The organism is Neptuniibacter marinus, from assembly GCF_965223595.1.
Taxonomy (GTDB): domain Bacteria; phylum Pseudomonadota; class Gammaproteobacteria; order Pseudomonadales; family Balneatricaceae; genus Neptuniibacter; species Neptuniibacter marinus.
On record NZ_OZ245004.1, the window covers coordinates 1,438,908 to 1,554,250 of the forward strand.

Annotated in this window: 91 protein-coding genes, 4 tRNA genes and 1 pseudogene (2 of these 96 cut by a window edge); 68 read left to right on the plus strand and 28 right to left on the minus strand. The window is 42.2% G+C overall.

What is annotated here, in order from left to right; all coding sequences use genetic code 11:
- The 4 genes from amt to ACOQOE_RS06735 form a co-directional block, all read right to left on the minus strand.
- Positions 1-420, minus strand: the 5' portion of a protein-coding gene (gene amt, locus ACOQOE_RS06720; protein WP_420555280.1) for an ammonium transporter. It extends 2,637 nt beyond the left edge of the window; only the first 420 of its 3,057 coding nucleotides appear in the window; the start codon lies at positions 418-420; its stop codon lies off the left edge, out of view.
- 240 nt (positions 421-660) lie between these two features.
- On the minus strand, positions 661-2,340 hold the full coding sequence (rpsA, locus tag ACOQOE_RS06725) for a 30S ribosomal protein S1 (RefSeq protein ID WP_067861634.1): 1,680 nt from the start codon (positions 2,338-2,340) through the stop codon (positions 661-663).
- A 232-nt stretch (positions 2,341-2,572) separates the two neighbouring features.
- Complete coding sequence (locus ACOQOE_RS06730) at positions 2,573-3,352, minus strand: hypothetical protein (protein ID WP_420555281.1); 780 nt, start codon at positions 3,350-3,352, stop codon at positions 2,573-2,575.
- 46 nt (positions 3,353-3,398) lie between these two features.
- Positions 3,399-5,480, minus strand: coding sequence for a carboxy terminal-processing peptidase (locus tag ACOQOE_RS06735; RefSeq protein ID WP_067861628.1), 2,082 nt, complete (start codon positions 5,478-5,480; stop codon positions 3,399-3,401).
- Positions 5,481-5,630: 150 nt separating this feature from the next.
- Between ACOQOE_RS06735 and ACOQOE_RS06740 the strand changes: the two genes are divergently transcribed.
- The 5 genes from ACOQOE_RS06740 to ACOQOE_RS06760 all read left to right on the plus strand — a co-directional run bounded on the left by ACOQOE_RS06740 (position 5,631) and on the right by ACOQOE_RS06760 (position 11,703).
- Positions 5,631-6,146: an FKBP-type peptidyl-prolyl cis-trans isomerase gene (locus ACOQOE_RS06740; RefSeq protein WP_067861625.1), complete on the plus strand. Its 516-nt coding sequence runs from the start codon at positions 5,631-5,633 to the stop codon at positions 6,144-6,146.
- A gap of 16 nt (positions 6,147-6,162) precedes the next feature.
- Entirely contained in the window at positions 6,163-7,446 is a 1,284-nt protein-coding gene (locus ACOQOE_RS06745) for a M18 family aminopeptidase (protein ID WP_420555282.1), read from the plus strand.
- 361 nt (positions 7,447-7,807) lie between these two features.
- A complete protein-coding gene (locus ACOQOE_RS06750; protein WP_067861619.1) occupies positions 7,808-8,680 on the plus strand; it encodes an HAD-IIB family hydrolase in 873 nt (290 codons plus the stop codon).
- 1 nt (position 8,681) lies between these two features.
- Entirely contained in the window at positions 8,682-9,917 is a 1,236-nt protein-coding gene (locus ACOQOE_RS06755; protein ID WP_067861617.1) for a glycosyl transferase, read from the plus strand.
- A gap of 25 nt (positions 9,918-9,942) precedes the next feature.
- Entirely contained in the window at positions 9,943-11,703 is a 1,761-nt protein-coding gene (locus ACOQOE_RS06760; protein ID WP_420555283.1) for a sugar phosphorylase, read from the plus strand.
- Between the two features lie 24 nt (positions 11,704-11,727).
- Here ACOQOE_RS06760 and ACOQOE_RS06765 read toward each other — a convergent pair.
- The 4 genes from ACOQOE_RS06765 to ACOQOE_RS06780 form a co-directional block, all read right to left on the minus strand.
- Positions 11,728-11,804: transfer RNA gene (locus ACOQOE_RS06765), tRNA-Pro, on the minus strand.
- A gap of 36 nt (positions 11,805-11,840) precedes the next feature.
- Positions 11,841-11,917, minus strand: a tRNA-Pro gene (locus ACOQOE_RS06770).
- Between the two features lie 17 nt (positions 11,918-11,934).
- Positions 11,935-12,010, minus strand: a tRNA-Asn gene (locus tag ACOQOE_RS06775).
- A 24-nt stretch (positions 12,011-12,034) separates the two neighbouring features.
- Positions 12,035-12,110: transfer RNA gene (locus tag ACOQOE_RS06780), tRNA-Asn, on the minus strand.
- Positions 12,111-12,433: 323 nt separating this feature from the next.
- On the opposite strand from ACOQOE_RS06780, the gene ACOQOE_RS06785 reads away from it, so the two are divergent.
- From ACOQOE_RS06785 to ACOQOE_RS06800, 4 genes are all read left to right on the plus strand, one after another.
- Positions 12,434-26,299, plus strand: coding sequence for a retention module-containing protein (locus tag ACOQOE_RS06785; protein WP_420555284.1), 13,866 nt, complete (start codon positions 12,434-12,436; stop codon positions 26,297-26,299).
- A 186-nt stretch (positions 26,300-26,485) separates the two neighbouring features.
- Positions 26,486-27,919 (plus strand): Wadjet anti-phage system protein JetA family protein, encoded by a 1,434-nt coding sequence (locus tag ACOQOE_RS06790; protein ID WP_420555285.1) that lies wholly within the window; start codon positions 26,486-26,488, stop codon positions 27,917-27,919.
- The gene (locus ACOQOE_RS06795; RefSeq protein ID WP_067864166.1) at positions 27,909-28,655 is read left to right on the plus strand and encodes a DUF4194 domain-containing protein; all 747 of its coding nucleotides are present in this window, start codon (positions 27,909-27,911) and stop codon (positions 28,653-28,655) included. The genes ACOQOE_RS06790 and ACOQOE_RS06795 overlap by 11 nt, the downstream gene beginning before the upstream one ends.
- Positions 28,652-32,083, plus strand: a complete 3,432-nt coding sequence (locus ACOQOE_RS06800) for an SbcC/MukB-like Walker B domain-containing protein (protein ID WP_420555286.1) — start codon at positions 28,652-28,654, stop codon at positions 32,081-32,083. Before ACOQOE_RS06795 ends, ACOQOE_RS06800 begins: the two co-directional genes overlap by 4 nt.
- Before the next feature lie 73 nt (positions 32,084-32,156).
- Here the strand turns inward: ACOQOE_RS06800 and ACOQOE_RS06805 are convergent, their stop codons facing one another.
- Entirely contained in the window at positions 32,157-32,828 is a 672-nt protein-coding gene (locus ACOQOE_RS06805) for a hypothetical protein (RefSeq protein WP_067864172.1), read from the minus strand.
- Between the two features lie 183 nt (positions 32,829-33,011).
- Between ACOQOE_RS06805 and ACOQOE_RS06810 the strand changes: the two genes are divergently transcribed.
- From ACOQOE_RS06810 to ACOQOE_RS06845, 8 genes are all read left to right on the plus strand, one after another.
- Complete coding sequence (locus tag ACOQOE_RS06810; RefSeq protein WP_067864175.1) at positions 33,012-33,377, plus strand: hypothetical protein; 366 nt, start codon at positions 33,012-33,014, stop codon at positions 33,375-33,377.
- Positions 33,378-33,413: 36 nt separating this feature from the next.
- Entirely contained in the window at positions 33,414-34,766 is a 1,353-nt protein-coding gene (locus ACOQOE_RS06815) for a DUF3422 family protein (protein WP_420555287.1), read from the plus strand.
- Positions 34,763-35,080: a BolA family protein gene (locus ACOQOE_RS06820; RefSeq protein ID WP_067864181.1), complete on the plus strand. Its 318-nt coding sequence runs from the start codon at positions 34,763-34,765 to the stop codon at positions 35,078-35,080. Before ACOQOE_RS06815 ends, ACOQOE_RS06820 begins: the two co-directional genes overlap by 4 nt.
- Positions 35,081-35,219: 139 nt before the next feature.
- A complete protein-coding gene (locus tag ACOQOE_RS06825) occupies positions 35,220-35,456 on the plus strand; it encodes a YdcH family protein (protein WP_067864184.1) in 237 nt (78 codons plus the stop codon).
- A 114-nt stretch (positions 35,457-35,570) separates the two neighbouring features.
- Positions 35,571-37,349 carry an ABC transporter ATP-binding protein gene (locus ACOQOE_RS06830; protein ID WP_231867943.1) on the plus strand — a complete coding sequence of 593 codons (1,779 nt, stop codon included), beginning with the start codon at positions 35,571-35,573 and terminating at the stop codon, positions 37,347-37,349.
- A 20-nt stretch (positions 37,350-37,369) separates the two neighbouring features.
- Positions 37,370-38,485, plus strand: coding sequence for a phospholipase D-like domain-containing protein (locus tag ACOQOE_RS06835; protein ID WP_420555288.1), 1,116 nt, complete (start codon positions 37,370-37,372; stop codon positions 38,483-38,485).
- Positions 38,486-38,501: 16 nt separating this feature from the next.
- Positions 38,502-38,960 carry a glycine zipper 2TM domain-containing protein gene (locus ACOQOE_RS06840; RefSeq protein ID WP_067864190.1) on the plus strand — a complete coding sequence of 153 codons (459 nt, stop codon included), beginning with the start codon at positions 38,502-38,504 and terminating at the stop codon, positions 38,958-38,960.
- A 192-nt stretch (positions 38,961-39,152) separates the two neighbouring features.
- Positions 39,153-39,671 (plus strand): RNA methyltransferase, encoded by a 519-nt coding sequence (locus ACOQOE_RS06845; protein WP_420555289.1) that lies wholly within the window; start codon positions 39,153-39,155, stop codon positions 39,669-39,671.
- A 49-nt stretch (positions 39,672-39,720) separates the two neighbouring features.
- Here ACOQOE_RS06845 and ACOQOE_RS06850 read toward each other — a convergent pair whose 3' ends face one another.
- The gene (locus ACOQOE_RS06850) at positions 39,721-40,305 is read right to left on the minus strand and encodes a YecA family protein (RefSeq protein WP_420555290.1); all 585 of its coding nucleotides are present in this window, start codon (positions 40,303-40,305) and stop codon (positions 39,721-39,723) included.
- A gap of 126 nt (positions 40,306-40,431) precedes the next feature.
- Here ACOQOE_RS06850 and recQ point away from each other — a divergent pair, with 126 nt between their 5' ends.
- The 3 genes from recQ to ACOQOE_RS06865 are packed head-to-tail and all read left to right on the plus strand — an operon-like array spanning position 40,432 to position 43,786.
- A complete protein-coding gene (gene recQ, locus ACOQOE_RS06855; protein ID WP_420555291.1) occupies positions 40,432-42,555 on the plus strand; it encodes a DNA helicase RecQ in 2,124 nt (707 codons plus the stop codon).
- Positions 42,552-42,971: a YqaA family protein gene (locus ACOQOE_RS06860; RefSeq protein WP_067864202.1), complete on the plus strand. Its 420-nt coding sequence runs from the start codon at positions 42,552-42,554 to the stop codon at positions 42,969-42,971. Before recQ ends, ACOQOE_RS06860 begins: the two co-directional genes overlap by 4 nt.
- Before the next feature lie 32 nt (positions 42,972-43,003).
- Positions 43,004-43,786: a hypothetical protein gene (locus ACOQOE_RS06865; protein ID WP_420555292.1), complete on the plus strand. Its 783-nt coding sequence runs from the start codon at positions 43,004-43,006 to the stop codon at positions 43,784-43,786.
- Positions 43,787-43,820: 34 nt separating this feature from the next.
- Here ACOQOE_RS06865 and ACOQOE_RS06870 read toward each other — a convergent pair whose 3' ends face one another.
- The gene (locus tag ACOQOE_RS06870) at positions 43,821-44,306 is read right to left on the minus strand and encodes a DUF302 domain-containing protein (RefSeq protein ID WP_420555293.1); all 486 of its coding nucleotides are present in this window, start codon (positions 44,304-44,306) and stop codon (positions 43,821-43,823) included.
- Between the two features lie 173 nt (positions 44,307-44,479).
- On the opposite strand from ACOQOE_RS06870, the gene ttcA reads away from it, so the two are divergent.
- From ttcA to recD, 9 genes are all read left to right on the plus strand, one after another.
- Positions 44,480-45,445, plus strand: a complete 966-nt coding sequence (gene ttcA, locus ACOQOE_RS06875; protein ID WP_420555294.1) for a tRNA 2-thiocytidine(32) synthetase TtcA — start codon at positions 44,480-44,482, stop codon at positions 45,443-45,445.
- 133 nt (positions 45,446-45,578) lie between these two features.
- A complete protein-coding gene (locus tag ACOQOE_RS06880; RefSeq protein ID WP_420555295.1) occupies positions 45,579-46,559 on the plus strand; it encodes a GlxA family transcriptional regulator in 981 nt (326 codons plus the stop codon).
- Positions 46,559-47,728, plus strand: a complete 1,170-nt coding sequence (locus tag ACOQOE_RS06885) for an MFS transporter (RefSeq protein WP_420555296.1) — start codon at positions 46,559-46,561, stop codon at positions 47,726-47,728. Before ACOQOE_RS06880 ends, ACOQOE_RS06885 begins: the two co-directional genes overlap by 1 nt.
- Before the next feature lie 7 nt (positions 47,729-47,735).
- Complete coding sequence (locus tag ACOQOE_RS06890; RefSeq protein WP_067864223.1) at positions 47,736-48,521, plus strand: class II glutamine amidotransferase; 786 nt, start codon at positions 47,736-47,738, stop codon at positions 48,519-48,521.
- 270 nt (positions 48,522-48,791) lie between these two features.
- Complete coding sequence (locus ACOQOE_RS06895) at positions 48,792-49,832, plus strand: diguanylate cyclase (RefSeq protein WP_420555297.1); 1,041 nt, start codon at positions 48,792-48,794, stop codon at positions 49,830-49,832.
- Between the two features lie 47 nt (positions 49,833-49,879).
- Positions 49,880-50,092, plus strand: coding sequence for a hypothetical protein (locus tag ACOQOE_RS06900; RefSeq protein WP_420555298.1), 213 nt, complete (start codon positions 49,880-49,882; stop codon positions 50,090-50,092).
- Positions 50,093-50,310: 218 nt separating this feature from the next.
- Positions 50,311-53,610 (plus strand): exodeoxyribonuclease V subunit gamma, encoded by a 3,300-nt coding sequence (recC, locus tag ACOQOE_RS06905; RefSeq protein WP_420555299.1) that lies wholly within the window; start codon positions 50,311-50,313, stop codon positions 53,608-53,610.
- Positions 53,603-57,163, plus strand: a complete 3,561-nt coding sequence (gene recB / locus ACOQOE_RS06910; RefSeq protein WP_420555300.1) for an exodeoxyribonuclease V subunit beta — start codon at positions 53,603-53,605, stop codon at positions 57,161-57,163. The genes recC and recB overlap by 8 nt, the downstream gene beginning before the upstream one ends.
- Positions 57,160-59,007 (plus strand): exodeoxyribonuclease V subunit alpha, encoded by a 1,848-nt coding sequence (gene recD / locus ACOQOE_RS06915; protein ID WP_420555301.1) that lies wholly within the window; start codon positions 57,160-57,162, stop codon positions 59,005-59,007. Before recB ends, recD begins: the two co-directional genes overlap by 4 nt.
- Before the next feature lie 91 nt (positions 59,008-59,098).
- On the opposite strand, the gene ACOQOE_RS06920 is transcribed toward recD, so the two are convergent.
- The 3 genes from ACOQOE_RS06920 to ACOQOE_RS06930 form a co-directional block, all read right to left on the minus strand.
- On the minus strand, positions 59,099-59,248 hold the full coding sequence (locus ACOQOE_RS06920) for a hypothetical protein (protein ID WP_156473660.1): 150 nt from the start codon (positions 59,246-59,248) through the stop codon (positions 59,099-59,101).
- Positions 59,249-59,447: 199 nt separating this feature from the next.
- Positions 59,448-59,690 (minus strand): GrxA family glutaredoxin, encoded by a 243-nt coding sequence (locus tag ACOQOE_RS06925; protein ID WP_067864239.1) that lies wholly within the window; start codon positions 59,688-59,690, stop codon positions 59,448-59,450.
- A 533-nt stretch (positions 59,691-60,223) separates the two neighbouring features.
- Positions 60,224-60,793, minus strand: a complete 570-nt coding sequence (locus ACOQOE_RS06930) for a TIGR04211 family SH3 domain-containing protein (protein WP_420555302.1) — start codon at positions 60,791-60,793, stop codon at positions 60,224-60,226.
- A gap of 252 nt (positions 60,794-61,045) precedes the next feature.
- Between ACOQOE_RS06930 and ACOQOE_RS06935 the strand changes: the two genes are divergently transcribed.
- On the plus strand, positions 61,046-61,852 hold the full coding sequence (locus ACOQOE_RS06935; RefSeq protein WP_067864242.1) for a mechanosensitive ion channel family protein: 807 nt from the start codon (positions 61,046-61,048) through the stop codon (positions 61,850-61,852).
- Positions 61,853-61,937: 85 nt separating this feature from the next.
- Here the strand turns inward: ACOQOE_RS06935 and ACOQOE_RS06940 are convergent, their stop codons facing one another.
- The 3 genes from ACOQOE_RS06940 to ACOQOE_RS06950 all read right to left on the minus strand — a co-directional run bounded on the left by ACOQOE_RS06940 (position 61,938) and on the right by ACOQOE_RS06950 (position 66,134).
- Positions 61,938-64,136: a hypothetical protein gene (locus tag ACOQOE_RS06940; protein WP_420555303.1), complete on the minus strand. Its 2,199-nt coding sequence runs from the start codon at positions 64,134-64,136 to the stop codon at positions 61,938-61,940.
- Positions 64,137-64,280: 144 nt separating this feature from the next.
- On the minus strand, positions 64,281-64,571 hold the full coding sequence (gene yidD, locus ACOQOE_RS06945) for a membrane protein insertion efficiency factor YidD (protein ID WP_420555304.1): 291 nt from the start codon (positions 64,569-64,571) through the stop codon (positions 64,281-64,283).
- Between the two features lie 168 nt (positions 64,572-64,739).
- Positions 64,740-66,134: a PhoH family protein gene (locus ACOQOE_RS06950; RefSeq protein WP_420555305.1), complete on the minus strand. Its 1,395-nt coding sequence runs from the start codon at positions 66,132-66,134 to the stop codon at positions 64,740-64,742.
- A 290-nt stretch (positions 66,135-66,424) separates the two neighbouring features.
- Between ACOQOE_RS06950 and cobB the strand changes: the two genes are divergently transcribed.
- The gene (gene cobB, locus ACOQOE_RS06955; RefSeq protein ID WP_420555306.1) at positions 66,425-67,135 is read left to right on the plus strand and encodes a Sir2 family NAD+-dependent deacetylase; all 711 of its coding nucleotides are present in this window, start codon (positions 66,425-66,427) and stop codon (positions 67,133-67,135) included.
- A 229-nt stretch (positions 67,136-67,364) separates the two neighbouring features.
- Positions 67,365-68,756 (plus strand): nucleotide 5'-monophosphate nucleosidase PpnN, encoded by a 1,392-nt coding sequence (gene ppnN, locus ACOQOE_RS06960; protein WP_420555307.1) that lies wholly within the window; start codon positions 67,365-67,367, stop codon positions 68,754-68,756.
- A 92-nt stretch (positions 68,757-68,848) separates the two neighbouring features.
- Here ppnN and bktB read toward each other — a convergent pair whose 3' ends face one another.
- Positions 68,849-70,033, minus strand: coding sequence for a beta-ketothiolase BktB (gene bktB / locus ACOQOE_RS06965; protein ID WP_420555308.1), 1,185 nt, complete (start codon positions 70,031-70,033; stop codon positions 68,849-68,851).
- A 475-nt stretch (positions 70,034-70,508) separates the two neighbouring features.
- On the opposite strand from bktB, the gene ACOQOE_RS06970 reads away from it, so the two are divergent.
- The 6 genes from ACOQOE_RS06970 (at position 70,509) to ACOQOE_RS06995 (ending at position 76,736) form a co-directional block, all read left to right on the plus strand.
- Positions 70,509-71,297 carry a TIGR00266 family protein gene (locus tag ACOQOE_RS06970; RefSeq protein WP_067864264.1) on the plus strand — a complete coding sequence of 263 codons (789 nt, stop codon included), beginning with the start codon at positions 70,509-70,511 and terminating at the stop codon, positions 71,295-71,297.
- Between the two features lie 167 nt (positions 71,298-71,464).
- Positions 71,465-72,418 (plus strand): M23 family metallopeptidase, encoded by a 954-nt coding sequence (locus ACOQOE_RS06975; protein ID WP_067864267.1) that lies wholly within the window; start codon positions 71,465-71,467, stop codon positions 72,416-72,418.
- 29 nt (positions 72,419-72,447) lie between these two features.
- The gene (locus ACOQOE_RS06980; RefSeq protein ID WP_067864535.1) at positions 72,448-72,813 is read left to right on the plus strand and encodes a bactofilin family protein; all 366 of its coding nucleotides are present in this window, start codon (positions 72,448-72,450) and stop codon (positions 72,811-72,813) included.
- 37 nt (positions 72,814-72,850) lie between these two features.
- Entirely contained in the window at positions 72,851-73,618 is a 768-nt protein-coding gene (locus ACOQOE_RS06985) for a class II glutamine amidotransferase (RefSeq protein WP_420555309.1), read from the plus strand.
- 30 nt (positions 73,619-73,648) lie between these two features.
- The gene (locus ACOQOE_RS06990; protein ID WP_420555310.1) at positions 73,649-75,334 is read left to right on the plus strand and encodes an AMP-binding protein; all 1,686 of its coding nucleotides are present in this window, start codon (positions 73,649-73,651) and stop codon (positions 75,332-75,334) included.
- A 193-nt stretch (positions 75,335-75,527) separates the two neighbouring features.
- On the plus strand, positions 75,528-76,736 hold the full coding sequence (locus ACOQOE_RS06995) for a multidrug effflux MFS transporter (protein ID WP_067864273.1): 1,209 nt from the start codon (positions 75,528-75,530) through the stop codon (positions 76,734-76,736).
- 24 nt (positions 76,737-76,760) lie between these two features.
- Here the strand turns inward: ACOQOE_RS06995 and ACOQOE_RS07000 are convergent, their stop codons facing one another.
- Positions 76,761-77,477 carry a pseudouridine synthase gene (locus ACOQOE_RS07000; RefSeq protein ID WP_420555311.1) on the minus strand — a complete coding sequence of 239 codons (717 nt, stop codon included), beginning with the start codon at positions 77,475-77,477 and terminating at the stop codon, positions 76,761-76,763.
- Positions 77,478-77,564: 87 nt separating this feature from the next.
- Positions 77,565-77,987, minus strand: coding sequence for a homoprotocatechuate degradation operon regulator HpaR (gene hpaR / locus ACOQOE_RS07005; protein ID WP_067864276.1), 423 nt, complete (start codon positions 77,985-77,987; stop codon positions 77,565-77,567).
- A 192-nt stretch (positions 77,988-78,179) separates the two neighbouring features.
- On the opposite strand from hpaR, the gene hrpA reads away from it, so the two are divergent.
- The 9 genes from hrpA to ACOQOE_RS07050 all read left to right on the plus strand — a co-directional run bounded on the left by hrpA (position 78,180) and on the right by ACOQOE_RS07050 (position 89,356).
- The gene (gene hrpA / locus ACOQOE_RS07010; protein WP_420555312.1) at positions 78,180-82,205 is read left to right on the plus strand and encodes an ATP-dependent RNA helicase HrpA; all 4,026 of its coding nucleotides are present in this window, start codon (positions 78,180-78,182) and stop codon (positions 82,203-82,205) included.
- Between the two features lie 371 nt (positions 82,206-82,576).
- A complete protein-coding gene (locus ACOQOE_RS07015) occupies positions 82,577-83,632 on the plus strand; it encodes a porin (RefSeq protein ID WP_420555313.1) in 1,056 nt (351 codons plus the stop codon).
- Between the two features lie 177 nt (positions 83,633-83,809).
- The gene (locus tag ACOQOE_RS07020) at positions 83,810-84,511 is read left to right on the plus strand and encodes a VacJ family lipoprotein (RefSeq protein WP_420555314.1); all 702 of its coding nucleotides are present in this window, start codon (positions 83,810-83,812) and stop codon (positions 84,509-84,511) included.
- Between the two features lie 145 nt (positions 84,512-84,656).
- On the plus strand, positions 84,657-85,826 hold the full coding sequence (locus ACOQOE_RS07025) for a PP2C family protein-serine/threonine phosphatase (protein WP_067864286.1): 1,170 nt from the start codon (positions 84,657-84,659) through the stop codon (positions 85,824-85,826).
- 3 nt (positions 85,827-85,829) lie between these two features.
- Entirely contained in the window at positions 85,830-86,324 is a 495-nt protein-coding gene (locus ACOQOE_RS07030; protein WP_420555315.1) for an STAS domain-containing protein, read from the plus strand.
- A gap of 499 nt (positions 86,325-86,823) precedes the next feature.
- Positions 86,824-87,549 (plus strand): MotA/TolQ/ExbB proton channel family protein, encoded by a 726-nt coding sequence (locus ACOQOE_RS07035; RefSeq protein WP_067864292.1) that lies wholly within the window; start codon positions 86,824-86,826, stop codon positions 87,547-87,549.
- Positions 87,524-88,132, plus strand: a complete 609-nt coding sequence (locus tag ACOQOE_RS07040) for a hypothetical protein (protein ID WP_067864295.1) — start codon at positions 87,524-87,526, stop codon at positions 88,130-88,132. Before ACOQOE_RS07035 ends, ACOQOE_RS07040 begins: the two co-directional genes overlap by 26 nt.
- Positions 88,129-88,644 carry a hypothetical protein gene (locus ACOQOE_RS07045; protein WP_067864298.1) on the plus strand — a complete coding sequence of 172 codons (516 nt, stop codon included), beginning with the start codon at positions 88,129-88,131 and terminating at the stop codon, positions 88,642-88,644. Before ACOQOE_RS07040 ends, ACOQOE_RS07045 begins: the two co-directional genes overlap by 4 nt.
- 1 nt (position 88,645) lies before the next feature.
- Entirely contained in the window at positions 88,646-89,356 is a 711-nt protein-coding gene (locus ACOQOE_RS07050; RefSeq protein ID WP_067864301.1) for a hypothetical protein, read from the plus strand.
- On the opposite strand, the gene ACOQOE_RS07055 is transcribed toward ACOQOE_RS07050, so the two are convergent.
- On the minus strand, positions 89,353-90,564 hold the full coding sequence (locus ACOQOE_RS07055; RefSeq protein WP_420555316.1) for an EAL and HDOD domain-containing protein: 1,212 nt from the start codon (positions 90,562-90,564) through the stop codon (positions 89,353-89,355). The two genes, ACOQOE_RS07050 and ACOQOE_RS07055, sit on opposite strands and share 4 nt — an antisense overlap.
- 356 nt (positions 90,565-90,920) lie before the next feature.
- On the opposite strand from ACOQOE_RS07055, the gene ACOQOE_RS07060 reads away from it, so the two are divergent.
- Together ACOQOE_RS07060 and hisA are read left to right on the plus strand one after the other, a co-directional pair.
- On the plus strand, positions 90,921-92,045 hold the full coding sequence (locus ACOQOE_RS07060; RefSeq protein ID WP_420555317.1) for a murein transglycosylase domain-containing protein: 1,125 nt from the start codon (positions 90,921-90,923) through the stop codon (positions 92,043-92,045).
- 410 nt (positions 92,046-92,455) lie between these two features.
- Positions 92,456-93,211, plus strand: a complete 756-nt coding sequence (hisA, locus tag ACOQOE_RS07065; RefSeq protein ID WP_067864546.1) for a phosphoribosylformimino-5-aminoimidazole carboxamide ribotide isomerase — start codon at positions 92,456-92,458, stop codon at positions 93,209-93,211.
- A gap of 64 nt (positions 93,212-93,275) precedes the next feature.
- Here hisA and msrB read toward each other — a convergent pair whose 3' ends face one another.
- Positions 93,276-94,412 carry a peptide-methionine (R)-S-oxide reductase MsrB gene (msrB, locus tag ACOQOE_RS07070; protein ID WP_420555318.1) on the minus strand — a complete coding sequence of 379 codons (1,137 nt, stop codon included), beginning with the start codon at positions 94,410-94,412 and terminating at the stop codon, positions 93,276-93,278.
- A gap of 169 nt (positions 94,413-94,581) precedes the next feature.
- Here msrB and ACOQOE_RS07075 point away from each other — a divergent pair, with 169 nt between their 5' ends.
- Positions 94,582-94,803, plus strand: coding sequence for a DUF1289 domain-containing protein (locus ACOQOE_RS07075; protein WP_420555319.1), 222 nt, complete (start codon positions 94,582-94,584; stop codon positions 94,801-94,803).
- Positions 94,804-94,907: 104 nt separating this feature from the next.
- Here the strand turns inward: ACOQOE_RS07075 and ACOQOE_RS07080 are convergent, their stop codons facing one another.
- Entirely contained in the window at positions 94,908-95,669 is a 762-nt protein-coding gene (locus tag ACOQOE_RS07080) for a TlyA family RNA methyltransferase (RefSeq protein WP_420555320.1), read from the minus strand.
- A gap of 135 nt (positions 95,670-95,804) precedes the next feature.
- On the opposite strand from ACOQOE_RS07080, the gene ACOQOE_RS07085 reads away from it, so the two are divergent.
- Together ACOQOE_RS07085 and ACOQOE_RS07090 are read left to right on the plus strand one after the other, a co-directional pair.
- Positions 95,805-96,230: a hypothetical protein gene (locus tag ACOQOE_RS07085; RefSeq protein WP_067864319.1), complete on the plus strand. Its 426-nt coding sequence runs from the start codon at positions 95,805-95,807 to the stop codon at positions 96,228-96,230.
- Positions 96,231-96,326: 96 nt separating this feature from the next.
- Complete coding sequence (locus ACOQOE_RS07090; protein WP_067864322.1) at positions 96,327-96,713, plus strand: RidA family protein; 387 nt, start codon at positions 96,327-96,329, stop codon at positions 96,711-96,713.
- Positions 96,714-96,881: 168 nt separating this feature from the next.
- Here the strand turns inward: ACOQOE_RS07090 and ACOQOE_RS07095 are convergent, their stop codons facing one another.
- On the minus strand, positions 96,882-98,663 hold the full coding sequence (locus tag ACOQOE_RS07095; RefSeq protein WP_067864325.1) for a DEAD/DEAH box helicase: 1,782 nt from the start codon (positions 98,661-98,663) through the stop codon (positions 96,882-96,884).
- A 310-nt stretch (positions 98,664-98,973) separates the two neighbouring features.
- On the minus strand, positions 98,974-99,768 hold the full coding sequence (locus ACOQOE_RS07100) for a response regulator (RefSeq protein ID WP_067864328.1): 795 nt from the start codon (positions 99,766-99,768) through the stop codon (positions 98,974-98,976).
- Positions 99,769-99,924: 156 nt separating this feature from the next.
- On the opposite strand from ACOQOE_RS07100, the gene ACOQOE_RS07105 reads away from it, so the two are divergent.
- Together ACOQOE_RS07105 and ACOQOE_RS07110 are read left to right on the plus strand one after the other, a co-directional pair.
- Entirely contained in the window at positions 99,925-100,779 is an 855-nt protein-coding gene (locus ACOQOE_RS07105) for a TraB/GumN family protein (RefSeq protein WP_420555321.1), read from the plus strand.
- Positions 100,780-100,788: 9 nt separating this feature from the next.
- Positions 100,789-101,373: a hypothetical protein gene (locus ACOQOE_RS07110; RefSeq protein WP_420555322.1), complete on the plus strand. Its 585-nt coding sequence runs from the start codon at positions 100,789-100,791 to the stop codon at positions 101,371-101,373.
- An 89-nt stretch (positions 101,374-101,462) separates the two neighbouring features.
- On the opposite strand, the gene ACOQOE_RS07115 is transcribed toward ACOQOE_RS07110, so the two are convergent.
- The 3 genes from ACOQOE_RS07115 to ACOQOE_RS07125 form a co-directional block, all read right to left on the minus strand.
- Positions 101,463-102,101: a helix-turn-helix domain-containing protein gene (locus ACOQOE_RS07115; protein WP_197468012.1), complete on the minus strand. Its 639-nt coding sequence runs from the start codon at positions 102,099-102,101 to the stop codon at positions 101,463-101,465.
- Positions 102,102-102,488: 387 nt separating this feature from the next.
- Complete coding sequence (folE, locus tag ACOQOE_RS07120) at positions 102,489-103,127, minus strand: GTP cyclohydrolase I FolE (RefSeq protein ID WP_067864337.1); 639 nt, start codon at positions 103,125-103,127, stop codon at positions 102,489-102,491.
- Positions 103,128-103,238: 111 nt separating this feature from the next.
- On the minus strand, positions 103,239-103,727 hold the full coding sequence (locus ACOQOE_RS07125; RefSeq protein ID WP_067864340.1) for a hypothetical protein: 489 nt from the start codon (positions 103,725-103,727) through the stop codon (positions 103,239-103,241).
- Positions 103,728-104,053: 326 nt separating this feature from the next.
- Here ACOQOE_RS07125 and ACOQOE_RS07130 point away from each other — a divergent pair.
- The 14 genes and pseudogenes from ACOQOE_RS07130 to ACOQOE_RS07195 form a co-directional block, all read left to right on the plus strand.
- Positions 104,054-104,626, plus strand: a pseudogene (locus tag ACOQOE_RS07130) (methyl-accepting chemotaxis protein); the annotation flags it as partial.
- A gap of 54 nt (positions 104,627-104,680) precedes the next feature.
- Positions 104,681-105,064, plus strand: a complete 384-nt coding sequence (locus tag ACOQOE_RS07135; protein WP_231867948.1) for a CZB domain-containing protein — start codon at positions 104,681-104,683, stop codon at positions 105,062-105,064.
- 120 nt (positions 105,065-105,184) lie between these two features.
- Positions 105,185-105,766 (plus strand): TIGR00730 family Rossman fold protein, encoded by a 582-nt coding sequence (locus tag ACOQOE_RS07140; RefSeq protein ID WP_067864347.1) that lies wholly within the window; start codon positions 105,185-105,187, stop codon positions 105,764-105,766.
- Between the two features lie 138 nt (positions 105,767-105,904).
- Complete coding sequence (locus tag ACOQOE_RS07145) at positions 105,905-107,269, plus strand: sigma-54 interaction domain-containing protein (RefSeq protein ID WP_067864351.1); 1,365 nt, start codon at positions 105,905-105,907, stop codon at positions 107,267-107,269.
- Positions 107,270-107,452: 183 nt separating this feature from the next.
- Positions 107,453-108,787: a sulfite dehydrogenase gene (gene soxC, locus ACOQOE_RS07150; RefSeq protein WP_067864353.1), complete on the plus strand. Its 1,335-nt coding sequence runs from the start codon at positions 107,453-107,455 to the stop codon at positions 108,785-108,787.
- Entirely contained in the window at positions 108,771-109,814 is a 1,044-nt protein-coding gene (locus ACOQOE_RS07155) for a c-type cytochrome (RefSeq protein ID WP_420555323.1), read from the plus strand. The genes soxC and ACOQOE_RS07155 overlap by 17 nt, the downstream gene beginning before the upstream one ends.
- Positions 109,815-109,921: 107 nt before the next feature.
- A complete protein-coding gene (soxX, locus tag ACOQOE_RS07160; RefSeq protein ID WP_067864358.1) occupies positions 109,922-110,284 on the plus strand; it encodes a sulfur oxidation c-type cytochrome SoxX in 363 nt (120 codons plus the stop codon).
- Between the two features lie 35 nt (positions 110,285-110,319).
- Positions 110,320-110,778, plus strand: a complete 459-nt coding sequence (soxY, locus tag ACOQOE_RS07165; protein ID WP_067864361.1) for a thiosulfate oxidation carrier protein SoxY — start codon at positions 110,320-110,322, stop codon at positions 110,776-110,778.
- Between the two features lie 30 nt (positions 110,779-110,808).
- Complete coding sequence (soxZ, locus tag ACOQOE_RS07170; protein ID WP_067864364.1) at positions 110,809-111,126, plus strand: thiosulfate oxidation carrier complex protein SoxZ; 318 nt, start codon at positions 110,809-110,811, stop codon at positions 111,124-111,126.
- 41 nt (positions 111,127-111,167) lie between these two features.
- A complete protein-coding gene (gene soxA, locus ACOQOE_RS07175) occupies positions 111,168-112,034 on the plus strand; it encodes a sulfur oxidation c-type cytochrome SoxA (protein ID WP_420555324.1) in 867 nt (288 codons plus the stop codon).
- A gap of 15 nt (positions 112,035-112,049) precedes the next feature.
- The gene (locus ACOQOE_RS07180; RefSeq protein ID WP_067864371.1) at positions 112,050-112,472 is read left to right on the plus strand and encodes a hypothetical protein; all 423 of its coding nucleotides are present in this window, start codon (positions 112,050-112,052) and stop codon (positions 112,470-112,472) included.
- Positions 112,473-112,594: 122 nt separating this feature from the next.
- Positions 112,595-114,373 carry a thiosulfohydrolase SoxB gene (gene soxB / locus ACOQOE_RS07185; RefSeq protein WP_420555325.1) on the plus strand — a complete coding sequence of 593 codons (1,779 nt, stop codon included), beginning with the start codon at positions 112,595-112,597 and terminating at the stop codon, positions 114,371-114,373.
- A gap of 155 nt (positions 114,374-114,528) precedes the next feature.
- A complete protein-coding gene (locus tag ACOQOE_RS07190; protein WP_156473661.1) occupies positions 114,529-115,257 on the plus strand; it encodes a hypothetical protein in 729 nt (242 codons plus the stop codon).
- A 12-nt stretch (positions 115,258-115,269) separates the two neighbouring features.
- Positions 115,270-115,343: the start of an elongation factor P hydroxylase gene (locus ACOQOE_RS07195; RefSeq protein ID WP_420555326.1), read on the plus strand. 469 nt of this gene lie beyond the right edge of the window; 74 of the gene's 543 nt are visible here — the first part of the coding sequence; it begins with the start codon at positions 115,270-115,272; its stop codon lies off the right edge, out of view.

Genomic DNA, 115,343 nt, shown 5'->3' on the forward strand with positions numbered 1-115,343 from the left:
TTGATAAAGACCACCCCAAGCCCAGTGTCCAGTAATAGGGTAGATAGCAACGCTTAGAATTATCGTTGCATATATGTACCCAATAAAACTCATGCGTTCAGCAACAGCGCCCGACATTAACGTAGCTGCAGTACTGCAAAACATCATTTGAAATATAAAGAAACAGATTTCATCTGCGGAGTTGTCGCTACCAAAGAGGAAGCTGTTACTGCCTATAAGGCCTAGGTAGGTGTTACCAAACATTAACCCGAAGCCAGCTATCCAGAAGATCGTTGTGGAAAGGATAAAGTCAGTAATGTTTTTTGCTGCAACGTTAATGCTGTTTTTACTGCGAATTCTTCCGCTTTCTAGGCATAAAAAACCGGCCTGCATTAAGAATACTAAAAGAGCTGATACAATCAGCCACAAATTATCCAGCATTTATAACCTTTCCTTATACGGCGTGAGAAAGTGTGTTAACGCTCCGAACTTTTGTAAATCATTAGTCTTAGTAAACAAATATTCTCTATATTATAGAGTAAGAAATGTTTCCTGTGCGTATTTTTTAAGAGGTAAGGTAAAGAGAATAAAAGGATTTTGTTCTGAATAAAACAAAAAAAACCGCAAACAGTGATCTGTTTGCGGTTTTTAATGTTAAGCCAGTGTTGGCTTAAGCGTTTCTTACTTCTGGTTGTCTAGCTGAGCTTTGATTAGGTCACCAATGGTAGTTGGGCCTGCAACTTCAACTTCAGCATTGCGTACAGCAGAGATTGCTGCTTTCTCTTCAGCCTGTTCTTTCGCTTTGATAGACAGGTTGATTACGCGGTTACGACGATCCATTGTGATGATCTTAGCTTCAACGTCGTCACCAACGTTAAGTACTGTAGTTGCATCATCAATACGATCAACAGAGATCTCAGAAACTTTAAGCGTACCTTCGATACCTTCAGCTAGTTCAATAACCGCGCCTTTCGCTTCAACGGAGATAACTTTACCGTTTACGATAGTGCCTTTATCGTTTGCTGCAGCGTATTCAGCGAATGGATCGCTTTCAAGCTGTTTGATGCCAAGAGAGATACGCTCTTTTTCTGCATCGATAGAAAGGATAATAGCTTCAACTTCTTCGCCTTTCTTGAACTGGCGTAGCGCTGCTTCAGCATCAGCTTCCCATGTGATGTCAGACATGTGAACTAGACCGTCAAGCTCATCCTGTAGACCAACGAAGATACCAAAGTCAGTGATAGTTTTGATCGTACCAGTAACTTTGTCGTTAGCTGCAAACTGCTCAGCGAAAGTAACCCAAGGATTAGCAGTACACTGCTTGATACCAAGAGAGATACGACGACGCTCTTCATCAACATCAAGGATCATAACTTCCACTTCATCACCAATGTTTACAACTTTTGATGGGTGGATGTTTTTGTTAGTCCAAGACATTTCAGAAACGTGTACTAGACCTTCTACGCCGTCTTCGATAGATGCGAAGCAACCGTAATCAGTAAGGTTAGTGATGCGTGCCTGACACTTGGCACCGGATGGGTAACGCTCTTTGATAAGCGCCCATGGATCCATAGATAGTTGCTTAAGACCAAGAGAAATACGACCAGATTCTTTGTCGAATTTGATGATCTTAACAGTGATCTCGTCACCTGGGTTCAACATTTCAGATGGGTGGGAAATGCGTTTCCAAGCCATGTCTGTAATGTGTAGAAGGCCGTCAACACCGCCTAGATCGATGAAAGCACCGTAGTTAGTTAGGTTCTTAACGAAACCTTTAACTTCCTGACCTTCTTCCAAGGTAGCTAGTAGCTCATCGCGTTGAGCGCTATTAGCTTCTTGTAGAACCGCGCGGCGAGAAACAACAATGTTGTTACGCTTAGGGTCTAATTTGATCAGCTTGAATTCAAGCTCTTTACCTTCTAGGTGATCAACGTCACGAACTGGACGTACATCTACCAAAGAACCTGGTAAGAAGCCTTGGATGTTGTTGATGCTAACAGTAAAGCCGCCTTTAACTTTGCCGCTGATGTAACCTTTAACAGTTTCTTCAGCTTCAAATTTAGTCTGCAGAACTTCCCAAGCTTCAGCGCGTTTAGCTTTTTCACGAGACAGACGCGTTTCACCAAAGCCATCTTCAACCGCTTCTAGTGCAACTTTAACGTCGTCACCGATCTTGATTTCAAGTTCATTTGCATCGTTAAGGAACTGTGAACGCGGGATGATTGCTTCAGATTTAAGGCCAGCATGTACAGTAACCCAGTCGCTGTCGATATCAACAACTTCACCAATTACTAATTTGCCAGGGGTCATGTCTAGTGATTGAAGGGATTCTTCAAACAGATCAGCAAAGCTTTCGCTCATTGAAAATGTCCTATATGTAAGGGCCACATACCATTTTATAAGTTTAATGGGACTGTAGCGCTTCAGCCTGTAATACCGGTTTTACAGGGTCAGTTTTAAGTAGTTCAAAAGGGGCGTTTTGACCGGCGTAGCACCCAATTCAATAGAATTTGAGCGCGCATTATACAGTAAAACCATAAGCTTTACATAAGTTTTGCTGTGAATAGGTGGTTTGTGGCCAAAAATTTAGCGATTAAATAGGTTTGTCGTAATTACTGAGGCGCTCATAAAGTGCGGTTTGGCATGGTTTTACCACCGTGTCTAAGTCTGCTTTGAGGTTTGAGGGGAGTACGGTTGGGTCTTGTTTGCGGAAAAATATGGTAATTAGGCGCTCCTCTCGTGGAGAGTTTGCGGCAATGTCTATTCCATCGCCTACGCAGAAAGCGAATTCAGGCATATAGTCTCTAATTAACATTTCGCGTTCATTTTCAGCCAAAATTAGCCGTTTGGCGCCAATGAATTTCTTATATTCGTGCCCAGCTGCTGCCGACATGGCTTCTATTTTTAAATTTGAAAAGCGTCTAGCGTCAGGCATATCAAGTAGTAGTCTTTTTAGTTGCCTTTCTACGGCTGTTATCTCTTCTGCCATGCTGAGTGGGGCGAAGTGCTCATTAAGCTCTTTGTAGGTTTGTAAAGAAGCTATTTTTTCTTGCAGGGTTTCTATTTCAGCACGAAGCTCTTTTTGTTCTTCAATAAGCTGTTCATTATCTGCCATTAACCCTTTAATTACTTTCTGTGTTGGGGTCGCTTTACTTTCATAAAAGGTAGAAGGGAGCTGCTTTGCGCCTAGCTCACCGATTGTTTCGGAGTGGGTGCTTGTAGGTAGAACGGTAAAGCCAAATTTCTCAAGGTCTTTTAGGTTTTCAGCGTGTTGACCTTGCATTTGGTTATACATAAGGAAGCCGCCGCCTGCTAAGGCGGCCAGAATTAAAGGAATAAGAATAATTAAGACAATGCTTTTTTTGTTTTTCATCCAAAGCCTTTATTATGGGGCTAAAAATAAGCCTCAATTGTGCTGATTAATTCTGTTCCGATTGGGTAGCGGAATACTGTAGTTGCATTAGTACAGCATCTAATAGAATGCGACCACTTTCAACCAGCATTGCTTCAGATTCAGGATTAATAGCGCGGCCTTGGCTATCTTTTTCTAGTTCATCGTCTAGGTCGGATAGTTTTTTTATCGGCGGAAGCTGTTTTTGTGCACGTCGAATATTTTCAGCTTCTACTTGCCATGCTTCGGCACTATCACGTTCCTGCTTAAGCTCTGACTCTCGTAGAGGAATTAGACTACCTTCTTTACGCACCTCTTTTAAACGTTCGACTTGTTTGCGCATAAAGACGAAGTCGGGATCTTCTGAGGTGCGCGATTGATGGCGTTGAGCAATCTGACCAAGAAAAGCTTTAACGCTAGGGTAGGTTCCATGAGGAGCAGAGCGAACTTTATCCCAAGATAAAGCGTTATCTAATGCGCTTTCTCCGATTATTTCAGGATCATATAGCGTTGGGTAGTCTATATCAGGCATGACCCCTTTATTCTGGGTGCTTTCACCTGAAATTCTATAAAATTTTGCGTGCGTTAATTTTAGTTGGCCATGGTTTAAGGGAAGTAAGGTTTGCACTGTCCCTTTACCAAATGTTTGTCCGCCGATGATAATGCCTCGATGATAATCTTGAATCGCTCCGGCAAAAATCTCTGATGCAGAAGCGGAGAGGCGATTTATCATGACCGCTATAGGCCCCGTATAAGCAACCTTTGAGTCACGATCACGTAGTACTTCGACACGTCCAGACGAGTCTTTGACTTGCACCGTGGGCCCGTGCTTAATAAATAAGCCGACCGTATCATTGGCTTCTCTAAGTGAGCCGCCGCCATTATTTCGAAGGTCGATAATTAGGCCATCAATTTCGTCTTCTTTTAGCTCAGTAATTAATTTTTCCACATCGCGAGAGGTGCTTTTGTAATCATCATCACCCCTTTGTAGTGCTGCAAAATCGATATAAAATGCGGGAATTTCTATAACACCAAGTTTGAAGTCTCTGCCTAAATGGTTTACTTCAATCACGCGTTTTTGCGCTGATTGCTCTTCCAGTTTTACTTTGTTTCGCACAATCTTAACGATTTTTGATGGTCTTTCTTCTTGATCTGAGCTTTTTATTTCTAAGCGTACGGTTGTATCTTTCGGTCCACGAATCAGTTGTACAACATCATCTAACCGCCATCCAATTACGTCCTCTATTTCACCATCTTCACCTTGACCAACACCGATAATTTTGTCGGTAGCTTTTAGTTGTCCTGTTTTATCAGCAGGGCCAGCAGGAACTAAGCGAACAATCTGGGTGAATTCGTTTTCACTTTTTAAGACAGCACCAATCCCTTCTAAAGATAAGCTCATGTTTATCTTGAAGTTTTCAGACTTTCTAGGTGAAAAGTATTGTGTATGAGGGTCATATTGTTTGGTAAAAGCGTTAGCGAAAGTTTGGAATACATCCTCGCTATTTACCTGTAGAGAGCGTTTTAATTGATTGTTATAACGTTTAATTAAAACCTCTTTTGCTTCTTCGTCTGTTTTTTCAGCAAATTTAAGATTGAGTAAAGCGCTTTTCAAACGACGATCCCAAAGAGCATTCATCTCCTCTTCGGTTGTAATCCAAGGTGCTTCTTCTCTATCAGTGTTTAGGTTCTCATCAACATCAAAGTCAAATTTTTTGCCTTCTTCTAGTTCGCTAATGGTGAATTTTAAGCGATCTTCAAGACGTGTTTGAAAGCGGTTATAGATAAGGTAGGCATCATTTAGATCCCCTTTTTTGATGTTGTCATCTAGGGTGTAACGATACTGTTCAAATTCATCAATATCGCTTTTGTAAAAATAGCTGCGAGACGGATCTAAATCTTTTAGGTATTGATCAAATATTTGATCCGAAAGAGAGTCATCAATAGATATTCGATTGTAGTGACCAAGCTTTAGTGACTCATTGATCTCCAACAGAGTTTGTTTGTGAATTGGTTCTGCTTCTAGCGGGGTTACCAGCGCGTAGGCTGTAATAGGTGCTAAAAGAGAAAACGCTGTAATGAAAAGTGTATTTAATAGCGGTCTATGCATAATGTATTTCTTAACTTTTTAGCTCTAGATTCTGTTGTGACCTCGTTTAGGAGGGATTAGTTCCCAAACTTATGTTAGTTGAGTGTAGACATGCTGAAGAGTGATGTAAAATCAATTGCTTCTAATTCTCTGGTTATATTGGAATAAAAAATGAAATTTGTTTGTAGGCTTGTAGGCTTAGCTCTGTTATCGGTATTGTTATTTGGCTGTGGTGAGGATGCCGCAGAAGAAAGGTTTAGGCAGGAGTTGGTCGATAAAGCATTGAATGATGATGTCAGCAAAGCGGGTGCTGCCTTTTTACAAAAGAACGCTTTGCGGGAAGGGGTTGTTACTACAAAAACTGGTTTGCAGTATAAAGTGCTCAAGCAGGGGGAGGGTGAGAGGCCTTCAATTACCGACTTAGTGACTGTTCATTATGAAGGCACGCGTGTAGATGAGCATGTATTTGATAGTTCATACCAGCGGGGAGAGCCTTCCGTTTTTCCATTAAATCGTGTGATCAGAGGTTGGACTGAAGGATTAATGATGATGAATAGAGGTAGTACGTGGATGTTGTTTGTACCCTCCGCGCTTGCATATGGGGCAACCAGTCCTGCAGATGATATACCGGCTAATTCAACGTTGATCTTCAAGGTTGAGTTAATTGATTTTACAGCTGCAGAGTAGGAATTAAGGGAATCTTATGTCTGAATTATTAGTTGATCTTAAAGAATTTTTGCAATCAGCCCCTACGCCTTATCATGCTGTTAATGAGATGGTTCAGCGTCTAAATGCGGCGGGTTATCAGTGTGTTGATGAAGCTGATGCTTGGTGTGTAAGTGCTGGCGGTCGTTATTATACAGTGCGTAATGGCTCTTCCATTGTTGCATGGTGCATGCCCGCGAATCGAAGCTTACTCGAATCAGGTTTTAGAATGGTGGGAGCTCATACTGACTCGCCTTGTTTAAAAGTTAAGCCTGTACCAGAGCTTTGTAAGCAGGGTTATCAGCAGTTGGGTGTTGAGGTTTATGGTGGGGTTTTGTTGAACCCATGGTTTGACCGAGATCTGTCCATGGCAGGACGTGTTAGCTATTTAGATACTAGTCGATCGCGGCAGCAGGCTTTAGTTGATTTTGTTAAGCCTGTAGCTATCCTGCCTAGTTTGGCTATCCATTTAGATCGTGATGCTAATACTAATCGTACCATTAATGCTCAAACACAGTTGCCGGTCATTTTGGCTCAAGGTGAAGAAAAGTGTGACTTTAAATCCATTTTAGCTAAGCAGTTAAATAAAGAGGGTGTATCTGATATTGATGAAATTCTTGATTATGAAATTTCATTATATGATACACAGGGCCCATCTATTGTTGGGCTTGAAGAGGAATTTATTGCTTCTGCACGGCTAGATAATCTGCTGAGCTGCTTTATGGGTCTTAAGGCGTTGCTTAATGCTGATTCGGAAGAGGGTGTGCTATTAGTATGTAATGATCATGAGGAGGTTGGCAGCATGAGTGCTGCGGGCGCGCAAGGGCCGATGTTGAGCCAAGTTATAGAGCGTTTACTGCCTGTTGCAGAGGATCGAGTAAGAACGATTAACCGGTCTATGCTTATCTCGGCTGATAATGCCCATGGGATTCATCCGAATTTTGCGGATAAGCATGATGAAAATCATGGTCCTTTGCTCAATGCAGGTCCTGTGATCAAAATTAATGCAAATCAGCGTTACGCTTCTAATAGTGAGACCAGTGGTTTATTTAGGGATTTAGCCCAACAGGTAGGTGTTCCTGTTCAGTCTTTTGTTGTGCGTAGTGATATGGGATGTGGTAGCACAATCGGGCCTATTACGGCAGCAGGGCTTGGGATTAAAACCTTAGATATTGGCGTACCACAATTTGCGATGCATTCAATTAGGGAGCTAGCCGGTGTTCGGGATGTGGGTGCCTTAATTAAGATTTTAGAGCAGTTCTACTGCGAAGGTAGAGTTTAATTTTAGTAAGCATTAGATCGGAAAGCGTTAAAGTGATTGGTTTTAACGCTTTTTACCTATGCCAAGGTGAGTTGTGAGTGTTTCTCCACTTGTTAAACGCTCTATGCTGATTTCTTCAGTTAATTCTTCAGTTAATTCTTCAGTTAATTCTTCAGTTAATTCTTCAGTTAATTCTTCAGTTATTTAATTCAGAGCTGATAACACTAGTGCTCCTTCTTATTAGAATTTTTTAATCGGTATGTTTTATGCAAGGCTTACTGTAAAGAGTATGATTTTCACTCATAAAGATAAAACTGCATCATTTTAGTGCGCTCTTTATAGGTGATTGATTCTGGTGCACGTTCTTACTAAGGGAGAGAGAATGTTTAAAAAGGTGCTGGTGTTTACGGATTTGGATGGTTCGTTATTGGATCATTTTACTTATAGTTATCTAGCTGCTGCTCCTTTATTAGAGCTTTTCCAAGAAAAGGGGGTACCTGTTATCCCTGTTACTAGTAAGACCCGAGCAGAGTTAAAAGTGTTGCGCTCGGAACTTGAAAATTCACATCCCTTCGTGGTGGAAAATGGTGCCGCTGTTTTTATCCCGCAAGGGTATTTTTCAGCGACCCCATCCGGTTGTGAACCTTTAGACGGGTACGATTGTTATCAGTTCTCTAAGTCTCGAGAAGTTTGGATAAATTTATTATCTGAGATGGAAGACGAGTTTGAGAGGGAGTTTGAAACATTTACTTCGTTAGGTGTCGATGGGATTGTCAGGCTTACGGGGTTGTCTGAAGAGGCGGCTAAGCTGGCTAATCAGAGAGAGTATAGCGAGCCAGTGATGTGGAAGGGTTCAAACGAGCGTAAATCTCTTTTTGTCGAAGCATTAAAGAGCTCGGGAGCAACCGTTTTGCAGGGGGGGCGTTTCCTGCATGTTACCGGTCATTGTGATAAAGGTCGTGCCCTTCAGTGGCTATGTAAAAGATATAAAAATGATTCACCAGCGGAATCATTTTTAACTATTGCTGCAGGTGATAGTTATAACGACAGGGAGATGTTAGAAGTTGCGGATTGTGCTCTCGCCATTCGATCACCTGTACATGATTTTCCAGATATTAAGCATTCAAATATTTACCGTTCTATGCACTTAGGCCCGCAAGGTTGGGTTGAAGGTATGCGTAAATTTTTGAGTACGGAAGAAACATCCATAGATGTAGATATTATTGACTATCTGCAGAATAAGCTTAGGAGTTGATATGGCTGATTTTTATCAGAATGGAATTATTACTACGCTACATAATCTGTCGAATAGGCCAATTGAAGAGGTAGAGGCTGAGTTAACTCGGTTTGGCCGGAAAAGGCCCATGTCACTTATTTTACCTTCACTTTTTTCTGAGTTAAAGGGGCCTGCGTTAGGGCATATTGTTGACGAACTTTGTAAAGTGCCCTATTTATCAGAGATTGTTATCGGGCTTGATCGAGCTAATGAAGAGCAGTTTTGCTTTGCTCAGAATTTTTTTAAAAAGCTTCCACAGCATCACCGCATTCTTTGGAATGATGGTCCCCGTTTACGAGAATTGGATGCAGAACTTCAATCTTTGAAATTAGCCCCTAAAGAACCAGGAAAAGGACGAAATGTTTGGTATTGCATGGGCTATGTGCTGGCGTCAGGACGTGCAGAATCTGTGGCTTTGCATGACTGCGATATCACGACCTATAACCGAGATATGTTAGCGAGGCTTATTTATCCTGTCGCTAACCCTCAGTTTAACTACGAGTTTTGTAAAGGTTTTTATGCGCGAGTTGCGGATGGGAAAATTAATGGTCGGGTGTGTCGATTGCTGGTTACGCCATTGTTGCGTGCGTTAAAAAAAGTATTTGGCGAGATTGAATATCTGCAGTATATGGATAGCTTCCGTTATCCTTTGGCGGGAGAGTTTTCTTTTCGTCGTGATGTATTGAGTGATATCAGAATCCCGAGTGATTGGGGGTTGGAGATCGGTGTGCTATCGGAGATGCACCGTAATTATTCAAATAACCGCCTTTGTCAGGTAGATATTGCGGATCAGTATGATCACAAGCACCAAAACTTATCGCTTGATGATAAGAATGCGGGGCTGTCTAAAATGTCCATAGATATAACTAAGGCGTTATTTAGAAAGTTGGCCACGCAAGGACATACTTTTAATAGCGAAACTTTCCGTACCATTAAAGCAACGTATTTCCGTATAGCCTTAGACTTTATTGAAACCTATCACAATGATGCGGTTATGAATGGGTTGCAGCTAGATATTCATGGTGAGGAGCAGGCTGTTGAGATGTTTTCGCGGAACATTATTACGGCAGGGGAGCAGTTTCTCGGTAACGCTATGGATACACCTTTTATACCAAGCTGGAGTCGAGTAAGTAGTGCGATGCCTGATGTATTTGACCGTCTGGTTGAGGCTGTTGAATTGGACCATAAAGAGTTTATGGCTGAGACGCTTAAGTAGTTTCTTAAATAGGGATATTACAGATATGGATCGTAGTGTGAATGATTCAGCTAATGAGCAATTAAGTTTTCAGATATCTAACCACCTTCAGGTTATATATTCTGAAAAAAGTGTCGAAATACTGGCTGATTTGGCGTCGGAACTTGTTGAGATAATGCGTCTTCAGCAGGTTGATAGCGTACCTGTATCTCATAAAAACTACTGGGATGAAAGTGATGTCATTATGATTACTTATGGTGATTCTCTATATGAACCGGGCAAAAGGGCGCTAACAACATTGCATCGCTTTCTGCATGAGCAGTGCGATGGGGTCATTAATGGCGTGCATGTGTTGCCCTTTTTCCCTTATAGCTCAGATGATGGCTTTGCCGTCAGTGATTATTATAAAGTAAGAGAGTCTGTTGGCGAGTGGGATGATATTAAAAAACTGGCTGCTGAATTTCGTTTGATGTCTGATGTTGTTATTAATCACTGCTCAGGTGAGAGCGGATGGTTTCAAAACTTCATTAAAGGAGAGGGGCCTGGAAGTGATTATTTCTATGTGGCGAGTCCTGACGATGATACGTCTCAAGTTGTTCGTCCACGAACAACCTCTTTGTTGAGAGAGGTTGAAACTGAAAAGGGCCTTCAGCATGTTTGGTGTACTTTTAGTCATGATCAAGTAGATTTTGATTTTAGAAATCCAAAAGTTTTAAAAGAGTTTGTAAAGCTTGTTCGCTTCTATCTGGATAACGGCGTTAATATTTTCCGTTTGGATGCCATTGCTTTTTTGTGGAAGGAGAGCGGGACAACGTGCCTGAATTTAGAGCAAACCCATGAGGTTGTTCGATTATTGCGACTTTTGATTGGATTTGCTTGCCCTACTGCCATGATCATTACCGAGACCAATATACCGAGTAGGGAAAATCTATCCTATTTTGGTAATGCTAATGAAGCTCATTGTGTCTATAACTTTTCACTGCCGCCCTTGCTCTTGCATGCGCTTTTAACAGGCCAAAGTTTTTATTTAAAGCAGTGGATGATGAGTATGCCTCCTGCGCAGGATGGTACGGCCTATTTCAACTTTATAGCTTCCCATGATGGTATTGGTTTGCGGCCAGTGGAGGGGATCTTACCTGATACTGAGGTTGAAATGTTGACAGACAGGATGCAGGAATGGGGGGGGCATGTTTCGTGGCGTGCTTTAGAAGATGGAGTAAATAAGCCTTATGAGATCAATATTACTCTCTTTGAGGCTCTGCAGGGAACGATAGAAGGAGAGGATGAGTTTGGTGTGGAACGCTTTCTGTGTGCGCATAGAATAATGTTGGCACTGGAAGGTATACCAGGCATCTATTTCCAAAGCTTGTTGGGCAGTCTTAATGATCATGAGCGAGTCAAAATGACGGGGCATTTTCGTTCAATTAATCGTCATCATTGGGAGTATGATTCATTGGTCCAGCTTCTGGGTGACGAAACTTCACATTACGCATATATTTTTGATGCGATGAAACGGCTTATTTCCATTCGTACAAAGCAGACAGCTTTCCATCCTAATGCAACGCAATTTACCCTCCATTTAGGAGATCAGATATTTGGTTTTTGGCGACAAGGGATTAATAGAAGACAGAGTATTTTTTGTTTGAATAATCTTAGTGATAAGCCAGCAACATTGCTTTTATCGGATCTAAACTTAATAAATACGCATCAATGGTCAGATCTATTGAGTGATGATGTTTTTGATGATCTGCATGCAACGATCGAGCTTGCACCTTACCAAAGTATTTGGTTATCAAACGAAATATAAGATAAGGAAGGATAAAATAAGAAGTGGTCGGAGTGATAGGATTCGAACCTACGACCCTCTGGTCCCAAACCAGATGCGCTACCAAGCTGCGCTACACTCCGACATACCTGCTATGCAGTAAAGCCAAAAGATAAAAGTGGTCGGAGTGATAGGATTCGAACCTACGACCCTCTGGTCCCAAACCAGATGCGCTACCAAGCTGCGCTACACTCCGACGTTCATCTTTTCAGATGGCTCCCTGAGCTGGACTCGAACCAGCGACCAATAGATTAACAGTCTACTGCTCTACCAACTGAGCTATCAGGGATTTTCAGTTGTACTTTCAAGATATTGGCTCCCTGAGCTGGACTCGAACCAGCGACCAATAGATTAACAGTCTACTGCTCTACCAACTGAGCTATCAGGGATCTGTACCTCGAAAGTGCGGCGTATCTTAATGACGCAGCTGCAAATCGTCAAGAGATTTTTGCCAATTTTTTAAAAGATTAGCTGGGTTGGTTGATAGTTAAACAGTAGTTGTAATAATAGGTTATTTGTTGTTCAGGGAATTGTACTTTTATGTGTTTTTTCTTGGGCTAGGTCTGCAGAGATGTTTTTTCTATCTATATAAAAAATATATAAAAAAACCTCAATGATTGAGTCTACCTGTACCTCGGTACAATAGTTTTTGTTGTGTTTTATAACTATAAAGGTGTAATCACCCAAAGGTTTTTAAAGGATTTTATTAGATATGAGTGTTATGGGTACGGTTTCACACTTAATTGGTCGCGCAGTAGCCATTAAATCCGATGGTACAGAGCGCACTTTAGCTTTAGGCGATCAGGTATATGCTGATGAGATGGTTCGTGTGGCACCTGATGCATCTATAGAAATTGCTATGGATAATGGTGACCTAGTCAAATTAGATGGCGGCCAGAATTGGTTGGCGAGTAGTGAAACATATCTAGAGTCTGATAATTTTGATACGAGCGAAGCTGCTGCTGATGCCGAATCTATTCAAGCTGCTATTTTAGCCGGTGTCGACCCTACCGATGTTGCAGAAGAAACCGCCGCGGGTGGTGAGCAGGGTGCTGAAGGTAACGAAGGCTCTACTACAGTCAACATCCTACGTACAGCGGAAGAAGTTGATCCTAGTACTGGTTATGAAACGGCAGGTTTTGGTCAGGGTGAGACTGAGCGGCCTATATATGACGGCGATGAAATCGTTTTGGTTCAGCCTGTTATCAGCATCAGCGGTCCTAGTACAGTAGTTGAGGGTGAAGTCGCTACTTATACTATTACAGTAAGTCAGCCTGTATTAACTGATATGACAGTTAGCGTTATTACGGGGCATGTGACTACAGATGATGGTGATTTAGTCCCCCTAAGCATAGATGTAACGATTCCCGCAGGTCAAAGCTCCGTATCCTTTAATGTTCAAACGAATGATGATTATTTTGCCGATAGTGGTGAGCAGTACAATGTTTCTTTTGATAGCGTTGTGGGTGGCGGCTATGAAAATATAGAGCTCGGTGATAGCTCTATTACGACAACAATTTTGGATCAGGTCGGCAGTGATAACCCTCCAGGGGATGAAGATACAGTTGTATTAGATATTGATGGGCCGACAACGGTCGTTGAAGGTGAGGTGGCAACATATACGGTTACGGTAAGTAATCCACCGTTAACAGATCTCATTATAAGTGTAGTTACTGGGCATATCACTACAGATAACGGTGATTTAGTTCCTGTTAATACAAATGTCATCATTGCTGCAGGTACTACGTCCGCTTCATTTGATGTAGTTACAACAGACGATGCATACGCGGATAACGGTGAACAGTTCACTGCTAGTATTACTGGAAGTACAGGCGGAGGCTATGAGAGCTTAGTCGTTGGCACGGGCAGTATTACCACAACGATTGCTGACCAGGCTGGTTCTGATAACCCTCCAGGTGCAGAAGATACTGCTACTATTTCGCTTACAGGCCCTTCTACTGTTATTGAAGGTAATACTACAACACCTTATACCATTAGTGTTGATCAGCCAGCGGCCAGTGTAGCCACACCGATCACAGTTACTTTCACCTACAGCGGTGTTGCTGCCGATGGCACAGACTTCACCGGTGTTGCCAGTGTTGATATCCCAGCGGGCAGCAACTCAAATACCTTCACTATCGACACCTTAGATGATGTGTTAGCGGAAGGTGCCGAGAGCTTCACCATCGCAATCGATAGCATTACCGATACGAACTTCGAGCACATCGCTGAAGATGCGACCAACAACAGTGTGGATACGCAGATCACTGATGACACGGATCCAGGTACTACTGAGCCTGATACTGAGACGGCTTATGTCTCACTTACAGGTCCAAGTTCTGTTATCGAAGGCAATACAACCACTCCATACACAATCAGTGTTGACCAGCCTGCAGCGGATGTAGCGACAGCTATTACAGTGACCTTCACCTACAGTGGTGTTGCTGCCGATGGCACAGACTTCACGGGTGTTGCGAGTATTGATATCCCAGCGGGCAGCAACTCAAATACCTTCACCATCGACACCTTAGATGATGTGTTAGCGGAAGGTGCAGAGAGCTTCACCATTGCAATCGATAGCATCACTGATACTAACTTCGAGCACATCGCTGAAGATGCGACCAACAACAGCGTGGATACGCAGATCACTGATGACACGGATCCAGGTACGACAGAGCCGGATACAGAAACCGCTTACGTCTCTATTACAGGCCCAAGCAGTGTTGTAGAAGGTAATACCACCACACCGTACACGGTGGCCGTTGATCAGCCAGCGGGTGATGTAACCACACCGATTACGGTGACCTTTACTTACAGCGGTGTTGCAGCGGACGGTACAGACTTTACCGGTGTGGGCAGTGTTGATATCCCAGCGGGCAGCAACTCGAACACCTTCACCATCGGTACCTTGGATGATGCCCTAGCGGAAGGCGCTGAGAGCTTCACCATCGCAATCGATAGCATCACTGATACGAACTTCGAACATATTGCTGAAGATGCGACTAATAACAGTGTTGAGACCACCATTATTGATAATGATGGCGCAACCGTGTCGTTAACCGGCCCATCGTCTGTTATCGAAGGGGATACCACTACGCCGTATACCGTAGCTGTTGATCAGCCAGCGGCCAGCGTAACGACCCCGATTACCGTGACCTTTACCTACAGCGGTGTTGCGGTGGATGGAACAGACTTCACGGGTGTTGCGAGTGTTGATATCCCAGCGGGAAGCAACTCGAATACGTTTACCATCGATACCTTAGATGATGTGTTGGCCGAAGGTGCAGAGAGCTTCACCATTGCAATCGATAGCATTACGGATAGTAACTATCCTGCGATCGGTGCAGATAGCACTAACAACAGCGTTGAAACGCAGATCACTGATGACACGGATCCAGGTACGACAGAGCCGGATACAGAAACCGCTTACGTCTCTATTACAGGCCCTGCGTCGGTTATCGAAGGCGATACTACAACGCCATATACCGTAGCTGTGGATCAACCCGCAGCCGATGTTGCCACACCGATCACAGTAACCTTCACCTACAGTGGTGTTGCGGCTGATGGCACAGACTTCACGGGTGTTGCGAGTGTTGATATCCCAGCGGGCAGCAACTCAAATACCTTCACCATCGACACCTTAGATGATGTGTTGGCCGAAGGTGCTGAGAGCTTCACCATCGAAATCGATAGCATCACTGATACGAACTTCGAGCACATCGCTGAAGATGCGACCAACAACAGTGTGGATACGCAGATCACTGATGATACGGATCCAGGTACTACTGAACCTGATACTGAGACGGCTTATGTCTCACTTACAGGTCCAAGTTCTGTTATCGAAGGCAATACAACCACTCCATACACAATCAGTGTTGACCAGCCTGCAGCGGATGTAGCGACAGCTATTACAGTGACGTTCACCTACAGCGGTGTTGCGGCCGATGGCACAGACTTCACCGGTGTTGCCAGTGTTGATATCCCAGCGGGCAGCAACTCAAATACCTTCACTATCGACACCTTAGATGATGTGTTAGCGGAAAGTGCCGAGAGCTTCACCATCGCAATCGATAGCATCACTGATACTAACTTCGAGCACATCGCTGAAGATGCGACCAACAACAGTGTGGATACGCAGATCACTGATGATACCGATCCAGGTACGACAGAGCCGGATACAGAAACCGCGTATATCTCCCTAACAGGCCCTGCGTCGGTTATCGAAGGCAATACTACAACGCCATATACCGTAGCTGTGGATCAACCTGCAGCCGATGTTGCCACACCGATCACAGTAACCTTTACCTACAGTGGTGTTGCTGCCGATGGCACAGACTTCACGGGTGTTGCGAGTATTGATATCCCAGCGGGCAGCAACTCAAATACCTTCACTATCGACACCTTAGATGATGTGTTAGCGGAAGGTGCAGAGAGCTTCACCATTGCAATCGATAGCATCACTGATACTAACTTCGAGCACATTGCTGAAGATGCGACCAACAACAGTGTGGATACGCAGATCACTGATGATACCGATCCAGGTACTACTGAACCTGATACTGAGACGGCTTATGTCTCACTTACAGGTCCAAGTTCTGTTATCGAAGGCAATACAACCACTCCATACACAATCAGTGTTGACCAGCCTGCAGCGGATGTGACTTCTGCAATCACGGTGACCTTCACCTACAGTGGTGTTGCTGCCGATGGCACAGACTTCACCGGTGTTGCCAGTGTTGATATCCCAGCGGGCAGCAACTCAAATACCTTCACTATCGACACCTTAGATGATGTGTTAGCGGAAGGTGCCGAGAGCTTCACCATCGCAATCGATAGCATCACTGATACTAACTTCGAGCACATCGCTGAAGATGCGACCAACAACAGTGTGGATACGCAGATCACTGATGATACCGATCCAGGTACTACTGAGCCTGATACTGAGACGGCTTATGTCTCACTTACAGGTCCAAGTTCTGTTATCGAAGGCAATACAACCACTCCATACACAATCAGTGTTGATCAGCCTGCAGCGGATGTTGCGACAGCTATTACAGTGACCTTCACCTACAGTGGTGTTGCTGCCGATGGCACAGACTTCACGGGTGTTGCGAGTGTTGATATCCCAGCGGGCAGCAACTCAAATACCTTCACCATCGATACCTTGGATGATGTTTTAGCCGAGGGCGCTGAGACCTTTACCATTGCGATCGACAGCATCACTGACACCAACTTCGAGCATATTGCTGAAGATGCGACCAACAACAGTGTGGATACGCAGATCACTGATGACACGGATCCAGGTACGACAGAGCCGGATACAGAAACCGCGTATATCTCCCTAACCGGCCCTGCGTCGGTTATCGAAGGCGATACTACAACGCCATATACCGTAGCTGTGGATCAACCTGCAGCCGATGTAACCACACCGATCACAGTAACCTTCACCTACAGCGGTGTTGCAGCGGACGGTACAGACTTTACCGGTGTGGGCAGTGTTGATATCCCAGCGGGCAGCAACTCAAATACCTTCACTATCGACACCTTAGATGATGTGTTGGCGGAAGGTGCCGAGAGCTTCACCATCGCAATCGATAGCATCACTGATACTAACTTCGAGCACATCGCTGAAGATGCGACCAACAACAGTGTGGATACGCAGATCACTGATGATACGGATCCAGGTACTACTGAACCTGATACTGAGACGGCTTATGTCTCACTTACAGGTCCAAGTTCTGTTATCGAAGGCAATACAACCACTCCATACACAATCAGTGTTGACCAGCCTGCAGCGGATGTGACTTCTGCAATCACGGTGACCTTCACCTACAGCGGTGTTGCTGCTGATGGCACAGACTTCACCGGTGTTGCGAGTGTTGATATCCCAGCGGGCAGCAACTCAAATACCTTCACTATCGACACCTTAGATGATGTGTTAGCGGAAGGTGCCGAGAGCTTCACCATCGCAATCGATAGCATCACTGATACTAACTTCGAGCACATCGCTGAAGATGCGACCAACAACAGTGTGGATACGCAGATCACTGATGATACCGATCCAGGTACTACTGAGCCTGATACTGAGACGGCTTATGTCTCACTTACAGGTCCAAGTTCTGTTATCGAAGGCAATACAACCACTCCATACACAATCAGTGTTGACCAGCCTGCAGCGGATGTGACTTCTGCAATCACGGTGACCTTCACCTACAGCGGTGTTGCTGCTGATGGCACAGACTTCACCGGTGTTGCGAGTGTTGATATCCCAGCGGGCAGCAACTCAAATACCTTCACCATCGACACCTTAGATGATGTGTTAGCGGAAGGTGCAGAGAGCTTCACCATTGCAATCGATAGCATCACTGATACTAACTTCGAGCACATTGCTGAAGATGCGACCAACAACAGTGTGGATACGCAGATCACTGATGACACGGATCCAGGTACGACAGAGCCGGATACAGAAACCGCTTACGTCTCTATTACAGGCCCAAGCAGTGTTGTAGAAGGTAATACCACCACACCGTACACGGTGGCCGTTGATCAGCCAGCGGGTGATGTAACCACACCGATCACAGTAACCTTCACCTACAGCGGTGTTGCCGTTGATGGAACGGACTTTACCGGTGTGGGCAGTGTTGATATCCCAGCGGGCAGCAACTCGAACACCTTCACCATCGATACCTTGGATGATGTTTTAGCCGAAGGCGCTGAGAGCTTCACCATCGCAATCGATAGCATCACTGATACGAACTTCGAACATATTGCTGAAGATGCGACTAATAACAGTGTTGAGACCACCATTATTGATAATGATGGCGCAACCATGTCGTTAACCGGCCCATCGTCTGTTATCGAAGGGGATTCCACTACGCCGTATACCGTAGCTGTTGATCAGCCAGCGGCCAGCGTAACGACCCCGATTACCGTGACCTTTACCTACAGCGGTGTTGCGGTGGATGGAACAGACTTCACGGGTGTTGCGAGTGTTGATATCCCAGCGGGAAGCAACTCGAATACGTTTACCATCGATACCTTAGATGATGTGTTGGCCGAAGGTGCAGAGAGCTTCACCATTGCAATCGATAGCATTACGGATAGTAACTATCCTGCGATCGGTGCAGATAGCACTAACAACAGCGTTGAAACGCAGATCACTGATGACACGGATCCAGGTACGACAGAGCCGGATACAGAAACCGCTTACGTCTCTATTACAGGCCCTGCGTCGGTTATCGAAGGCGATACTACAACGCCATATACCGTAGCTGTGGATCAACCTGCAGCCGATGTTGCCACACCGATCACAGTAACCTTCACCTACAGCGGTGTTGCCGTTGATGGAACGGACTTTACCGGTGTGGGCAGTGTTGATATCCCAGCGGGCAGCAACTCAAATACCTTCACTATCGACACCTTAGATGATGTGTTAGCGGAAGGTGCCGAGAGCTTCACCATCGCAATCGATAGCATTACCGATACTAACTTCGAGCACATCGCTGAAGATGCGACCAACAACAGTGTGGATACGCAGATCACTGATGATACGGATCCAGGTACTACTGAACCTGATACTGAGACGGCTTATGTCTCACTTACAGGTCCAAGTTCTGTTATCGAAGGCAATACAACCACTCCATACACAATCAGTGTTGACCAGCCTGCAGCGGATGTGACTTCTGCAATCACGGTGACCTTCACCTACAGTGGTGTTGCTGCCGATGGCACAGACTTCACCGGTGTTGCCAGTGTTGATATCCCAGCGGGCAGCAACTCAAATACCTTCACTATCGACACCTTAGATGATGTGTTAGCGGAAGGTGCCGAGAGCTTCACCATCGCAATCGATAGCATCACTGATACTAACTTCGAGCACATCGCTGAAGATGCGACCAACAACAGTGTGGATACGCAGATCACTGATGACACGGATCCAGGTACGACAGAGCCGGATACAGAAACCGCGTATATCTCCCTAACAGGCCCAAGTTCTGTTATCGAAGGCAATACAGCCACTCCATACACAATCAGTGTTGACCAGCCTGCAGCGGATGTAGCGACAGCTATTACAGTGACCTTCACCTACAGTGGTGTTGCTGCCGATGGCACAGACTTCACGGGTGTTGCGAGTATTGATATCCCAGCGGGCAGCAACTCAAATACCTTCACTATCGACACCTTAGATGATGTGTTGGCGGAAGGTGCCGAGAGCTTCACCATCGAAATCGATAGCATCACTGATACGAACTTCGAACATATTGCTGAAGATGCGACTAATAACAGTGTTGAGACCACCATTATTGATAATGATGGCGCAACCGTGTCGTTAACCGGCCCATCGTCTGTTATCGAAGGGGATACCACTACGCCGTATACCGTAGCTGTTGATCAGCCAGCGGCCAGCGTAACGACCCCGATTACCGTGACCTTTACCTACAGCGGTGTTGCGGTGGATGGAACAGACTTCACGGGTGTTGCGAGTGTTGATATCCCAGCGGGAAGCAACTCGAATACGTTTACCATCGATACCTTAGATGATGTGTTGGCCGAAGGTGCAGAGAGCTTCACCATTGCAATCGATAGCATTACGGATAGTAACTATCCTGCGATCGGTGCAGATAGCACTAACAACAGCGTTGAAACGCAGATCACTGATGATACCGATCCCGGTACGACAGAGCCGGATACGGAAACCGCGTATATCTCCCTAACCGGCCCTGCGTCGGTTATCGAAGGCGATACTACAACGCCATATACCGTAGCTGTGGATCAACCTGCAGCCGATGTTGCCACACCGATCACAGTAACCTTCACCTACAGCGGTGTTGCAGCGGACGGTACAGACTTTACCGGTGTGGGCAGTGTTGATATCCCAGCGGGCAGCAACTCAAATACCTTCACTATCGACACCTTAGATGATGTGTTAGCGGAAGGTGCCGAGAGCTTCACCATCGCAATCGATAGCATTACCGATACTAACTTCGAGCACATCGCTGAAGATGCGACCAACAACAGTGTGGATACGCAGATCACTGATGATACCGATCCAGGTACTACTGAGCCTGATACTGAGACGGCTTATGTCTCACTTACAGGTCCAAGTTCTGTTATCGAAGGCAATACAACCACTCCATACACAATCAGTGTTGACCAGCCTGCAGCGGATGTAGCGACAGCTATTACAGTGACGTTCACCTACAGCGGTGTTGCGGCCGATGGCACAGACTTCACCGGTGTTGCCAGTGTTGATATCCCAGCGGGCAGCAACTCAAATACCTTCACTATCGACACCTTAGATGATGTGTTAGCGGAAGGTGCCGAGAGCTTCACCATCGCAATCGATAGCATCACTGATACTAACTTCGAGCACATCGCTGAAGATGCGACCAACAACAGTGTGGATACGCAGATCACTGATGATACCGATCCAGGTACGACAGAGCCGGATACAGAAACCGCGTATATCTCCCTAACAGGCCCTGCGTCGGTTATCGAAGGCGATACTACAACGCCATATACCGTAGCTGTGGATCAACCTGCAGCCGATGTAACCACACCGATCACAGTAACCTTCACCTACAGCGGTGTTGCGGCTGATGGCACAGACTTCACGGGTGTTGCAAGTGTTGATATCCCAGCGGGCAGCAACTCAAATACCTTCACCATCGACACCTTAGATGATGTGTTAGCGGAAGGTGCAGAGAGCTTCACCATTGCAATCGATAGCATCACTGACACCAACTTCGAGCATATTGCTGAAGATGCGACCAACAACAGTGTGGATACGCAGATCACTGATGACACGGATCCAGGTACGACAGAGCCGGATACAGAAACCGCTTACGTCTCTATTACAGGCCCAAGCAGTGTTGTAGAAGGTAATACCACCACACCGTACACGGTGGCCGTTGATCAGCCAGCGGGTGATGTAACCACACCGATTACGGTGACCTTTACTTACAGCGGTGTTGCCGTTGATGGAACGGACTTTACCGGTGTGGGCAGTGTTGATATCCCAGCGGGCAGCAACTCGAACACCTTCACTATCGGTACCTTGGATGATGCCCTAGCGGAAGGCGCTGAGAGCTTCACCATCGAAATCGATAGCATCACTGATACGAACTTCGAACATATTGCTGAAGATACGACTAATAACAGTGTTGAGACCACCATTATTGATAATGATGGCGCAACCGTGTCGTTAACCGGCCCATCGTCTGTTATCGAAGGGGATACCACTACGCCGTATACCGTAGCTGTTGATCAGCCAGCGGCCAGCGTAACGACCCCGATTACCGTGACCTTTACCTACAGCGGTGTTGCGGTGGATGGAACAGACTTCACGGGTGTTGCGAGTGTTGATATCCCAGCGGGAAGCAACTCGAATACGTTTACCATCGATACCTTAGATGATGTGTTGGCCGAAGGTGCAGAGAGCTTCACCATTGCAATCGATAGCATTACGGATAGTAACTATCCTGCGATCGGTGCAGATAGCACTAACAACAGCGTTGAAACGCAGATCACTGATGACACGGATCCAGGTACGACAGAGCCGGATACAGAAACCGCGTATATCTCCCTAACAGGCCCTGCGTCGGTTATCGAAGGCAATACTACAACGCCATATACCGTAGCTGTGGATCAACCTGCAGCCGATGTTGCCACACCGATCACAGTAACCTTCACCTACAGCGGTGTTGCCGCCGATGGCACAGACTTCACGGGTGTTGCGAGTGTTGATATCCCAGCGGGCAACAACTCAAATACCTTCACCATCGACACCTTAGATGATGTGTTGGCGGAAGGTGCCGAGAGCTTCACCATCGCAATCGATAGCATCACCGATACTAACTTCGAGCACATCGCTGAAGATGTGACCAACAACAGTGTTGAGACTGAAATTACCGATAATGATCATGCGCCTGTAGCGGTTGATGATCCTGATGGAGGTTCAATCTCTGGGGGACTTGCTTCTGAGTACTATGGTTACCGTGAAGGTGTTGATGGCGGCAATTTAATTAGTCTTCAGCAGGTTAAAGACTATGTGGCTGCAAATGAAGCTGAGATTACATTTATCTCAACGCAAATTAATTACGGGTATACCGATACCAATGCTAATAACCGTTATGACTCCGGTGAAGTTGTGGGTACCGGAGATCTTGCTGATGATGTCACCTCATCCGGTAGTGCTCCGTCGAATCTTGAATGGTTCTTGAAACAAGATGCCGCTTCAATTCAAGGAACGAGTACACAAGAGGCGACAGATGGTGTGATTCATATGTCAGGGTTGATTGATATCCCTGCTGATGGTTCATATACATTTGATGTTCAGCATGATGATGGGTTTGTAATTTATATTGATGGCGTTGATATTTTTGAATATGACGCGATTACTTCGCCGACTGAATCGGTTAAAAGTGTCGATTTAACGGGTGGCCAACATACTGTCGAAGTATTCTATTGGGATCAAGGAGGTGATTATGTATTTGATGTTCAGTTACTTGATTCAAGTGATAATAATATCTGGGTAACAGAAAATCTTTCGACTCCAATTAGCTCACCGATCACGACCGATGAAGAGACGCCAATTCTCATTGACTTAGATGATAATGACTCCGATGTGGATGGTGATTTAGATCCTTCTTCAATTGTAATTCAAACTGATCCTGCTAATGGCTCTGTGGTTGTTCATGGTGATGGGACGGTTACTTATACGCCGAACGCTAACTTTTATGGTGTAGATACCTTTACATACACTATTAAGGATTTGGCAGGTCATGAGTCCAATGTCGCAACAGTGACAGTTGCTGTGAATCCTATAAATGATATCCCTCAGCTATCTGTTCAAGGACCTTTGAGTATCTCTGAAGAAGCTATACCGTCTTTAGGTGCACTTGAAGCTGATGATAGTGGGGATACAGCTAGCGCTTCTGGTGTAATTACAATTGTCGATCCGGATAATTCTGAGTTCGCTATTAGTTTGTCAGGCCCTGCTGGGGTTACTTCTGATGGAAGTCCTGTGACTTGGACATGGGTTGCTGATACAGATGAGTCCAACTCAATACAAGGTGTTTTAACAGGTACTAGTAATGCTGGCGTAGATGTAGCCACTATAACTCTGAACGACACAGTAGATAATGGAAATGGGAACTATAGTGCCCAGTATGATGTTAATTTATTAGCAGGGATCGATCATGAGGAAGCGAATGGTGAAAATAATGAAACACTAACATTTGCGGCAACGGTATCTGATGGCTTATCTGCGCCGGAATCTGTCGACTTAGTTGTTAATGTGGAAGATGACACTGTTAATGCATTTGATATCAACCAAAGCTTAGTCGGTGAACAAGAGATAATTACCACTAACTTACTTCTTGTCTTAGACCGCTCAGGTAGTATGGCCGATGACTATTATAATGATGATTTATATTACTTAGAGATAGCTCGTGACGCCTTAAAACAGCTTATTGATTCTGCCGATGGGGCCGGTAATGTCAACGTAATGATTGTTGATTTCTCGAGTGGTACGGATAGTAGCGGCTGGGTTGTTGATGATGTTGCTGCCGCTTATGAGTATTTAGATAATCTTATTGCAAGTGGTGGTACTGAGTACGATACCGCGTTAAATGCGGTAATGTCTGAATACGAATTAACTACACCACCGCCAGCTGACCAGACGTTCACTTATTTTGTAACGGATGGTGTGCCTAACAGTAGTCATGGCGTTGACAGTAGTGTCAGGTATACGCCGGAAGGAAGTTCTTCATCGTTGAGCGGCACAGATGCTTGGGAAGCTTTCCTTGATGACAATGGAATTACTGAATCTTATGCAATAGGAATCGGTAACGTTTTAAGTAATAGTAGCAGTGCTATTAACCATCTAAACGATGTTGCCTATTCGGCTGATACAGCTTATGTAGATGCTAATAATAGCAATACAGCAGAAGAAAACACTATTTTGCTTTCTGACCCTAATGATCTAGCAAATGCGCTTCTTGAAGCGTTTAGTAATGATTCTATTAGCGGTACTGTTGAAAGTACGCTGGGTGCGGCAGGCGATAGTGGTTTCGTTCTAGGTGCCGATGGAGGTCAGGTTACCTCGATTACAATTAATGGTGTTGTATATAGCTATGATCCTGATACTCAGGTTATGAGTGCAGATCCGTCTACTGTTAGCCTCGCAGGCTTAGTTTCGGGTGCTAATAATGAAATCCTTACCGTTGAGACAGATATCGGCGGGGATATGATGCTGAACTTCATTACGGGTGAATATAGTTACAATATTGTTGTCACTACCAGCTTGTTGGGCTCGCAAGAGTTGTTCGATATTCAAGCCGTAGATAATGATGGAGATACAGCTATCTTAGCTATGAAGTTGGATCTTGATTTCACAGCTCAGCTCGATGCTAATCGTGACAATGTGATTACGAATATAGCAGACGGCTCTCCAGTCGTTATTCCTGAGATTGCAATTTTGCATAATGATCAGGAAGATGGCGGAGTTATTACGAGTGTTGATAATGCTCTTGGTGGGATTGTTAATGATGCGGGTGATATTATTTTCACTCGAGGTGGCGGACTGTCTGAAAGTGACTTCTCTACCTCTACTGCAGCAGCCATTATTACTGAGGATGAATCAGCCAGTCCTAATAATACAATGGCGAATGCGGTTGATATGACGGACAGGGGATTGTTTAGTTCAAATAACTCTAACTTGTCAGGGTTGAATCAATCGGGCTATGCAGCTGCCTTTATCGGCCAGCTAAGTTCTTCAAGCGATGAAGATTGGTTTGAGATTACGTTGGCTGAAGGGGAGAGTATTCACTTTGATATTGATAATGCGTCCATAAATACTAACGTTAGTGTTTATGATTCAATGGGTAACTTTGTAACCACCATTGGGGAAAATAATGGTAGTGCTTACGATGATTACACTGCGAATACGTCTGGTAATTATTTTGTCAAAGTTGATAGCCCAAATAATGGTGTTGGTTCCTATGAGTTATATATGGCGATAGACGCATCGGATGCAGATTATGGCGGCGATGATGCTTCATTCGAATATACATTAGGCACACCAAGCGCTGCGAACACTGATTCTACGATCGTTGATATCAATACAGTGTCAGGTAATTCACTGGTTGGCACCGAGTTTGATGATATCTTATTGGCAGGTACCGGAGATGACACACTATCTGCTGGTGATGGCGATGATGTGCTTATTGGTGGCGAAGGTAATGACATTCTAACGGGTGGAGCAGGTGAAGATCTGTTTGTTTGGTCTAAATCTGATTTAGGTACAGGCACTAACCCAACAGTTGATCAGATTACTGATTTTAATACTGCAGAGAATGATGTAATCGACCTGTCTGATGTTCTATCTGATGGATCGCATACACTAGATGCCGTTATGAATTCTGGTCATTTACAGCTGACCATTACTGACTCCTCCTCAAATGAGGTTGTGCAACGGGTGGATGTGAATAACTTATCCGTTAGTAATGATGCAGAAGCTCAGAATCTACTAACGACCTTGTTAACCAGTAACAATATTGATGATGGCATTGTTTAATTCAGTGCTAATCAAGTGAAATAAAAAGCACCCGAATCGGGTGCTTTTTTTTATCTAAAAATAATATTAATCAATAGGATAGGGTTTCTTCATTTTTGAACCCCTTTTACCCCTTATCCCTATGCGATTTTTCCGTTAGAATCGGTGGTTATTATTCAAAAAAATAACGCTGCGGATTAACGCTGAATGCTTTTTAATAAACTTCCTGATGATCTGTTCTTACCTTTGTCGGGTCAAAATCGGCAGGTATATCAGGCTGTACTCACCTCATTGGCTGATCTGTTCTTCGATGAAGACCTTGTAGACCCGTTTGTTCCTAAAGATTTAGTACGTTCGACTATTGAAGCTGCTGTAGTCAGGCTCGGTGTTAGACGTTGGGAGCCTGAAGAAGGGGATACAGAAGAGGAACAGCAAGAAGTACCTCGCTCAACGGCGGAATATACTAGCCGTATTTATCGCAGGCTAGTGTCCACCGGATGGTTGGAAGAGGAGCAGCGTATCTACCGTGTGTATGTCCTACTCTCTCCAGCAAATAGCTTTTTACTGCGTACTTTAGTGTCTATCGCTAACTTAGAGAAAAGAAGCTATGGCGGGGCCGTACTGAACGTCTTGAGCTCTTTAGAGTCTGCGGTTAATGACCCTGTTGGGCGTGGTATTACTCTATCTGAGGCTGCGCAAACTGCTGCTGATTTTAGTGCTCATTTAACGGATATGATGCTTGGGTTGCGCGAACTGAAGATTAATTTGTCGCTCACTAATAACCCGCAAGAGATTGTGCGTAACTTTTTTGATCGATTTGTAGAGCATATACTGGTTTCTGACTACAAAACTTTAAAGACAAAAAACAATCCGTTCCGCTTCCGTCAGCAAATTTTATCTCTGTTGAGAGAGCTACAGTTCGATACCATTAAATTACAACAACTGATTATGCACTATCAGCAGCAGTTTGAAGTGGATATTCATGACGCTGAAGCGCGTGTGCATCAACATATTAATCGTATTATTCGCATTTTTGTTTCGGTTGATCAACGCTTGGCCACAATTGATGATTTTCGTTACCGTCTGGAAAAACGGGTTTCGGATACCGTGCGTTATATGGATAAAACGACGCCTGGGATGGCTTCGCGGTTGTCCCGTGTGATTGCAGATATTGCGCAAAAAGCTGGTCGTGAGATACCTAGGGTCAAGAGTTTAGAAACGGTTGGTTTTCTGGCCCCTGGCAGTGTACGTGCGCCGATTAAACGTCGGATCGCTGCTGAACCACGGGTGATTACAAAGCAAGAGATTGATCCTAAAGTTTTATATTTACGTCAGCTCTTTAAAGAATATAAGGAGCGTCGAGAAGTTAAAATTGATCGCGTCGAAGCTTATCTTGAACGTCATCTGATTGGACGAGATAAGGCTGCTGCGAAAGATTTTGAAATTGATTCCATAGAAGATTACATCTGTTTTAGTTACATCAGACATATGAAGTCCATGGGCAAAAAAGCGAGAAAAACCAGCGACCGTTACAATATTAGTTTTAACGAAAACTACGTTAACGTTGCCGATATGGTTGAGTGTCGGGACTTTTGCATAACAAGAAAAGAGCATTCAAAGGACGTTTTAAATGCTAGGTGATCTGCAGAAAATTATTGGTCGTAGCGATCAATACCAAGCGAGTGATTTCAGCCGTGCGGCGAATCAACTGCTGACAAATCAGTTCCTTTATGCGGAACGTCCAGGGCATAGAGAAAGCTATTTCTTAGTCTCTTCACATGTGGATTACTTTACCAATCTTTTTGAAGCGATTGGTTGGAGCTTTATCCATCAACCGGACGAAGCCTATATGGGGATTTTACCTAAAGGCGAAGAGCGCTTTATGCGGTTACGTCTTGATGAATCTTTATTACTGTTATGTATTCGTCAGCAATATGAACAACGTTTAGAGAATTTCGAGGTCGAAGGTGGACAAGCTTATACCAGCACAGATGAGTTATTGACGCTGTATGAGAACCTGACGCGTAAAGAGATTCCAAACGAAACACGATTAAAAGAAATATTGTCTTTATTCTCTCGTCATGGGGTCATTGAGCGTGGCAAGCCGGATGAGATGGATCCTAAAAATATCCCATTAAAAATTAACCCTGTTATTCGCCAAGTAGTGGTAGAAGATTTTATCCGTCAATTAGAAGGCCTTTGTGATCAAGATGAGCAGGATGCAGAGCTTGTTGTAGATACAACCGCGGATGAAAATACAGAGCTAAGTGATGGGCTTAGTGAGGTTGAAGAGGTTGAAGCATCAGCAGCCTCGACTGAACCGGAAGAAACCATGACAGAACATAGCAGCACGGATGATGAGGTAACAACACCATGAAGCAGCTAAACCGTATTATTATGGTTAACTGGTATGTCCTAGGTGCCGTTGAAATACCGATTAAGGGTAATGTTGCTGTTGTGGGGCCAAACGGCTCCGGTAAATCATCGCTTTTAGATGCGATCCAAACGGTGCTTATGGGTGGTAATAAACGTCACCTAAGTTTTAACGCCTCAGCCGGTGAAAAGAGTGAACGTAGTCTTCGCACATACTGCCTAGGTTTTTTGGATGATGATGGTAAGAAAAATACCGCTCGTCAAGATTCCCTCTGCTATCTGGCGTTGAGCTTTTTCGATACAGAAACCGCTAAAGAAACAACCGTAGGCTTAGCAATCAGTGCCTCAACGGCTGCAGCGGATGAAGATATCTTAGGGCGTTTTATCTTGCCGGACTGTGCTGTATCACTGGATGATTTCACTGAAAAAACAGGCGAAGGCCGTTTGCCTAAATCGTGGGAGCATGTACGTGGGCATCTGTTAAAGCAATGTCCAGATATGATCTTAGAGAAACGTTCTAGTCGCTTTGTCAGGGAGTTAGTAACACATTTAAGTTATGACCCTGAGATGCCGAATGATGATGATAAATTCGTTAAAAACTTTAAGAATGCACTAAAGTTCGTCCCTATTGATAGCCCGACACGTTTTATCCGTGAGTTTGTACTGGATGAAAACATCGTACATGTGGGCGCTTTCCGTAAATCGCTCGACGAATACCGTGCGATGGAAACGAAAACTCGCGAAGTGGCTAACCGTATTGGTGAACTTGAAAAAGTTCAAGAGCTTTGTAATGGCATTCAGCGTAACGTGAAAAATGCTCTCGAATATGAGTGGGTAGTACATGAAACGCGTTTTGAAAATGCAGACCTTAAAAAAGAGGATGCAGCTGAGCGTTTAGAGGACAATCACGAAAAAGAGATCGAACTGCAAAAAGAACTCGAAAATAAGAGCGATAAACTTAATAAGATTATGCAGCATTTGGCTGATGCACGGGCTGAATTAAATACCTCAGATTCTGCGCATAAAGTGAAAGCTCTCGAATCCTCTATCACCGCAAAAACCCATGAAGTGAATGTTGTTAAAGAACGGATTCAGGCGGTCTACAGCTTGATGCGAACAACCGTTGGGTTTGCTGAAAACTCAGAACTATTACCAAAGAAGTTCGTCCCTGTTGTGGAACAGTGTGTTGCTCAATGGCGCTCCGGGCAGGATATTATGGCGGATTTATGGCCACAATCGCCGGTGGAGGTCGATAATGTTTTGGATAATCTGAAACAACAGATAGAAGGTGTTCGTCGTGAAGTATCAAGACGATATGAACACTCTGTTATTCGGATTAATGAGTTACGTTCAGATATTCAAAATCAGAAAAATGCGGTTGAGTCTCTGCGCCAAGGTCATGCGCCTGTACGTCGTAATACCCGAGAGTTAATGGAGCTATTGCAGGAGTACGGTATTGAATCAACGCCTATCTGTGAATTAGCCGATATTAATGATGATAAGTGGCGTATTGCTATTGAGTCCTTCCTCGGGGCACGTCGAGAAGCATTGATTGTCGATCCTGATCGGGTCAAAGAAGCGATTACGCTTTATCGTCGTAAAGGTCGTCACCTTAAAGGCTGTCGTATTGTGAATACGACTAAATCCGGTGAATGGCTCAGCCGTTATAAAGCCGGTTCTTTAGCTCATTTTATTGATACCGAGAATGACCATGCCCGCGCTTATATGAACCGTGCATTAGGTGGTGTTATGGCAGTTGAGACGGAAACCGAGCTACTTCGCCATGAACGTGCCTTAACTTATGATTGCATGTTGCAAACAGAAGGGTCGACAACAGCGATTAATGAACAACAACCTATAATGGGTATACGTCGTCGTTCAGACCAAGCCGCTTTACAAGGTAAGCAAGTGGATCAATTGATTACTGAATTCTCTGAATTGGGTAAAAATCATGATGCGCTAGAAAAATTACGTGATGCGTTAATTACACTAAATAACGGATTAGATAATGTTAACGAACGTGTCTTTGACCTTGTTAATCAGCGCGAGCAGTTAACAACAGAGATTGAGGGGCAGCGCCAAGCAATTACCGACCTACGCAATCATGATGATACAGGGATCCAACAGCGCATTGCTGACTATGTGGCGGAGCAGAAAGAAACGGAACAGATGCAACGTTCCTTGATGGATAAACTGCAAAAAGTGCGTACCTCCATTATCAAAGATAACGCAGCGCTAGAAGTCCTTGATACCGAGTTGGAAGAGCATGCCGTAGCTCGTACCAAGTGTGAAGCGAGTGCAGACTATGATGCTCAGTCAGCCCAAGAAAAACGTGATTATCTCGATGAAAGTTGCTCTGGTGAATTAGAGCGTATTATCTTTGAAGCGGCGAAAAAGGCTCAGTCTGAGCTCTCTTTGCATGAGAAGAAGAAAAATGCCGTTCGTGATGGTGTTGCACAATATAAAGCTAAATACCATGGTGGCGGTTTAAGCCATCAGCAGCTGGACAAGGTGACAGCAGATTCGAGCCATGAAGAATTGGCCGCGTTTGTGGATGAAACCGTTCAGGCACTTAAGGATTCTGAACTGGCTAACTACAGCCAAAAAGCGGAGCGGGCTCGTTTAGAAGCTGAAACAGCTTTCCGTTCAGATTTTGTCGCGCACCTGAATGATCAAATTAACAAGATAAAAGATCTTATTCGTGAATTAAATCAACATCTTAAAGGCCGTCCTTTCCATAAAGAGATGTATAGCTTTGAGATGATGCCGAACCCTGAGTTGAAGGATATTTTAGAGCTGGTTGAAGCGTACACACAGATGGATTCGGCGAATGTAGGGTCATTATTTGATCTTAAATTTGACAGTGATAAGCCCCATAAAGATGCTTTAGCGAAAATCCATGAAGTGTTAAAAGATGAAGGGGAGAGTAGTTTGTTACAAGACTACCGTAACTTCTATAACTTTGAATTAGTCGTTAAAGACCTTGATGGTAATCGTAAGACAACATTAACTCAGCGTATAAAAACCGGCTCGGGTGGTGAGCACCAGGTTCCTTTTTATGTGGCGATTGCAGCTGCACAAGGGGCTACTTACCGTCTTAGAGAAGGTAGTGATGGTCAACCTTTAGGTGGTATGAGTCTTTCTGTCTTTGATGAAGCCTTTAATAAATTGGATTCAGAAAATACAGTAACCTCACTTGGCTTTATGAGTGATTTAGGTCTACAGACTATTATCGCAGCGCCGGATGAAAAGTATTCATTACTAAGTTCATGTATGGATACCATTATCAACGTTTGTCGTGATGGGCGAGTGGTAGATTTAGATGTAGAGTTCCCAACTCAACGGGGACGAGAGCTTCTAAATTCAGATAACCCTTTGAAAATGATTGCTGACTTAGAGCCTGATGCTGCAATAGATTTGGTTGAATCTTAGACACTGAAATAGTTAACTAACGTAGATAAACAAGGCGCTTTTTAGCGCCTTTTCTATTATTGGAGGTGGGCTGTTAATTAGTTTTTCGTTTCAGGCGAGGTGATGGCCAATGTAGTTGAGGGATTAAACTAATAAATGGTCGCTTTCCTCGGAAAATATGTAAACGTCCAGCATGCATTTTCCCTACACACCGTTCAGCGGGATCTAAAAGTATAAGCTTAAGTTCATTGATTGCTAGGGGCGATAGATTTGAAAGTGGCTTTTGTTCGTTCTTCAAATCGGAAAATTGTTGGTTACTGATCAGTTGATTAAGTGTCATCGGATCCCAAATATCCGGTAAAGCCATTAAAGGCTCCAGCAGTCCTAAACGTGTGGGGGGTATTATGCCGCGCTCTCGACTGAAATATTTACGGACGCTTAGGTCTGTGTGGACTTTCAATAAAGAATTATCGCGAACATTACTACTAAAATCCATCTCTTCAAGGCCCAAAATAATCGTATTGAGGCTCCAATTACAGCCTTTAATTAACCGCCATACAGGCTCCATACTCGTTCTTGAGCCTAAACTATATTTGATAGCATCGTGATCTAAGGTCGTATTAGATAAAAGAGTGATGATTAAAAAGCTGGATTGGAAATCTAATAAACATTCAGGCGTTTCAATAAAACAGTAGGGCGTTTCCCTACGACAGAAAGCCATCCATTCATCACGCGTGTTAAGTTGTTGAAGTACTGGGATAATCACTGTTAAAGCCTAAAACGAATGTTGTTTTCTATACGGGTCAAGAGTAGTAGGCTAAAAATCCACATCGACTGGGTGTAAACTCCGTCTCTTTGCCCCTAGAGGGAAATTTATGAGCTGTTATGATGGGTATAAAACCACAACCGTTTGTTACTGCGAGTATAACGAAAGCAAAGGATAAGAACCATGAAGTTGCTGAATCGTTCAGCGTTTGTTGTGCTACCACGAGAACCCTTTGCAAATTGGACTAATAGCCTTGATGTGGATGCTGATGGTTTACATCAGTGTTTATCTCTAGAGGAGCAAAGGCGGGAAGGTACTGTATATCTTATCGCAGAGGTAAGCTCCGAAGCTGATTTTAGTAAAGCGTTAGAAGCCCAGTGGTTACAGATTTTTCAAAATGAACTTTCTGCGTGGGATGAATTAGGGGATTATTGGCCCCATGAACTGACTTATGAATCGTTTAAACAGTGGTTTGATGTTTATCCGCAAATTATGGCGATAGATTTAAGTTCCCTGCCATTAATGATGGCTAATTTAGACGAACTTTAAGCGTTAACGTTTGTTTGATCTTTTTGGAGTACATAGATGGAACAACCAGTAAAGCCTTATGGGTTGCATATGCATCCTATGCGAGAGTCCTTATACAGTGAGTTACACTCTCGTCCCTTTCAGGTAATTCAGAGTCCTTCTCGAATTACCCACTTGGCTGTTATGTGTGATTCTGAGGAAAGTCAGCAGCAATTTGAGCACCTTAAGGAACTGTATCATCACTTTGGAGTGACTCCACCGCAGGTTGATGAACTTTGTTATCACTGTGATTTTGATAAATTACGGATACGTCGTGAAAAACATATGGAGTTCACGACCTATACCTTTATCAATACAGATATAGAGCAGGGCGGGAATCCTTTTGAAATTACCGGCTTAACTCCTCTGCCTGAAGGCTGGTTAGCAGATATTCCCGGTACTGTGATGTGTGCTTTTCATTTGTCAGTTGAGGATGCACGTCAAACACAAGAGTTGAATCTGCCATTAGTAAAGCGCTTTTTTGAGGGTATGCGCTTAGTAGGTAGTAGCCCTCAAGATGGGGATGCCCGTGTTTGGACAACATTTCAGACTCATGGAGATGGCTTTGGCCGTTTTCTTATCTATAACAAACAGATGAGTGATAGCCAATTAGGACGATTAGCGCAGCGAATTATGGAGATTGAAGTCTATCGATTGATGTGTCTACTCTCTTTGCCTACTGCGCGAGATATTAATCCTACACTAGGGGCTATGGACCAGAAATTAGCCGATGTAACTTATCATCTAGCCCATAGCAAGGATATTGATGAACAGGAGCTATTATCACGATTAACCGATATGGCTGCTTGGGTAGAAGATTGTAGAGCGAGAGCTACATTTAGGTTTAGTGCTACTTATGCTTATCATGATCTTGTCATTAAGCGTTTGGAAGAGCTAAGAGAAGACGAGGTCTCAGGACATTTAACAATTACAGAGTTTATGACACGCCGATTAACCCCAGCGGTTAAGACCTGTCGTGCTACCAGTAATCGGTTAGAAGATCTATCTCGGCGTATCGACCGTGTAGCTGAAATGATGAGAACGCGTGTTGAACTTTCGATACAGTCGCAAAACCAAGAACTGTTAGCGTCAATGGATCAGCGTTCGAAAGTGCAATTGATGATGCAGCATACGGTAGAAGGTTTATCGGTTGCAGCGATCAGTTACTACACTATAGGCTTGCTGAAATATTTATTAGAGGCACTATATAATTCAGGTATAGAGTTAAATAAAGATCTGATTATGGGTATATCTGTGCCGGTGGTAATTGGTTTGGTTGCGTTTACTACACGAAAAATACATAAACATTTCTTAAAAATGGCAATAGACCAAGTAGCCAAAGCCGAGAGTGACAAGAAGGTTAAAAAATGAGCATTGAAGCAATTATTAAAACTAAGTTGGAAGCGGGATTATCTATTGCCCATCTAGAGATTGAAAATGAAAGTCATATGCATTCAGGGCCGGCAACCGATTCCCATTTTAAAGTGACGATCGTCTCTGAGGATTTTGCAGGTAAGCGCTTAGTTCAGCGTCATCAACTAATATATGGCTTGCTTGCAGAAGAGATGAAGCAACCAATACATGCTTTATCAATGCATTTGTTTACCCAGTCTGAGTGGCATAAAAAGGGAGAGACTGTTATGCCTTCCCCTAAATGTTTAGGGGGGTCAAAAGCAGATCATTAAGCTTAGAAAGCAAGGTGAAGTTGGTTAAGCTTAAGGCAAAGTTGTTTGAATCAGAGTGTTGATGCTTGTCAATGTTTTCAGTTAGGTAGAGGAGGAGACTGAAGACATAAAGAAGCAGAATAAATATAAGGGGAACCTAATGCCTATTGAACACCATGCTTTAATTAATGATTTTCCAGAATACCGTGAACGTATTCATGACTTAAAAATGAAAGATGATCGGTTTGCTAGTCTTTTGGGTGAATACCATGAACTAACAAAGCATGTAGAGCATATGGAAGCGGAAATTGAAGCTGTTAGCACTCAGGTTGAAGAGGAGGCGAAAATAAAACGTCTGAAATTGAAAGATGAGTTATTCGCCATGTTACAAGCCTAACCTTGTAATCGTTTAAAATGATAAAAGCCTGCATTTAATAATGTGGGCTTTTTTGTTTATATGAAATGCATAAGCTCCGTTATACTGAGCCTATCTAGACGATAGGGAGCTAATGTGAAAAATTTTTATGATTGGCGGTATATACTCGATGTCGCTATGGAGCATCGACGAGAGTTAATAAAGGCAAATATTATTGCTCTATTCGCGGCTATTGCCTCTGTGCCTTTGCCTCTTTTCTTACCTCTGTTAGTCGATGAGGTCTTATTAAATAAACCTGGTTTTATCGTTGAAACTATCAATCCGCTCTTTCCGGATGATTGGTTAGGACCTGTGCTCTATATCAGCGTGATTTTAATAGTTACCTTATGTCTTCGTTTTATCGCCTTAATGTTTAATGTTTGGCAGGCGAGGCAATTCACTATTATCTCTAAAGATGTGACCTACCGCATTCGTGAGGGACTTTTACAACGCTTAAAACGCATATCTATGGCTGAGTACGAAACTCTAGGGAGTGGGACTGTTACCTCTTATTTTGTAACCGATTTAGATACGATTGACCGCTTTTTAGGTAGCTCCTTAAGCCGTTTGTTAATTGCCACATTATCAATCATAGGAACCGCTGCCATTTTATTATGGATGCATTGGCAGCTGGCCCTCTTTATTCTCTTTTTGAATCCCGTGGTTATCTATTTCACTACATCTATAGCTAAGAAAGTTAAACACCTAAAAAGGCGTGAAAATAAAGCCTATGAATTATTTCAGGCGGCATTGACTGATACGTTAGATAATATTCAGCAAATTCGAGCCTGTAATCGTGAGCAACATTATTTATCACGTTTAATTGATGATGCTCGCGTTGTCAGAGATCGCTCTAGTGCTTTTGAATGGAAGAGCGATGCTGCTAATCGTTTTGGCTTCGCTATTTTTATGGTGGGGGTGGATCTATTTAGAGCATTATCGATGTTAATGGTGGTGTTCTCAGATCTGTCTATTGGTGAAATGATGGCTGTTTTCGGTTATCTATGGTTTATGATGTCGCCAGTGCAAGAGATATTAGGTATCCAGTACAGCTTCTACAGTGCTCAAGCCGCTTTGCAGCGAATTAATAGCCTTTTGGGTTTAGCTCAAGAACCTGAATATTTGTTACAGCATAACCCGTTTGAAGGTAAGCGAACTGTTTCTGTCAGTCTACAAAACATCCATTTCAGTTACATGGATGATCAACCCATACTTAAAGGTGTCTCACTTAATATAGAAGCGGGACAAAAAATTGCTTTAGTTGGTGCAAGTGGAGGCGGTAAATCAACATTGGTACAAGTGCTGTTGGGGTTATATCCGGCAAATGAGGGTGAGGTATATTTTGATGGTATCTCTGTAAAAGAGATTGGCTTAGCCTGTGTTAGAGATAATGTAGCCACTGTTTTACAGCAACCCGCGTTATTTAATGGCACGATTCGCAGCAATTTAATGATGGGGCAAGACTTTAGTGAAGCTCAGCTATGGCAGGCATTAGAGGTGTCTCAACTAAAAGGTTTTGTGGAAAACCTTGAGAGCGGCTTGGATGAACGAGTGGGGCGCCAAGGCATACGTTTATCGGGAGGGCAACGCCAGCGCCTTGCCGTGGCACGTATGGTGCTTAGTGATCCTAAAGTTGTTGTGTTAGATGAAGCGACCTCAGCTTTAGATTCAGAAACAGAAACTTCATTACATCAAGCTTTAGAAACATTCCTGAAAGGTAGAACAACTATCATTATTGCTCACAGGTTAAGTGCTGTGAAACAAGCTGATCATGTTTACGTATTTGAAGATGGAAAAATATGTGAACAAGGGCAGCATGAAGAGTTAATAAACAATAATGGCTTGTATGCACGGCTTTATGGTGATTATCAATAAAGCGGTCTTAAGGTTGTATAATGCGTAAGCAGTTTGAGTGGCGAGAAGATAATAAAGTTGAACTACTAGTCGATGGTGAAAATTTCTTCCCTGTAATGTTGGCTGAGATCGAAAAAGCGCGATATAGCTTGTTACTGGAGTTTTATTTTGTCTCTTCTGGTGTGATTACGAGCCGTTTTGTTCAAGCACTGATTAGAGCTGCACAACGCGGTGTTATGGTTAAATTGATCATTGATGATTTTGGATCTTATCGCTTCTCCAATGCAGACCGTGATGTGTTGAAGGCAGTAGGTGTTGAAATCGTTGTCTATAACCCACTGCATGTGAGCAAATTTACTCGAAATTTTGCCCGTGATCATCGTAAACTACTTGTTGCTGATCAGCGAGTCGCGTTCATCGGCGGTACAGGATTGAGCGATGTATACTGGTTAGCAGATGAAGCGGGTTGTCCTTGGCATGACCTCATGGCTCAAATTGAAGGGCCGGTTGTAACAGACCTTGTCAGTATGTTTAATGAATTATGGCAACGTTGTACAGCTCAGGTTTTGTCTCCCGGCGGTAGCGTGGAACAAAAAGGTTATTCGAAGGTCAGAGTATGTACTGTTCAGGGACTCTATCAGCAGGATATAAAAGCAAGTTTTTTGAAAAGAGTGAACAATGCAAATAATAATGTATGGTTAATGACCGCTTATTTTTTACCCTCTTTTTCTATGCGGCACGCTTTACGGCGAGCTGCAAAAAGGGGAATAGATGTGAGATTAATTATTGCTGGGCCCCATACCGATCAACCTTGGGTATTCCATGCTTCTAAACGATATTACAGTCGTTTATTAAAAGCAGGTGTACGGATTTTTGAATATCAACCGAGATTCCTTCATGCAAAAATGTCGGTAGTTGATAGCTGGGCAAGTATAGGTTCATGTAATTTGGATCATTGGAATTTACGTTGGAACTTAGAAGCGAATATTGAACTGCATGATGAGCAGTGTTTAGAACAGATGACTCAGTTATTCAATGATGATTTGCTTCATTGCCAGGAAATAACATATGAAAACTGGTCAAAAAGGCCATGGCACCGCCGATTAAAAGAGACCTTATGGGCATGGATCAGCCATTTGGTGCTTAAAATAAGATAGAGAAGGAAGTGGAATTATGAATAAATTTACAATTGCAGCGGCTTTAGCTTGTTCACTGGCACTTACTGGCTGTGTGAATAGTTTAAGTGGAGATACGTATTCTCGTAGTGAAGCACGTCAAGTACAGCAAGTTCAGTATGGCGTTGTGCAGTCTGCACAGCCTGTGGTTATTGAAGGAACAAATTCAGTTGTAGGCGCAGGTGCTGGAGCTGTCGTGGGTGGCGTAGTAGGTTCTAATGTAGGTGGCGGTAAAGGGAAGACCATAGCAACTGTTTTAGGTGCAGTTGCTGGTGGTTTAGCCGGAAAATCAGCGGAAGAATCATTAACACAGACGCAAGGTCAAGAGGTCACTGTCCGCCTTGATAATGGCAATATTATTTCTGTTGTTCAGGAAGTTGCTGATGGCCCAATGTTTAGATCGGGCGATCGAGTACGTGTATTGACTGGAAGTGGCAGTGCTCGCGTAACTTATTAATCGTCTAAAGAATCGATACAAGGGTGGTTGGCTTTGCTATTACCTTGTATCGATCCCTAATAGACACAGTTTGTTGAAAGCTTGTGCGTGATGATTGGCTGTTTAAATTAGTTTTTCTTAATTGTTGCTGTGTATTTTCCTCTCATATAGATTGCTATAAGATGCGTGTTTTTTAATAAGGCTTCTTTGTATATGCCCTGTAATCACCAAGCTCACATCGGATTAACTGACCCTAAAAGCCCAGAAAATGTAGGCGCTATAATGCGTGCTGCGGGGTGCTATAACGCGGCATCCGTGAGTTATTCCGGTAACCGTTTTAATAAAGCTCAAGAGCAGGGGCGCCGTTTACAAACTGATACACGTAATGCTGTTGAGCGTATCCCTTTAGAGCATGTTGAATCTTTTAAGCAGGCTATACCTAAAGGAGCACGGCCGGTCGCTATTGAATTGGTGGAAGGGGCAATATCATTAATTGATTATCAGCACCCTGAAAATGCGTTCTATATTTTTGGCCCTGAAGATCGATCTATAGATAAAGATATTGTGGCTTGGTGTGAAGATGTAATCTACATACCTACTGTTGGATGTATGAACTTGGCGGCGACGGTTAATGTAGTCTTATATGATCGGATCGCAAAGTTAGGTCCCAAAGCTGATGGGGATGAATTGATTCGGCGCTCGAGGGATCGTAATAATCAATTAAAAGTATAAAGTTGGCGCAGGCGGTATCTAAAGTAATGAGTGGCCCGCGCCTTTATTGTTACTTCTCAGGTGCGTGGAAGTGTAAGTAAAGATCCACTAACAGCTCTGGAATTTGAGAGCACATCTCCGCACAAAGGTTTTCGTCATCACGTATTTTGTTGATGTCATCTTCGTCAAACAGTTCAGACGCAACCATAATCGGTAGCAGCATTTGGGCTACATCATCGTCGGTTTTATTGGAAAACCAGTTGTCTTCCTGAGTAAATACACCCTCCATGAACGCCTGAGACCACCAAGCAAGAGGCGCAATATCTTCATCTTCTTCTGGATCTAAAGATAGTTCACAAGGAAGCTCAATCTCTCCATCACTGTAAAAGTTGGCACCGATGCTGGCGTAGAGACGTTTTAGCAGGGACATAATCTCTTTTTGTTGAGCGTCTGATTCCCACTTAGGTGTTTCATCAAATACTAATTCAAGCCATATATCTTCTGGCAGCGGTGTTGGGCTAATATTTAAAGCACAGAAAAGGCCGTGAACACCAATAAGGTCAAGACAGTCTTCCGATACGTGATCTGAATAAAGAAAATCATCCAATTGATCCAACTCAGCGTCGGTCAAGGTATTTGCAGTGTTGAGAGACATTAAACTATTCCATAAAAGATAATGGAATTGATTTTAGCCTGCTAAGTAATAATTAGCAGCTTTTTTGTTTGTCCTAGATGACCTAATTGGAGTGACAAGCTGTCTAGCTTTCTGGATAATCCGTGCATGATTTCTAGCGCCCTTCAGATCTTAAAAGACGTATTCGGTTACGAACAGTTCCGTGAGCCTCAAGCTGAGATAGTTGAGACACTGGTTAATGGTAGCGATGCGCTGGTTATTATGCCTACAGGCGGCGGTAAATCCCTTTGTTATCAGCTCCCAGCATTGATTCGTCCCGGCACCGCAGTGGTTGTTTCGCCCTTGATTGCGTTGATGCAAGATCAAGTTACCGCGCTCTCCCAATGGGGGATCAGAGCAGGTTGTTTAAATTCTAGCTTAGATTTTTCATTAATTAATGAAATAGAGCATCAGTTAAGAGCGGGTGGTTTTGAGCTTCTCTATATAGCGCCAGAACGTCTATTACAACCGCGAACGTTGGCTTTATTACAAGAATGCCCTATCGCCTTGTTTGCGATTGATGAAGCGCATTGTGTATCTCAATGGGGTCATGATTTTAGGCCTGAATACCTACAACTCAGCCGCTTAGCTGAATTATTTTCTGGCGTGCCGCGTATCGCATTAACGGCAACCGCGGATCAACGTACTCAGCAAGAGATTGTTCACCGTTTGGCGCTACATGAACCTGCTGAGTTTATTCAAGGTTTTGACCGGCCAAATATTCGTTATCGAATTGGTCAGAAAGATAAAGCGAAGCAACAACTCCTTAAGTTTTTAAAGAATGAGCACCCTAAAGATTCCGGCATCGTTTATTGCCTTTCCCGTAAACGGGTAGAAGATACCGCTGAGTGGTTGAGTGAGCAGGGGTTTAATGCACTACCTTACCACGCCGGTTTGAGAACGGATCTGCGTAGCCATAATCAGCATCGTTTCCTGACCGAAGAAAATATCATTATGGTTGCAACCATCGCATTTGGTATGGGGATTGATAAACCTAATGTTCGTTTTGTTGCTCATTTAGATCTACCAAAAAGTATCGAAGCTTATTATCAAGAAACAGGCCGTGCGGGACGTGATGGTTTACCTGCGGATGCTTGGATGGTTTATGGTTTGCAGGATGTAATGTTTCTACGCCAAATGCTAGAAGGCTCACAAGCGCCGCTGGAACAGAAAATAGTCGAGCAGCAAAAGTTGGAAGCTATGCTGGGGTTGTGCGAAATAACATCATGCCGTCGGCAAGTCCTATTGAGCTATTTTGGTGAAGATAATCATGCTCCCTGTGGAAATTGCGATACTTGTTTAGAGCCTGTACCTGTATGGGATGGCACGGATGCGGCGCGTAAGGCTATATCAGCCGTTTATCGTTCAGGGCAGAGCTTTGGTGTAAACCATGTTGTGGATACATTATTGGGTAAACCTAATGATAAAACTGAACGTTTTCAGCATCAGAAACTATCTACTTGGGGTATAGGTAAAGACTTAGATAGAAACCAGTGGCGTTCGGTTTTTCGTCAACTGGTGGCACGTGGATTTTTAGGTGTGAATGTTGATCAGCACGGGGTTTTACACTTAACGGATCGTTGTCGTCCCCTGTTGAAAGGTGAGGAGAGGATACAGCTACGTAAAGATCAGCGTCAGCATACGCCTTATCGTAAGAATCAAGTACCGCAAAGTAAATTAGAAGCGGCCGATTATGCTTTATGGAATGACCTTAAAGCTACACGTAAGCGTTTATCGGATGAACAAGATGTACCGCCCTATGTGATCTTCCATGATGCAACGTTGATGGAGATGGTGATGTATCGCCCACAAACCTCCGATCAGTTTAGACGTTTAAATGGCGTAGGTGAACGGAAGTTAGATCTGTATGGAGCTGATTTCATTAGTGTGATTGAGCAACATGAGGGTAGTGGTAAGGATGAGGTTGCAAGCCAAGCTCAAGAATCGGTTTTGCTTTATAAAAGTGGTATGACCGTTGATCAAGTTGCACGCCAGCAGCATTTATCGCCTAATGCTATCTATGCTCACTTAGCGCAGTCTATTTTGAAAAAGGAGTTGGCTGTAGATGATGTTATTGAATTACCGAGTAATGAATTCAAAAATATTGAACAGGTTATCCTAGAGTGTCAGCACGAATATGGCCATGCCTTAAAACCGGTCTATGATGCTTTGGCCGGAGCTTATGAGATGGGTGTATTGCGTTGTATTAAAGCAAGTATGGATGCCTTGTGAGTGAGGAGCTTAGTTTAACGGCACTGTTTATCAGTGGTTTTATTTCAGCTACTTTATTACCTGGTGGTTCTGAGGTTTTGTTAGCTTGGCAGCTAAATGAAAACATACATAGTGCTACCAGTTTATGGCTAGCTGTAACGGCGGGAAATGTATTAGGTGGTGTTGTTACTTTCTTGATGGGGCAAGGGATAGCGCACTATTTTCCGCTACGTGTTTTTGATAAGCCGCGTCAGCAGAAGGCCCAGAGTTGGATAAAAAAGTACGGCGCCTTCTCTTTGCTTTTATCTTGGTTACCTATCATTGGAGACCCTATCTGTTTCATGGCCGGATGGTTGAAAACAGCTTTTATTTTAAGTGTACTAATGCTTACACTAGGGAAAGCAGTACGTTATCTGATTATTGTTGGCTTGTTTTAAAGCGGTTTAGATAAAAAGTAGGATCTTAAGTAATGTCACAGCGAACGCTATGGGGTAAATTGAGATTAATGGTTTTAATCTTAGTGCTATTGGTTGTGGCGTTAAATGCTTGGCTCTCTCGGGTTCGTTCTACGGATTGGCAGGAGTCATTATGGGTGGTTATTTATCCTATTAATTCAGATCAACGGGCAGATACTCAGCAATTTATTAACGGATTGAGTGATAAAGATTTTGATGATATTGAACAATTTGTTAGCCGTGAAGCAAAACGCTACGGTATCGTTTTAGATCAGCCCGTTGAGGTTTATCTAGCCCCCCCTTTACCTGAAGACCCACCAAAACCACCTGAACAATCCAGTATTTTAGAGAGCGTAATATGGAGTCTTCATCTTCGCTATTGGGCTTGGAATAATAACAGTTGGCAAGGACCTAGTGCTGATGTGCAAGTGTATCTGCGTCTCTTTTCTCCTCGCAACCATCAGGTTTTAGAGCATTCTCTTGGTCTACAAAAGGGGATGGTGGGTGTCGTTAATGGTTTTGCCAGTGAGGATTATCAAAGGCAAAACGATTTTATTATCGTCCATGAGCTATTACATACTCTTGGTGCAACGGATAAATATGATCTACATAATAACCAGCCCATTTGGCCTGAAGGTTATGCTGATCCAAACCTGTCGCCTTTGCTGCCACAACTTCAAGCTGAAGTTATGGGAGGGCGCATCCCTGTTGAAAAAAGGTTCTCGGTTATTCCTAGTAGCTTAGAGGATGTTGTAGTGGGTGATGAGACAGCAAAAGAGATAAATTGGATAAAATAGCCCCCCTTTTTTTACTTAGCTTAGCGATAACCGTTTATTCCGCTGATTGTGCCTGTTCGAGCGCGTTGACTATGTCATTTTCAAGTTCAATTAATAGAGCTTGGGCGGGGCTGCTTGGCTTCTGTTGACTAGGTCTTAGAAAAAACACTGTGGTTTTACTGTTTTTATGTAGCAAGGTTACTGATAGAGGGCATAATGCAGCCATCTCAGGGTCTTTATTAAGGATTTGATTAACATACCAAGGATTGCAAAATACTAAGCTTTGAATCTCTTCATAGCCATTTTGGTTATATTGATCACCCCAGCGTTCTTTAAAGTGATTAAGAGAGCTACCTATATTAGGTTCAAAAATCACAAAAAATTTATTGGCATCAAGTGATTGACTGATTTTATCGTAATTTCCCTCAAAATCACCTTCCATCTCTAACTTAAAAACCGGCGAAGCTATGGAAATTGGGCTTAAGGTCGTGATTGTAAATGCAAAACAGATGAGGATAACTTTTCTGGCTAAACGGTTCATGATTAATTTGCCTTAAGATGTCTGATACAGGTTTATTTATATTTCTTTATAGCAGGGATTCCTTGAAAGTGTATCACTTAAAATGTTGATGTATAATTCGTGACCATCAAAGTATTGATGCTCATCTCAATTGAATCTAACCGAACTGAATCAGTTCCATGGCCGTGTCAGTAATGAACTCAAATAGTACGCCTGAAATACATAATCTTACATCTGCTGAGCTTGATTCTGCCGAACAGAAAAAGCTAAAAGTCCGTCAAAATAAGCTGCAGAAGCGACTACGTCGTGAGATGGGTAAAGCTATTGAAGATTTCAATATGATTGAGGAAGGGGATAAAGTGATGGTCTGCCTCTCAGGAGGTAAAGATTCATACGCTATGCTTGATATCCTAATGAACTTGCAACGTAGTGCGCCGATTAATTTTGAGTTGGTCGCTGTGAACTTGGACCAAAAACAACCGGGCTTTCCCGAAGAGATCTTACCTGCTTATTTAGAAACTATAGGCGTGCCGTTTCATATATTAGAGCGGGATACCTACTCGATTGTGAAAGAGGTTGTACCTGAAGGAAAAACAACCTGTGCGCTTTGCTCTCGTTTACGTCGTGGTTCGTTGTATGGTTTTGCTGAAGAGATTGGTGCGACAAAAATTGCGTTAGGCCATCACCGTGATGATATTTTGGAAACCCTTTTCCTGAATATGTTTTATGGTGGTAAATTAAAAACGATGCCGCCAAAATTAGTGTCGGATGATGGTAAAAATACAGTGATCCGTCCTCTCGCTTATGCTCGAGAGAAAGATATAGAAGCTTACGCTGAACTAAAAGGTTTTCCTATTATTCCGTGTAACCTTTGCGGTTCGCAGGAAAATCTTCAACGTCAGGTTATCAAAGAGATGTTGCAAACGTGGGATAAAAACTTCCCAGGTCGTATTGAAACAATGTTTCGCTCTTTACAGCATGTTGTGCCTTCGCATTTGGCTGACACTGAACTATTCGATTTTAAAGGTCTTCAGCAGGGCTACCCTCACGGTATAGTACCTGGAACTGAAACCCCAACCTTTAAACCTGAGGTGCCGGTAGATGCGAGTGAAGCAGTACAATCTTACAATCCACAGAAGATTGATCTTCTGTCGTTGTAGCTCTATTTTTTTAGCGTTTCGCGTTGCTTATCTAAGTGACGGGCCTTTGTAAATGTCCTAAATTGACGGTTATTAGTCATTGAGGACATTTCACCTCTAAGAGATACTGGCTCCATCTTATTGGAGGTATCTTATGAAGATCATCGCTGCTTTAGGTTATCAGGATTGCCAGATTCTTGATCTGACCGGGCCGTTGCAAGTGTTTGCTTCGGCTAATCAGGTTCTAGGTTATGAAGCGTATCAACTTAAAATTGTTGGTGTAGATACGCATCCCATTTGTACCAATTCTGGTATGAAAATTTTACCCGATTTAGCGTTTTCTGATCTGATGGATGCGGATACCTTATTGTTATCAGGGGGGCGAGGGGTTAAAGCCCTTCTCCATAATGATGAACTTATTGACTGGGTAAAGCAGAGTGCTAAGCGGGTTAATCGAATTGCTTCGGTTTGTAGTGGCGCTTTTCTACTAGCGGAAGCTGGGTTGCTCAAAGGTAAGAAAGCGGTCACACATTGGAAGTCTTGCTCTTTACTCGATAAAAACTATGAGGATATCGAGGTTGAGAACGATGCTATCTGGCTTAAACAAGGAAATCTTTATACATCGGCAGGCGTTACATCGGGGATTGATTTAGCATTGGCGCTTGTTGAAGAGGATTTTGGCCATGGGATTACTATGGATGTTGCTCGTGAGCTGGTGGTTTTTGTTAAACGTCCGGGCGGGCAGGCGCAATTTAGTACCCAATTAAATGCCCAGAATAAGGCCACAGGGGTTGTGGCTAAAGCACAGACTTATATACAAAAAAACTTAGATAAATCCCTTGGATTGGCTCTGTTAGCTGAGTACTGCTGCGTTAGTGAGCGACATCTCTTTCGGCTTTTTAAAGAGAGTTGTGAGAGCTCGCCCGCGGCTTATATAGAGAGTAGTCGCTTGAACTTAGCACAACAGTTAGTGTGTGAAGGGAGGCTCAGTTTTCAACAAGTTGCTGAGCGTTGTGGCTTTGTCTCTGCTGATAATTTAAGACGTGTTTTTTTGAGGCGCTTAGGTGTTAACCCTCGGGAATACAAAGCACGTTTTGGGACATACTCGTTGAGTAACGAAGTAGGGATAGATTAATGAACAAGAATGTTTTTTTACTCTCCGTATGCCAAGCGCTGCTGACAACGGGCAATGTTTTATTGGTGTCTGTCGTTGCGTTGATTGGTCAAAGTCTAACGGTTAATCCCAGTTTAGCAACGTTCCCCGTCGCCACTCAGTTTTTAGGCTTGATGGCAGCGACAATTCCAGCGTCCTTAATTATGAAGCGCATAGGGCGTAAAAATGGATTCTATTTAGGTAATTGTGTTGGTATTTCAGGCTCTATTGTATGTATCTTTGCATTAACCGCGGACCTGTTTTACTTGTTTTCATTAGGCACGTTTTTGCTCGGTATTGGCATAGGGTTTGGTACCTTATATCGCTTTGCTGCTGTGGAAGTCTGCGCGGATGAACAGAAAAGTAATGCGATATCTTTTGTTATGGCTGGTGGTGTACTTGCTGCGATTGTAGGCCCTCAGTTAGCGATTTATAGCCAGACCTATTTCGGTGAGTTTGAATTTATTGGAGCGTTTATTGGTCTGCTCGTACTTTATACTATAGCGTTATTGATGCTCTTTTTTACCGAGCTTCCATGTGAGCAAGAAAAAAATACTTATGCGCCCCAGCGGCCGTTAAAAGAGATTGCCTCTCAGCCTGTATTTATCGTTGCAGTGATTGTTGCGATGGTTAGTTACGTAGTGATGAATTTATTAATGACAGCAACGCCCTTAGCCATGGTTCGGTGTGGTTTCACCTTTCCTCAAGCGGCTCACGTTATTCAATGGCATGTGCTTGGGATGTTTGCGCCATCATTTTTTACGGGGGGATTAATTAATCGTTTTGGTATCTACCCTATTATGTATTTAGGAGCCGTATTTATGCTGGCGTGTATAGGCATCAACCTTGCCGGTGTTAGTGAATGGCATTTTTGGACTGCGTTACTCTGTTTAGGCATTGGTTGGAATTTTATGTTTATTATCGCGACTCAGTTGTTTACGACCGTCTATAAACCCGCTGAGAAGGCTAAATCTCAAGCAAGTAATGAGTTTATTGTTTTTGGTATGGTGGCTGTTACTGCATTGTCTTCTGGCTGGTTAGAGATGACGTTAGGTTGGCAAGCGATGAATTGGATCGTATTGCCGCTAGTGTTATGGTCTATAGGGGTTATTTTCTATATTGGTCAACAGCGTAAAGTCGTAAATAATTGAGGTAAAAATGAGTTTTTCCCCGCTTTTGCTGACGGTATTAAGTTCATCGCCTATCAATGTCCAGCTACATGGATCTGTTGGATTTGAAGGTTTAGGGGTTGGTTCTATAGCTGATCTGAACCCCAGCCGGCTGGTGGCTTCAGGAAACGGTGATGTTCAACGATTAGAACAACTTTTTAAGCTTGGGGGTGGTTTAGGGCATACTTATTCTGATCTTTGGTCGGCGGTACTTTATCCTGATAGCCCTATTGAAACCGTTGATATTCAGCCTTTTATTCGGCCACAGCGGGGCAGTGCGCATCTGTTTTCTATGGTCGGCGACCTCCCGGGGATTGTGAATAACGAGTGCTTTCCTATTGGTGATCAATGGCCGATCAGTTGTACTGATCAGGAAAGGGCATTTTGTTTGTTACAGGAGCGAATGCGAAAGCTATGGAAAGAGGGGCGACCTGATCATGAAATGAGGTTGGCGCTGTTGGCTGATTATGCGGGTCGATTAGAGAAGTTAGCGCCACATAATTTTATGTATTGGGACGGTGAAATGATGTTTTCTTACACCTCCCTGAGTTCAGATATTGAGCCTTTGGCTTATCAGCAGTTTTCGGGTGATACCGTTAAGTTGAACGGTGCATTCCCTTTGACGATTATGGCTGAAACCAATGCGGATATAGCAATTGTCGCTAGCCATTCACTTTTACCACAGTCAACACCTATGGTTGCGGGTTCTGTTCTTTGCTTTTCGAGCGGGGATTATTTAGAGCGTTGTGATCCAGTGGTTTTTTGGAACGATTGAGATCAAAGTCTACACTTATAGCTATTTTCTTATACTACCTTTCTATGCTGCAAGTGCGTAATAAGTCTAAGAGATTGATTATTGATCAATTGCTATAATACTTGACCAAGGTTAATGATTAACCTTGCCTTAATCATGATAATGGACTTCAATTAGTGATGTTGTGGCGTTGTTGTAAAGGTTAAAGCGGTTCTTAGCTTGTATTAGTACCTTGTTTCGCTTGTCTTAATATTTCTCTTAAATGTTTTTGTGCAGGTGCTTTTAATTCCTATGGATTCCAAGGTTAGATCTATCTCTCATTCTGCAGAATCAGCGCTGAATGATCAATCTTCTACACAAACGAATCTCTTTGTTTGTGATCAAGTAGACCCATCTTTACTTGTGCAGGTATTCGATCGAATTGCACTGCCGACATTTGTCCTAGATACAAATCATGTTGTTCTTCATTGGAATTCCGCGCTAGAAAAGCTAAGTGGCCTTTGTCGCGAAGATATGATTGGAACTAAGAATCATTGGAAACCCTTCTATTCAACTCCGCGTCCTTGCCTAGCTGATTTAATACTTAATGGTGGGCGATATGAAGACGTTGAGTATTACTACACAAATAAATGTAAACGTTCTGAGCTTATCGATGAGGCTTATGAAGCGGAAGATTTCTTTCCTGAATGTGGGGCTGATGGTGAGTGGCTACACTTTACCGCAGCAGGGATCATGGATCCTGAGGGGAATTTAATAGGTGCGATCGAAACGTTAGAGAATATTAGTGCGCGAAAAATTGCTGAGCTTGAGCTACTTGAACGAGAACGAACTTATAAAGAGTTAAGTGTTACTGATAGCTTGACAGGTTTGTATAACAATCGACACTTTTACACTAAATTAGAAGTAAACTTGGATGAGGCTCGACGATATCGTCATGAATTTACACTCTGTTTTTTCGATCTTGATGATTTTAAAAAGTTGAATGACGCTTATGGTCATTTAATGGGAGATATGGTGCTAGAAACGTTTGGTTCCCTAATTCAATCGTCGCTTCGCGGTTTAGATAGTGGCTATCGTTATGGTGGTGAAGAGTTTGCTGTATTGCTGCCTTCTACAGATACTGAAGGAGCACTGAAAGTAGCAAATCGCATCAGAGAAAGTCTAGAAAGCTATCAATTTATGCTGCCGGATGATGGCAATCTACACGTGAGTGTTAGTATTGGGCTAACTGCCTATACAGTAGGGGATAGCGTACAAAGCATAATGACTCGAGCGGATGAGGGCTTATATAAAGCGAAAAGCCAAGGAAGAAACTGCATTATAACGGTTTAACCTTTCTTGGCTCTGTGTAATGATTCGCTTACCTACATGGAGGCACGATGAAAAGTTATCTTTTTTCTACAGACAATGAACGCGGAGGAGTTATCCTCTGTGATATTGATACGCTGCCTGACGCAGTAGAGTACCTCAAACAGCGTTTTAAAGGGGTTGTTCGAGTTGAGCAGGGGCGCGACTATTGGTCGGAAAAAGAGGGCTTTGCTAGCTTGCCTGCATTAGAGGTAGACTCAAAAGCCCCCACTTCGGCCCCCTAATTACCTACTTTAACGGCTATTAAGCGCCTTTTAATATTCAGGTTAACTTCGTTAGCGGTTCTGAGTTAAAAGTAAATAGTGTTAGGTTTTTAATTCTCTGTGATTCAAGTCTATAAGGTTAATGCGCTGACTTTATAGAGATTTTTCCTGACAAAGAAATCTGAGTTGAGTAAAGTACAGCTATTACTCCTCATAACGATTACTAAATCAGGAAACGGATGTTTCAGGTTTATCATTCCAACTCATTACTTGTATTGAAAGATCTACTTGTTGAACTTATTCGACGAGACCCTCTTTCCGACCCTTTTCGTGCAGAACAGATTTTAGTGCAAAGCCCTGGCATGGCGCAGTGGCTTAAATTGGAACTGGCTGCATCATCTGGTATTGCCGCATCTGTGGACTTTCCACTGCCTGCCTCTTTTTTATGGCACTGTTTTTCCGAAGTGTTAGAAGGGGTACCCGCCCGCTCTGCTTTTAATAAGGAAGCGATGAGTTGGAAGTTGATGTTACTGCTACCGGATCTATTGGAGACAGATGAATTTTCTGCTCTTAGGAGCTACCTAGCTGATGATGAGTCTAGGTTTAGGCTCTATCAGTTATGTAATAAAATTGCAGATATTTTTGACCAATATCTCGTCTATAGACCCGAGTGGGTTGCTGATTGGGAGCAAGGCGGTTCTTTGGCCGCAGAGCGTCACCCTTGGCAACCGATTCTTTGGCGTGCATTAACCCAGCAGACTAAAGCGTTAAGTCAACCTCATTGGCACCGAGCAAATATGTTCAGTGCGTTTGTTGAGTCGGTACGAAACATTGGTGATATAGACAAACTCCCTAAGCGTTTATTTGTCTTTGGTATCTCTGCACTGCCCCAGAATTATGTTCAAGCTTTGCAAGTCTTAGGCGAACGTATTGATGTACACCTCATGGTGACCAATCCTTGTCGTTATTACTGGGGGGATATTGTTGATCAAAAACAGATCGCTAGAATGAATCGACGCTGGTTCAGTAAGCCTGAACTTGATTACAGTGACTATGCTGAAGGTAATCCATTACTTGCCTCTATGGGTAAGCTTGGACGTGATTATCTTTATCAATTACAAGACTGCCTTGGTGAAAGTGTTGGTGATGAGATTGATGCTTTTGCGGATCTTGAAAGACATTGTTTACTTAGCAGTATTCAACAAGACATCCTAGATTTAGACAATCCTGCTCAGTTTCCAGAAGACCCTTCCACAAGTGCCTATAAACACGCTATTACAAACGATGACCAATCATTGATTGTACATAGCTGCCATAGTGCTTTACGAGAGGTTGAAGTCTTGCATGATCAATTACTCGCTATGTTTGAGAATGATCCTAATCTTAAACCCCGCGATGTGATTATTATGATGCCTGATGTAGCTCAATATGCTCCTTATATTGATGCTGTTTTTTCTAGCGTACCTTTTGAACGCTATATCCCTTATTCCATATCTGATCGGAGTAGTCGCCAAGAAAATCCTTTATTACTAAGCTTTGAGAAGCTCGTAAAACTCGATAGTAGCCGCTTTACTGTATCGGATGTTCTTGAATTGCTGGAAGTGCCTGCAATTATGCGACGTTTTGATCTGGATGAGCCGAGCTTTCAGCGATTAAGGTACTGGGTCGATCAGGTTAATATCCGTTGGGGGATGGATTCTGAACAGCGAAGCTTATGGCAATTGCCCTTGTTTGAACAAAATAGTTGGCGTTTTGGTTTGCGTCGAATGTTATCAGGCTATGCGCTAGGGGAAGAGGTTAGTTATTGGCAAGATATTGCACCTTATATGGAGATTGAAGGTCTTGAAGCTGAACTTTTAGGCAAGCTAGCTGATTTTATAGATCTTCTCGACGAGGTAAAAGACAGCTTTAGTGGTGAACATGAGCTTACGGAGTGGGTTGATATTATTAATGGTTTATTAGATGCCATTTATAGTGCTGATGAAGCCGATGAAATACCTCTGAATGGAATTAGACAAACCTTGCAAGCATTACAAGAGCAGCTTAGCGATGCGAACTATGTTTTGCCCTTGTCTTCTACCGTGATGGCTGATTATTTGATAAATGGAATTAATCAACAGCGCTCGTCTCAGCGTTTTATGGTGGGGGCTGTTAACTTCTGTACGTTAATGCCTATGCGCTCTATTCCGTTCTCTGTGGTTTGTTTATTAGGGATGAATGACTCAGCCTATCCACGGAGTATCCCACCTGTCGGCTTTGATTTAATGACTGATTACCCTCGACGGGGAGATCGTTCACGTCGAGATGATGATCGGTATCTTTTTTTAGAGGCGCTCTTATCTGCGCAAGCCTGTTTATATATCAGTTTTGTGGGGCGCTCTATCAAAGATAATAATGAGAAAATTCCATCGGTATTAGTGAGTGAATTATTAGACTATGTGACACAAAGTTATGTTTTAGAGGGAGATCAAGCGCTTTCTACGAGTGAGTCAGGTGAGAAATTAAGAGCCCATTTGATTCAACAGCATCCGATGGTACCCTTCAGCCCCGTGTACTTTTTGCCACAAAATTCGTCATCGTCGTTATTTAGTTATGCCCGTGAGTGGTTACCCGCGGCAAGTGCAGAGAGCGAAGCGCCTTCTGCTTTTTATGTCGATGCCTTAGTTGAAGAGCCTCAAGAGCAGATTGAACTTAATGCTATTATTAGTTTTTTAAAGAATCCCTGTCGCAGCTTTTTCAATCAACGTTTAAAAGTATTTTTTGCTAATCATGAAGTTAAAGCTCAAGATGAAGAGCCTTTTGCGCTGGATGGTTTACAAGCTTATTTAATTAAACAACGCTATCTTGAAACGGCACTGTCGGATGGTGATCTTAACCAGTTAGATCAGACCATACTTGCAGAAGGCGCCTTGCCTGTTGCAACCAATGGCCAATTAAAGCTTGCTCGGATTCGTCATGACTGTACTGAATTAGCGCACAAGTTATTGCCTCTATGTGAGGGTGAACCACAACGCTTAGAGGTCAAGATAGCCTTTCCTAATTTACTTTTACAGGGCTGGCTAGACCATTGTTATCCAGCCCACTTATTACGTTATCGGCCCGCTGAGATCAATGCTCGTGATCGTCTGGGTAGCTGGGTTGAGCATTTAGCGTTGTGTTTATCTTCAGATCAGTGTCGTAATACCGTATATCGAGGGTTGTCTGGTAAAGTTCACTACCGCGCTGTAGAAAAAGAACAAGCGTATATATATTTAAAAACCATCGTTGAGTTTTACCAACAAGGTATGAATGCACCCCAAGCATTTGATGCTAACAGCGCACGTGAGTACTTTAAGCAATATCAAAAAGACCCTGATATAGCTTTAGCATCTATAGAAACCCTGTTTTACGGGGGTAGTCACAAAGCAGGTTTGCAAGATGATCCCTATATACGTCGAGCTTATCCTGACTATGCGCAGTTTTTGGAGCATTTTGTGCCTTTAGCAGAGGCCATCTATGCCCCGATGCTCGACTACATGGAGGAGGGTAAAGATGAGTAATATTTTACCTTTAGATCCATTAACTTTCCCGCTTCAAGGGCAACAGCTTATTGAAGCAAGTGCAGGAACGGGAAAAACTTATACTATTACGGCCTTGTACTTACGGCTCCTTTTAGGCTTAGGCAATATTAATGATAAGCCTTTAGGTCCAGATCAAATTCTGGTTGTAACTTTTACTGAAGCTGCCACCGAAGAGTTAAGAGACCGTATTCGTAGTCGAATTGTGGATGCGCGTTCCGCTTTTTTGCAGGCAAATAAAGATATATCCGATCCCTTTCTAATCGCATTAAAGCAGCAATCAGCTGATCATGCTCAAGCAATTAAATTGCTAGAGCAGGCGATTCGTCAGATGGATGAGGCTGCTATTTTTACGATCCATGGTTTTTGCCAGAGGATGCTAAAACGTCATGCTTTTGAAAGTGGTTCATTGTTTGATAACGAACTAACAAAAGATGATCAGAGCTTGATTCGTAGTGCGGTTGTCGATTTTTGGCGCAACACCATCTATCCACTTAATAATGATTTAACTGAGTTAGTCTTATCTGAGTGTTGGAAAGGACCTGATGAGTTAATGTCTCAGCTGCGAGGGCTGCTGAACCATACAGATTTAAAGGTTGAACCGGATCTGTCTGGGGCCTCTTTACAGGAGGCCTATGATGAACGTTTAGAGGCGTTGAATCATTTCAAACAGTCTTGGTTAGCAAATGATAATGACCTTATCGCTTTAATTCAGGCCTCAGGTGTCAATAAGCGGAGTTATACCAAAGCGAGTGTGCCTAAATGGCTCGCGCAAATCGATCAGTATGCAGCATCTGAACAGTTAGAACCTAATTCAAGCTTGTTGAAGGTGATGCAGAGGTTCACCCAAACAGTGCTTAATGAAAAAACAGATAAAGGTGAGGCGCCACAGCACCCATTATTTGTGGAATTAGATGCTTTACTCTCTCAGCTTTTGCCTATCAGAGAGATATTATTAGGGCGAGCACTGCAAGAGGTCAGTGAGCGTTTACAGCAAGCTAAGAAACAGTATCAGTTACAAACATTTAATGATCTGCTGACGGATTTAAGTGATGCGCTTCGATCTGAAAAAGGCAGTGCGCTATCTATTGCAATTAATCAGCAGTTTCCTGTTGCGATGATTGATGAGTTTCAAGATACCGATCCACTTCAGTACGGTATTTTTTCATCTTTATATGCCGATCAATCTAATACAGCATTGGTGATGATCGGTGATCCTAAACAGGCTATTTATGCTTTTCGTGGTGCGGATATTTTTACCTATATACAAGCTCGACGCTCAGTGAAAGAAACCTATACCTTAGATACTAATTGGCGTTCGACTCAAGCAATGGTTGATGGGGTTAACAAGTTGTTTGAGTTTGCGGATTCTGCATTTATTTATGATGAAGATATTCCATTTTATCCAGTAAAAGCGGCGGATAAAGGGGCTAAAAAGCTTAAGCTACAAGAGTATAAACCGGCAGCTCTTACGTTTTGGTGTCATCCAGAGGAAACTCCCTTAAAGAAAGGGCAGTATCTAACTACATTTGCCCAAAGTACCGCCGCTGAGATTGACCGCTTACTTAATTCTGACGTGACTATTGATGAGCGACAGATTGAAGGGTCAGATATTGCTGTATTAGTACGTGATCGTTTTGAAGCAGAAGAGGTGCGTCGTGCACTGGCGGTGTATGAGCACCCATCTGTTTATTTAAGTAACCAAGATTCTATTTTTACTTCTATCGAAGCGTTAGAGCTGTCGTTAATTTTAGCTGCCGTTGAAACACCGCAAAAGGAACGTACTTTAAAAGCTGCGCTTGCGACCGAGTTATTGCAACTGGATATAGTGCAACTTGATGCTCTTAACCATGATGAAAATCTCTGGGAACAGGTTGTTACTGAATTTACTGGCTATCGTGATCTATGGTTAAAGCGGGGGGTATTACCTATGCTTACCCAGCTTTTGCATCAGCGAAATTTGGCGGCTAAAACATTACAACAAGCCTCAGGTGAAAGGCGATTAACCAATCTATTACATCTAGCTGAGTTATTGCAGCAGGCTAGCAGTCAGTTAGAGGGTACGCTTGGATTACTGCGTTGGTTTAATGAGCAGATTAGTAATCCTTCTAGTGCCAATGATGATCAAATCTTACGCCTTGAAAGTGAACGAAACTTAGTTACCATCGTGACGGTTCATAAGTCAAAAGGCTTAGAATATCCCATTGTGTTTTTGCCTTTTGCTTGCAGTTTTAGAGAAGCTAAAACTGCCCTTTATCATGATGAAAATGGACAATCCATTTTGGATATGGGTAAAAACGCAGCGGCGCTTGAGCAAGCAGATAAGGAGCGTTTAGCTGAGGAGTTAAGGTTGCTCTATGTTGCCTTGACCCGTTCGGTTTATCGTTGTTATGTCGGTGTGAGCGATATACGTATTGGTAATAGTAAAGCATCCCGCCTAAAAGACAGTGCCTTAGGGTATTTATTGCTCCAATCTGGCCGCTCACTGGAAGAGGCTTTATCTGAGTTAGTCTTATGCTCTCCCGCTATAGAGGTGGTTGTTCCACCGGATCATGGTGTTCAAAAAGATCTATTTACGGCGGATGATGTAGTAAATCCGAGGTTAGCAGCGCAGACGTTTACAGGGAGTATTGATCGAGAGTGGCGTGTCAGCAGTTATTCTGCTCTTAGCCGTCATAGCACGGCTTATATACCCGATCTGCCTGGCTTGGATCTTGAGGTGGTGGATGAGGCTACTCAGCTTGTCGAGGTAGAGATACCAGAAGGCCGTAATATTTTCACTTTCCCTAAAGGGGCAAATGCAGGAACCTTTTTACACAGTATTTTTGAAGAGATTAGTTTTCCCGCGTTTATCCACGCGCAGACTCAGTCTGGCGGTTTGTTAGACGAGGGATTTTCTCAACAGATAAGCGATCAATTGGTATTGGCCGGTTATGAAGTGGAATGGTTGCCGGTTATTGAGCAGCTAATTACCGATATATTGACGACTGATTTGACGAGTAACGGTTTGAAACTAGGCGGTGTTGCTGATTCTGATCGATTAGTTGAGATGGAGTTTATGCTCAGGGCTGATAGGGTGACAGTCTCTGATTTAGAGGTGCTTATTCGCAAGTACGATCCTCTTTCAGCCAAAGCTAAGCCTTTATCATTTGAGCCTTTAAGAGGCATGCTTAAAGGCTTCATTGATCTGATCTTTCGTGATGGAGAGCGATATTACATAGTAGATTATAAATCGAATCATCTCGGTTATGAGAGCGGTTGTTATAACCAAACCTCGTTAAACGAGGCTATGATCGAGCATAGATATGACCTGCAATATCTACTGTATACCTTGGCTGTACATCGCTTATTGAAACAGCGTATTCCTGATTATAATTATGAGCGCCATTTTGGAGGTGTTTATTACTTATTTCTGAGGGGGATCGGTCCTTTGGCGGATAACTCAGGGGTTTTTAATTGTCGTCCTGAGCAGGCTTTAATTGAAGCGCTGGATCAATTATTTTCAGGTGAAGGCTTGGGAGGTAATGCGTTATGATGAACCCAGTCAATGACCAAAAAGATAACTACCTTTTTCAACTTAAACGATGGGTTGGCTTAGGTTATATCCGCTCAGTTGATTATCAGTTAGCCCATTTTTTATCGGATAAAATCGTTTACTCTCCAGAGAATATCTTATTATCCGCTTTGGTTAGTTATGAGCTGGCGACAGGTAATGTTTGTTTACCTCTTTCTCGGCTTCAATCTCCCCAAGATTATTGGCCGGATGAAATCAGCGATCTGTTGATAAAGATAGATTGGTCACGTGTTGAACTAGATGAATTAGTACTAGGTTCCGGCGAATCTGTTACCCCGCTAGTTCTTGATAAAGAAAGGTTTTATCTTTATCGCTATTGGCAATACGAGTGTTCGGTTGCAGAGGCGTTGATACAGCGTGCAGTCTCGATTGAAACCGATGAGGTTCTGCTGCAAGCCGGGTTAAGAAGTTACTTTCCCACCGGAAATACGGAAGAGATTGACTGGCAGAAGGTGGCGGCTGCATTAGCCGTGCAAAAACGTTTCTCTGTTATCAGTGGTGGCCCGGGTACAGGCAAGACAACGACTGTTATTAAATTGCTCGCGCTTTATATTGAGCAACAGAAAGCAAAAGGGGATAGTTTTACGATTCAACTTGCCGCGCCTACAGGTAAAGCGGCTGCGCGTTTAGCTGAATCTATTTCTAGAGCTAAGCATAAATTGGATCTTGAGCCTCAATTAAAAGCTGAAATACCATCAGAAGCGAGTACTCTGCACCGTTTGTTGGGGGTTATTCCTAATAGTATCTGTTTTCGGCATGATGCAGAAAACCCCTTACACCTCGACCTTTTAGTGTTAGATGAAGCCTCGATGGTTGATCTACCAATGATGTCTCGTTTGCTTAGAGCCTTGCCTGCTTCCGCACGTTTAGTCTTGCTGGGAGATCGTGATCAGTTAGCGTCGGTTGAAGCGGGTAGTGTTTTAGGTGATATCTGTAGTTGGCCGGATAAGCTTTATTATTCGGCACAGCAATCTTCTCAGCTGAATAAGCTTTGCCAGTTAGCACAACCTGTGCCTGTAGGGGCTAGTAGTACATTTTCGGATAGCCTCGCAATGTTACATAAAAGTTATCGCTTTGATGATCAAAGTGGCATCGGTTATTTAGCAAGGGCCGTCAATGCGGGTTGTTGTACTGATGTAAAAGCCGTGATTAAAGCGGGTTATAGTGATCTTAATTATCACTACCTGTCGCAAGATAGCTATGAGGCTATGATCAACACTTGTGTCGATATTTATGCCGAACTCTTTAAAGGCCTTTTCTCTGGAGACAATCCACAACAGTTATTAGTTAACATGATGCGCTTCCAGCTTTTATGCGCACGTCGTCAGGGTGCTTATGGAGTGGAAGGTCTTAATGATCGTATTTATGCCGGACTGCGAGAGCGGGGCTTGATTAAGGAGGAGGGCGGGTGGTATCCAGGCCGCCCCATCATGATCACTCGAAATGATACCTCTCTTTCTCTGTTTAATGGTGATATAGGTGTCGCTGCTTTTGATGATACTGGTCGTCTAAAAGTTTGGTTTGAAGAGAGTGGAGAGCTGAGATCAGTATTGCCCAGTCGTTTACCTGAGCATGACACTGTATTTGCAATGACGATCCATAAAAGTCAGGGTTCTGAGTTTGAGCGAGTGATGATGGTATTACCACCAAATGACAGTCCCTTATTAAGTAGGGAGTTGTTGTACACCGGCGTTACCCGTGCCAAAAAGGTGTTGGATATTATTGCAACTGAATCTGTTTTATTACTAGCAACGGAAAGGCGAACGGAAAGAGCGGGAGGTTTAGCTCTGAGATTGTGGAAATAATCTACAGGGCATACAGGTGATAAATAAACGGCTCAGATTGATACAATCTGAGCTGCAATTTATGTAGATCTATTTAAGAAATACCAAACGTTTAACGGCCGCGATGGTGTCGTCTTTGTTGCTCTAACTCATCCATACGACTTTCTATGCGAATCGGTTTTACTTTAGCTTTACTATTTTCCCAAAGCTGCAGAATAATAATTCCAGCAGCAATAGCCAGAAGAACGGTAAATGTCATCATAACCTACTCCTAAGCCGGTATTGGACCAGCTATAACGTAATTTCAGTATAACCTAAACGAGATCACTATTATCAAAAAGAAAGATCTAAAAAACTATGATTAAGTCTCAGCTTAAATGATAGATCTCTTTTTGTAGCATCGTAAAAGCTTTTAAAACAGCTTACGGCTTCTATTACTATATTGGGGTAATATTTTATTTTTAAACGCCAGCTTGAGTCAGAAACGCTTCCAGCTCAGTAAAACCACCAATATGCTCTTGGCCGCAAAATACCTGAGGAACAGTTTCAACAGGTTTGCCTACTGTTTTTTCTAAGTCTTCTTTGCTGATATTTTCTTTATGAATATCAATGTAACGATAGTCCAGACCTTTTATTTCACATAGCTCTTTTGCTCTTACGCAGAAACCACAACCTTCACGACCAAAAATAGTAATACGTTTCATTGCTGGATCTTCCTTCTAATATTTAAGTTGAATGTATTGAAACAGCTTCTTATAGGGATGACTAATTAGATCTATTAATCTTCTCGATTGTTTTTCTAAATCAAATAATTTGGTCATTAATTTTGGGGCAAAAGCAGAACCATATTGGTGCGCTAATCTCTAACTTTTGCTGGACACTTATAAGTGTGAGTAACCTTGTGCAGTGCAATAAGGGGGTCAATCAGGGATGGTTATTGGGCTTAACCACTTTGTCCCCAGTGTCTGTGGATAACCCTGTAAACAACCCTTGGGAAAGCAACTTAAGCCCCTATAAAATGGCTCTATCTCATATCTGGCTAAAAAATAACCAGTCGTTTATCTTGTTGATTTTAAAGGTATATTCTTGTTTTTTAATGTATATAAAAGGAAATTGCTAAGTTTTGGAGCATTAATGTTTTCGTCATTAATCTTTAACTTATGTCAATGCCTTTGTGGGTTAAATATAAAAAAACCAGGCAAATAAACCTGGTTTTTTTATGACTCAAATATACAGCTTAAAACCACTCATCTTTCCGTTTTCTTCGTTTAGGGAAGTATGGGAGAATCAAACCTAGAATCACACCCCCTAAAGCTACTAGACCGCCATGTGTAAACCAACGCATTAGATTGCTTTCATCGCTAGACTCAATTTTAAAATTAAGCTCTTTGATGGTCGCATTTAATTCGGCTACTTCACTGGTTAGAAGCTGGTTCTTTTCGCGCATACCACCTGATTCACTTTGCAGTGTCTCTATTTTAGCGGCTTGCTCAGCGACAGTGATTTGGCTTTCTTCAAGACTGCTTTGTAGTTTCGGTAATCGGACCGAGATACTATCGCCTGGGTCTACAGCGGTTGGTTCAACCCAACCTATGCGCCCTTTAGGCATACGTATCTGGACATACTTGGTCTTTGGGTCTCGTTTTAGTATATCAACAGCACTTCCGCTTGGGATGCGTGTGATAATACGATATTGATTGCTCGGGCCGTTATGAACATAGATCATTGCATCATCAGCAATATGACCTTTTTCAGCATGGACGGAGGTAGAAAAGAGTAGAATTGTGGCTAAAATTAACTTTTTCATTGATACAGTTGTTTGAACACTAGAATTTGTCATATTGTACGGATTAAACTGGCTGCTTAACAGGTTGTTTTGTAAGTAAAGACGTAAAAACTTCCATAACTGACAAAACAGAGAGGTAGAAGTACGTATTACCAAGAAGCGAGACAGCCTCAGTATGCCTGTTTGGCTGTTGTTAAGATTCATATTGTTTTAATTCGTTCACTTTATTTTTTAATCGTTTAAAAATAGTAATTAACTCTTCAGGGGAACTAAATGGAAAATTTCTTTGATGCCTACGTCTTCCCATGGATCGTAGATATTCTTATTGCGCTGGCTATCTTTTTTATCGGTCGCTGGGTTGTTAAGCAGCTGATAAAACTGTTAGAACGCGTCCTGCGCAAATCTAAGCTTGACGATATGCTGATTAACTTCATCACATCTATAGCTAATGTTGTGATGCTACTTTTTGTAATTGTTGCTGCATTAAGCCATTTAGGTGTTGATACTACATCGCTTATCGCTTTAGTTGGTGCTGCAGGTTTAGCTATTGGCCTATCTCTTCAGGATTCTCTGAAGAACTTCGCTGCTGGCGTTATGTTAGTGATTTTCAAGCCTTTCCGTGAAGGTGATTTTGTTGAAGCGGCGGGTGTTTCTGCTGTTGTAGAGCATATCCAGATCTTCAACACGATTATGCGTACAGGTGATAACCGTGAAGTTATCGTTCCAAATGGTGCTATTTATAGCGGCGTAATCACTAACTTCTCTGCGCGTGATACACGTCGTATCGATATGGTATTTGGTATTGGCTATGATGATGATCTTCGTAAGGCAAAAGAAGTATTAGCTGAGATCATTGCTGCAGATGACCGTATTCTCAAAGACCCTGCACCTGTTATCGCTGTATCAGAATTGGCTGACAGCAGTGTTAACTTTGTTGTACGTCCTTGGGTCAACTCTGCTGATTATTGGGCAGTGCTTTGGGGAACAACTGAAGCGGTTAAATTACGTTTTGATGAGGAAGGTATTAGTATCCCTTTCCCTCAAATGGACGTTCATATGCATAAACAAGAAGAAGCTTAGCTTCTAAATGTTTCTCTTATGATTGAAAAGAGCCTCAAATGAGGCTCTTTTTTTACATAAATTCTAAAACAACAACGATTTTAAGTTATGGGTTCTTTTCCTCATCACCTTTTAATAACTTAAGTTCTTTGCTTAACAATAAATTTTCCTGTTTGATCTTTTGTGATTCCAATCGGTATTTCATTATCTCTTGATAACGGGCTTCGATTTTTTCTTCGAGTTGATCGATGGTTTCTTGCTGACGTGCTGTTTTGTCTTCTAGTTTATCGAGCTGTGTCTGTAGCTCTTCGATCAAGCCAAAGCTTGTCATGCTGACAGTGCTATCACTGTCGCTGTCTTTCTCTGTTGTTTGTAGCTCAGAGAATATATGGCTGTATAAGGCCTTTAAGTCAGCTTCTTCGCGCTGGTTGTAGCGGATAGTGTTCTCTATAGCATTATGTGCGCTGGCTGCACCTAGAGAGCCTGCGAGCACATGCTCCACCATACGATGGAACTCGACGAGCTCTATAATGGTGATAGTTTCTTTTTTAGAGACTTGTAAATCTTCGGCGATGGTAAGTACTTCATTGGTCGCTTTCTCTTCATCAATATAATTTGATAAGAGGCTTTTTGCTTCTTCAATTTTAAGCTGTAAAGGGATATAAGCGTCTAACCCTGTAGGGCGAGCCTTACGTTTTTTCCTAGTGGTCATCGAGCTGATAAATTCAGTTCTAAGGTTTCTTTCGTTTTTATTTGGGCTAAATATGAGAGAACCGATAATATAGCAGCTAATGTTGAACACCATCGACCAAAAAACCGCATGGGTAATCGGGTGTAAACCCTCAAGTCCAAAAAGCGCTTCAGGTCTCAGTGCTTGTATATGCCAAGGGCCATGGGTTAATAGATCTTCTGAAAACCATCCTTGCTTAATAAATGTGGGAATCAATAGGCTATAAAACCATATACAAAAGCCAGAAAGTAATCCCAATTGGGCACCGAGGCTATTCCCCTTTTTCCAGAAAATGCCACCAAATAAAGCCGGAGAAAACTGTAGAACAGCAGTAAACGAGATAAGCCCAATGGCTACTAATATATAAGCATCAGAGAACTCGTTAGCAAATAATAAGCTCCCCATTAAAATAAGGGAAACAACCAACCAGCGCAGTTGTAATAAGTAGCTTCGGATAAACTGTAGGGTAGGGATTCTTTCCAATATAGGCAGAATTAGATGATTGGACACCATAGTTGAAAGCGTCATTGTGGTAATAATAATCATCCCTGTTGCCGCTGAAAAACCGCCAATAAAGGCTAATAGTGTGAGACCACTACTACCGGATTGTTGAGGGAGAAGTAGCACAAAAAAGTCAGCTGATTCTGAGGGTATTCCCATTAGTAAGCCAGCAGCGGCGATAGGTACAACGAATAGATTGATCAAAACCATATAAAGTGGGAATACCCACATGGCTGTTTTAATATGCCGATGATTGGCGTTTTCGATAACAGATACATGGAACTGTCGAGGTAAGTTATGTATTGCTGAGAAGCTTAAGATCAGTAGAGTGATCCACATCAGCCCGCTATCTTTAGTGGCTGTAAAACTGGCAACATGCTCTAAGTCTGCTTCTTTTAGACGATTTAAAATATCGCCAAATCCATCGAATAAATAGTAGGTAGCAAAAATACCTACAGCTATAAATGCAATGAGTTTCACTAGGCATTCAGCAACGAGTGCAGCCATCATCCCTTGATGTCGCTCTGTTGGGTCAAGCCTTCGAACACCAAAAATGATGGTAAAACCTATCATAAAGAGTGTGACAATCCAGCCTGCTAAATCATGCTGCGGGCCGCTGTTAGGACTATTGGTGATCAGTTCAAATGAGCTAATGATTGCTTCAAGTTGTAGAGCTATATAAGGAACAATACCGATTAGGGCGATGAGGGTAACTGTTGCGGCGATTTTTTGAGAACGGTTATAACGGGTAGAGATAAAGTCAGCGATACTGGTGATTCTGAATGTTTCTTTTACTTGAATCATACGTTTAAGTGTAATCCACCAGAAAATAATCCCTATCAGGGCCCCACCATAGATACCTAAAAATAGTAAGCCGGAAGATGCTGCAAACCCAACACTGCCATAAAAGGTCCAAGATGTGTGGTAAACAGCTAAGGATAATGCGTAGACCCAAGGGTTACTTGATGTGGGTTTAGATTTATTTTGGATGCGTTTTTCAACTACCTGAGCAATGGAAAAAAGCAGACCTACATATAAGCTGATATAAAGAATTACGGATAGCGGTGTGAACATATTACCCAGCTCAATCTATCTCTGTGAAGTGTCGTTATATTAAACCCTATACCTTGTGGGCTAAAGAGGCAGAAATTAAAAATTATAGATCTCTTGCACTAAAGCTCCAAAAGTAAGGGTTAAGCTTTAAATAAATGGACATCTTTAGATCTGCTTTGTACTACCATCATCTGCTGTATGTTTATGTTGTTCACAACAGCTACCAGGAACTGGATCATAGCCCCCGTCATTATAGGGGTGGCAGCGGCCAATGCGTTTGATACCAAGCCATGTACCTTTAATCGGTCCATGCACTTGAATGGCTTCAATCATATAGCTTGAGCAGGTTGGATAAAAACGGCAACGGGGCCCAATCATGGGACTGATCAAGTAGCGATAAATGTTGACTAAGCCAATTAATAATTTGCTTAGGATATTTTTTAAAAAAGTGCTCATCCCATCATTCTAGTTGAATTGAGCTATTCAATATAGCGTAAAATGCAATATATAAGATTTTGTTAATGTAATGGTTGTGCTGTTTAGCTCACAACCCTAATTTAATCAACTTAGGGTTGTGAGGCTAGGTACTAGGTGTCTATTTTTCACACCTTTGGTTTATGTTAACTATAAATGCTCTTCTGCATATTCAGCTAAACGTGAGCGGAAAATACCTTCAAGATGGATGTTGGCGGCGCCTTCATAATCTTTAAAGCGTTCCACTAAATAAGTTAAACCTGAGGTTAGTGGGGTTAGATAGTTGGAATCGATCTGCGCTAAATTACCTAAGCAGATAATTTTCGAGCCTTTACCGCAACGGGTTACTATCGTTTTAAGTTGTGAAGGGGTTAAGTTCTGGGCTTCATCCAGAAGAACAATTGCGTCCTGAATACTTCGTCCACGAATGAAGTTGAGTGATTTAAATTGGATGTTTGCCTTCTCTATAGCATATTTTACACTGCTTTGAGGGCGTTCATCGTTCTCATGCATCGCTTCAAGGTTGTCTTGAATTGCACTTAACCAAGGGGTCATTTTTTCTTCTTCTGTCCCTGGGAGGAAACCTATATCTTCAGCCACAGGTGGTGTTGATCGCGTCACAATAATCTTATTATAACGGCGTTGTTCGATAACCATTTCAAGGGCACAAGCGAGGGCCATTAATGTTTTACCTGAGCCTGCAGCACCGTTAAGAATAACCAGATCTAAATCAGGATCTAAGACTGCGTTCATGGCAAAGGCTTGGAAAATATTGATGGGCTCAATTCCCCAACAGTTTTGCTGCATTAGCCTGTCTACGCCTAAATCGCGAAGTGTAACTTGGCCATCACGAACCGAGGCGACGCGTGCGGCAAACTCTTCTGTATCATCGTAAAGGTATTCGCAAGGGTAGGTGTTGGGTAACACCTCTTGGCTTATTTGATGGTACGTGTGGGTGTCTTCTTGATAGCTAGTGACATCTTCAACTTGCTCCCAGAAATTACCCTCAATGTTGTAGTGGCCTGCCGGTAAAAGATCAATATCTGAAACGAGTTGATCGGTTCTATAATCTTCAACCTTTTTTAGACCCGCGCCCAATGCCTTGAGGCGCATATTGATATCTTTTGTGACCAGAATAGTTTCACGGTGAGGGTTTGTTGCTTGTAAGTGCAACGCGCAGTTAATGATCTGGTTATCTTTGTTGGAGTTCTGCGGTAGGAAGCCTTGTCGTGCGGTAAGTTCATGATCAGGAAAAATGCTCAATTGGCCTAAATTATAATCACTGTTGGCGCTAGATAGCGGGGTAATAATATTAACGCCTTTGGTGATTTGAGCCGCATCTTTAGCGTGGGTGATGATGTCATCTATAGCACGTATTGCGGCTCTGGCTTCTTGAGAAACATTTTTCTTTCTATCCTTTATATCGTCTAACTCTTCTAAAACAGTCATCGGAATAGTGATGTCTTGTTCCTTGAATTCATAAAGGCATTTAGGGTCATGAAGTAAAACGTTGGTGTCGAGAATATAGAGTTTAGAGGCGGTCATGGCCGGTTCCTTCTATAGCCGAGGGGGTAATGTAAACCAGAGGTTGATTCACGTCAGGGCGAATGCGGCGAAGCCTAGGATTAGGTGCCACAATTCTTCTTGTTATGCTGCAAACGTTATAGTCCGTTTGATCCACTAGTGTTTCTCAGTTGTAGGCTGATTGATTGGTTACTTTCATCTTGTCGATGAGGTTTATCAGATACTTGTTATGAGTAACCAACTCCACATAGTCTAGTAATACATAGGTTACTGTAGTATGACAAGAGGCAAATTGTTACAAGGAAATAAATATGGCGATTGAATCTATAGTGATATTGACCGGTGCGGGTATTTCTGCGGAGTCCGGTATTCAGACTTTTCGTGCCTCTGATGGGTTGTGGGAAGATCATAAAGTCGATGATGTGGCGACACCTGAAGCGTTTGAACGTAATCCTCGATTAGTCCATCGTTTTTATAATGAACGCCGTAATCAGCTATTGTCACCTAAGATAAAACCTAACTTAGGTCATTATGCGTTAGCTGAGTTAGAAGAGAAATTTTTGGGCAGGATTTTAGTCGTTACGCAGAATATTGATAACTTGCATGAACGGGCAGGAAGTAAAAACCTCCTACATATGCATGGTGAGTTATTAAATTTACGCTGCAAAGAGACAGGTGTGATTTATCCAGTCGATCAAGAATCACAGCCTGAAGATTTGTGCCAGTGTTGTGGTTCATCCGGAAATTTACGGCCAGATATTGTCTGGTTTGGTGAGCTGCCTATGCATATGCCGCAGATCTACAATGCGTTGGAGGAGTGTGATCTATTTATCTCTATTGGCACTTCTGGGCATGTTTATCCTGCTGCCGGTTTTGTTGAGATTGCTAATGCTGCAGGTGCATTAACGGTTGAACTTAATCTTGAACCATCTAGAGTGGGAACGGTTTTTGATCATAAGATTTATGGCCTCGCAAGTGAAATAGTGCCTGAATTTGTTAATGAAATCCTTTGCCAGATTTAAACTAGGTTTTTGATTTATAATGGCTTTTTGTGGGTTTCTGTTTTCTGTTCTATAGTTAAACGGGTTCTTTTATTTTTGAGTTAAGAACCTTAATAAGACTTAGGTTTTAAATATTGCTATGTATTTTCATATCACTGTAACAAGCAAAATTTAAAACTAAGATAGATCCATATGTTTTTGATGTAAATCGAGTTGATATAGATATTTCTCGATTCAGGAGATGGTCATTATGATGGCAGAAAAGTACGTAACCACCAGTATTACTCCATTAGAGAGTCTGGATACGTTATCTCCCTATGAGATAGCTAAACTTCAAGATGTGAGTCAAGGCGGGCTTTATCGTTTATTTCGCCAGTGCTGTTTAGCCGTTTTAAATAGTGGTAGTGCACTTGATAGCACCAAAATGGTGTTAGATAAATTTAGTAGCTTTGATATAAAAATTAGCCAAAAACATCGCAGTGTTCAGCTTGAATTACTGAATGCCCCAGCGGCTGCGTTTGTGAATGGTGAAATCATTACAGGTATCAGAGAGCATCTGTTCGCTGTATTAAGAGACCTGCTGTACGTAGGTTCTGAAGTAGATGAATGCTGCCCAGGGATAAGCGATTCAGACACCATTACGAATAGAGTCTTTCATATTCTTCGCCATGCGGATGCTATACGCCCCCATATACAGCCTGATTTAGTTGTGTGTTGGGGAGGTCATTCAATAGAGCGCCCTGAATATGAATACACAAAAAAAGTTGGTTATGAGATGGGCTTGCGAGGGTTGAATATTTGTACAGGTTGCGGCCCTGGAGCGATGAAGGGGCCGATGAAAGGTGCGACAATCTCTCATGCTAAACAGCGTATAAAAAATGGTCGTTATGTGGGGATTTCTGAGCCGGGTATTATTGCTGCGGAAAGTCCTAACCCTATAGTTAATGAACTTATTATTATGCCTGATATTGAGAAACGATTAGAGGCATTTGTACGTTTAGGGCATGGGATTGTTGTATTTCCCGGTGGTGCAGGAACGGCAGAAGAGATTCTCTATATTTTAGGTATTTTATTACATGAAAAAAACCATAATTTGCCTTTCCCATTAGTACTAACGGGGCCGGAAGGTAGTGAAGATTATTTTGCTACAGTGGATGCTTTTATTAAAGCGACCTTAGGTGATGAGGCAAGTAAACGCTATCAAATTATTATTGATGATCCCCATGATGTTGCAGAGGTCATGAGAGAAGGCTTGGAGCAAGTGACTCGTTATAGAAAAGCAACCAGTGAGTCGTTCCACTATAACTGGCAGTTATATATTCCAGAAAGTTTTCAGCAGCCATTTGAGCCAACCCATGAAAATATGGCGGGATTAAAGCTGATGAAAGATCAGCCAGACTTTGAATTGGCAGCTAACTTACGTCGGGCCCTGTCTGGTGTTGTTGCAGGTAATGTTAAAGAGCCGGGGATTCGTGCTATTGAGGAAAATGGACCGTTTGAAATATGTGGTGAGGAAGCGATTATGGCTCCTTTGGATCAATTACTAGAATCATTTGTTGCTCAACGACGAATGAAAATCAACTATCAAGAGTATCAACCCTGTTACCGCTTACGCCCAGAACCTGAAGCCGTTGCGGTTTGAGAGTCGGGGTGGGATATATATTTTAGATATAAAAAAGCCGGATATTTATCCGGCTTTTAGTATGTACAAATAACTAGTTAATTCGTTGATCATTAAGCTCTTTCAAATAAAGCAGCAATCCCTTGGCCGCCACCAATACACATAGTGGCTACAGCATAACGGCCACCTGAACGCTGCAGCTCATAGAGTGCTTTTACGGTAATAATTGCACCTGTGGCGCCTATAGGGTGGCCCAAAGAGATACCGGATCCATTGATATTGACTTTATCTGTTGGTAAATCTAAATCTCGACATACGGCGAGTGCTTGCGCGGCGAAGGCTTCGTTGACTTCCCAAACATCAATATCCGAAACATCTAGATTAGCATCTGCGAGTAGCTTTCTAACCGCAGGGATTGGGCCTATGCCCATATATTTAGGTTCGACACCAGCAAAAGCATAGCCGACCAGTTTAGCCATAGGCTTTAACCCTTTTGCTTTAGCAACGTCAGCCGCCATAAGCGTAACGGCGGCGGCAGCATCATTCAGGCCAGAGGCATTGCCTGCCGTGACTGACCCCTCTTTTTTGAAGGCAGGACGAAGCTTCTGCATATCAGCTAAAGTGCAGCCATGGCGTGTGTGCTCATCAGTATCGAAAGGCACCATTTCGCGCTTAACTTTGATATTGATCGGTAGGATTTGCTCTTTAAAGGTGCCTGCTTTTATCGCAGCTTCAGCTCTATTGTGACTAAGTACCGCTAAATCATCTTGATCTTCACGGCTGATTCCCCATTTTTCAGCAACATTTTCAGCTGTAATTCCCATGTGATTATCGTCAAATGGGCAGGTAAGTGCACCAACCATAGCATCAAGTATTTGCCCATCACCCATACGAAGACCAAAGCGTGCAGAGGGCATCCAATATTGAGCTCTACTCATTGATTCTGAACCGCCAGCTACCGCAGCATCACAAACGCCTAATTCTATCTGTTGAGCTGCCGTAATAATTGCTTGTAAGCCACTGCCACATAAACGGTTTAACGTGAGTGAAGGGGTTTCGTGTGGAAGCCCTCCATTCACAGCCGCTACGCGGCCTAAATACATGTCTCTACGTTCAGTATGCACCACATTACCAAACACGCTGTGGCCAATATCTTCGGGCGCTATGCCGGCACGCTTGACGGCTTCTGCAACACATTCTGCGGCCATTTGGCAGGGTGGGATATCTTTTAAGCTTCCGCCGTAACTACCAATAGCTGTACGCACACCACTCAGTACCACGATCTCTCTTTGGGTCATTTTTATATGCCTTATTTATTTTAGTTGAGGAGAGAAAGTCGCTTGCTTCATTATTAGATTACCGCTACCAAGAAACTTTCTATCTTCACCATAGCACCGCAATCTGGTGGGTAGATATACAAAAGCAAGCCTTGGCATAAGACATTGGTTTTACATTTGAGTCTTTTTTAGACTGATGTCTAAGACCTAAGCGCGATTTTTTGTTTTTAGTGAAATGCTTTTGGAGGAGTGCTCGAATGATATTTTTTTGTTGCTAAGGTTCCGTTAGGAAATAGGTGTAGAAAAAAGACCGATAACTCTTTTGACTTTTAGCCTATGGATAAATAGTGAAGAGGGTAAAAGTTAAATGGGTCTTGCCCTTTAAGTGGGAATATTGGTTTACTGTCCATCGATTGTAACGGCGTTGTTTTTTTATTTAGATCAAATTTACAAGGCCCACTATATTTATAAAAGAATACCTGGAAAGGAGCGAGAAATGCGTTGTCATGAAGTTGATTATGAAATTATAGGTGAAGCGCTTCAGGTTGTTGAAGTGGAGCTAGATCCCGGTGAAAAGGTGATTGCCGAGGCGGGTATGATGAATTATATGGAGGAGGACATCACGTTCGAAACGAAGATGGGTGATGGCTCTGAACCGGATCAAGGGTTGATGGGGAAATTATTCTCAGCGGGTAAACGTATGGTTATGGGTGAGTCTGTATTTATGACTCATTTCGGTAATGAAGGCTTGGGTAAACGTCGAGTGGCTTTTGCAGCACCTTATCCAGGTAGTATTGTTGCGCTTAATTTAGCGGATTACGGTGATCAAATCACCTGCCAGAAAGATGCATTTCTCTGTGCGGCCTTAGGAACTAAGGTTGAAATTGCTTTCTCGAAAAAAATTGGTGCGGGCTTTTTTGGTGGTGAAGGGTTTGTTTTACAAAAGCTCGAAGGGGATGGCATGGCGTTTGTCCAAGCCGGGGGCACTGTCGTTAGAAAGGAACTGAATAACGGGGTGTTGCGTGTTGATACGGGGTGTTTAGTTGGTTTTACCGATGGAATTGAATATGACATCGAGATGGTGAAAGGGCTTAAATCTATGATCTTTGGTGGTGAGGGTCTGTGGTTGGCTACACTCAGAGGTACTGGGTCTGTTTGGGTGCAAAGTTTACCCTTCTCACGGTTGGCTGATCGCTTGATTGCATCTGCACCATCATCGGGTGGTTCTGATAAAGGAGAGGGGTCCGTTTTAGGTGGTTTAGGTCGAATGCTGGATGGTAAATAAGCGCTTTCCATTCCTTGGAGTTGGCTTGTTTAGTGATTATTGAAATAGGGGAAGCGGATTAATCCCCTATAATACTATGACAATAGTATGAAAATCGGTATATTTGTTTGCTTTGATTATTGTCGATTAGTTCTTTGTAAAAAAGACGAATAGTTACAGGTATTAACTTGAGAAATAAGCTGGTTATAACGCTGACAACCGTTTATGGGTCACGCCAATATACGATTAGCCAAGTGGCCAAATACCTATTGTTCATTTTTATTATATTGTCTGCGGCCAGCTTTTTCGTTTCTAATGCTTTGCTTGTTGTTAAAACTGATAACTTAGCCGATCTTGAAGAGGATCATCAAGAGCTAAGTGAAAGTTATGAAATTATGGTGGGCTCCCAACAGTTATATATTGATGAACTAAAGAATTTAAGTTTATCGTTAAGCTCTCTTAAGCATGAGAGAGATAAGCTAGAAGAAGAAAACATTCGTATAGGTGAATTAAACTCTACTTTAGATAGTTCGCTTTATGGGCTGGAGGATCTACTAGGGGTGGAGCATCAAACGACTATTGACCCGTTGAGAGCTGAGCAATTAACGATAGAGGCTAATAAACGGTTATTCTTTTTGCATAGTATTCCTAACGGTGTGCCTATACAGGCCATTCGTATATCGGATAAGTTTGGGCCGCGTATGCATCCGGTTAGAAATAAACGGGTTGTTCACCAAGGGATCGATTTTAAAGCGAATCGGGGCACGCCAATTTATGCAACCGCTGACGGAGTTGTAGAATATGCTGGTTATAATAAACGTAGCGGTTTTGGTAAACTGATAATATTGCAACACAATTTTGGTTTTAAAACGTACTTTGCGCATCTGGATGCAATTAAAGTAAAAAGTGGAGAGTTTGTCAGTAAGGGACAACTGATAGGGAATAGTGGCAATACAGGTATGACAACTGGGCCTCATTTACATTATGAGATAAGGCACTTGTTTACAGCTATAGACCCTGAACCCTTTCTCTCTTGGAATATAACAAATTTTGACTCTTTGTTTACAAAGGTTAAGGGCGTTAAATGGGCATCCTTAAAAGAAATGTATCCGCTAAATCAACACAGTCAGCTATTACAATAATTGCTGAAGGGAATAAGTTTTGCGGCGATATGAGCATTATTGGAAAAATGCATATTGATGGCATTTTTGAAGGTAATGTTAGCTCGTTAGATAATATTTCAATTGGTAAAACAGGTCATGTGCGCGGTTTAATTAAGGCACGTGCAGTTGATGTTTGTGGATTACTTGAAGGTGAAGTCATCTGTGATGACCTTCATATAGATTCAAGTGGTCAGGTGCGTGCGACGGTTGAAAGTAAGCAGATGTCGATTCATCCGCAGGGATGTTTTTTAGGAGAACGCCGCCTTAAAGAAGTAACTGCGTTAACTGATGACAGTAAAAAAATAGAAACGGGTATGGATGCGATTGATTCCTTGCCTGATAAAGTGGTTTTAGATAACAAACCGGATTCCTGAGTTGTTCTTTAATATAGGTTTGCTGGAATAGCTTTATATGTGTGAATTATTAGGTATGAGCGCCAATGTTCCTACAGATATCTGCTTTTCGTTTGCTGGATTGATGCAGCGGGGAGGAGGTACTGGGCCGCATAAAGATGGGTGGGGTATCGCTTTTTATGAAGGTAAAGGCGTACGTTGCTTTCATGATCCTAATCCCAGCGTGGATTCAAAAATAGCTAACTTAATTAAAGAGCACCCTATAAAAAGCCATGTGGTGATTAGTCATATTCGTCAAGCGAATGTGGGGAATATTTGTTTAGAGAATACCCACCCCTTTCAACGCGAACTTTGGGGGTTTACTTGGACGTTTGCTCATAATGGTCAGCTTGATAAATCGCTTTTTTCGCTTCCTTTATCTTACTACCATCCTGTAGGGACGACGGATAGCGAATACGCTTTTTGCTGGCTTCTTGGTGAACTAAGAAAGCGCTTTCCCAAACAGCCTTATGATTTTAATGAGGTTTCTGCGTTTATTCATACTTGTTGCGAGAGATTGCGTGAGTTGGGGGTTTTTAATATGTTATTAACCGAGTCAACACACCTGTTTGCATTCTGCGGTAGCAAACTGTCTTGGATTACGCGTAAGGCGCCTTTTGGTGAAGCCAGCTTAACTGATTGTGATGTGACAGTAGATTTTGTGCAAGAAACAAAACCTGGCGATATTGTTACTGTGATAGCAACAGTTCCATTAACGGCGAATGAAGAGTGGGTCGCTCTGGAGCCTGGCGAATTAGTGACTTTTGTTAAGGGATTAGTACAGTAGTAATCACTTCACTTTTCGAGGAGGTTTTAGGTGGTCGAAAAGCAAGATTCTCTGCTGAGTATTGAGCAAGAAATTGAGCAGGAGATTAGGAGCTATCCTAATCTGACAGTGCTTTGGGATCGAGCTTGTAAAGACTTTGCCTATAAATCTGCTTTTTCAAATATGGGGTCAACGCTGACCTATGCCGAGCTTGATGAGGCCGCACAACATCTAGCCTCCTACTTACAAAATCACACTGAGCTAAAACCAGGCGATCGTATCGCGATCCAACTACCCAATATTTTACAATATCCAGTCTGTATTTTAGCGGCTTTACGCGCCGGCTTGGTGATTGTTAATACGAACCCCTTATACACTGCGTCAGAAACCATTAAGCAATTTAACCATGCAGGTGTTAAGGCGGTTGTTATTCTCGCCAATAACGCCCATATGATTGAAGAGGTTGTCCCAAATACATTAGTTAAAACGGTGCTGGTAACTGAGTTGGCAGACTTGCATCCATTTAGTCGACGAGTACTACTTAACTTTATTGCAAAATATGTTCGTAAAATCGTTCCTAAATACAAAGTACCTAAAGCTATATTGTTTAGGGATGCTTTGGCTAAAGGAGCACGGAGTACTTTGGAGGCAGTTGAGCAAAAGCCAGATGACCTTGCTGCTATACAATATACAGTGGGAACAACCGGAGAGCCTAAAGGTGTCGCCTTAAGTCATCGTAACTTGATTGCGAATGTACTTCAGCTTAAAAGCCGTCTTCCGGAAAGTTTAAGGATAGGCGAAGAGGTAGCCATTGCACCGTTGCCGGTGTATCACATCTATGGTTTTACGTTGAACTGTCTTGTTATGCCTTTTATGGGTGCTCAAGTCGTTCTAATTACGAACCCTAGAGATACCAGTGGTTTTGTGAATGAGCTTGGGCGCTGGGATTTCACCATTTTTTCTGGCCTTAATACCTTATTTATATCTCTGTGCAGACACCCTATGTTTGGACAGTTAGATATGACTCGGTTGAAGTTGACCTTATCTGGAGGTATGGCACTTACTCGTTCTGTGAGCGATGAGTGGGAATCCTTAACGGGCTGTCCAATCTATCAAGGTTATGGCTTAACTGAAGCCTCTCCCGTAATCGCCGTTAGTTATGTACAAGGTGCTCAGTTTGGTTCTGTTGGTCAACCACTACCGCTGACTGAGGTGAGAATTGTTGGTGAGCAGGGGGAGGAGTTGTGTGCAGGAGAGATCGGTGAGCTTTATGTTCGAGGCCCTCAGGTTATGTCAGGTTATTGGCGAGATGGTTCGAATATCCCTGATGAGGCTGGCTGGTTAGCTACGGGGGATATGGCGCGTATTATGGAAGATAAGTCGCTCCAGATAGTCGATCGTAAAAAAGATATTATTCACATTTCCGGCTTTCCTGTTTACCCAAATGAATTGGAAAATATTATCTCTAGTCACGTAGATGTAGTGGAATGTGCGGTTATAGGCCTCCCTGATGAGCAATTTGGGGAAGTGATAAAGCTATTTATCGTGACTCAAAATAGACGCCTCACTGTTAAACAAGTACGTGATTATTGTCGAGAAAGGTTAACTTCTTATAAAGTTCCACGTTTGGTGGAGTTTAGAACCCATCTGCCTAAGTCAAATGTTGGCAAAGTTATACGACGGGCGTTACTAGATGAGGAGTTGGCAGGGATGCAAAAACTCCGCAAATATTTGTAGTTACACTGTGGCAGTACAGTTTCCATCTTCTTTTTCTTTAAAAAAAATCACATTGTAGCGAACACGTAAATCTCAAGTGTTGTGAGTAAACTGAATTTAATCAGCTTGGGTTATGCTAAAATCGTTATCAATAAATTGTTTACATGTTAATTATTTTCTTATGTTTAAGCATGGGCTTGAGAGTATTGGTTGAATGAAAATATCGCAGACCAGAGCAGAGATAGGTTTTACTGAATTTGTTGCATTAATGGCGTTTGTAACCTGCTTTGTGGCTATGTCCATTGATTTGATGCTGCCTGCTTTATTTCAAATAGGTCAGGATCTAGGTGTTCAGAGAGATAATGATACACAATTGATAGTCAGCACGATTTTTATTGGGGTGGCGATAGGGCACCTTATCTACGGCCCGTTAGCTGATGTGATTGGACGAAAACCATCAATTTATCTGGGTTTTGCAATTTTTATTTTAGGCACGCTTATCTCTCTTTTTGCTGTCAATATGAGCATGATGTTGGTAGGCCGATTGTTACAAGGCTTAGGCGCTGCGGGCCCTCGCATTGTAACTATTGCTATTGTTCGAGATAAAAGTCATGGCTCTGAGATGGCCCGTGTGATGTCATTGATTATGACTGTTTTTATTCTTGTACCGGTTATCGCTCCGATTATAGGGCAAGGTATATTATTGGTATCTAATTGGCGAATGATGTTTGCTTTTCTTTTTTTTGCAGCTGTTTTTATTTTAATTTGGTTTGCGCTCCGTTTACCTGAAAGCTTGCCTTTAGATCAACGAAGTCAATTTTCGGTTAAAAGTATAGTGAGTGGTTGTTGTGAAGTAGTCACTAATCGGGTGGCGATGGCGTATGTTATAGCTTCTGGACTTGGTTTTGGTGCGTTCCTTGGCTTTTTAAGTTCTATTCAGCAGATTTTGCAGGATTTATATCATTTAGGGGCTAAATTCCCTCTTTATTTTGCTGTTTTGGCCACAGGAATTGGTGTGGCTAGTTTTATTAATTCTAAATTAGTTATGCGCTTTGGATTGAGGCAGCTAGTTATGGGAACTCAAGTTGCCACATTGATTATTTCAATTGCTGTGCTTATAAGTACATATTGGTTAAGCCCTGTACCACCCTTATGGTTCGTAATGGGGTATTTTCTGGTGGTCTTAATGGGAATCGGTTTGTTGTTTGGTAATCTTAATGCTTTATCTATGGAGCCTTTTGGACATATTGCGGGTTTAGCTTCGGGCGTGATTGGCGGGGTTTCTACATTAATAGCCGTTGTTGCTGGTGTGGTTGTTGGTCAAGCTTTTAATGGAACCTTGGTGCCAATTATCGTTGGTTTTATCTTACTGCCTGGATTGTCGTTGTTATTTACTTATTGGGCCAGTAGGCGAGCCATTTAAGAGTATTGAAGAGATGTGCTGGGGCTAATGATTTAAGGATTGTACTTCTTGCACGGTTAGCTCTCGACTCTCTCCAGGCTTTAAGCTCTCGTCGAGTGCTAGTGCACCTATTGATACTCTATGTAATTTCAATACAGGATTTCTAAATCGCCCAAACATCCGCTTGATTTGATGATAGCGGCCTTCCTTTAAAGTGACTTCAGCGACATGCTCAGAGATGATTTCAAGCTGGGCAGGTAAGGTTGTTATATTCTCGTAAGGAAAAAACATACCTTTAGCAAAAACCTCGGCGTACTCTTTAGTTAAAGGTTTTTCTAATGTCACTTTATAGACTTTGTTAACTTTTTTATTAGGTGATGTTAGATTGCGTGACCATTCGCCATGATTGGTTAGTAGTAGTAAGCCCGACGAATTTAGATCTAGTCTGCCTGCAATATGGACATTGGGGTACAGGGGTTGCAATAGGTCTAGAACTGTTTTGTGTTGATCATCTTTGGTAGCGCTGATAACTCCTACAGGCTTGTTCATCATTATGTAAATTGGTTTATTGTTCTGAAGGCTCTTTCCATCACACTCAATTTGCGTGAATTGATCGATAACTTGATTGGCTGTTGTGGCTGTTGTGGCTGGTTGGCCATTTATAAATACTCTCTTTTGCGCAAGCAGCTGCTTAACATCACGGCGGTTAATGCCTGTTTTGATTGAGATAAATCGATCTAATCGCGCCTTTTTTGATTCCATTTGTAATTTTTTTTGATCAATAGTTAATAGGGGGGCGTGCATTTTCAAAAGAGTTGCATTGGTGCTTTTATAGCTAGAAGCTAAGCGCTATGGCTCGATTTTAGAAAGTTCTTTGATGATATCCATTAATTGTTCAAGCTTCTTTTCACCTAGGCGGTTAGTAAAAGCTTTATACCTAGCTTCAATCTCAGGGCTTAAATGTTGAATTAATTCATTGGCTTTACTTGTTAAACTAATAAGCGTTATACGCTGGTCTTCGGTTGACTTTCTTCGGGTTATATAACCTTGTTGCTGGAGGCGTGTGAGAATACCTGTAAGGCTGGGACTTAAAAGGCAGCAGCTTGTTGCTAGTTCTTTTGATTCCATCTCTTTGTATTCATGAAGTGCGCGTAATACGCGCCATTGCTGTTCTGTCAAGGAGTACTCATTTAGCAATGGGCGGAAAAAAAGCATACTGGCTTCACGCGCTTTAAGGAGTTGAAGTGGTAATGAGTCTTCAAATTTACGCATGAATTATTCTCTTTAATCATAATTGGATTGTATTTTTGCGGCTTAATAGAAAATGTTCAAGAAAATTAGCCATAATACTTAGTTTATTGGGAGGATTTTCTTTGGCGTTTACTTAGCACTTTTGAGTATTTAAAGATAGAAATAGGCCGTAAACCAAGATGTGATTGCTTGTATTAGGTGGTTATAGCGGTTATGCCGTGCTGTATCAGTTGGTGCTGTTACCCTCATAAGGTAGAATACCTTACTTTAATTTATGCTTTGGATGTACGTGTTTTGACCCTCTCTATTGAGCTGTTATCTGCTCGCTTACCTGATTGCCGTATTGCTGATCGTTACCGTTTAAAGCGACGATTAGATCGAACTCGACGCGAGGGGGCGAATCAGGAAGCCTTACTTGCTTTGTCTGATGCAATAGATGTGTCTTGTCGACAGGTTGAATTGAAAAAAGGCTTAAACCAAGATATTCAATACTCTGATCTGCCTATTAGTGCCCGTAGAGAAGAGATAGCTGAAGCGATTTTAAATAACCAAGTGATTGTTCTTGCTGGTGAAACCGGTTCTGGAAAAACCACTCAACTCCCTAAAATATGTCTTGAATTAGGTTTAGGTTGTAAAGGGCTGATTGGTCATACGCAGCCGCGTCGGCTTGCTGCTAGAACGGTTGCGACTCGAATAGCTGAAGAGCTGAATACGACGCTGGGTGAGAGAGTTGGCTATCAGGTTCGTTTTCATGAGCAGGTGAACGACTCGACTCAAGTGAAGCTGATGACGGACGGTATATTGCTTGCGGAAACTAAGCATGACCGTTTTCTTGAGAAATATGAAGTACTGATAATTGATGAAGCTCATGAGCGAAGCCTAAATATTGATTTCCTTTTAGGGTATATCAAACGTATATTGCCTAGACGTCCTGATCTTAAGTTGATTATTACCTCCGCAACAATTGACCTTGAACGGTTCTCAAAACACTTTAATAATGCACCTATTATTGAAGTTTCAGGTCGAACTTATCCCGTTGAGATGCTTTATCGCCCTTTGCATGATTATTCTGCAGATGATGAAAAGACAGTGGATATGCAGCAGGGGATTTTGGCAGCTGTTGAAGAACTCTTACATATGGAGAGAAAACAGGGGAAGGGGCCACAAGGCGATATTTTGATCTTCCTGCCTGGCGAAAGAGATATAAGAGAAACCGCTGATCTTTTGCGTAAGGCTGAGCTTAAACATGTGGATATATTGCCGCTCTACGCTCGTCTGTCACTTGCGGAACAAAATAGGGTGTTCCAGCAAGGGAAGGGGGCGAGGGGAACCTGTGTGGTTTTATCAACTAATGTAGCGGAAACATCCCTAACAGTGCCAGGCATAAAATATGTTATTGATACCGGACTGGCGCGTATTAGTCGTTATAGCTATCGCTCAAAAGTGCAACGCCTCCCTATTGAAGCCGTTTCTCAAGCCAGTGCAAACCAAAGAGCGGGTCGTTGTGGTCGAGTATCTGATGGTATCTGTATTCGTCTTTATTCGGAAGAAGACTTTGTTAGTCGCCCTGAATTTACCGATGCAGAGATTCGACGCACAAACTTAGCGGCCGTGATTCTACAAATGTTGTCGCTTAAGTTAGGTGATATTGCTGAGTTCCCATTTGTTGATCCGCCTGATAATCGTTTTATTAATGATGGTTTTAAGTTGTTGCAGGAGCTGGGAGCCGTGAACTCAAAACGTCAGATAACAACCATTGGTTGGCAGTTGGCTAAACTCCCTATTGATCCACGTTTGGGGCGGATGGTGATCGAATCGGCGCGTAATAACTGTCTCCGTGAGATGTTAGTGATAGTAAGTGCATTGGGGATACAGGATCCAAGGGAAAGGCCGCAAGATAAACGTCAAGCTAGCGATGAAAAGCACAAGCTATATGCCCATGATGAATCTGACTTTATGACGTTTGTTAACCTTTGGGAGTTATATGAGACGCAACGGCAAGAGTTAACCCAAAATCAGTTACGAAAATACTGTAACAAGAACTTTCTTTCCTACATGCGTATGCGTGAATGGCGTGATACTCACCGTCAGTTACATATTATTTGTAAAGAATTACAGGCAAAAGAACAACGTTTTGTTGAGCGTGTGAAAGCTGCATCTTACGAATCTATACACCGCTCGTTATTGGCGGGCCTATTAAGTCATATGGGCTTTAAACAAGAAAATAAAGAATATTTAGGTGCGCGCAATCGACGATTTTTTCTTTTTCCTGGTTCTGTTGTTTATAAAAAAGCCCCTAAATGGGTTATGGCTGCAGAGATGGTTGAAACAAGCCAGCTTTATGCCCGCTGTATCGCTAAAGTCGATCCTGTGTGGGCTGAGAAATTAGCCCCTAGTCTGATTAAGAAAAATTACAGTGAGCCTCATTGGGAGAAAAAAAGAGCTGAGGTGGTCGCTACGGAGCAGGTGACGCTTTATGGCATGATCATTGTGCCTAAAAGAAAAGTGAGCTACGGGAAAATTGATGCTGAAATTTCTCATGAGATCTTTATCCGTCAAGCGTTGGTTGAAGGTGAGTTAAGTAGTTCAGCTCGGTTTGTGCAAAAGAATCGAGCCTTACTTAAGGGGATTGAGAAATTAGAAGCTAAGTCTCGTAGGAAGGATCTGCTCGTCGATGAGGAACAACTTTACGAATTCTATCGTTTGCGTCTTAAAAGCTTATCAGGTGACCATATAGTTAATGGCGCGGGTTTCGAAAAGTGGCGTAAGCGTGTTGAACAAGATAATCCTGAGTGTTTAGTCATGCAGGAGGAGGATATCCTTCAACGTTCTGCTGATCATGTTTCTGAAAGTATTTATCCCGATCATTTAAATCTAGAGGGTGCGCGGCTGAAGCTCTTTTATCATTTTTCACCGGGAGCCAATGATGATGGTGTGACTTTGCAAGTCCCTCTGCCTTTATTAACCTCTCTCCCTTTGAAAACAATTGAATGGCTGGTTCCAGGGATGCTGGTGGAAAAATGTACCGCAATTCTTAGAGGCTTGCCTAAGCAGCAGCGAAAGCATTTTGTTCCGGTTCCAAACTATGTTGATGCTTTTATGCAAGCAGTGGAGTTTGGTGTAGGAGATCTTTATGAGATTTTTGCTCATCATCTACTTAGGATGACGGGTGTTCGAATACAGCCGCGAGAGCTACGTGAGACTGTATTAGAAGATCACCTGCATATGAATTTACGTTTAGTTGACGAAAATGGGCATCTGCTAGATGAGTCCAGAGACTGGGAGCAATTAAATAGTAAGTATGCCTCGCAAATCAGTCAGCGATTAACTGAACGTACAGATAGAAGTGAGGAGAGCAGCTGGGGCCGAGAGGGATTAACAGATTGGGACTTTGGAGTACTTGAACCTAGTTGTAAAGTGAATAAGTATGCGGGCGTCGAAATTGAAGCTTACCCAGCGCTTGTTGATAAGGGAGAGAGTGTTACCTTATGTTTAAAGCCTCACCAAGCTGAAGCGAACAATCTAAGTGTTGATGGCATAGTGCGGCTGGCTGTGCTCAATATGCGAGAGCAAGTCCGTTTTGCTCGTAAAGCGTTAAGTAATGAAAAACTCACTAAAGTTATCCTACGCAGTTCAGGGCTTTTAAATAAGCAAACGTTTGCGGAAGATATTATTTGGCACTCAGTTAGACAGTTGCTTAAATTGGATGATGATTTAATTCGCAATTCGGAACAATTTGAGGAGCGGCTAAGTAGATGTAAAGCTGAGCTTGTGCCAGCTTGCGAGAGTTTACTAATCGTTATTAGCCAATTATTTGATAGTTACCACCAAATCCAAAAGCAGTTGAAAGGTAAAGTACAATTAAATGAAGTGCCTGTGCTGAATGATATTAAAAAACAACTGGCTGAACTGTTAGGGACTCAGTTTATAAAAACGCAGCCCCATGAAGTCTTGATGCATTATCCCAGATATTTGAAAGCAATAGAAATACGTCTAGAGAAATTTAGACGTAATTTAAGGCAAGAGAGTTTACTAAGTGATCAGCTAGAAAAGTTTTATGGCCAATATAAGACACGCTTTCAGCGAAATGTAGAGCAAGGCATCTATGATCCTAATTTAGAAGAGTATCGTTGGTTGATTGAAGAGTACCGAGTTTCACTCTTTGCTCAGCAGTTGGGTACACAAAAGACTGTTTCTGAAAAGCGTCTAAAACAGCAGTGGGGTAAAGTTATCCCTTGATATAGGTCAAGGGATCAAGGAAGTAGTACTTTTGTCGGGTCTGTATTTAGATGTATTATGTAGTCAAAGGTTGCACATGCTCGATGGGTATGATGTAATGCGCGAAATTTATTTATAATCATCCGCTTAACCTGTTGTTATAAGAGAGTTTATTAGCTCTATTACCACAGGCAGAGACGGTGAATAAAGCGAGAATTAAAGTTATTAGTAGTCTCGCCGACTAAAAAATTATAAGAAAAGCTTATTCATTAGTTTGAAAAGTTTTTCTTTTGTAGTATTTTCATAGAGTAAGTGCGCCTAGAGCGCGCTGCGATAAGAAAAAATTAAAAGTTCACTACTAGTATGTTGAATATATTGAAGGGGAAATGTTGATGAAAAAGTCACTGATTGCACTAGCTGTAGCTGGCGCTATGACTGCACCAATGATCGCACAGGCTGATGCTACGCTATACGGTTCTTTCCGTATGGGTGTTGCTCAAGACTCCAATACAGGTGTTGCCGGTTCTAAAACTGATGGCGATCTTGACGTAATTGATACTTCAAGCCGCATGGGTATTAAGGGCGATGTAGATCTAGGTCTTAACGGTACTAAAGGGTTCTTCCAGTGGGAAGCGCAGGTTTATGGTACTGATGATGTAGACCAGGGCCAATCTCTTGGTAACCGTTTAATGTTGATTGGTGCTAAAGGCGATTGGGGTACAGCTCAGATCGGTAAAATGTACCACCCTCACTACTTGCTAATTGAAGCACCTACAAACGTATTCCACCCTGGTTCTACGAACTATGGTGAGCGTTTCAATCTAGGTAATGAATTCCATAAACGTCAGCAAAATACTGTTGCTTATATCTCTCCAAACATGAACGGCCTAACCTTTATTGGTGCTCTTGTGTTATTGGGTGATAGCGATGACAATGATGGCGCTACAGATGACACTGTAGATGGTTACAACTTAGCAGCAACTTACGCTGGTGTTGATAACCTAACCGTATCGGCATCATACGGTAGTGTTGAATCTGATCGTTACACTGTTACTAAAGTAGCTGGCGTTTCTTTAAGTGACCTTTCTCTTCCTGACATTAATGCTACAGATTTTGAAAAAGACGTTTGGGGCCTATCTGCTAAATACACGATGGATGCTCTTGAGCTGATGGCTAAGTATGAAGAGTCTGAAACAGACTTTAATGGCGCTAATCAGATTGATGAAAACGTTTGGGAACTAGCTGCACGTTACACTATGGGTGCTACTGCTGTATACGGTCGTTACGCTGATTATGAAGAAGACAACACTTCTTCTGATCTTGAGCAGTGGGGCCTAGGTGTTTCTCAGAAAATGGGTAACGGTATTGTCTACCTTGAACACGTAAATAACGACAGCGATGATTACCATGGTGATCGTACTGTTGCTGGTTACCGTCTAGACTTCTAAGTCGACATTTCCTTACGGAAATTTAGAAAAGGCTTCCTTCGGGAAGCCTTTTTTCGTTATAAATAATCACTACTTTTGTGCTGTTTATTGAAAATAAGCGCTTTTCCTGTTTTTCATATCTACTTAACTCAGCTAAAATAGGGATTCAATATGGTGAGCAAATTTAAGGGAAACTGGATGAAAGCCAAATTACGTAGTTTGTTGGTTGCTGGTGCTGTATCAATAATGTTAAGTCAGCCTTCTGTTGCTGCAGACGTTGAGGTTGATCCATGGGAAGGTTTTAACCGGACTATGTTTAGCTTTAATGACGGCTTGGATACTTATGCACTAAAGCCAGTTTCTCAAGGTTACAAAGCAATTATGCCTGATATTGCTGAAACGGGTGTTAGTAACTTTTTCGGAAACTTAGCGGATGTTGGAACGTTGTTGAATAACTTGCTGCAAGGTAAGTTCAGCAATGCGACACAAGATTTTGCTCGTATCGCATTTAATTCTACTTTTGGTTTGGCGGGTCTAATTGATGTTGCTACCCCAATGGGTATTGAAAAGCATGATGAAGACTTTGGACAGACCTTCGGCTACTGGGGCGTAGAAAGCGGCCCTTATTTGGTATTGCCTTTCTTTGGCCCAACAACTGTGCGTGATGGTATTGGCAGGGTGCCTGATTATCTTGTTGATCCTGTTCGTCAGTTAGATGATAACGGTGCTCGTAATGCTTTATATGTTACACGGATTATTGATGATCGTGCGCAGTTACTTGAAGCCGAAAAACTGATCTCTGGTGATAAATATACCTTTGTTCGTGATGCCTATCTTCAGAAGCGAGCCTTCTCCATCGTAGATGGCGATGGCGAAAATTATGATGAAAGTAATTTCTAGTGTTAATCATAACCTCAGCTTTACATTTTAGGCTGGGGTTTTTGAATTTTTACGCAATGTTACTTATAAATTTTCATTGTATGTTAAGGCAGCAGTATCTACTCTGTTGTCTCATAGATCTTCGCCTATTTAATAAGGCTAGGTTATGAGAGACACTTACCAAACTATCTTACTAGTTGATCATGTTGCGGAAGCCATTGACTCGATCATTGATGCCTGTAGTCATATAGCACTTCGTCCGGTAAAAGTTTCAACTGCTTATAATTGTGATTATGCTAAAGAGTTACTCAATGAGCATGACTTCTCGTTAGTAATTGCGGGTTTAAGTGAAACCTTCACTGTTGATGATATTGCCTCCCTAGCTGAATTCCATGCCCCTAAACCTATACTTGTATTGATGCCGGAAGCTAAGTGTGACCAGGTTTTATTGGCACTACGAAAAGGGGCTAATGATGTTTTTATTCAAAGCGAGATAGCTGAAAAGAGTGCGGATTTTTCTGATTCTATTGCTAAGCTTTTACTTCTTGCTGACTTAATTGAGAAGAAGCTTCATTATCGAAACGAGTTAGAAAAGAGCCTCAGTGAACTTCAAATTGATCAGCAAGCAGCGTTGCAAATACAACAGAATATGCTGCCAGATAAGGAGCTGAATGTTGGAGGGTTGTTGGCTCGTTACTTATTAATTCCTTCGCTGTATTTAAGTGGCGATTTTGTTGATGTGGTCCCCATTGACGCTGATAAAACGATGTTTTATCTAGCTGATGTATCAGGGCATGGTGCTTCATCAGCCTTAGTTACTGTGCTGTTAAAAAATATGACTAACCGATTGGTTAGAAATTATAACCGTTCTTCAAGCTTTGATATTCTATCGCCGGTGAATACCTTATATCGTATTAATTCAGAGTTACTAGAGACCGAGTTAGGAAAACATTTGAGTATTTTTGTGGGGCTTTTTGATAACAAAGACTCCAGTTTGACCTATGCTATAGGTGGGCATCATCCTATGCCTATTTTGACTGATGCAGTCGGTACACGCTTCCTAGAAGGGCGGGGAATGCCGGTAGGGCTTTTCCCTGAACCTTTATTTGATGAACGAAAATTACAGTTGTTAGATGAGTTCGAAATTACATTGTTCTCGGATGGTATTTTAGAGATGTTACCTGAAGGGAATATGAGTGCTAAAGAGCAGAGACTTATTGATGCTGTAATTGCGGTGAATGGCGCTGGTCCAGATGTAATTAAGGAAGCATTGCTTCCCGATATTATAAATGACGCACCTGATGATATTGCAATAATGACAGTTTGCAGGCAGTAAATAATGCAAGAAGGTTCAATTTATTCGGCGTTGGTTGATGGCAGCTTTGTTTTGAAGTTTGTAGGTGATGTGCGCTTAACGCTCTGTACTTCGTTGGATTGTCATATAAATGACGCTCTAGCTAAAGCATCTGTGTCTAATATTTTAATCGATCTGACTGAGGCTGAGGGTATTGATAGCACCTCTTTGGGCCTTATTGCAAAGTTATCTATTAAAGCGAGTGAAGCTGATCTTGGTAAGCCTACACTGGTGTCTACAAACCCTGATATTACTAGTATTTTGTATACAATGGGCTTTGATCATATTTTCATATTGCTAGAAGAGCTTCCAACGAGTATTAAGGACTTGAAAGAGCTTCCCTTTGTGCAAGAGTCTGTGGATGAGATGAAAGAGCGAATAATCTCAGCCCATCAAATTCTGATGGGGTTAAATGATTCTAACCGCGAAGCCTTTAAAGACTTAGTTTCTACTCTTGAATCGGTCAACGAGAATAAATAGTGTTTGGAGAGTGTTGAGTTTAGGATTTTTTTGAATTCTCTTTTACTTAATGCTGATTTATCTAGCGACATTTAATGCCCGAATTATCAGTAATAAATAACAATTCTTCTTTTCTGTGGTTGCAAAAAAACTTACACAATTTTGTTATCAACAAACTCTGTGGATAAAGCTGTTAGTAATATTTGGTTAACATGCTGGGCGCCCGCAAGTAGCGCTATTTCAACCTGTTGCTTGAAAAAGAAACAGCTTTCAAAAAGCTTATTTTTCAGTAGGTTGAATACTATCAATCTAGTTTTAAGAGATCTTTTTTTTCATCTTAGTCAATAGCTCCTGTCTTTTTATTTACAATAAAAGTGCCTGAATTACCTTGTAGGAGTCTTGCTACTTTGTGGTTGTTTTAATCTATTCTTTGGTCTCTTTTTCTTGTGTTTCTAGTTATTTTTCTATCAGGCTCCTTTATAGTCTGAAGTTCTAATGCAAGATAAGCATAGGAAAGTGGATGTCTACTCAATATACCTATACAGCGTTTTTATATTGGCTTTTGTTAGCGGGCCTGATTGTATTTTTCCTTTTCCTAAGTTGGGATTTACAACTATTCCAGACTATTTTTGTGCAAGATATTACGAGAATTAGTTCACTCATTTTTATTCTGTTTATCGCTGTGTCTGTCCATTGTGGTTACCGTAGCTGGTTTGTCGCTTCACAATCACTAATGTTATTAAAGATTAAAAAATTGAGTTTAGATGATCTAAAGCTTTTATCTGATGATGCATTCGAGAGCCGATCAGTAATTAAAGACTTTTTAAGCAAAGTGCTAAATAGTCACTCAGAGCCGGATAAAACACTGGCAACGGAAGTATTGGCTGAATCCTTGCGGGGGGCACATCAGGTTGGCTGGTTTATGGCTGGGGTCGTTATTAAGTTAGGGTTGCTGGGTACTGTTGTTGGTTTTGTTTTGATGCTTAGCTCGATCTCTGCGTTCGAACAACTGGATATCTCTGATATAAAAGAATTAATGCAGCAGATGACCTTGGGAATGGGAGTCGCAATGAACACAACAATGGTTGGATTAATTGCGAGTATGACTTTAGGTATTCAGTTATTGTTGGTTGACCGCTGTGCGGATAGGCTTTTGTTAGAGACGATTGATTTTAGCTTATCCACTGTCGACTTGGTTGTAGATAATAGAGGTGAAGGCGGTGCCCCTCTTTCAGCGCAAAAGTAATTTTGATATAGATCCATTTACGGATCTTCTTTTTAACGTTTTATTAACGTTTACTTTTCTTTTTCTGATCGCTTTATTGCTTTTAAACCCTCCGGCTAAATCGGGCATTATTGATCCGAAGGCTGAATTTATTGTTACCGTAAGTTGGCCTGATGGAAGCCCTGACGATATTGATGTATGGGCAACTGGGCCTGAAGGAAAAAAAGTGTGGTACAAGAGAGCACAAGATGGATTGATGCACCTTGATCGAGATGACCGAGGATTGGCAAATGATACGCAAGTCGTCAATGGCACTGAAGTTGTGAATCCACTCAATCAAGAAGTATTGACAATTAGAGGGCGCCCCCCAGGCGAATTTATTGTTAACATCCATTACTTTAAAAGTGAAACAAGTGAAAAAGTTCCTGTGACTATTTATTTAGCTGAAGTGAATCCGGTTATGAAAGTACTCCACTACAATACGACATTGTTGTCAGAAGAAGGTGATGAGGCCACAGCTGTGAGGTTTTCTATTACCCCTTCTGGTCAAGTCACAAATATAAATCAGCTACAAAAAAGTATAGTAAAGGCGATATCGAAATGAATGAAGTTTTGTTTAGTTTAACCCTCGCGTATGTTTTTTTTACTGCTTTAGTGTTGCTTGTATTGATATACAGCAGAATTTTTTGGGGTATAAAAGCAGCGCTTATTGTTATCGCAGTTGGTTTTTATACCGTGAGTTATCAAGGCTGGAAAGAGACACAAGGGTGGCCGGCAGAGGTGGTTTTACCTGAAAAGTTTTTATTACATTATGGGGTTATAGAAGAGCCGGATGAGGCGAGAGAAGTTGAAGGGAGTATTTATATGTGGTTAACCGCATTGAATGATTATGAGTTAGCTGCTGAACCTAGAGCTTATAGGTTAGATTATGATTTAGATATACACGGTAAATTGGAATCTGCACTAAGAGAAGTAGAGAATGGGAACCTGCAGTTAGGTGAAATTAATCCGGCTTCGATTAACGAAGAAAATGATAATAAGCAAAACAGAGAGGGGCAAAAATATCTAGGCTTGCAGTTTGTTAAGCTCCCAGACCCAGCGTTACCGGAGAAGTAATATGCGTCTTATTTGTATTCTCTTAATATCAGTCATTATAGTGGGATGTCAGGGGGATATTTCTGAAAATGATTATTTTCCCGTCAATAAAGGTGTCGAGTGGCACTACAGCGTTTTTGAAGATTTAACTGACATAACACAGAAACGACAATTTAGTATCAAAAATTTAGGGACTATCGACCTGAAGGGGGATTATAGTGGTATGCCTGTTTCCGCGCGTAGGACTAGCGATGGGACCGTTTATTATATATTGCAAGATGATACGGGTAGCTATCGAATTGCAAAACGTACTGTAGTAGAGCTAACCCCTAGATTTGATGACAAAGAGATCAGAATTCTTCCTAACAAAGAGGATCTAGAAGTGGGGCGTAGTTGGGTGGCAGAAACTCGTTCTTATGCTTTACATGGCCTGCGCTCAGCGCTACCTGACCCAAGTAAAAAAGCATTTAGCCTCACTTATGAAATTGTTGCGTTAAATAGCAGTGTAGTTGTGCCTGCAGGTAGATTCGATAACTGCATTAAGGTAGAGGCTTCGGGTGTTATTAGTCTTTACGCTGATCCACGCTTAGGTTATCAAGACATTATTGTTACGCAGACCGAGTGGTATGCACCTGGAGTTGGATTGGTTAAGTTAGTTAGAAATGAACCAATGGATTTAGAAATTTACAAAGGTGGCAGTATTACTTTTGAGCTTAATCGATTTGAGTCTTAGCGATAGTTAATTTCTTGTAGGGTATCTTGTACCCAGCGTAAACTCTCTTCCTGTGCATGGCCAAGTGAATCGGTTATATGTGAATCGTTAAGCACAGCCCATTCGCCAGCCATATAGTTTTTTACATCACTGAGTAACTGCCCTAGAGTCCCGGATCCTTTAACTAGTGCATTTGAGACCTCTTTGGAAACGGGTAATTGCTCCATAATATCCTTAAGCTCTAGATTTAACATAGCATCCATTCCTGAAAGCATGCCTATTAAAAATGCAGTACTAGAATTTACGCAATCATAATTTGCCGCAGCGAGTTCACACATGCGTGCACGGGTTAGTATCTCTTGGATTAATGCATTGGAGACATGAGGATGATGGGTAGTATTAATAAGCAGAGCCCATTTTTTTAGTTCATCTATGCCTAATGCAATTATAGCTTCGGAGATATTATTGATCTTTCTCGATAGAGAAAAACGGGCTGAGTTGATAATTTTTAATAATTTTAAAACAAATTCTGGATCTTTGCATATGATCGCTTCAATTGATTTAGGTGTCGCCTCAGCGTTTTCTAACTCTGCAATTAGTTGAAGGGTTATTAGGTCATCACAGGATAATTTGCGTCCCTCGATGAGCTGTGGGCGACAAAAGAAATAGCCTTGGAAAAGTTTAAAACCAAGCTCCTTGCAATATTGAAACTCTTCATAGGTTTCTACTTTTTCGGCGAGTAGAGTCACCTTCTTTTTTTTCAGTGCAGTGACATGCTGAATGAGTTGAGTAGGTGAAAGAAGCTGAATATCAATCTTGACTATCTTCGCTAGTTTTAAAGCAGGTTCCCAGCTTTCATCATAGATAAAATCATCGAGAGCAATGCGGTAGCCGTTATCGGAAAGAGTACGGAGTTTGTGGATGATTTCATCCGTAATTGCTACGTCTTCTAGTACTTCTAGCACTAAGGCTTCGGGCCTAAGGGCAGGTAGATTTCCATTGTAAATCCATTCTGCATTGAAATTAATAAATGCTGGAATAGCTTGAACACGGTTGTTTTGGAATATACTGCTATAGGCGTTTAGCAGGACTTCTGCCGTTGCTTGAGTCCCGTCAAAGGGTAGTTGAGGGCCTATACCTTTTGCGTCTCTATATAATAGCTCATACGCAATGGTATTGAGCACTTTATCAAGAATTGGTTGTCTTGCAAGTAAAACAGAGAAAGCCAAGCTGTTAGTCCTCTTTTCGTTTTTTTTATTGTAGCTAACCATAAAAATAATAACGCTTGTATGATACAAAAACGATCGTTAATTTAAGTAAACGATTCTATTTCTATAAGAACTCTCTTGTTTAATACAGGATTATGTCCTTTTTGAAATTAAGGCCTTGGTGTGCTTTACATAGTGTAAAGTTGCTTTTTTTATTTTAACTTATTGAATTATTTAAATATTTTTTATTGGGTTTGTAAAAAAATCAAAGCGGCAGTTTGAACTAATGATAACGGGTGCTTGAATGGTGAATATTATCTTTGACTTATGGCGTAGTTATAAATGAGGTTTTTATGCCCTTAACGCGAAGAAAGTTTTTGCTGGGATCTTTTCCATTAACTTTAGTTGGTTGCACAACGCATGATGCCTTTCGTATTGCTCAGAGCGTAGCAGGTGGAAGGTCTCTTGAAGATATTGCTGTCTCTCGCGCACAGAGTAAGGCGAGGAGTTGGGTCACAAGTCCGCAGTCATTAGTAAACGATATAAAGCGCGTTGATAGTTTTCTTACACATATCTCTTCTGCTTGGGGTGGCGATGATTCGGTAAAACCGTCCCCGAAAGAATATGTAAAATATACTGATGGCTATACGAGCCGCGCGTTAGTTAATTTTGAGACAGGCATTGTCAGAGTAGAAAGTCAAAATAAGCAGCACTTAAAGCAGTTAATTATTAATACGCTTTTGACGCCGGCCAACCCCGAGAAAGTAGACCTGTTTTCTGATCAGGAAGTTGTGCTTGGGGATGAGCCTTTTTTATTCAATCAAATTGTTGATCAAGATAATAAGCCGATTCGTTGGGCATGGCGGGCAGGTCGTTATGCCGCCTATTTATTGAACCAAGGTGTCCATACCCGTCAAATTAAAATATCAGATGGCTCACAGAAAAGTGTCTCTTACGTTGAATTCCCTTTACTTCAACAACATAAGCGTACTCGACAGTATAAATACGCATCTTATGTAGAGCGTTACGCTGCAAAGTATCAGTTAGCTCCAGCACTTGTTTACGCCATTATTGAAACTGAAAGTAATTTTAACCCCTATGCTGTGAGTTGGGTGCCTGCCTATGGTCTTATGCAAATTGTACCAACAACTGCAGGTAGGGACGCGTTTGAAGAGATTCATGGCTACGCAGGTACACCATCGGCGCCCTATTTGTTTAATATTGAAAATAATATTCGTATGGGATGTGCTTATTTGCATATATTAAAAAACCGTTATTTAGCGAAAGTTAGACACCCAATTAGCAAAGAGTATTGTGTTATTGCTGCTTATAATGGCGGAGCGGGTAATGTGTTAAGAAGTTTTTCTTCTCAGCGGGAAGAGGCTTTTAGGGTCATTAATACAGCTTCAAGCGATAATGTTTGGTCTATATTAGGTAAGAAAATGCCTAAAGAAAGTCAACGCTATTTAGTGAAGGTGACCGAGGCTAAAAAAAGATATTAAAAGTTGTTTTACAGGGACTGGTTATGACAACTTGATGGAAGATTACAGGTTTCATGTTACTTATTCTTTTCGGATCTACCTTATCGTCTGCTAACGATAAGGCGTTGATCTAGCGATGCCAGTCTATACAAGATTCGATTAAGCATCTGACTAACCTCAAACGAAAAGGGGGGTGATAGTAAGCTGATGAATCGCTTATATAAACAGCGTAATGGATACAAAAAACAGTACAATGAATATGACTGCAAGCGTATTCGGCAGCATTTGAAGTGATGGTCTTCTTATCATTTTAGTTACAAACTTTATTCGAACTGTCATTGCTATATAAATCTTATAGAGATAAAAATGTACCTTCTTTTTTTAGGTCGTTAAAATATATCTAATTATTACTTAATTATTTGGAGCTTTTTTTGACTCAGTTTCGTCCATGTATAGACCTACATCAAGGTCAGGTTAAGCAGATAGTTGGTGGTAGCTTAAATGAGAGTGGCGCAGATACTAATTTTGTTAGTACATATGATGCGGCTTATTATGCTGAGTTGTATAAGACACACCAGCTTTTGGGCGGTCATGTAATTGCATTAGGCCCCGGTAATAAGGAACAAGCGTTGAAAGCGTTAACTGCTTGGCCTGGTGGATTACAGTTTGGTGGTGGAGTTAACAATAGCAATGCAGAAGAGTTTTTACGGGCAGGGGCTTCCCATGTAATTGTGACTTCATATCTCTTCGTCGATGGTCAATTTAGTTGGGAAAGGCTGGAAACGATTAAAGCGGTAACAGGTGTAGAGCGATTAATCTTAGATTTGAGTTGTAGGCGTACTGAATCGGGTTGGCATATAGCTACAGATCGTTGGCAAACCGTCACTGATATGGAGGTTAATGCGGAGACATTGTCCGAGTTAGCATCGCACTGTGCGGAGTTTTTAATTCATGCGGCTGATGTGGAAGGGTTGCAAGGTGGTATTGATGAGGACCTTGTTAAGTTGCTCGGCGAATCTTGCACAATACCGGTGACTTACGCTGGAGGTGCCCGCTCTTTAGATGACCTTAAACTGGTTGAACACTTGTCTGGAGGAGAAGTTGATCTGACTATAGGAAGCGCCTTAGATGTTTTTGGTGGATCTGGTGTGACGCTCAACGAATGTATTGAATGGAATAATCGATAGATTAAAAGGGTTAGGTTTATTACCTAGCCCTTTTAATGCGTGTTTTATAATTATTTTGTGCTGTTTATTCAAACAAAGAGGCCAGCTCTGCGTACCCTTCCTTGATCAGATCTTCTTTTGGTATAAAGCGTAACGATGCAGAATTAATGCAATAGCGAAGCCCCGTAGGGGCGGGACCATCATTAAAAATATGACCAAGGTGAGAATTCGCTTTAGAACTTCTGACTTCAATCCGTTTCATAAAAAGAGAATTATCTTCTTTTTCAATGATCGGTACGCCCTTAATAGGTTGTGTGAAGCTAGGCCAGCCTGTACCTGATTTGAACTTATCTTTTGATGAAAAAAGAGGCTCTCCACTAATAATATCGACATAAATTCCTTCACGTTTCTCGTCCCAATATGCATTGTCGAATGGGCGTTCCGTACCCTCTTCTTGTGTCACATTAAATTGTAAAGGTGTTAAGACCGAGCGTAGATAATGCTCCGACGGTGTGACAAAACGATCCGCTGCTACATCAGCAACAGAAGCTTGGCTACTATATTGGGTGTAATCAATTTTTAGCTCATCTCCCCAGCGGCTGCTGAGATATTGATCTCTACCTGACCCGTTTCGATAGTAACTATAACGAATGGGGTTTTTGAGATAATAATCTTGATGGTAATCTTCGGCCTTATAAAAACTTGTATAAGGGCTAATTTCAGTTGCCATTGGTTGATTAAAAACGCCAGATTTCTCTAATTTAGCAATGGAGGCTTCAACCGCTTTTTTCTGTGCATCGTTGTGGTAAAAAACTGCAGGTCTGTATTGTTGCCCACGGTCAACAAACTGGCCCTTGCCATCAGTAGGGTTCATACCGCGCCATAAGCGTTCTAGCAAACCTTCGTAAGAGATTACATTAGGATCATAAAACACTTGAATCGCTTCAGTATGTTTTGTTTGTCCCGATGAAACCTCTTTGTAAGTGGGGTTAGGTTTTACACCACCACTGTATCCAGAAATAACCTGAACAACGCCTTTTAACTTTTCAAAGTCGGACTCAGTACACCAAAAACAGCCGCCTGCAAATGTAGCCACGGCTAAGCGAGTGGAAACTTTGTTTTGGAGAGGGGCTTCGTTAGAAGCGCTTTCGGTGCCGATTACTAGACTACTAAGGCCTAATCCACTTAAAGCAATAATTGATGCCACTATAATTTTCTTCATTTTTATTCCTAACCTATCCAATTGTATCTTGCATACTTGGATGCATTATTAAGAACTAGGTTCCTTATTTTTTTAAAAATCCTACATTGAGTGGGATACTTGGTTTTTTGCTATGCTTATTAAATGAGTATTTAGGTTTGTTGAAGGTGTGAAGCGGAGAGGTAGAACAATGAAACCGGTAGTAACAGCAAAATCATTTAGCTCACCTTGTGTTCGAAATTGCTGCCTAGATGATAATGATGTTTGTTTGGGGTGCTATCGATCTATTAAGGAAATTATGCAGTGGAGCAATATGTCAGATGCTGAGAAATCAGCAACTTTAGATAAGTCGCAAAGCCGCCAGGAGCGTGCAAGGCAGAAGCAAATTGAGTTGATGGATAGTTTTCAGTAAACTCTGATTGGTAAATATGTAGCTTTTCAGCATTAAGTTAAGGATTGTCATTCTATTCAGATTCATAAGGGCACGACGAGTATTCTGGGTAGGTTGTTCGTTTTTTATGCTTTTCTTGCTATAAGTAAAAATTCTCTATTACCATCGCCACCTTTTATTGGGCTTTCAAAGTACTCGCAGATTTGAAGACCTAAAGACTCGCAGCAATCGATTACCTTAGTTTTTACTAAGGGGTATAAGTTAGCATCTCGAACAATTCCTCCTCGCCCTATACCCTCTTTACCCACTTCAAATTGGGGTTTGACTAGACTGATAAGGTAGCCCTCGTCTTTAATGAGGGGAATAAGAGAGGGGAGTATTTTAAGTTGAGATATAAATGAGACATCCATGACAGCAAGATCAAATCCGCCGCCTTGTTTACTGTGTTTTAGCAGGGTTTCGCTAGGGAGTTCTCTGGCGTTAACGCGTTCATAGCATAGTACACGAGGATCGCTTGCTAGCTTCTCAGCTAGTTGGCTATGACCAACCTCAACCCCGATAACAGAGCTCACGCCTGCTTGAAGAAGACAGTCGCTGAAGCCACCTGTTGATTGTCCAATATCAAGGGCGATCCAACCTTCAACAGCTAATTGTTGTTTTTCTAATGCGGCTAAAAGTTTAAAAGCGCCGCGTGAAACAAAGCGATCAGCATCATCGGTTTCGACTTTAAATTCTGTATGTTCATCAAGTTTAAGACCCGGTTTTGTAACAGGTTGCCAAGTACCTTTGTAAAAGGCTGTGACTTTGTTATTTTTGATCAAACGCTGTGCGTGGGTGCGCGTATTTGCTAAGGCGTTGTTTACAAGGAGCAGGTCTACACGTTGCATGCTTTTTCCGAGTCACATTAAAGTCGTTATTATACGTGTTCTTCTGTTGGTGAGTGAAAGTTTTTCTAAACTAGGAAGCATCCTTATGGCGGTGTAAACTGCTAAATTAAAAGGGGTCGGATTAAGGAAGGGATTATGCGTAAAATGTTAGGGCTTTTGGTTTTATTATTACCGTTATCTGCTTATGCAGTGAATGATGCAGAATTGGACCAATGCCGAGAATATTCTGATCCGGCCGTCAGGGGGAAGTGTGTTCAAATGTATAAAAGAACAGATACGCGGGCGGCCTCTGCTACATGTAAAAAAAATCTTGAGTGTTGGGGTGAGCGTTACCGAGAACAAGCAGAAAAGTATTGTGGCGTAGCTTTTGAAAGACGCGCTGCAAGCTCTAGTTTGTGGGCTCAACATTGGAATGGTCAGGACTTCGATCAGGTACGCTGGTTGGATCGGGGTAAAGGTGTCATGGTCTATTTTGAAGAAGAATCCAATGTAGTATTACAGTGTATTTTCTTTCCTAATGCGCCGGCTAAAGTACGAGTTAGTTTAGCTCCACCTAGGTAGATACATAGGTTAAGTTTATAGTTAGTTGATTAAGTTCCTAACTATTGATTGACGCTATAAAAGTAATTCGACTCAATTATTTTGACAGGAACGATTATGAATAAAAGTATTATCAGTACTGAAAATGCACCTTCTGCTATAGGTACATATTCACAAGCTGTGCGTGTAGGTAGTACAGTCTATATGTCAGGTCAGATTCCACTGGTGCCTGAAACTATGGAGCTGATTACCGAATCTTTTTCGGCACAGGCGGAGCAAGTATTTAAAAACTTGCAAGCGGTCGCAGACGCGGCGGGTGGTTCTTTATCTGATATTGTTAAAGTCACAATTTTACTTTCTGATATGAAATATTTTTCTGAAGTGAATGAGGTTATGGCGAAATATTTCTCTGAGCCTTATCCAGCACGTGCAGCTTTTGCAGTAAAACAGATCCCGAAAGATGCTGATATTGAAGTCGAAGCAATCATGGTGGTAGGGGAGTAAGTAAGGCTTCTATATAGACTATTTTAGTGTAATAAAAACACCGGATATCTTGCGAAGGGGATGCAAAATATCCGGTGCGTTAAGGGCATTCCTTTATGGTAACGTCCTTTGTCGATGAAAGCTTTAAGCTAACTAAACCTTAACTCAGTTTAGTAAGGGAAGTTATCCTTAGCTATCTTTGCTTTTTCTTGTATCTTTCTTTGCGCGACGAGGCGGGCGGTTACGGTTAGTGTTGTTGCCACCGTTTCTTTTTCCTCGGCCACCGCTTGGAGCAGAAGCTGCATCACTAGATAGATCTTTGATGTTTAGACGCTGACCGCAAACAATTGCTTTACGGAGCTGCTGTACTACAGCCTTAGGCATGCCGGCTGGTAAATCTACAGTAGAGCAGTCGTCATAGATTTCGATGGAACCAATAAGGTTTGCATCTAGATCTGCTTCGTTAGCAATAGCACCAACAATGTTCTTTGGTGCCACACCGTGCTCATGACCAACAGCAAGCATATAGCGCTGCATTTCAACATTAGGATTGTCTTTCAGCGGTTTAGCCTGAGCTGACATTCCTTGTGGGTGGCGACGAGATCTTCTCTCTCCACGCTCCTCTCTTTCACGACGAGGTGGGCGAGCCTGCTCTTTCATCAGCAGTGGAGTTTTGCCCTGTAACAATTTGGCAAGTGCTGAAGCAATAACGAGTGGATCGGCATCATGTTCTTGCTGATATTCTGTTAGCAGGTTTTTATAGAACTCAAGATCTTGGCTTTCAATCGTTTCTGAAATGCGATCAACAAAACGCTTAACACGTTTCTCATTGATATCATTTGTTGACGGCAGTTGCATCTGTTCAATCTGTTGACGTGTTGCACGTTCAATAGATTTAAGCATTCGTTGTTCACGTGGAGAAACGAATAAAACTGCTTCACCTGAGCGTCCTGCACGACCTGTACGACCAATACGGTGAATATAAGATTCTGTATCGTATGGTATATCGTAGTTAAGTACATGGCTGATACGTTCAACATCAAGTCCTCGTGCTACAACGTCTGTTGCAACTAGGATATCGATTTGACCACGTTTTAGTTTTTCAACAGTACGCTCACGCAAATTTTGAGAGATATCACCATTAAGTGCTTCGGAAGCATAACCTCGAGCAGCTAATTTTTCTGATAATTCAACAGTAGCTGATTTTGTACGAACAAAAATCAGCATCGCATCAAATGTTTGCATCTCTAAAATGCGAGTCAAAGCGTCTAGCTTTTGGTTACCGGAAACACGTAAGTATTTCTGTGTAATCGTCGTTGCTGTTGCGGTTTTGGATTGAATACGTATTTCAGCAGGGTTGTTTAGATGATTCTGAGCAACCTTTTTGATCTGAGCGGGCATTGTTGCGGAGAACAATGCTATTTGTCGTTCGTTGGGCGTATGTTCAAGAACCCACTCAACATCATCAATAAAGCCCATACGAAGCATTTCGTCGGCTTCGTCAAGTACGAGTGCTTGAAGGTTGTTTAATTTAAGAGAACCGCGGCGCATATGATCCATAACACGACCGGGTGTACCAACAACCACTTGCGCGCCGCGTTTGAGCTGGCGAAGTTGGCTGTCATATGCCTGACCACCGTATATAGGTAGTACGTGGAAATCGGGTAGGCTGCGGGCATAGGTTTGGCAGGCCTCTGCTACCTGAATAGCCAATTCTCGAGTCGGCGCCAGAATCAGAAGCTGCGTATTACGGCTTTTTAAGTCTAGGCGAGATAGCAATGGCAATGCAAATGCGGCTGTTTTACCGGTACCTGTCTGAGCGACACCTAAAAGGTCGCGACCTTCTAGTAAGTGAGGGATAGTGGCTGCCTGGATTGGAGACGGCGTTTCATAGCCAATTTCGTCTAGCGTTTTAAGCACGGAAGCCGCAAGGCCAAGCTCAGCAAAAGATAGCTGATCTTCTGAATTCATCTGTTTGTGTTACCTGTTTGGAATTAGGGCAGGACTGCATCAACAGTAGTCGATAACAATATAAGCTGCTCTGGTGGGAAAGCGCGCATTATACACTGTATGCAGTTTAGAGCAAGTTTGGCAGGTTTTTTTATCGATTTTATACCGTTATTTTTTGGGGTTTGGCTTATAAAATATAGCTGTTTACTAATTAAACAGTTGTGACGTAAAGTTGGGTTTTTGAGTATGTATAAGCTATTTACCACGACCTGCTATGAGTATTTATCATGTGTTGATGATCAGTTATTAGGCATTACAGACTATAAAATTTCTACTCTTCTAATATACGTGCTAATAGTTTTTTAATCATAGCGGGTTCAAAAGGTTTGTCGGCCATTGCATTTACACCCGATTTTGCAACGTTACTTAAATGGGTATGGGTCGACTCACTCGTCACCATAAGTATAGGGAGATGAGAGTATTCAGAGCTATTTCGTACATGTTCGGTCAGTTCAAGTCCATTGATAACCGGCATGTTGTAATCAGTTACAATAAGATCGAAACCTTGAGGTAAGAGTGTAATCGCTTCTGACCCATCTATTGCCTGGGTTATTTGTGAGATACCTAAGTTGTTTAATACATTAATGATTATTTTTCGTGCCATTTTACTATCATCTACAACCAGTACGCGTAGTGCGGCAGGGTCATAATATTCTAGTTCTAACTCATCATTTGATAGTAAATCTAATGTTGAGTTAATCGCCGTTGTGAGGTGATTATGGGTAAAGGGCTTGGGTAAGATTGCTATAACCCCCGATTGTTTAAACTGATCTAGTTCGCAATGACGAGTTTCGCTTGAAACTAACATAAATGGTAGCTCACTTGTGTCTGTGTGTTGGCGAATATGGCTTAAGAGATCCATCGCTGAACCATCAGGAAGGTGAAGGGTGCTGATGACCAAATCTGGTTTGACTATTCCTATACGCGCAATGGCATCTTTGATGGTTTGAACTTCATCTATGGACTCAATTAATGCCTTGTTTAGTTCCTTCTTAATAATTTTTCTTTGGGTTGTTGAAGGCTCAACAAGCAGTATGTTTAGATCTGAAGATGTTAGTTCTGTCATGGATATACCACTTTTTTTATTTTAATTGTTAATATATTTCTATATTTCGAACCTGTAAATCTTTAATGTTTGGTTCTTGTATTAGATGATAGTCTATTAATTTAATTAAGTCTTTTCCCCCCCTTAATACCTATTTCGCCCTTACATAGGACTATTATGAAAATCTTTATCTACATGATTATGCTTCTATTTAGTTGTTATTCATTGGCTGAAACATCGTTGTGGCGTGTAGCTAAAAATGGTCATCAATTATTTTTAGGGGGGACGGTGCATTTGCTGGCAGAGGAAGATCTGCCTTTCCCTGTTGAGTTTGATCATGCTTACAGTGGAGCAGATAAAGTTATTTTTGAAACAGATATAGCAGCATTGTCTGACCCTCAAATCCAGATGCAGCTTATGTCTCAGCTTTCATACCAAGATGGGCGATTATTAAATCAAATAATTTCACCAGAGCTTTACGAAGCGCTTAATACTTATTTAAAACAGCGTGAATTGATGCCTAATCTGTTTATCTCTATGAAGCCTGCGGGTGTTATGTTGACCATGCTCGCTGTTGAGTTTAAACGTTTAGGAATTTCACAGGCGGGGGCAGATTCATTCTACTTTCAGCAGGCGATCGCTGATGGTAAAACGGTTGGTGAGCTGGAAGCTATAGATGCGCATATTCGTTCCATTGTAAATATGGGTCAAGGGAATGAAGAGTCGTTTTTGCGTCAGACTTTGGCTGATATGAAAGAGACAGAAGTGATGATGAAAGGAATTGTTCAGCATTGGAAAAGTGGTGATGTGCAAAGGCTTGAAGCTGATGTTATCGACGATATGAGATTAAACTACCCCCGTATGTATCAGTCCTTATTAGTTGAAAGGAACAAACAGTGGTTACCTCAGATCAAACAAATGTTAGAGAATGATGAGGTTGAATTTGTTTTAGTCGGAGTAGGTCATCTTATTGGTTCTGATGGCTTATTGAAATCTCTTGCTGATCAGGGCTACAGCATAGAACAGCAGTAGGAAATCGCTATGTTAGGAACACGTATTATTTTAATGGGGATGGATAAGCATCCCAATATGTCTACACAATCCACCAATGCAGAGATGTTGTGTGCTGCAAATTATACCATTCCACTTTTTTGGTTATTACTGTTTTCTGAGACGGAGTTAGAGAGCTTTTCGGTAGCGGATGATAGTGTTGTAGCTGGTGAGGAAAGTGCCAAATATCCCATCTTGATTGCGGATAGTTCCGCTGTTGTTGCGCGTCTAAACGAGCGGTATAACCACTTAATTCCTTTTCTTAATGTGAATGATGCGGATCTTTTACAGCGTTGGTTAAGCTTTATAACTAAACAGAATCATCCCGTTTTTGCGATTGATACCTATGAACTATGGTGTAGTAAAGATGATCCTAGCTCACTCTATGATGAAATTGCAGCTTTATTGAAAGAGTTGGATACCCTTACAACTGACACCGATACTAAACAACAGTTACAAATGCTAGTAAGCAGTAAGCAGTGGGCAGTGGTCGTTGGGGAATGGGATTGCTTTGGCAGGGTTTGGTTGGTAATTTTTTTCTTAAAACCTATGGCTGTTAATTATGGCGGTTACTAGAGAGAGATCATTTTTAAAGATATGCCAGCGGTTGGAACTAAACCCTAAAACAATTAAATTAGTCTCTATTATTCAAAAAAAACAGGTGCTTACGCGGTTACCCAGATAACCTCTGCATCTTCATCACTGGTTGAAATTAACGCGTGCCCCATCTCACAGTCGTAATAGGCGGAATCACCAGTGAATAGCTCTAGTGGTTCGTAGAGCTCAGTATAAAGTAATAAAGAACCACTCAGGACAAATAGAAATTCTTCGCCGTCATGTCTGACCCAATCATTAAATTCGTCAAATGTTCTCGCTCTTACCGTTGTGCGGTATGGGATCATTTTTTTTGTGCTTAATTGTGTTGACAGTAATTCGTGCTCATAGGTTGGAGTAGGGTGGGGCTGGCCTTCGCCGCCTCGTGTTATATCTCTGCGTCCACCGGTTCCTGCTCCCCGCTTGGGTTGTGAAAACAGCTGAGGAATATCTATGCCTAACCCTTTTACGAGTTTATTAACTGCGGTAAACGTGGGTGATATTTGCTCATTTTCAATCTTTGATAAAGTAGATCTTGCTAAGCCGGTGAGCTTGCTTGCCTCTTCTAGCGTTAGGTTCTGACTTAAGCGAATCTCTTTAACACGCTTTCCTAACATAAGAGGTTCAAGTGTTGCCTCTGTTTGAGCATTAGCACGTTGCAGGCCTAGTTTTTCTTTCTCTTCTTTTAGGAAAAATGGCTCATCAGACATTCATGCAACTCCAATTTACTTTCTATTTTCTTGCTAAGTGTATCAGATAGTTTAGCGCTAGTAGTTTATTGATAGAAGCTAAGTGCCATTACCATGGTGTAGCTTTTACTTGTTTGAATCCAGTAACTGTTTTTGGATTAACGCTACTCTCTAGCCCTATTTTACGGTGAGAAATTTCCGTGCATCGAAGATGCTTTATGGACTAGTTATGATTTATCGTTCTTCAAAATGGGGCAACCTCTTCAATTTCAAAATAAGCTTGTTGTATACGCAGTAGCGTAGGGTTCTGATAAGTCCTATCTCTGCATATAGTGCCCCACGCCGATAACTTATTCTGAATGCTTGTAGCAACAACTATCTCATGGCTATAAGCCCAGTATTAAATACTTAAGTTAAGAATTCCGCCCGTGTGCGAGGATTTGATTTGAATATACCTCCTAATGCGGTTGTTTCTGTTTCAGAGTTTACATCCATTACGCCGCGCGATTTTACACAGTAGTGAGTTGCATTAATTGATACAGCCACATTATCTGTATCAAGTAATGTTTGTAGCGCGATTAATATCTGTTTAGTTAAGCGTTCTTGCACTTGAGGACGCTGGCTAAAAAAGCGTACAAGGCGATTAATTTTAGATAAACCTATAATTTTGTCTTTGGGTATATAAGCGACTTTTGCCGTGCCATCAATGGTCACGAAATGGTGTTCGCATGAGCTTAATACGCTGATATTGCGAACCTTGACCATCTCTTCGAGGTCCATCTTATTTTCAATCATCGTGATCTTTGGGAAATTTTCGTAATCTAAACCAGAAAAGATCTCATACACATACATTTTGGCAATGCGGTGCGGTGTTTCGAGTAAGCTATCGTCTTCTAAGTTCATACCCAGTGTGCTGACGACGTCTGACATTAACCCCTTGATTTTCTCATAGCGTTGTTCTTGGTTCATACCATTATCAATGGTGGGTGTTTCTAACCCCTTTGCTATGAGCTGGTCTCGAACTGCAGAAGCTTCTGCTGAAATCATAGTGTTACCTTCAGTTGGTTAATACAGTAAATGCCCTACGCTATAACCAGATAATCAGATCACCGGATTTGAATATAACGTCTTTATTACCACTAGTGACATTAGGTTTAATTAAAATAGATCAGGGAAAGGGAAATCGTCACACATCATAAGAGGATGTTTAGTGACGTTGATCGCGTGATCTAAATCTGAGCCTTCTCGCATTGCGTTTATGATAAGCGTTAGTACAAAAGTGATTGAGTAATATTCCACATGAGATGTTAAAAATGGCAGGCTAATATCATCATGGGCTTGCTTGCTCAAGCGAGCGGCTAATTGAGCTGCTTCACTGTCGTCGAAACCTTCGTCAATGTTATGAATAAGTTCATAGATCTCATTAGGAAGGCTTTCATATAGATAGTTATCAATTTTTAGAATTATTTTTAGTAAAACGGCCTGTTCTTTTGGCTCGCTCAAAAAAGGCAGGCTTACTTTTTCATTTAAGCGTTCGGCAATTTTAATTGATTCTGATTTATTTAACAGTTGGCGTTGAGAACGCTTGGCGAAATAGGCCTTTACTAACGCGCTATATTGATCATCTTTAAGCGATATTTTAGCCATTATAAATCCTTTAAATTACCCTGAGTCATAAAACATAACAATTTTAAGTCAGTTTTATGTCTGGGGATAGGGTAGATAAAGATTGTATGACAAATAGATTGCCTATTTAGTACGATCAGTGTCAGATCAACAAATGCTTACAATTGTAAATAAATCGATGAAACAAGTACTTAATCAATATATGATGCTAGAAAAATAAATATACCATGCAAGATAACTTGTTGTAGTCAGAGGGATTATTGATGTTTTTCTCAGGAAAATTGAACCTTCAATTAAAAGATTTGCAGAATGAAGTTGAGCAGCTGCGTAAAGAAAATCAAGATTTGATGTCTGAAAACCAGACGTTAACTCGTCGTTGTTATGAGCAAGAGAATACTCATAGTAATCAAGATGATGGTAAACAAGCTATCTGCGCTGCTTGGGTTGAAGGGAATGGATTAATTACCCATGTTCGGGGCACAATTTCTGAATCAGGTGATCGTTTAGAAAATGAAAAGGCTAATCTGAATGGTTCTTTTCATATTTTTGATGAAACACGCACCGCTGTTGAAACAATTTTAGAGCGTGTTCACGTTATCCAGCAACGAGCCCAAGATGGTAATTCCAATGTTCAAGGACTGCGTGTTGTTTCACAAGAGATTGAAACATTTGTTGGTGTGATTCGTGATATTTCGGATCAAACTAACCTGCTTGCCTTAAATGCTGCAATTGAGGCTGCACGTGCTGGTGAATCAGGCCGAGGGTTTGCGGTTGTTGCTGATGAGGTTCGAAACCTTGCACGTAAGGCTAGTGAAGCCAGTAACGAGATCGCTAATTTAGTTGCTCAGATTAGTTCGCAAACAACAACCGCCTCTGAAGATATTGGACAAGTAGATATGCTTAGTAGTGAAGTTGTTGCTTCGGCTGAGCAAATCAAAGGTGGCGTTCGTGATGTAGTTCAGCTATCTGAGCGTATGTGCATTGTTATTGATCATAGCGCTGCGGATTCTTTTATTGAAAGCGTCAAATTGGATCATGTTATTTGGAAGAACGATGTTTACAGAGGCATTGTTACAGGGAAATTAAATGATTTTTCGGCCTTAGCTGATCACACATCTTGTCGCTTAGGTAATTGGTATTACAATGGTATTGGCCGAGATAAATATAGCCAACTGCCTAGTTTTAATAGTCTTGATGCACCACATGAGCGTGTACATTCGTCGGGCCTTGCTGCGGTAGAAGCTGCGCGTTCCGGTGACATGAAATCGGCAGCATCGCATTTGGCCTTGATGGAAAGCGCAAGTTTAGAAGTTGCTACAGTACTTGATCGTTTGAATACGGAATTTAAAAACAGCTAATGCCCGTATTACCCGTTGAATAACGAGGGTTATGTGAAATTAAAGGCTAGGCGACTCGTAATGATCGCCTCGTGATTTATAGTAATTATTGCTCTCTTTTGTATGGGACTAATTGACTGAATGTCCACTTCGCTTAATAGCTTAGCCGTATTTTGTGGATCAAAGTCTGGTTCTGATCCCATTTATATTGATCAAGCAAAAAAGCTTGGTGTCTATTTGGCTGAAAATGATATTCATTTAGTATACGGCGGTGCTCGTTCAGGATTAATGGGGGCCATCGCTTCAAGTTGCTTATCCCAAGGTGGTAAGGTGACGGGGGTAATGCCGGTCTCTTTAGAAAAGAAAGAGTCTATACAGCCAGGTTTGACCGAGCTTATTGAAGTGGATTCGCTTCAAATACGCAAAAGTAAAATGCTCTCTCTGAGTGATGGGTTTATTGCCTTACCGGGGGGGAGTGGAACTTTAGATGAAGTATTTGAAGTGATAACGCTATCCCAAATGGGGGTGCATAAAAAGCCTTCAGCCTTTTTAGATATTAATGGCTTTTATACGCCATTAATTAACTTTCTTGTCAAAGCAGCAGATCAAGGTTTTATCCACCCTGACTATTTAGATATGCTGATAGTATCTTCTGATATTCAGAATTTGATCCAACAGATGCAAACCTTTACTCACCCTCATACTCGGTTTAATCCATCTTAATCGGATGAGTGTCGGTAAAGTATTTAGTAAAGAAAAATTGATTGGTCAATTGTATTTATTTATATCTCCTTCCACACTAATAACTGACGTTTTTGTCAGGCCGTTAAACCTGATCATTCAACTTGGCTACTTATCCATATGAATAACTCCACACTGTCAGAGACAGAATTAGCTGCATTATTGGATGCATTTTCAGAGCCCGCTGCTGTTTTGTCGGGTGATTATATGATCATTGCTGCGAATCAAGCCTACCGAGACCACTATGCGCAATTTGGTCAAGTTGCAGGCCTACATTGTTACCAAGTTTCACATGGTTATCAGCGGCCTTGTGATCAGGAAGGGGAGTCTTGTCCTTTACAGCGCTGTAAACAAACGGGGTTACGCCAAAGAGATTTACATTTACATAATACAAATCATGGTCAGGAGCATGTAGATGTAGAACTATTACCAATCCCTGTAGGGGAAAAGGACCCCCATTATTTTCTTGAGGTTATGCATTTGGTCAAAGTAGCCAATGCAAAACCAGAAGGTGAAGGGTTGGTGGGTAGTTCCAAGGCTTTTAACGAAATGGTCTCTCTTATTCAACGGGCAGCCCCGAGCATGATTACTGTTTTGCTGTTAGGAGAATCAGGAACAGGCAAAGAGCTCGTAGCTAAAGCGCTGCATTCTGCGAGTAAGCGTTCGCAAAAGCCTTTTGTGACGGTTGAGTGCTCCGGGTTAAGTGAGAATCTTTTTGAAAGTGAAATGTTCGGTCATGAGAAAGGAGCATTTACAGGTGCGGTTAATAAAAAAGAGGGACTTGTAAGTGCTGCACGAGGAGGTACCTTATTTCTTGATGAAGTCGGTGATATACCCCTCTCTTTACAAGTTAAATTATTACGTTTGATCGAAACGGGTACTTATCGTGCTGTTGGTGGTGTGGAGCTAAAACATGCAGATTTTAGGTTAGTCTGTGCAACTCATCAGAATTTAGCCGACAAGGTGGAGGCGGGGCTTTTCCGTCAAGATCTATATTATCGAATCAGTTCATTTCCCATTTCTCTTCCACCATTGAGAGAGCGCGTTGACGATATTCCTCTGCTGGTTGAAATTCTACTAAAACGACTTGTCGAAAATGAAGATATAGGTTCAGAGGCCAAAGAGCTAACTATTAGTAACGAAGCGATGGATCTTTTACAAGCGTATAGCTACCCAGGAAATATACGAGAGCTAAGAAATATTCTCGAACGGGCTATGCTTTTATCTGATTATCAAGTGATTAGCCCCGAACACCTACCGAAGCATATAAAGCCTCTTCTCCCAAATAGCGCCTTATTAGATCAGACAATAATAAAACCTCTTCCAGAGAATAGTGAGAATGGACACAAGTTGGTCCCTTTAGCTGACCTTGAAGCTATTTATTTAACTCAGATTAAGAAAAGTACCTCTTTAAAAAATAATGAGTTAGCTAGCCAGTTAGGTATTAGCGAGAGAACGCTCTATAGAAAGCTGCGGGGACTTTAAGCATATTCTATGGCTATGGGTTAAAGAGCATAGATGAATTTTTACACGGTTTTTTATATAAGCAATCTATATATTAGTTTTATACGATGGTCGCATTCTTGTATATTCGGCAATGACATATAGTTATACCCAAAGATAATATAAAAATAATAAGTGCTTTGAGTACGCCGCTTGGAGGCATCAATGTCGAAGATCATCAAAGGGCCAAGTACGCGCGAATTAATGGAACAGATGGTTCAAGAATCAGAACATCTATCTATTAGTGATCGTCGAGACTTTCTACGAAAAGGGGTAGCCGCAGCGGCAGGAATAGCTGCAACAACATTTGCAGGGCGTTCCACTGCTGCAGAAATCAATAAAACAAACCTTCCTCCTAATGAACCTACTTGGGGAAAGCAGTTAGGTCACGGTGTCGTAGAACAGCCTTATGGTTCACCTTCCCAGTTTGAAAAACATGTTGTACGCCGTACAGTCCCTTGGTTAACAGCCGATTCTATCGCATCTATCTCAATGACCCCTCTACAAGACTTAAAAGGCATTATTACGCCTAATGGACTTGTTTTTGAACGTTATCATGGGGGTGTGCCTCAGGTTAATCCTGATGAACATCGTCTAATTATTCATGGTTTAGTTGAGCGGCCACTTATTTTTACCATGGAAGACCTTATGCGCTTTCCATCGGTTTCTGAAATTAAATTTATCGAATGCCCAGCGAACGGCGGTATGGAGTGGAAAGGGGCTCAAATGGAAGCCTTGCAGTTCACTCATGGGATGTTGAGTTGTTGCGAATGGACAGGCGTACCTTTGCGAGTATTGCTTGAAGAGGCCGGTGTTAAACCTGAAGGGAAGTGGATTTTAGCGGAAGGTGCCGATGGTGCACATATGAGCCGTTCAATACCATTAGAAAAAGCCTTGGATGATACGCTTGTTGTCTATGCACAAAATGGTGAAATGCTTCGTCCTGAACAGGGTTACCCTTTACGGTTGTTAAATCCGGGCTGGGAGGGGAATACCTCAATTAAATGGCTTCGCCGTTTAGAGGTGGGTGATAAGCCATGGTACCACCGCGAAGAAACCTCTAAATATACAGATCTAATGCCGGATGGTCGCGCACGCAAGTTTACCTTTGTTCAAGAAGCAAATTCCGTTATTACAACGCCTTGCCCAGAAAACCCATTAGTTAAACCTGGTTTTGTCGAGATAGAGGGGTTAGCTTGGTCGGGTAGAGGGAAGGTAAAACACGTAGATATCTCTTTTGATGGCGGTGTCAGTTGGGTGCCAGCAAATTTGAAAGGGCTTGTGTTGGATAAATCATTAACTCGCTTTAGTTTGGTGACTAAGTGGAACGGTCAGCCTTGGCTTCTTCAGTCTCGCTCTGTTGATGAAACAGGCTATGTCCAACCGACATTAGCGCAGTTACGTGAAGTTCGTGGTGGTAATTCGATCTACCACAAAAACTCTATTCACACATGGAAGGTTGCACCAACAGGGGAGATTACAAATGTTCAAATCACTTGATATGACAAAGCCCCTGATAGTTCTAGGTTTAGGTTTAGGTTTAAGTTTGACGGTAACCGCTATGTTTACTCATGCCGCTCAATTTGGCATTGGTGAAACAGCAACGGCTGAGCAGATAGAGGGTTGGGATATTGACATCCGTCCTGACGGGAAAGGTTTGCCGGAAGGGAGTGGCACAGTCGAAGCGGGTGAGGTCTTATACGAGGAGCGTTGTGCTACTTGTCATGGTTTGTTTGGTGAAGGTGAGGGGCGCTGGCCCGTTCTTGCTGGAGGGCAGGGAACCCTTAAAGATGAACGTCCCACGAAAACGGTTGGTTCTTATTGGCCATATGCGTCTACACTATACGACTATATTCGACGTGCAATGCCATTTACTGCACCACGCTCCCTATCGGATCAGCAAGTTTATGATGTTACGGCTTATGTGCTTTATCTGAATGAGATCGTTGAAGAGGATTTTGTATTAACAAAAGACTCTTTAGCGAGCATTGAGATGCCTAACCAAGATAACTTTTTTATAGATCCGCGTCCTGATGTGCAAAATAAGCGTTGTATGGAGAACTGTGCAGATCCTAAAAAGCTTATGATTACAGGGACTCTTAAGGGAATAACGCCTGTTGGCCACTTTGTTCAAGGTGCTGACGCACCCGCTGCATCCCATGACGCACAGATGGAGAAAGAGCAAGAGGAAGAGAAGCAACGTAAAGCTAGTATTACAGGCGAAGCGATTGCGGAGAAGCATGCTGTAGAAGCGGCCTCATTATCCGAATTAGCGTTGGCAGGGAAAACAACTTACGAAGGGGCTTGTAAGGTTTGTCATGGATCGGGTTTAACAGGTTCCCCCAAATTTGGTGATTCAGACGCTTGGTCTGCTCGTATTAAAAAAGGGATGCCAGTGCTGCTTGACCATGCCGTTAATGGCTTTTCGGGTGATACTGGTGTGATGCCACCTAAAGGTGGGAGAGTCGATCTTAGTGATCAGCAGGTTGAACAAGCCGTTGCTTACATGGTTGAATCTAGCCAGTAAGCCTCATTAATATATAAAACCTAGTAATTAACTAGATTTTATCGCCCACATGGGCATTTTATAACAATAAAAATACTGTCGTTAGACAGAACTCCGGAGGAGAAATAATGCGTAAGCTGAGCACCTCTCTCTGTGCGGCTGGTTTATTGGCTATGGTTACAGCAGGTTCTGCTATAGCTGATAACCATGATGATCAGATTGCATTGGGGAAAGCCGTTTATTTGGATAAGTCTCGGGGTAATTGCATCTCCTGTCATACCATCGCTGATCCAGATGCGAATTTGGCAGGGAATCAAGGACCACCGACCCTTTCGATGAAAACTCGTTTTCCAGATAAACGTAAATTACGTGCCCAAATTTGGGATGCAAGTAAAAATAATCCTCTGACAATTATGCCTCCAGTAGGGAAGCATTGGATTTTGTCAGAAGAAGAAATTGATGCTGTCGTAGAGTATATCTACCAGTTCTGATCTCCCAAAATGGGTGAAGAAAGAGGAAATTTAGAATGAGCATAAATCGTCGTTCAGTCATAAAAGCGATTGCTGCAAGTGGAGCTTTGGTGGGTGCTAGTGTATTGGTACCACGTATTGCAATGGCAGCATGGACACAGAGTGCGTTTAAAGCAGAAGATCAAGAGACCGCCATGCAAGAGTTGCTTGGTGGCACAGCAGAAGAAAGTGCAGAGGTGACATTAAAAGCACCTGACATCGCAGAAAATGGTGCCGTTGTCCCAGTCACTGTTCGCTCTAGTTTAGCGAATGTTGAGTCAATGAGTGTTTTTGTTGAGCACAACCCAACTCCCCTTGTTGTTGAATTCATTATTCCAGCAGGCACCGATGCTGATGTATCTACACGTTTACGTATGGGCAAAACCTCTAAGGTAACCGCCGTTGTTAAAGCTGAAGGTAAGCTTTATAGCGCATCAAAAGAAGTAAAAGTTACTATCGGCGGTTGTGGCGGTTAATCCAGTTAAGCTAATACAGAGGTATGAATCATGGCTAAGGGCATTTTAAGAGTTAAAGCGAAGGTTTCTGGTGGAAAAACTAAAGTTAAATTGATGGCTAAGCACATCATGGAAAGTGGCCAGCGCAAAGATAAAAAAACGGGCGAGTTAATTCCCGCAAGATTTTTGCAGGAGCTTAAGATAATGCATGCAGGCAAAGAGGTTTTTGTAGCGAACCTTGGAACCGCAGTATCTAAAAACCCTTATTTCGCGTTTAACTTTGCAGGCGGGGCGTCGGGTGATGAACTGACCATGACCTGGATTGAAAACACAGGTGAGACGGCTACAGAAACTGCCAAAGTAAAATAATTAGCAACTACCTGTTACTGGGTGGCGCTTTGGGGTGAATAATGAAAATAATAAGAAAATTAGCGTTGGGCTTTGCTGTTGCGGCAGCAACACACATAACCTACGCAGCAGATACTGGATTTGATATGCAAACTGTCGATCCAGAGGCGGACAGAATAGCACTGCAAAACTATTACAAATCTCGCTTCCCTGATACGGAATTAGCAGATTATGTAAATGGTATCTATTCAGTTGATGCGGATTCAAGGGAACAGTGGGTAGAACTTGAAGAGTTCCCTCCTTATGAATTTGATGTGGAAAAAGGAGAAGAGCTTTTCAACACAGCCTTTGCAAACGGGAAAGGTTATGCGGATTGCTTTGAAAACGGAGGTATAGGTATTCGCCATAAATACCCGTACTGGAATAAAGAAGAAGGTACGGTTAAAACACTTGAGCAAGAGATCAATGAGTGCCGAGTGAAGAATGGTGAGGAAGCGCTTAAATGGTCTAAAGGCCCGATTGCTCAAATATCAGCTTATATGGCATGGACTTCACGAGATAAGGTTTTTGATATACAGATTCCTGAGGATGACCCTAGAGCCAAAGCTGCCTATTTAGAGGGTAAGAAGTTCTTTTATTCTAAGCGTGGTCAGTTGAACCTATCTTGTGCCAATTGTCATCTTCAAGGCTCGAATATTCGTATTCGTGCAGACCTACCGGGTCCTCAATTAGGGCATGTGACACATTTTCCTGTTTTCCGCTCTAAATGGGGAGAGTTAGGTACGTTGCACCGCCGTTACAGTGGTTGTCATAGAGATTCTCGTTCAGATCCATTAAAACCTCAGGCTGAGGAGTTCCGTAACTTGGAGTATTTCCAGAGTTATATGTCCAATGGTCTTGTGGCTAATGGCCCTGGTGCACGTAAGTAATAGGAGGGTAGCAACATGAATAAAGGTTTAATTATTGCTGCTGTTCTGGCGCTTGCGCCAACATTTGCCGCAGCTGAAAGTTTTCAAAATGCGTTTGAGATGAACCGTGCAATGTATGGTAAAGGTCATGTTTTTACCTGGCAGGGAAAGCAGTATACGACTCAGCATGAAGAGGAGGCCGAGGCTGCTGTTAAGGCGACTAAGGCGAATGCTGAGGCATTATTGGATAAGGCTAAGGCAAAAAATGCTGAAGTGGCTGAACTAGGTTATGAGTGGAAGCTGACTCGAGGCCTTCTAAAAGAAGCTCAAACGGCGATTGATGAGGGTGATTATCAAAAAGCTCTTAATTTAGCGGCACAAGCTAAATATCACGCACGGATGGGTATTCAACAGTATCATTATGCGCAGGCAAATTGGCATCTTGCCGTTCCTCAATAGGAAAGCGCTAATATCGTCCAGAGAGCAAACATAATCGGTTTACTCTCTCATAATGTACTTTTAAAAATACCTGCTGAGGTTGTACGCAGCAGGTTTTTTTTCCTCAAAAGAGGTGATTATTTATGTCGATGACACGCCGTGAATTTGCTCGTTTGTTAGGTATGGCGGGCGCTGCGGGGGTTCTTCCTGCAACAGGTTTTGCCGCAAAGAAACAGCCTTCAGATCTATATGAAATCCCTAAAAGTGGTAATGTTCGTCTTCTACACATGACCGATTGTCATGCCCAGTTACTCCCTGTGTATTTTCGTGAGCCAAATGTTAATTTGGGAATTGGTAAAGCCTATGGCCAAGCACCTCACCTTGTGGGTGATAAGCTACTTAATCATTTTGGAATTAGTTCCGGGTCACTTGAAGCGCATGCATTTACCTATTTGAATTTTGGTGATGCTGCTAGCCGTTACGGAAAAGTCGGCGGATTTTCCCATCTTAAAACCTTAGTGGATCGCTTACGCCAAGATTATGGATCAGAAAGCACGCTTCTATTAGATGGTGGTGATACGTGGCAAGGTTCAGGCACCGCATTTAAAACGCGCGGCATGGATATGGTTAAAGCTACGAATGAGCTTGGTGTTGATGTTATGACCGGTCATTGGGAGTTTACTTACCATCAAGAGGAGATTCTTAATAATATAAAAGCCTTCAATGGTGAATTTCTCGCTAACAATGTTTTTGTAACAGAAGACGCGCTTTTTGATGGGGCTGATGAGTATATCTTCGATGAAGATAGCGGCCATGTCTTTAAGCCTTATTCGATTAAAGAGATAGGTGGAGCGCGTATAGCGGTTATAGGCCAAGCTTTCCCTCGCACTAAGATAGCTAACCCTGCGCGTTTTATCCCTGATTGGACTTTCGATATTTATGATAATGAGATGCAGGCTTTAGTTGATAAAGTACGTGCAGAAGAGAAGGTCGACGCCGTTATTGTGCTTTCCCATAATGGTATGGACGTTGATTTGGCGATGGCCAACCGTGTTTCCGGTATTGATGTTATTTTGGGAGGGCACACCCATGACGGTATGCCGCAACCTACTACCGTTAAAAATGCTACCGGCCAAACCTTGGTATGTAATGTAGGTTCAAATGGTAAATTTCTAGGTGTTATGGATTTGGATATTCGTGACAGCAAAGTGCAAAGTTACAACTACCGGTTGATGCCTATCTTCTCTGAAATTTTACCTGCTGATCCCGCAATGGCTAAATTAATCGATGATATTAGAGCCCCTCATATGGGCTGGCTAACAGAAGAGCTGGCGCTTGCTGATGAAGTGATGTTCCGTCGAGGTAATTTCAACGGTACCTTTGATCAGCTAATCTGTAATGCGTTAATGGATGTAAATAATGCTCAGATATCATTATCCCCTGGCTTCCGTTGGGGAACCTCAGTCCTTGAGGGACAAATGATCACTATGGAGCATGTTTTAGATCAAACCTGTCTGACCTACCCTGAAACTTATGTGAGACCGATGAAAGGTTCAGAACTTAAGTTAATTCTGGAAGATGTGGCAGATAATATCTTTAACCCAGAGCCATATTTGCAGTCAGGTGGGGATATGGTTCGTGTTGGTGGTTTTGATTATATCTGTGACCCTATGCAACCTATAGGTAAACGTATTAGTGAAATGACGCTCGATAATGGTGAGCGTATTGATGCGAATAAAACCTATACAGTATCAGGCTGGGCGACGGTAGGTTCCCAATCTGAGGGGCCAATTATTTGGGATGTAGTGGCTGATCACTTACGTGATAAAGAGGTCGCACGTATTGATAAATTGAATACACCTATTTTGAAAAATGTGGGTAATAATCCAGGGATAGCGGATTACGCTAAAATGGAGTCATAACATTTAGGCGATCAAACAGAGTGGAAGTCCCTTTTTAGCGATTAAGAAGGGGCTTTTTTATTGGCAGTAACATATGGAAAAATAGCAGAATCCCTCCTTTTTTGTTTAAATAGCCGCCAAGCGAAATAATCCAGATCTGCTTCAAGGGAGAAATTGTGAAACCAATAAAAAGCATGCTTAGAACATCTGTATTATCTCTAGTCCTAATCGGGTTGACTGCTTGTAATGCGGCAGGCGTAAAAACCGACACATCGACTGAGGCCGCTGCCGAAAATAGCCAATCAACAAAGGTTAATGCGTCGTCTAAAACTAAAAGCGAACCCGCATCAGACCTGCCTGAAGCTAATGCCAGTGAAAAACTAGATGTTGTCGGTAATCGTTTGACTGCTGTGCAGGATCATTTACTACAGATGAAATCTCAGGCTGCCCAATTACAACAACAGAACCAAGCGCTTTCTTTGCAGATCCAAAGCTTGAAAACAGACCTGCAAGGTGCATTCGCTCAATCCGATTCTCCTGATTCTGCGCAGGCAGCACCCACACCTGATGCTTTTAATGGCGTATTAGATCAGATAACGATGATGGCTAACGAATTAAGTAGTCAAGTACAAGATGGTTCCTATCGTATAGTCTCTGCTTATACGGCAAAGGATCAGTGGATTTTAATACGCTATCATCGTTTTACGGGAGAGGCTTGGTTAGCCGACCAAGGGGCGTGGAACCTTCTTGAGGAAAGTGGTGCGACAGGCACAGCGGAATATGAAGTGGTTTTACTGCGTGCAGATGGTGATGGCAAAGGTTATGTTGCTGCTAGGATTGATCGTATTACCGGTGAAACTTGGTGGTTAAGAGAGAATATGTGGCAACCCTATGTTAACTACTAAGGTTAGTGATTAGTGCAAGAAACGTTTACAAACAAACCTAATGTAGATGAGCTGATTAATCTGTTTAATCAGCTTTTTTTCGAACG

Coding starts and splice junctions, on each gene's coding strand:
- ACOQOE_RS07110 (WP_420555322.1), top strand. CDS start 100,789: ATGTTAGGAACACGTATTATTTTAATGGGGATGGATAAGCATCCCAAT.
- soxA (WP_420555324.1), top strand. CDS start 111,168: ATGAAAATAATAAGAAAATTAGCGTTGGGCTTTGCTGTTGCGGCAGCA.
- ACOQOE_RS06970 (WP_067864264.1), top strand. CDS start 70,509: ATGCGTTGTCATGAAGTTGATTATGAAATTATAGGTGAAGCGCTTCAG.
- ACOQOE_RS06750 (WP_067861619.1), top strand. CDS start 7,808: ATGTTTAAAAAGGTGCTGGTGTTTACGGATTTGGATGGTTCGTTATTG.
- soxC (WP_067864353.1), top strand. CDS start 107,453: ATGTCGAAGATCATCAAAGGGCCAAGTACGCGCGAATTAATGGAACAG.
- soxX (WP_067864358.1), top strand. CDS start 109,922: ATGCGTAAGCTGAGCACCTCTCTCTGTGCGGCTGGTTTATTGGCTATG.
- ACOQOE_RS06940 (WP_420555303.1), bottom strand. CDS start 64,136: ATGTTCACACCGCTATCCGTAATTCTTTATATCAGCTTATATGTAGGT.
- hrpA (WP_420555312.1), top strand. CDS start 78,180: ATGCCGTGCTGTATCAGTTGGTGCTGTTACCCTCATAAGGTAGAATAC.
- ACOQOE_RS06760 (WP_420555283.1), top strand. CDS start 9,943: ATGGATCGTAGTGTGAATGATTCAGCTAATGAGCAATTAAGTTTTCAG.
- ACOQOE_RS06755 (WP_067861617.1), top strand. CDS start 8,682: ATGGCTGATTTTTATCAGAATGGAATTATTACTACGCTACATAATCTG.
- ACOQOE_RS06745 (WP_420555282.1), top strand. CDS start 6,163: ATGTCTGAATTATTAGTTGATCTTAAAGAATTTTTGCAATCAGCCCCT.
- ACOQOE_RS06865 (WP_420555292.1), top strand. CDS start 43,004: ATGTCACAGCGAACGCTATGGGGTAAATTGAGATTAATGGTTTTAATC.
- ACOQOE_RS07025 (WP_067864286.1), top strand. CDS start 84,657: ATGAGAGACACTTACCAAACTATCTTACTAGTTGATCATGTTGCGGAA.
- ACOQOE_RS06790 (WP_420555285.1), top strand. CDS start 26,486: ATGCTTTTTAATAAACTTCCTGATGATCTGTTCTTACCTTTGTCGGGT.
- ACOQOE_RS06895 (WP_420555297.1), top strand. CDS start 48,792: ATGGATTCCAAGGTTAGATCTATCTCTCATTCTGCAGAATCAGCGCTG.
- ACOQOE_RS06980 (WP_067864535.1), top strand. CDS start 72,448: ATGAGCATTATTGGAAAAATGCATATTGATGGCATTTTTGAAGGTAAT.
- recC (WP_420555299.1), top strand. CDS start 50,311: ATGTTTCAGGTTTATCATTCCAACTCATTACTTGTATTGAAAGATCTA.
- ACOQOE_RS07085 (WP_067864319.1), top strand. CDS start 95,805: ATGCGTAAAATGTTAGGGCTTTTGGTTTTATTATTACCGTTATCTGCT.
- ACOQOE_RS06730 (WP_420555281.1), bottom strand. CDS start 3,352: ATGAAAAACAAAAAAAGCATTGTCTTAATTATTCTTATTCCTTTAATT.
- ACOQOE_RS06815 (WP_420555287.1), top strand. CDS start 33,414: ATGGAACAACCAGTAAAGCCTTATGGGTTGCATATGCATCCTATGCGA.
- ACOQOE_RS06870 (WP_420555293.1), bottom strand. CDS start 44,306: ATGAACCGTTTAGCCAGAAAAGTTATCCTCATCTGTTTTGCATTTACA.
- ACOQOE_RS06820 (WP_067864181.1), top strand. CDS start 34,763: ATGAGCATTGAAGCAATTATTAAAACTAAGTTGGAAGCGGGATTATCT.
- ACOQOE_RS06930 (WP_420555302.1), bottom strand. CDS start 60,793: ATGAAAAAGTTAATTTTAGCCACAATTCTACTCTTTTCTACCTCCGTC.
- ACOQOE_RS07100 (WP_067864328.1), bottom strand. CDS start 99,768: ATGACAGAACTAACATCTTCAGATCTAAACATACTGCTTGTTGAGCCT.
- ttcA (WP_420555294.1), top strand. CDS start 44,480: ATGAACTCAAATAGTACGCCTGAAATACATAATCTTACATCTGCTGAG.
- ACOQOE_RS06845 (WP_420555289.1), top strand. CDS start 39,153: ATGCCCTGTAATCACCAAGCTCACATCGGATTAACTGACCCTAAAAGC.
- ACOQOE_RS07030 (WP_420555315.1), top strand. CDS start 85,830: ATGCAAGAAGGTTCAATTTATTCGGCGTTGGTTGATGGCAGCTTTGTT.
- ppnN (WP_420555307.1), top strand. CDS start 67,365: ATGATGGCAGAAAAGTACGTAACCACCAGTATTACTCCATTAGAGAGT.
- ACOQOE_RS07125 (WP_067864340.1), bottom strand. CDS start 103,727: ATGGCTAAAATATCGCTTAAAGATGATCAATATAGCGCGTTAGTAAAG.
- ACOQOE_RS07090 (WP_067864322.1), top strand. CDS start 96,327: ATGAATAAAAGTATTATCAGTACTGAAAATGCACCTTCTGCTATAGGT.
- ACOQOE_RS07000 (WP_420555311.1), bottom strand. CDS start 77,477: ATGGAATCAAAAAAGGCGCGATTAGATCGATTTATCTCAATCAAAACA.
- bktB (WP_420555308.1), bottom strand. CDS start 70,033: ATGACCCAAAGAGAGATCGTGGTACTGAGTGGTGTGCGTACAGCTATT.
- ACOQOE_RS06810 (WP_067864175.1), top strand. CDS start 33,012: ATGAAGTTGCTGAATCGTTCAGCGTTTGTTGTGCTACCACGAGAACCC.
- ACOQOE_RS07115 (WP_197468012.1), bottom strand. CDS start 102,101: ATGTCTGATGAGCCATTTTTCCTAAAAGAAGAGAAAGAAAAACTAGGC.
- ACOQOE_RS07135 (WP_231867948.1), top strand. CDS start 104,681: ATGTGCATTGTTATTGATCATAGCGCTGCGGATTCTTTTATTGAAAGC.
- ACOQOE_RS06785 (WP_420555284.1), top strand. CDS start 12,434: ATGAGTGTTATGGGTACGGTTTCACACTTAATTGGTCGCGCAGTAGCC.
- ACOQOE_RS06825 (WP_067864184.1), top strand. CDS start 35,220: ATGCCTATTGAACACCATGCTTTAATTAATGATTTTCCAGAATACCGT.
- ACOQOE_RS06850 (WP_420555290.1), bottom strand. CDS start 40,305: ATGTCTCTCAACACTGCAAATACCTTGACCGACGCTGAGTTGGATCAA.
- soxB (WP_420555325.1), top strand. CDS start 112,595: ATGTCGATGACACGCCGTGAATTTGCTCGTTTGTTAGGTATGGCGGGC.
- ACOQOE_RS07035 (WP_067864292.1), top strand. CDS start 86,824: ATGTCTACTCAATATACCTATACAGCGTTTTTATATTGGCTTTTGTTA.
- ACOQOE_RS06800 (WP_420555286.1), top strand. CDS start 28,652: ATGAAGCAGCTAAACCGTATTATTATGGTTAACTGGTATGTCCTAGGT.
- ACOQOE_RS07020 (WP_420555314.1), top strand. CDS start 83,810: ATGAAAGCCAAATTACGTAGTTTGTTGGTTGCTGGTGCTGTATCAATA.
- soxY (WP_067864361.1), top strand. CDS start 110,320: ATGAGCATAAATCGTCGTTCAGTCATAAAAGCGATTGCTGCAAGTGGA.
- ACOQOE_RS07180 (WP_067864371.1), top strand. CDS start 112,050: ATGAATAAAGGTTTAATTATTGCTGCTGTTCTGGCGCTTGCGCCAACA.
- ACOQOE_RS06995 (WP_067864273.1), top strand. CDS start 75,528: ATGAAAATATCGCAGACCAGAGCAGAGATAGGTTTTACTGAATTTGTT.
- cobB (WP_420555306.1), top strand. CDS start 66,425: ATGGCGATTGAATCTATAGTGATATTGACCGGTGCGGGTATTTCTGCG.
- soxZ (WP_067864364.1), top strand. CDS start 110,809: ATGGCTAAGGGCATTTTAAGAGTTAAAGCGAAGGTTTCTGGTGGAAAA.
- folE (WP_067864337.1), bottom strand. CDS start 103,127: ATGATTTCAGCAGAAGCTTCTGCAGTTCGAGACCAGCTCATAGCAAAG.
- ACOQOE_RS06920 (WP_156473660.1), bottom strand. CDS start 59,248: ATGATGACATTTACCGTTCTTCTGGCTATTGCTGCTGGAATTATTATT.
- ACOQOE_RS06735 (WP_067861628.1), bottom strand. CDS start 5,480: ATGCATAGACCGCTATTAAATACACTTTTCATTACAGCGTTTTCTCTT.
- ACOQOE_RS07145 (WP_067864351.1), top strand. CDS start 105,905: ATGAATAACTCCACACTGTCAGAGACAGAATTAGCTGCATTATTGGAT.
- ACOQOE_RS07015 (WP_420555313.1), top strand. CDS start 82,577: ATGAAAAAGTCACTGATTGCACTAGCTGTAGCTGGCGCTATGACTGCA.
- recB (WP_420555300.1), top strand. CDS start 53,603: ATGAGTAATATTTTACCTTTAGATCCATTAACTTTCCCGCTTCAAGGG.
- ACOQOE_RS07155 (WP_420555323.1), top strand. CDS start 108,771: ATGTTCAAATCACTTGATATGACAAAGCCCCTGATAGTTCTAGGTTTA.
- ACOQOE_RS07095 (WP_067864325.1), bottom strand. CDS start 98,663: ATGAATTCAGAAGATCAGCTATCTTTTGCTGAGCTTGGCCTTGCGGCT.
- msrB (WP_420555318.1), bottom strand. CDS start 94,412: ATGAAGAAAATTATAGTGGCATCAATTATTGCTTTAAGTGGATTAGGC.
- ACOQOE_RS07140 (WP_067864347.1), top strand. CDS start 105,185: ATGTCCACTTCGCTTAATAGCTTAGCCGTATTTTGTGGATCAAAGTCT.
- ACOQOE_RS06740 (WP_067861625.1), top strand. CDS start 5,631: ATGAAATTTGTTTGTAGGCTTGTAGGCTTAGCTCTGTTATCGGTATTG.
- yidD (WP_420555304.1), bottom strand. CDS start 64,571: ATGAGCACTTTTTTAAAAAATATCCTAAGCAAATTATTAATTGGCTTA.
- ACOQOE_RS06950 (WP_420555305.1), bottom strand. CDS start 66,134: ATGACCGCCTCTAAACTCTATATTCTCGACACCAACGTTTTACTTCAT.
- ACOQOE_RS07075 (WP_420555319.1), top strand. CDS start 94,582: ATGAAACCGGTAGTAACAGCAAAATCATTTAGCTCACCTTGTGTTCGA.
- rpsA (WP_067861634.1), bottom strand. CDS start 2,340: ATGAGCGAAAGCTTTGCTGATCTGTTTGAAGAATCCCTTCAATCACTA.
- recQ (WP_420555291.1), top strand. CDS start 40,432: ATGATTTCTAGCGCCCTTCAGATCTTAAAAGACGTATTCGGTTACGAA.
- ACOQOE_RS06885 (WP_420555296.1), top strand. CDS start 46,559: ATGAACAAGAATGTTTTTTTACTCTCCGTATGCCAAGCGCTGCTGACA.
- ACOQOE_RS07050 (WP_067864301.1), top strand. CDS start 88,646: ATGCGTCTTATTTGTATTCTCTTAATATCAGTCATTATAGTGGGATGT.
- ACOQOE_RS07105 (WP_420555321.1), top strand. CDS start 99,925: ATGAAAATCTTTATCTACATGATTATGCTTCTATTTAGTTGTTATTCA.
- recD (WP_420555301.1), top strand. CDS start 57,160: ATGATGAACCCAGTCAATGACCAAAAAGATAACTACCTTTTTCAACTT.
- ACOQOE_RS06900 (WP_420555298.1), top strand. CDS start 49,880: ATGAAAAGTTATCTTTTTTCTACAGACAATGAACGCGGAGGAGTTATC.
- ACOQOE_RS06835 (WP_420555288.1), top strand. CDS start 37,370: ATGCGTAAGCAGTTTGAGTGGCGAGAAGATAATAAAGTTGAACTACTA.
- ACOQOE_RS06935 (WP_067864242.1), top strand. CDS start 61,046: ATGGAAAATTTCTTTGATGCCTACGTCTTCCCATGGATCGTAGATATT.
- ACOQOE_RS06840 (WP_067864190.1), top strand. CDS start 38,502: ATGAATAAATTTACAATTGCAGCGGCTTTAGCTTGTTCACTGGCACTT.
- ACOQOE_RS06890 (WP_067864223.1), top strand. CDS start 47,736: ATGAGTTTTTCCCCGCTTTTGCTGACGGTATTAAGTTCATCGCCTATC.
- ACOQOE_RS06880 (WP_420555295.1), top strand. CDS start 45,579: ATGAAGATCATCGCTGCTTTAGGTTATCAGGATTGCCAGATTCTTGAT.
- ACOQOE_RS07080 (WP_420555320.1), bottom strand. CDS start 95,669: ATGCAACGTGTAGACCTGCTCCTTGTAAACAACGCCTTAGCAAATACG.
- ACOQOE_RS06925 (WP_067864239.1), bottom strand. CDS start 59,690: ATGAAACGTATTACTATTTTTGGTCGTGAAGGTTGTGGTTTCTGCGTA.
- ACOQOE_RS06795 (WP_067864166.1), top strand. CDS start 27,909: ATGCTAGGTGATCTGCAGAAAATTATTGGTCGTAGCGATCAATACCAA.
- ACOQOE_RS07045 (WP_067864298.1), top strand. CDS start 88,129: ATGAATGAAGTTTTGTTTAGTTTAACCCTCGCGTATGTTTTTTTTACT.
- ACOQOE_RS06985 (WP_420555309.1), top strand. CDS start 72,851: ATGTGTGAATTATTAGGTATGAGCGCCAATGTTCCTACAGATATCTGC.
- hpaR (WP_067864276.1), bottom strand. CDS start 77,987: ATGCGTAAATTTGAAGACTCATTACCACTTCAACTCCTTAAAGCGCGT.